Annotated in this window: 99 protein-coding genes, 2 tRNA genes and 3 pseudogenes (1 of these 104 cut by a window edge); 38 read left to right on the plus strand and 66 right to left on the minus strand. The window is 64.8% G+C overall.

Going from position 1 to position 114,787, the window contains the following annotated elements:
• The first annotated feature begins 810 nt into the window (after positions 1 to 810).
• The 7 genes from DTA15_RS28510 to glmS all read left to right on the plus strand — a co-directional run bounded on the left by DTA15_RS28510 (position 811) and on the right by glmS (position 10,700).
• Entirely contained in the window at positions 811 to 2,373 is a 1,563-nt protein-coding gene (locus DTA15_RS28510) for a glycosyltransferase family 2 protein (RefSeq protein WP_006490621.1), read from the plus strand.
• 3 nt (positions 2,374 to 2,376) lie between these two features.
• Positions 2,377 to 3,372 carry a bactofilin family protein gene (locus DTA15_RS28515; protein WP_006490540.1) on the plus strand — a complete coding sequence of 332 codons (996 nt, stop codon included), beginning with the start codon at positions 2,377 to 2,379 and terminating at the stop codon, positions 3,370 to 3,372.
• A 10-nt stretch (positions 3,373 to 3,382) separates the two neighbouring features.
• On the plus strand, positions 3,383 to 4,396 hold the full coding sequence (locus tag DTA15_RS28520; protein ID WP_006490613.1) for a YaiO family outer membrane beta-barrel protein: 1,014 nt from the start codon (positions 3,383 to 3,385) through the stop codon (positions 4,394 to 4,396).
• A 13-nt stretch (positions 4,397 to 4,409) separates the two neighbouring features.
• Positions 4,410 to 5,180 (plus strand): hypothetical protein, encoded by a 771-nt coding sequence (locus DTA15_RS28525; protein ID WP_006490531.1) that lies wholly within the window; start codon positions 4,410 to 4,412, stop codon positions 5,178 to 5,180.
• 333 nt (positions 5,181 to 5,513) lie between these two features.
• The gene (locus tag DTA15_RS28530) at positions 5,514 to 7,652 is read left to right on the plus strand and encodes a polysaccharide deacetylase family protein (protein ID WP_006490519.1); all 2,139 of its coding nucleotides are present in this window, start codon (positions 5,514 to 5,516) and stop codon (positions 7,650 to 7,652) included.
• 92 nt (positions 7,653 to 7,744) lie between these two features.
• The gene (locus DTA15_RS28535) at positions 7,745 to 8,833 is read left to right on the plus strand and encodes a hypothetical protein (protein ID WP_006490548.1); all 1,089 of its coding nucleotides are present in this window, start codon (positions 7,745 to 7,747) and stop codon (positions 8,831 to 8,833) included.
• Between the two features lie 49 nt (positions 8,834 to 8,882).
• Positions 8,883 to 10,700: a glutamine--fructose-6-phosphate transaminase (isomerizing) gene (gene glmS / locus DTA15_RS28540; RefSeq protein ID WP_006490513.1), complete on the plus strand. Its 1,818-nt coding sequence runs from the start codon at positions 8,883 to 8,885 to the stop codon at positions 10,698 to 10,700.
• A gap of 296 nt (positions 10,701 to 10,996) precedes the next feature.
• Here the strand turns inward: glmS and DTA15_RS28550 are convergent, their stop codons facing one another.
• The 4 genes and pseudogenes from DTA15_RS28550 to DTA15_RS28565 all read right to left on the minus strand — a co-directional run bounded on the left by DTA15_RS28550 (position 10,997) and on the right by DTA15_RS28565 (position 14,604).
• Complete coding sequence (locus DTA15_RS28550; protein ID WP_006490553.1) at positions 10,997 to 11,557, minus strand: hemerythrin domain-containing protein; 561 nt, start codon at positions 11,555 to 11,557, stop codon at positions 10,997 to 10,999.
• A gap of 460 nt (positions 11,558 to 12,017) precedes the next feature.
• A pseudogene (locus DTA15_RS39470) lies at positions 12,018 to 12,139 on the minus strand (ABC transporter substrate-binding protein); the annotation flags it as partial.
• Positions 12,140 to 12,156: 17 nt separating this feature from the next.
• Positions 12,157 to 12,999: a formate/nitrite transporter family protein gene (locus tag DTA15_RS28560; RefSeq protein ID WP_006490557.1), complete on the minus strand. Its 843-nt coding sequence runs from the start codon at positions 12,997 to 12,999 to the stop codon at positions 12,157 to 12,159.
• A 333-nt stretch (positions 13,000 to 13,332) separates the two neighbouring features.
• Positions 13,333 to 14,604, minus strand: a complete 1,272-nt coding sequence (locus DTA15_RS28565; RefSeq protein ID WP_227743227.1) for a nitrate regulatory protein — start codon at positions 14,602 to 14,604, stop codon at positions 13,333 to 13,335.
• On the opposite strand from DTA15_RS28565, the gene DTA15_RS39210 reads away from it, so the two are divergent.
• Together DTA15_RS39210 and DTA15_RS28570 are read left to right on the plus strand one after the other, a co-directional pair.
• Entirely contained in the window at positions 14,575 to 14,700 is a 126-nt protein-coding gene (locus DTA15_RS39210; RefSeq protein WP_256604947.1) for a hypothetical protein, read from the plus strand. The two genes, DTA15_RS28565 and DTA15_RS39210, sit on opposite strands and share 30 nt — an antisense overlap.
• A gap of 1,061 nt (positions 14,701 to 15,761) precedes the next feature.
• Positions 15,762 to 17,153 (plus strand): tyrosine-type recombinase/integrase, encoded by a 1,392-nt coding sequence (locus DTA15_RS28570; RefSeq protein WP_006490566.1) that lies wholly within the window; start codon positions 15,762 to 15,764, stop codon positions 17,151 to 17,153.
• Between the two features lie 478 nt (positions 17,154 to 17,631).
• On the opposite strand, the gene DTA15_RS28580 is transcribed toward DTA15_RS28570, so the two are convergent.
• The 4 genes and pseudogenes from DTA15_RS28580 to DTA15_RS39220 form a co-directional block, all read right to left on the minus strand.
• Entirely contained in the window at positions 17,632 to 19,185 is a 1,554-nt protein-coding gene (locus tag DTA15_RS28580; protein ID WP_006490612.1) for a hypothetical protein, read from the minus strand.
• Complete coding sequence (locus DTA15_RS28585) at positions 19,178 to 24,019, minus strand: AAA domain-containing protein (RefSeq protein WP_102896117.1); 4,842 nt, start codon at positions 24,017 to 24,019, stop codon at positions 19,178 to 19,180. The genes DTA15_RS28580 and DTA15_RS28585 overlap by 8 nt, the downstream gene beginning before the upstream one ends.
• Before the next feature lie 150 nt (positions 24,020 to 24,169).
• Positions 24,170 to 25,165: a restriction endonuclease gene (locus tag DTA15_RS39215; protein WP_321175899.1), complete on the minus strand. Its 996-nt coding sequence runs from the start codon at positions 25,163 to 25,165 to the stop codon at positions 24,170 to 24,172.
• A 75-nt stretch (positions 25,166 to 25,240) separates the two neighbouring features.
• Positions 25,241 to 25,792 (minus strand): annotated as a pseudogene (locus DTA15_RS39220) (DEAD/DEAH box helicase); the annotation flags it as partial.
• 97 nt (positions 25,793 to 25,889) lie between these two features.
• On the opposite strand from DTA15_RS39220, the pseudogene DTA15_RS28595 reads away from it, so the two are divergent.
• Positions 25,890 to 27,009 (plus strand): annotated as a pseudogene (locus DTA15_RS28595) (IS3-like element IS407 family transposase).
• Between the two features lie 10 nt (positions 27,010 to 27,019).
• On the opposite strand, the gene DTA15_RS28600 reads toward DTA15_RS28595, so the two are convergent.
• Complete coding sequence (locus DTA15_RS28600) at positions 27,020 to 27,625, minus strand: SNF2-related protein (protein ID WP_080002282.1); 606 nt, start codon at positions 27,623 to 27,625, stop codon at positions 27,020 to 27,022.
• Positions 27,626 to 27,752: 127 nt separating this feature from the next.
• On the opposite strand from DTA15_RS28600, the gene DTA15_RS28605 reads away from it, so the two are divergent.
• Positions 27,753 to 28,882 (plus strand): IS3-like element ISBcen15 family transposase gene (locus tag DTA15_RS28605; RefSeq protein WP_085964349.1). Its coding sequence is split into 2 segments (ribosomal slippage): positions 27,753 to 28,005 and positions 28,005 to 28,882, totalling 1,131 coding nucleotides; the frame shifts between segments, so codons are not numbered across the junction.
• A 25-nt stretch (positions 28,883 to 28,907) separates the two neighbouring features.
• Here the strand turns inward: DTA15_RS28605 and DTA15_RS28610 are convergent.
• On the minus strand, positions 28,908 to 30,272 hold the full coding sequence (locus DTA15_RS28610) for a hypothetical protein (protein WP_034178408.1): 1,365 nt from the start codon (positions 30,270 to 30,272) through the stop codon (positions 28,908 to 28,910).
• Positions 30,273 to 30,490: 218 nt separating this feature from the next.
• Between DTA15_RS28610 and istA the strand changes: the two genes are divergently transcribed.
• Positions 30,491 to 31,519, plus strand: coding sequence for an IS21-like element ISBcen13 family transposase (istA, locus tag DTA15_RS28620; RefSeq protein ID WP_006482449.1), 1,029 nt, complete (start codon positions 30,491 to 30,493; stop codon positions 31,517 to 31,519).
• The gene (gene istB, locus DTA15_RS28625) at positions 31,516 to 32,289 is read left to right on the plus strand and encodes an IS21-like element ISBcen13 family helper ATPase IstB (protein ID WP_006482411.1); all 774 of its coding nucleotides are present in this window, start codon (positions 31,516 to 31,518) and stop codon (positions 32,287 to 32,289) included. The genes istA and istB overlap by 4 nt, the downstream gene beginning before the upstream one ends.
• Positions 32,290 to 32,378: 89 nt before the next feature.
• Here the strand turns inward: istB and DTA15_RS28630 are convergent, their stop codons facing one another.
• The gene (locus tag DTA15_RS28630; RefSeq protein ID WP_006490615.1) at positions 32,379 to 34,019 is read right to left on the minus strand and encodes an EH signature domain-containing protein; all 1,641 of its coding nucleotides are present in this window, start codon (positions 34,017 to 34,019) and stop codon (positions 32,379 to 32,381) included.
• Between the two features lie 418 nt (positions 34,020 to 34,437).
• Between DTA15_RS28630 and DTA15_RS28640 the strand changes: the two genes are divergently transcribed.
• Positions 34,438 to 35,558 (plus strand): IS3-like element IS407 family transposase gene (locus DTA15_RS28640; RefSeq protein ID WP_102896096.1). Its coding sequence is split into 2 segments (ribosomal slippage): positions 34,438 to 34,696 and positions 34,696 to 35,558, totalling 1,122 coding nucleotides; the frame shifts between segments, so codons are not numbered across the junction.
• A 27-nt stretch (positions 35,559 to 35,585) separates the two neighbouring features.
• Here DTA15_RS28640 and DTA15_RS28645 read toward each other — a convergent pair.
• The 9 genes from DTA15_RS28645 to DTA15_RS28685 form a co-directional block, all read right to left on the minus strand.
• Complete coding sequence (locus tag DTA15_RS28645; RefSeq protein ID WP_227743229.1) at positions 35,586 to 35,981, minus strand: flagellar motor protein MotB; 396 nt, start codon at positions 35,979 to 35,981, stop codon at positions 35,586 to 35,588.
• 3 nt (positions 35,982 to 35,984) lie between these two features.
• Positions 35,985 to 37,997 (minus strand): anti-phage ZorAB system protein ZorA, encoded by a 2,013-nt coding sequence (gene zorA, locus DTA15_RS28650; RefSeq protein WP_006490534.1) that lies wholly within the window; start codon positions 37,995 to 37,997, stop codon positions 35,985 to 35,987.
• 722 nt (positions 37,998 to 38,719) lie between these two features.
• Positions 38,720 to 39,154, minus strand: coding sequence for a tetratricopeptide repeat protein (locus tag DTA15_RS28655; RefSeq protein WP_012492505.1), 435 nt, complete (start codon positions 39,152 to 39,154; stop codon positions 38,720 to 38,722).
• 2 nt (positions 39,155 to 39,156) lie between these two features.
• Positions 39,157 to 39,591, minus strand: coding sequence for a hypothetical protein (locus tag DTA15_RS28660; protein ID WP_124714746.1), 435 nt, complete (start codon positions 39,589 to 39,591; stop codon positions 39,157 to 39,159).
• 13 nt (positions 39,592 to 39,604) lie between these two features.
• On the minus strand, positions 39,605 to 40,654 hold the full coding sequence (locus tag DTA15_RS39225; RefSeq protein WP_012492503.1) for a GH-E family nuclease: 1,050 nt from the start codon (positions 40,652 to 40,654) through the stop codon (positions 39,605 to 39,607).
• A gap of 15 nt (positions 40,655 to 40,669) precedes the next feature.
• Complete coding sequence (locus DTA15_RS28670) at positions 40,670 to 41,467, minus strand: ankyrin repeat domain-containing protein (protein WP_006490573.1); 798 nt, start codon at positions 41,465 to 41,467, stop codon at positions 40,670 to 40,672.
• Positions 41,468 to 41,577: 110 nt separating this feature from the next.
• The gene (locus tag DTA15_RS28675; protein ID WP_020979811.1) at positions 41,578 to 42,768 is read right to left on the minus strand and encodes a Tle-like phospholipase domain-containing protein; all 1,191 of its coding nucleotides are present in this window, start codon (positions 42,766 to 42,768) and stop codon (positions 41,578 to 41,580) included.
• Positions 42,753 to 44,045, minus strand: coding sequence for a DUF2169 family type VI secretion system accessory protein (locus DTA15_RS39230; RefSeq protein WP_012492501.1), 1,293 nt, complete (start codon positions 44,043 to 44,045; stop codon positions 42,753 to 42,755). The genes DTA15_RS28675 and DTA15_RS39230 overlap by 16 nt, the downstream gene beginning before the upstream one ends.
• Before the next feature lie 11 nt (positions 44,046 to 44,056).
• Positions 44,057 to 46,168, minus strand: coding sequence for a type VI secretion system Vgr family protein (locus tag DTA15_RS28685; RefSeq protein ID WP_006490582.1), 2,112 nt, complete (start codon positions 46,166 to 46,168; stop codon positions 44,057 to 44,059).
• 139 nt (positions 46,169 to 46,307) lie between these two features.
• Here DTA15_RS28685 and tssF point away from each other — a divergent pair, with 139 nt between their 5' ends.
• Positions 46,308 to 48,185, plus strand: a complete 1,878-nt coding sequence (gene tssF, locus DTA15_RS28690) for a type VI secretion system baseplate subunit TssF (RefSeq protein ID WP_006490600.1) — start codon at positions 46,308 to 46,310, stop codon at positions 48,183 to 48,185.
• A 1-nt stretch (position 48,186) separates the two neighbouring features.
• On the opposite strand, the gene DTA15_RS28695 is transcribed toward tssF, so the two are convergent.
• The 4 genes from DTA15_RS28695 to DTA15_RS28710 all read right to left on the minus strand — a co-directional run bounded on the left by DTA15_RS28695 (position 48,187) and on the right by DTA15_RS28710 (position 50,848).
• Positions 48,187 to 48,759, minus strand: a complete 573-nt coding sequence (locus DTA15_RS28695; protein WP_012492499.1) for a hypothetical protein — start codon at positions 48,757 to 48,759, stop codon at positions 48,187 to 48,189.
• Positions 48,760 to 48,783: 24 nt separating this feature from the next.
• Positions 48,784 to 49,161 carry a DUF3592 domain-containing protein gene (locus tag DTA15_RS28700; protein ID WP_012492498.1) on the minus strand — a complete coding sequence of 126 codons (378 nt, stop codon included), beginning with the start codon at positions 49,159 to 49,161 and terminating at the stop codon, positions 48,784 to 48,786.
• A 599-nt stretch (positions 49,162 to 49,760) separates the two neighbouring features.
• Positions 49,761 to 49,837, minus strand: a tRNA-Arg gene (locus DTA15_RS28705).
• A 180-nt stretch (positions 49,838 to 50,017) separates the two neighbouring features.
• The gene (locus tag DTA15_RS28710; RefSeq protein WP_006490581.1) at positions 50,018 to 50,848 is read right to left on the minus strand and encodes an undecaprenyl-diphosphate phosphatase; all 831 of its coding nucleotides are present in this window, start codon (positions 50,846 to 50,848) and stop codon (positions 50,018 to 50,020) included.
• Positions 50,849 to 51,327: 479 nt separating this feature from the next.
• On the opposite strand from DTA15_RS28710, the gene DTA15_RS28715 reads away from it, so the two are divergent.
• The 5 genes from DTA15_RS28715 to DTA15_RS28735 all read left to right on the plus strand — a co-directional run bounded on the left by DTA15_RS28715 (position 51,328) and on the right by DTA15_RS28735 (position 56,838).
• The gene (locus DTA15_RS28715; RefSeq protein ID WP_006490569.1) at positions 51,328 to 52,239 is read left to right on the plus strand and encodes an aldose epimerase family protein; all 912 of its coding nucleotides are present in this window, start codon (positions 51,328 to 51,330) and stop codon (positions 52,237 to 52,239) included.
• Positions 52,240 to 52,371: 132 nt separating this feature from the next.
• Positions 52,372 to 53,064: a peptidoglycan DD-metalloendopeptidase family protein gene (locus DTA15_RS28720; RefSeq protein ID WP_006490610.1), complete on the plus strand. Its 693-nt coding sequence runs from the start codon at positions 52,372 to 52,374 to the stop codon at positions 53,062 to 53,064.
• Positions 53,065 to 53,432: 368 nt separating this feature from the next.
• Positions 53,433 to 55,052 (plus strand): acyl-CoA synthetase, encoded by a 1,620-nt coding sequence (locus DTA15_RS28725; RefSeq protein WP_006490583.1) that lies wholly within the window; start codon positions 53,433 to 53,435, stop codon positions 55,050 to 55,052.
• 72 nt (positions 55,053 to 55,124) lie between these two features.
• Positions 55,125 to 55,448 carry a DUF2288 domain-containing protein gene (locus DTA15_RS28730; protein WP_006493122.1) on the plus strand — a complete coding sequence of 108 codons (324 nt, stop codon included), beginning with the start codon at positions 55,125 to 55,127 and terminating at the stop codon, positions 55,446 to 55,448.
• Positions 55,449 to 55,458: 10 nt separating this feature from the next.
• Positions 55,459 to 56,838 carry an MATE family efflux transporter gene (locus DTA15_RS28735; protein WP_006490551.1) on the plus strand — a complete coding sequence of 460 codons (1,380 nt, stop codon included), beginning with the start codon at positions 55,459 to 55,461 and terminating at the stop codon, positions 56,836 to 56,838.
• A gap of 19 nt (positions 56,839 to 56,857) precedes the next feature.
• Here the strand turns inward: DTA15_RS28735 and DTA15_RS28740 are convergent, their stop codons facing one another.
• Complete coding sequence (locus DTA15_RS28740) at positions 56,858 to 57,040, minus strand: hypothetical protein (protein ID WP_006490588.1); 183 nt, start codon at positions 57,038 to 57,040, stop codon at positions 56,858 to 56,860.
• A gap of 135 nt (positions 57,041 to 57,175) precedes the next feature.
• Here DTA15_RS28740 and DTA15_RS38730 point away from each other — a divergent pair, with 135 nt between their 5' ends.
• Positions 57,176 to 57,346, plus strand: a complete 171-nt coding sequence (locus tag DTA15_RS38730) for a hypothetical protein (RefSeq protein WP_006476323.1) — start codon at positions 57,176 to 57,178, stop codon at positions 57,344 to 57,346.
• A 207-nt stretch (positions 57,347 to 57,553) separates the two neighbouring features.
• Here the strand turns inward: DTA15_RS38730 and DTA15_RS28745 are convergent, their stop codons facing one another.
• On the minus strand, positions 57,554 to 58,360 hold the full coding sequence (locus DTA15_RS28745) for a GNAT family N-acetyltransferase (RefSeq protein WP_006490555.1): 807 nt from the start codon (positions 58,358 to 58,360) through the stop codon (positions 57,554 to 57,556).
• A gap of 171 nt (positions 58,361 to 58,531) precedes the next feature.
• On the minus strand, positions 58,532 to 58,993 hold the full coding sequence (gene sixA / locus DTA15_RS28750; RefSeq protein WP_006490592.1) for a phosphohistidine phosphatase SixA: 462 nt from the start codon (positions 58,991 to 58,993) through the stop codon (positions 58,532 to 58,534).
• A 161-nt stretch (positions 58,994 to 59,154) separates the two neighbouring features.
• Here sixA and DTA15_RS28755 point away from each other — a divergent pair.
• Together DTA15_RS28755 and DTA15_RS28760 are read left to right on the plus strand one after the other, a co-directional pair.
• Positions 59,155 to 59,231: transfer RNA gene (locus tag DTA15_RS28755), tRNA-Pro, on the plus strand.
• Between the two features lie 222 nt (positions 59,232 to 59,453).
• Complete coding sequence (locus DTA15_RS28760) at positions 59,454 to 59,894, plus strand: hypothetical protein (RefSeq protein WP_012492497.1); 441 nt, start codon at positions 59,454 to 59,456, stop codon at positions 59,892 to 59,894.
• Positions 59,895 to 60,000: 106 nt separating this feature from the next.
• Here the strand turns inward: DTA15_RS28760 and ppx are convergent, their stop codons facing one another.
• Positions 60,001 to 61,515: an exopolyphosphatase gene (gene ppx, locus DTA15_RS28765; RefSeq protein WP_006490522.1), complete on the minus strand. Its 1,515-nt coding sequence runs from the start codon at positions 61,513 to 61,515 to the stop codon at positions 60,001 to 60,003.
• A 279-nt stretch (positions 61,516 to 61,794) separates the two neighbouring features.
• On the opposite strand from ppx, the gene ppk1 reads away from it, so the two are divergent.
• The gene (gene ppk1, locus DTA15_RS28770) at positions 61,795 to 63,858 is read left to right on the plus strand and encodes a polyphosphate kinase 1 (RefSeq protein ID WP_006490552.1); all 2,064 of its coding nucleotides are present in this window, start codon (positions 61,795 to 61,797) and stop codon (positions 63,856 to 63,858) included.
• An 87-nt stretch (positions 63,859 to 63,945) separates the two neighbouring features.
• Here the strand turns inward: ppk1 and phoR are convergent, their stop codons facing one another.
• From phoR to DTA15_RS28830, 11 genes are all read right to left on the minus strand, one after another.
• Complete coding sequence (gene phoR, locus DTA15_RS28775; protein ID WP_006490622.1) at positions 63,946 to 65,265, minus strand: phosphate regulon sensor histidine kinase PhoR; 1,320 nt, start codon at positions 65,263 to 65,265, stop codon at positions 63,946 to 63,948.
• Between the two features lie 57 nt (positions 65,266 to 65,322).
• Positions 65,323 to 66,024 carry a phosphate regulon transcriptional regulator PhoB gene (gene phoB / locus DTA15_RS28780; RefSeq protein ID WP_006750313.1) on the minus strand — a complete coding sequence of 234 codons (702 nt, stop codon included), beginning with the start codon at positions 66,022 to 66,024 and terminating at the stop codon, positions 65,323 to 65,325.
• A gap of 31 nt (positions 66,025 to 66,055) precedes the next feature.
• Positions 66,056 to 66,760 (minus strand): phosphate signaling complex protein PhoU, encoded by a 705-nt coding sequence (gene phoU, locus DTA15_RS28785; protein WP_006490618.1) that lies wholly within the window; start codon positions 66,758 to 66,760, stop codon positions 66,056 to 66,058.
• Between the two features lie 18 nt (positions 66,761 to 66,778).
• Positions 66,779 to 67,627: a phosphate ABC transporter ATP-binding protein PstB gene (gene pstB, locus DTA15_RS28790; protein ID WP_006490515.1), complete on the minus strand. Its 849-nt coding sequence runs from the start codon at positions 67,625 to 67,627 to the stop codon at positions 66,779 to 66,781.
• A gap of 15 nt (positions 67,628 to 67,642) precedes the next feature.
• The gene (gene pstA, locus DTA15_RS28795; RefSeq protein ID WP_034178403.1) at positions 67,643 to 68,536 is read right to left on the minus strand and encodes a phosphate ABC transporter permease PstA; all 894 of its coding nucleotides are present in this window, start codon (positions 68,534 to 68,536) and stop codon (positions 67,643 to 67,645) included.
• Positions 68,533 to 69,519: a phosphate ABC transporter permease PstC gene (gene pstC, locus DTA15_RS28800; protein ID WP_006490596.1), complete on the minus strand. Its 987-nt coding sequence runs from the start codon at positions 69,517 to 69,519 to the stop codon at positions 68,533 to 68,535. Before pstC ends, pstA begins: the two co-directional genes overlap by 4 nt.
• Positions 69,520 to 69,613: 94 nt before the next feature.
• A complete protein-coding gene (pstS, locus tag DTA15_RS28805; RefSeq protein WP_006490565.1) occupies positions 69,614 to 70,648 on the minus strand; it encodes a phosphate ABC transporter substrate-binding protein PstS in 1,035 nt (344 codons plus the stop codon).
• A 439-nt stretch (positions 70,649 to 71,087) separates the two neighbouring features.
• A complete protein-coding gene (gene glmM / locus DTA15_RS28815; RefSeq protein ID WP_006490564.1) occupies positions 71,088 to 72,443 on the minus strand; it encodes a phosphoglucosamine mutase in 1,356 nt (451 codons plus the stop codon).
• 27 nt (positions 72,444 to 72,470) lie between these two features.
• Positions 72,471 to 73,364, minus strand: coding sequence for a dihydropteroate synthase (gene folP, locus DTA15_RS28820; RefSeq protein WP_034178407.1), 894 nt, complete (start codon positions 73,362 to 73,364; stop codon positions 72,471 to 72,473).
• A gap of 76 nt (positions 73,365 to 73,440) precedes the next feature.
• A complete protein-coding gene (ftsH, locus tag DTA15_RS28825; RefSeq protein ID WP_006490511.1) occupies positions 73,441 to 75,339 on the minus strand; it encodes an ATP-dependent zinc metalloprotease FtsH in 1,899 nt (632 codons plus the stop codon).
• A 166-nt stretch (positions 75,340 to 75,505) separates the two neighbouring features.
• Complete coding sequence (locus DTA15_RS28830; protein WP_006476343.1) at positions 75,506 to 76,168, minus strand: RlmE family RNA methyltransferase; 663 nt, start codon at positions 76,166 to 76,168, stop codon at positions 75,506 to 75,508.
• A 193-nt stretch (positions 76,169 to 76,361) separates the two neighbouring features.
• Between DTA15_RS28830 and DTA15_RS28835 the strand changes: the two genes are divergently transcribed.
• Positions 76,362 to 76,889, plus strand: coding sequence for a YhbY family RNA-binding protein (locus DTA15_RS28835; RefSeq protein WP_006490572.1), 528 nt, complete (start codon positions 76,362 to 76,364; stop codon positions 76,887 to 76,889).
• A 68-nt stretch (positions 76,890 to 76,957) separates the two neighbouring features.
• Here the strand turns inward: DTA15_RS28835 and DTA15_RS28840 are convergent, their stop codons facing one another.
• The 8 genes from DTA15_RS28840 to gloB form a co-directional block, all read right to left on the minus strand.
• On the minus strand, positions 76,958 to 77,416 hold the full coding sequence (locus DTA15_RS28840; RefSeq protein ID WP_012492493.1) for a DUF4149 domain-containing protein: 459 nt from the start codon (positions 77,414 to 77,416) through the stop codon (positions 76,958 to 76,960).
• A 14-nt stretch (positions 77,417 to 77,430) separates the two neighbouring features.
• Complete coding sequence (gene greA / locus DTA15_RS28845) at positions 77,431 to 77,907, minus strand: transcription elongation factor GreA (protein ID WP_006476345.1); 477 nt, start codon at positions 77,905 to 77,907, stop codon at positions 77,431 to 77,433.
• A gap of 118 nt (positions 77,908 to 78,025) precedes the next feature.
• Complete coding sequence (gene carB / locus DTA15_RS28850) at positions 78,026 to 81,280, minus strand: carbamoyl-phosphate synthase large subunit (RefSeq protein WP_006490587.1); 3,255 nt, start codon at positions 81,278 to 81,280, stop codon at positions 78,026 to 78,028.
• Between the two features lie 49 nt (positions 81,281 to 81,329).
• Positions 81,330 to 81,989: a leucine efflux protein LeuE gene (gene leuE / locus DTA15_RS28855; protein WP_006490589.1), complete on the minus strand. Its 660-nt coding sequence runs from the start codon at positions 81,987 to 81,989 to the stop codon at positions 81,330 to 81,332.
• Between the two features lie 36 nt (positions 81,990 to 82,025).
• The gene (gene carA / locus DTA15_RS28860; protein ID WP_006490550.1) at positions 82,026 to 83,171 is read right to left on the minus strand and encodes a glutamine-hydrolyzing carbamoyl-phosphate synthase small subunit; all 1,146 of its coding nucleotides are present in this window, start codon (positions 83,169 to 83,171) and stop codon (positions 82,026 to 82,028) included.
• Between the two features lie 365 nt (positions 83,172 to 83,536).
• Complete coding sequence (locus tag DTA15_RS28870) at positions 83,537 to 84,754, minus strand: MFS transporter (RefSeq protein ID WP_006490602.1); 1,218 nt, start codon at positions 84,752 to 84,754, stop codon at positions 83,537 to 83,539.
• 155 nt (positions 84,755 to 84,909) lie between these two features.
• Positions 84,910 to 86,496 carry a transglycosylase SLT domain-containing protein gene (locus tag DTA15_RS28875; RefSeq protein ID WP_012492491.1) on the minus strand — a complete coding sequence of 529 codons (1,587 nt, stop codon included), beginning with the start codon at positions 86,494 to 86,496 and terminating at the stop codon, positions 84,910 to 84,912.
• A gap of 151 nt (positions 86,497 to 86,647) precedes the next feature.
• A complete protein-coding gene (gene gloB / locus DTA15_RS28880; protein WP_006490521.1) occupies positions 86,648 to 87,469 on the minus strand; it encodes a hydroxyacylglutathione hydrolase in 822 nt (273 codons plus the stop codon).
• Between the two features lie 18 nt (positions 87,470 to 87,487).
• Here gloB and DTA15_RS28885 point away from each other — a divergent pair, with 18 nt between their 5' ends.
• Genes DTA15_RS28885 through dnaQ form a run of 3 tightly spaced genes read left to right on the plus strand, consistent with a single transcriptional unit; the run spans position 87,488 to position 89,515 of the window.
• Entirely contained in the window at positions 87,488 to 88,300 is an 813-nt protein-coding gene (locus DTA15_RS28885) for a class I SAM-dependent methyltransferase (protein ID WP_006490597.1), read from the plus strand.
• The gene (gene rnhA, locus DTA15_RS28890) at positions 88,297 to 88,740 is read left to right on the plus strand and encodes a ribonuclease HI (protein ID WP_006490549.1); all 444 of its coding nucleotides are present in this window, start codon (positions 88,297 to 88,299) and stop codon (positions 88,738 to 88,740) included. Before DTA15_RS28885 ends, rnhA begins: the two co-directional genes overlap by 4 nt.
• A 40-nt stretch (positions 88,741 to 88,780) precedes the next feature.
• Positions 88,781 to 89,515, plus strand: a complete 735-nt coding sequence (gene dnaQ / locus DTA15_RS28895; RefSeq protein ID WP_006490614.1) for a DNA polymerase III subunit epsilon — start codon at positions 88,781 to 88,783, stop codon at positions 89,513 to 89,515.
• Between the two features lie 27 nt (positions 89,516 to 89,542).
• Here the strand turns inward: dnaQ and DTA15_RS28900 are convergent, their stop codons facing one another.
• Complete coding sequence (locus DTA15_RS28900) at positions 89,543 to 89,875, minus strand: YnfA family protein (RefSeq protein WP_034200763.1); 333 nt, start codon at positions 89,873 to 89,875, stop codon at positions 89,543 to 89,545.
• 540 nt (positions 89,876 to 90,415) lie between these two features.
• Between DTA15_RS28900 and proP the strand changes: the two genes are divergently transcribed.
• The gene (gene proP / locus DTA15_RS28910) at positions 90,416 to 91,906 is read left to right on the plus strand and encodes a glycine betaine/L-proline transporter ProP (protein ID WP_006491321.1); all 1,491 of its coding nucleotides are present in this window, start codon (positions 90,416 to 90,418) and stop codon (positions 91,904 to 91,906) included.
• Positions 91,907 to 92,016: 110 nt separating this feature from the next.
• On the opposite strand, the gene DTA15_RS28915 is transcribed toward proP, so the two are convergent.
• The gene (locus DTA15_RS28915) at positions 92,017 to 92,223 is read right to left on the minus strand and encodes a hypothetical protein (RefSeq protein ID WP_006491323.1); all 207 of its coding nucleotides are present in this window, start codon (positions 92,221 to 92,223) and stop codon (positions 92,017 to 92,019) included.
• 172 nt (positions 92,224 to 92,395) lie between these two features.
• Complete coding sequence (locus tag DTA15_RS28920; RefSeq protein ID WP_006491322.1) at positions 92,396 to 93,025, minus strand: glutathione S-transferase family protein; 630 nt, start codon at positions 93,023 to 93,025, stop codon at positions 92,396 to 92,398.
• Positions 93,026 to 93,197: 172 nt separating this feature from the next.
• On the opposite strand from DTA15_RS28920, the gene DTA15_RS28925 reads away from it, so the two are divergent.
• The gene (locus tag DTA15_RS28925; protein ID WP_006491320.1) at positions 93,198 to 94,415 is read left to right on the plus strand and encodes a polyhydroxyalkanoate depolymerase; all 1,218 of its coding nucleotides are present in this window, start codon (positions 93,198 to 93,200) and stop codon (positions 94,413 to 94,415) included.
• Between the two features lie 7 nt (positions 94,416 to 94,422).
• On the opposite strand, the gene DTA15_RS28930 is transcribed toward DTA15_RS28925, so the two are convergent.
• From DTA15_RS28930 to madL, 11 genes are all read right to left on the minus strand, one after another.
• A complete protein-coding gene (locus DTA15_RS28930) occupies positions 94,423 to 95,070 on the minus strand; it encodes a phosphoribosyltransferase (protein WP_006491317.1) in 648 nt (215 codons plus the stop codon).
• A gap of 125 nt (positions 95,071 to 95,195) precedes the next feature.
• The gene (locus tag DTA15_RS28935; protein ID WP_034178402.1) at positions 95,196 to 95,717 is read right to left on the minus strand and encodes a phospholipase D-like domain-containing protein; all 522 of its coding nucleotides are present in this window, start codon (positions 95,715 to 95,717) and stop codon (positions 95,196 to 95,198) included.
• A gap of 116 nt (positions 95,718 to 95,833) precedes the next feature.
• Positions 95,834 to 96,766, minus strand: coding sequence for an acyltransferase domain-containing protein (locus DTA15_RS28940; RefSeq protein WP_006493332.1), 933 nt, complete (start codon positions 96,764 to 96,766; stop codon positions 95,834 to 95,836).
• Positions 96,763 to 97,629: a triphosphoribosyl-dephospho-CoA synthase MdcB gene (mdcB, locus tag DTA15_RS28945; RefSeq protein ID WP_006493333.1), complete on the minus strand. Its 867-nt coding sequence runs from the start codon at positions 97,627 to 97,629 to the stop codon at positions 96,763 to 96,765. The genes DTA15_RS28940 and mdcB overlap by 4 nt, the downstream gene beginning before the upstream one ends.
• Entirely contained in the window at positions 97,626 to 98,294 is a 669-nt protein-coding gene (gene mdcG / locus DTA15_RS28950; protein WP_006485312.1) for a malonate decarboxylase holo-[acyl-carrier-protein] synthase, read from the minus strand. Before mdcG ends, mdcB begins: the two co-directional genes overlap by 4 nt.
• Complete coding sequence (mdcE, locus tag DTA15_RS28955; protein WP_006485321.1) at positions 98,281 to 98,988, minus strand: biotin-independent malonate decarboxylase subunit gamma; 708 nt, start codon at positions 98,986 to 98,988, stop codon at positions 98,281 to 98,283. The genes mdcG and mdcE overlap by 14 nt, the downstream gene beginning before the upstream one ends.
• Complete coding sequence (locus tag DTA15_RS28960) at positions 98,975 to 99,910, minus strand: biotin-independent malonate decarboxylase subunit beta (RefSeq protein WP_006485318.1); 936 nt, start codon at positions 99,908 to 99,910, stop codon at positions 98,975 to 98,977. Before DTA15_RS28960 ends, mdcE begins: the two co-directional genes overlap by 14 nt.
• Positions 99,907 to 100,221 carry a malonate decarboxylase acyl carrier protein gene (gene mdcC / locus DTA15_RS28965; protein ID WP_006485317.1) on the minus strand — a complete coding sequence of 105 codons (315 nt, stop codon included), beginning with the start codon at positions 100,219 to 100,221 and terminating at the stop codon, positions 99,907 to 99,909. The genes DTA15_RS28960 and mdcC overlap by 4 nt, the downstream gene beginning before the upstream one ends.
• Positions 100,222 to 100,231: 10 nt before the next feature.
• A complete protein-coding gene (gene mdcA / locus DTA15_RS28970) occupies positions 100,232 to 101,878 on the minus strand; it encodes a malonate decarboxylase subunit alpha (protein ID WP_012492488.1) in 1,647 nt (548 codons plus the stop codon).
• Positions 101,879 to 102,011: 133 nt separating this feature from the next.
• Complete coding sequence (gene madM / locus DTA15_RS28975; RefSeq protein WP_006485311.1) at positions 102,012 to 102,779, minus strand: malonate transporter subunit MadM; 768 nt, start codon at positions 102,777 to 102,779, stop codon at positions 102,012 to 102,014.
• A gap of 11 nt (positions 102,780 to 102,790) precedes the next feature.
• Positions 102,791 to 103,186, minus strand: a complete 396-nt coding sequence (gene madL, locus DTA15_RS28980; RefSeq protein WP_006485307.1) for a malonate transporter subunit MadL — start codon at positions 103,184 to 103,186, stop codon at positions 102,791 to 102,793.
• A gap of 328 nt (positions 103,187 to 103,514) precedes the next feature.
• Here madL and DTA15_RS28985 point away from each other — a divergent pair, with 328 nt between their 5' ends.
• On the plus strand, positions 103,515 to 104,363 hold the full coding sequence (locus DTA15_RS28985) for a LysR substrate-binding domain-containing protein (protein ID WP_006497633.1): 849 nt from the start codon (positions 103,515 to 103,517) through the stop codon (positions 104,361 to 104,363).
• A 161-nt stretch (positions 104,364 to 104,524) separates the two neighbouring features.
• Positions 104,525 to 104,806, plus strand: coding sequence for a DUF4148 domain-containing protein (locus DTA15_RS28990; RefSeq protein ID WP_006485314.1), 282 nt, complete (start codon positions 104,525 to 104,527; stop codon positions 104,804 to 104,806).
• A 13-nt stretch (positions 104,807 to 104,819) separates the two neighbouring features.
• Here DTA15_RS28990 and DTA15_RS28995 read toward each other — a convergent pair whose 3' ends face one another.
• On the minus strand, positions 104,820 to 105,737 hold the full coding sequence (locus tag DTA15_RS28995) for a 3-hydroxyacyl-CoA dehydrogenase NAD-binding domain-containing protein (protein ID WP_006485315.1): 918 nt from the start codon (positions 105,735 to 105,737) through the stop codon (positions 104,820 to 104,822).
• Positions 105,738 to 105,983: 246 nt separating this feature from the next.
• On the opposite strand from DTA15_RS28995, the gene DTA15_RS29000 reads away from it, so the two are divergent.
• Positions 105,984 to 106,421: an Hsp20/alpha crystallin family protein gene (locus DTA15_RS29000; protein WP_006485305.1), complete on the plus strand. Its 438-nt coding sequence runs from the start codon at positions 105,984 to 105,986 to the stop codon at positions 106,419 to 106,421.
• 16 nt (positions 106,422 to 106,437) lie between these two features.
• Complete coding sequence (locus DTA15_RS29005; RefSeq protein ID WP_006485316.1) at positions 106,438 to 106,848, plus strand: Hsp20/alpha crystallin family protein; 411 nt, start codon at positions 106,438 to 106,440, stop codon at positions 106,846 to 106,848.
• A 110-nt stretch (positions 106,849 to 106,958) separates the two neighbouring features.
• Here the strand turns inward: DTA15_RS29005 and DTA15_RS29010 are convergent, their stop codons facing one another.
• Together DTA15_RS29010 and DTA15_RS29015 are read right to left on the minus strand one after the other, a co-directional pair.
• Positions 106,959 to 107,261: a TFIIB-type zinc ribbon-containing protein gene (locus DTA15_RS29010; RefSeq protein WP_006485320.1), complete on the minus strand. Its 303-nt coding sequence runs from the start codon at positions 107,259 to 107,261 to the stop codon at positions 106,959 to 106,961.
• Between the two features lie 90 nt (positions 107,262 to 107,351).
• Positions 107,352 to 108,107, minus strand: a complete 756-nt coding sequence (locus DTA15_RS29015) for a TerC family protein (protein ID WP_006485308.1) — start codon at positions 108,105 to 108,107, stop codon at positions 107,352 to 107,354.
• Between the two features lie 109 nt (positions 108,108 to 108,216).
• Between DTA15_RS29015 and DTA15_RS29020 the strand changes: the two genes are divergently transcribed.
• Together DTA15_RS29020 and DTA15_RS29025 are read left to right on the plus strand one after the other, a co-directional pair.
• Positions 108,217 to 109,110, plus strand: coding sequence for a LysR family transcriptional regulator (locus DTA15_RS29020; RefSeq protein WP_006485310.1), 894 nt, complete (start codon positions 108,217 to 108,219; stop codon positions 109,108 to 109,110).
• A 117-nt stretch (positions 109,111 to 109,227) separates the two neighbouring features.
• Positions 109,228 to 110,418, plus strand: coding sequence for a DUF2242 domain-containing protein (locus tag DTA15_RS29025; protein WP_012492485.1), 1,191 nt, complete (start codon positions 109,228 to 109,230; stop codon positions 110,416 to 110,418).
• Between the two features lie 249 nt (positions 110,419 to 110,667).
• Here DTA15_RS29025 and DTA15_RS29030 read toward each other — a convergent pair whose 3' ends face one another.
• Complete coding sequence (locus DTA15_RS29030) at positions 110,668 to 111,588, minus strand: pyridoxal-phosphate dependent enzyme (protein WP_006481842.1); 921 nt, start codon at positions 111,586 to 111,588, stop codon at positions 110,668 to 110,670.
• 160 nt (positions 111,589 to 111,748) lie between these two features.
• On the opposite strand from DTA15_RS29030, the gene DTA15_RS29035 reads away from it, so the two are divergent.
• Both DTA15_RS29035 and DTA15_RS29040 read left to right on the plus strand, forming a co-directional pair.
• The gene (locus DTA15_RS29035; protein WP_006481804.1) at positions 111,749 to 112,660 is read left to right on the plus strand and encodes a LysR family transcriptional regulator; all 912 of its coding nucleotides are present in this window, start codon (positions 111,749 to 111,751) and stop codon (positions 112,658 to 112,660) included.
• Positions 112,661 to 113,413: 753 nt separating this feature from the next.
• Positions 113,414 to 114,619 (plus strand): MFS transporter, encoded by a 1,206-nt coding sequence (locus DTA15_RS29040; RefSeq protein WP_006481768.1) that lies wholly within the window; start codon positions 113,414 to 113,416, stop codon positions 114,617 to 114,619.
• A gap of 106 nt (positions 114,620 to 114,725) precedes the next feature.
• Here DTA15_RS29040 and DTA15_RS29045 read toward each other — a convergent pair whose 3' ends face one another.
• Positions 114,726 to 114,787 carry the end of a histone deacetylase family protein gene (locus tag DTA15_RS29045; RefSeq protein WP_006481821.1) on the minus strand. It continues 961 nt past the right edge of the window, so the window shows 62 of its 1,023 coding nt (coding positions 962-1,023); the start codon falls outside the window, past its right edge — the gene reads right to left on this strand; it ends in the stop codon at positions 114,726 to 114,728.

Here is a 114,787-nt window from a genome sequence, read left to right on the forward strand (position 1 = left end):
CGATAAACAGCCAGACGCTCAACCGATCCGTCGGACGACGTCGTCCGACGAATCGTGCACGCATGTCGAACCATCGCGACGCAGCGAATCTGCGGCATCTTTCGACGCGCGTTGCGTCGTCTCGATTCGCCACTTTCGTCTGTGCACTGTGCGGCGCGCACGCGAGCGTCGGCCACCCCCGCACGCGCAGGATTTCTCCGACACGCGACGGCGCTTGCGTCACACGAATCGGTGCGCGGGAAATGTTGCGTATGTGTAACGCGGTTCAAAAACCGGAAAATACATCGGAGTCCGGTCTATTTGTCTCACATGAAACCGGCGTCGGTTTCGATCACCACACCAACGCGCGTGCGACGAATGAAGCACGACGATCAGTCATGCAAGCTTCACCCGGCAAGGCGCCACCGATGGATGCGAAGCCCCCGCCGTGCGAAGTGTTCTACGCACGCAACCGACCGTATGGGGTCGAATGCGACGCATGCACACTGATTCGTCAGTGAATCAAAACCCGCCGCCCGCACGACTTCCGCATCCGCTTCCTTCGCGTCGATCCTTGCTGCACGCGGCATCCCGACAGATGGCTCACGCCTTGCTTAATGTCAGACAGGTGCGTCCCGAAGCACTCGCACGGCAGCAGACAGACGGGGACGCCAAAGCAACGAAGCCGGGAGGCGACGCGACGCGTTCGTCCGGGGCGACCGACAATCGCCCGCCACGACCCACGCGCCACGGCTTCCCATTGACGTCCGCGCGATCCACGGAGCGCCTTCAGCTCTCATCGGTCGTCGTCGCGGGCACGGGGACCAGGACATGAAGAAAACGCGGGCGGCGTCACTCTGCGAACAAGGCATCCTGCTGCTGATCGTGCTTGCCTGCTCGCTGATCGTCCGCGACACCGCATCGCAGGCGATCGCCGAACCGGTCCGGTTCGGCGTGCCCGCCGTCAACGCCGCCAACGCGGCAAACACCGGGCTCGCAATGGAACGCACCGCGCTCGACAGCGTGACGTTCTCGCTCGCCGCACCGGCCTCGCCCGATCCGGATGCGTCGCTCGAACCGCCGCCGGCCGGCACGCCGGGCATCACGTTCGATCCCGAGCTGCTGCTGATGCCGTGCGTGGCGTACCTGTGGCTGTTCACGCTGTTGACGTGCGGGTATGCCGCGCGGCACTACCTGTTCAGCCTCGACCGCCTGTTCAAGCCGCAGCACGCGCCCTACCGCGCGATGACCCACGGCGATTGGCCGCGGCTCACGGTCTTCGTCGCCGCCCACAACGAGGAAACCGTCATCGTCGATTGCCTGATGGCGCTGCTGGCCACGACCTACCCGCGCGACCGGCTGACGATCATCCCGGTCAACGACCGCTCGACCGACAACACGCGCGTGCTGATCGACGAAGTCCGCGCACTCGCGCCCGAACTGATCCAGCCGTTTCATCGCGAGACCGGCAAGCCGGGCAAGGCAGCCGCGCTGAAGGATGCGCTGCGCTTCATCCGCGGCGACATCATGGTGGTATTCGACGCCGACTACCTGCCGCGGCCGGGGTTGCTGAAGGAACTCGTCGCGCCGTTCTTCGATCCGGAAGTCGGCGCGGTGATGGGCCGCGTCGTGCCGCAGAACGCGGACAGCAACCTGCTCGCGCGGCTGCTCGATCTCGAGCGCGCGGGCGGCTACCAGGTCAACCAGCAAGCCCGCAACAATCTCGACCTGGTGCCGCAGTACGGCGGCACGGTCGGCGGCATCCGCAAGGGTGCGCTCGACGCCGTGGGCGGCTGGTGCGACGACACGCTCGCCGAAGATACCGACATGACCTACCGCCTGCTGCTGAGCGACTGGCGCACGGTCTATCTGAACCACGCCGAATGTTATGAGGAAGTACCGGAGCGCTGGGCCGTCCGCGCCCGGCAACTGACGCGCTGGGCGAAGGGGCACAACCAGACGATGTTGCGCTACCTGTTGCCGGTGCTGCGCAATCCGCTGATCTCGCGGCGCTGCCGGCTCGACGGCGCCCTGCTGCTCGGCGTGTTCGCGATGCCCGCGCTGCTCGCGATCGCGTGGAGCGCCGCGCTCGCGCTCTACCTGTTCAACGGCGTCAATTCGACCGCGCTCGGCCTGCTCCTGTCGCTGTTCGCGCTGTTCTCGTTCAGCACCTTCGGCAACTTCGGCGTGTTCTTCGAGATCGTCGTCGCCGCGCGGCTCGACGGCCGCGCGACGCGCCTGCGGCTCGTACCGGTCAACGTCGTCGGCTTTTGCGTGACGATTGCGGCGGTCGTCGCCGCGCTATGGGGGCTCGGGCTCGACGCCGCGTTCCGCCGCGAACTGAAATGGGACAAGACCGAGCGTTTTCGCCGGCAATTGAAACCGGAGCGATGAGCGATGACGACCTTCAATGTGATGGTGCCGGTGGCGGGCGTGCTCACCCTGCCGTTCCTGCCGATGCTGCACGAACTGATCCGGCGCAGCGACGTCGCGGCATTGCCGATCGGCGACGGGCCGTTCGTCGATCAGGCGCTGCTGGCCGCGCGCTGGCACGACGCGCTGCGCGCGCACGTGGCCGGCACGCCGTCGGCGGATGCGGCCGCCACACCGCCGTGGCAAGCGCTCGGCCTGGCCGTGCAGCATGCGGACGCGATCCACGTCGCACGGGACACACATCGCGACGACGTGCTTTACGCCGGTCGCACGATCACGCTCGACGACGGCGCGCGGGCCGCGTACGCGTTCGCCGACGAGCGCATCGACATCCGTGCCGGCGCGACGATCGGCACGCTCGCGCATGCACCGCTGATCGACGTCGACGGCGCGGTACTGCGCGGCGTCGTGGTCGGCGACACGGTGCATCTGCACGGCGCCGGCGGCTTCGCGTGCCTGTATGGCGAGCCGCTCGTGTTCGGCGCGGCGCCCGGCGCGCGGCCCGCGGACCCACAGGCCGCCCCGCGCCGCGCGATCTCGCTGACCCGCCACTTCGCGTCGCTGCCGCATCGCTTCCTGCACGGCCGTTACCTGGTGCCGTGCGACGTCCGCCTGCCCGCGCACACGGTCGTGCAGGGCAACCTGATCGTCGAAGGCACGCTCGTACTCGGCGAAGGCTGCGTGCTGCGCGGCAGCGTCAAGGCGCATCGCGTCGAGCTCGAACGCCACGCGTTGCTGCATGGCGCGGTATTCGCGCGCGACGACGTGTTGCTCGCCCACGCGAGCTGCATCGACGGCGTCGTGTCGGCCGGCGGCCTGCTGCGGCTGACGGGGGCGCGCATCGGCGTCGCCGGTCATCCGGTCAGCGCGTGCGCGTGCGACGTCTCGGTCGTCAATCATGCCTGCGTGCATGGCGATCTCGTCGCGTGGCGCAGCGGCTGGTTCCACACATCCCGTTAAGGAGCGCCTCATGTCCGATCGCCCCAGCCATCGCGGCCCGCGCGTGCCGGTTGCCACCCTCGCGATGCTGTGCGGTGTCGCCTTCGGCGCGCCCGCGGCGCTGGCGGAGCAGCCGGACGATGCCGCCGCCGTGCCCGCCGTGCAGCCCCCGGACCCCGCGACCGTCATCACGCCACGGATGCGCGACGAATCGATGTTCGTGCGCGTGGACGCCGAAGGCCTGCCGGACGGCGTGCCGCTCGCCGAGTTCACGCCCGAGGATACGAACCGGCCACCGCTGCCCGACGCCATCGTCACACATGCGCAGGCGCCGCAGGAATCGCACACCGAACTGTCGCTCGGCTATTCGAGCGCGCACCTGACGCACGGCTATGGCGACTGGTACGGCGTGCATCTGCGCGGCGTCTATCAGGACGGCGTGCGCACCGTGCTCGGCGAACTGGCGCAATTGCACCGCTTCGGCGAGAACACGCAGCTCGGCGCGCTGACCTACGTGCAGAACCTCGGGCCCGACTGGTTCGGCGGAATCGGCTTTTCCGGCACCACGTCGGGCACGATCCTGCCGAGCGCGCGCGTCGACCTGTCGCTCAACCGCAAGCTATTGTCCGATCGTTCGCTGGTCGTGTCGCTGGGCGCCGGCTACGCATGGAACCGCAGCGGCCACCGCGATCAGCTCTATCACGCCGGCGTGATCTGGTATGCATTGCCGAAGTGGATTTTCGAGGCGGGCGCGAACTATACGGTCGATTCACCCGGCTCGGTCAAGGCACCTGCGTACTACGGCGCCGTCACCTACGGCGAAGTCGGCAAGAGCGTGATCGTGCTGCGCGGCGGGTTCGGCCGCGAAGCGTATCAGGTCACCGGGTCCGGCTCGCAGATCGCGGATTTCCGCAGCCACGAGATCACCGCGAAATGGCGCTACTGGTTCACGCGCAAGTGGGGCACGCAACTCGAATTCGACTATTACCACAACCCGTACTACTCACGGATCGGCGGCGAGCTCAGCGTGTTCTATCGCTGGTGAGCGGGCGGACGCCATGCCCACGCATCCCGTCCGTCCTCCCGTCGACCGTTCGCTGCGCACCCACGCGTACCCGCAGCGCTGGCTGTCGTCGATCGCGCTGCTGACGCCCGCGCTGTACGCGTCGCTGTGGTTCGGACTGCCGCTGGCGTGGCGCTACTGGCGCGCGGTCATGGCATGGGGCGCGCAGCAGATCGATCCGGCGCTGCACGTGATCGTGCTCGGTTATCCAGCCGACGCGCCACGCGTGCCGCTGCTGTCGATCGACGTCGCGGCCCGCCTGCCGGGCGGCACGCTGCTGCTCGCCACCGCCGCGCTGTGCGCGATCGGCTTCGCCGCCTCGTTCGTCCGACGGACACGCTGGCTGCCTGTTGCATATCTGTTACGTATCGCGAGCTTCACCCAGCTGCTGATTTGCGCGTACTTCTGGCTCGCGCCCGACACGTTCCCGTATGTGCCGCCACTGCATCTGCGCGACATGTTCGTGCTGCACGGCGCGGCGATCGCGCTGATCCCGCTGGTGATGGCCGCGCTGTACTACCCGCTCGATTTCTCGCTGCTGCAAAAGGCCGTCGCATCGCTGCTGGTGCTCGGCTACTTCGTGTTCGCGCTGCCGTTCGTGATGCTGCTGCACGCGACGATCATCCATCACGGCTCGCTGCTGTTCTTGCCGTTCTGCTATTTCCTGCTCGGCGGGCCGCTGCTGATCGGCCTGCTGGTCACGCTCTATACCTACTGCGCAAGCTGGCCCGGCGCACTGACGCGCGATCGCGATTCCGTCTGCTGATAGCGCGTTCGAACGCGCCGTATCAGCGATGAAACGATTCCGCCGTGTTTCCGGACGCACCGCCCGGCCCGCATCGCAAGAAGCCAGCAGTACCGGGCCTCCTGCGCCAATGGCACGTTGTTCGCTTCTTTCAATGCGTCGCATCGAGTCCTCTCATCGGCGAAGACAGCATGGCACACCGGCGCATTCGCGCGTTCCGGCCGCTGTCGGCACGCACCGCTCGATACCCGACGAACCGGACAGCCGCACACGTCTACGGGGCTGGATTGGTCGACCTGGCGGCACGCGCATCACGGCTGCCGCACGCCCCATTCCTTGAGCGAGGAGCACACCATGTTGGCAAAGTCAGGCAAGTTCTTGCGGATCCTGTTCACGCTGTTCGCGCTCGCGTTCGCATTCGGTCCGGGCGGCGTTCGGGCGGCCACCAACCAGCTTCTCCTGTTGGTGCCCGATACGCTGACACTGCCCGATTCGCGCGTGTCCGCCTGGCTCGACAGCGCGCAGGAGGAAGGGCTGCAGATCAAGGTGATGACCGACAGCCAGTTCATGGCGGCCGGCGCGTCGCTGTCGCAGTATCCGGGCCTGATCCTACCCGATCAGGTGCATACGACGGCCGACGACACGCTCGTGACCGCGATTCAGAACTACGCGCTGAACGGCGGCAAGGTGATGCTCGTCTACGATTTCGGCGTGCTGAATTCGGCCGGCTTCTACGTCAGCCCGAAATCGCGCTTCAGCAGCATGGCCGGTGTGGACTACGTGCTGTATGACCAATACGGCGGCAACATGATCGGCCTCGGCAACGTGACCGGCATGAGCAGCTGGCTGCGCACGCTCCAGGTGCCGCCCGGCAAGTCGATGGCGTGGACCACGACGTCGTCGACCACCACGACCGCGACGGCGCTCGCGTCGCCCAGCACCGCCGGCACGTCGACGAGTTCGACGTCGGGCAGCACGCTGTTTCTGGCCGCCAGCCCGTCGAATCCGGGCGGCCTCGCCAATTACAACCACGGGGCCTGGTTCCAGTACGCGACGCCGCCCACGGGCAGCGGCGTGCTGAGCCAGACGCCGCCGAAGCTGACCGGCACCGTGACCGGCAAGCTGAAGAAGACCACGACGTATACCGCCAACTCGCTCCTGAGCACGTCGACCGGCAAGACGGCCAACACGCTCGCGTCGACGCTGGCCACCACCACCGACACGCTCGAAGGTATCTCCGGCTACGTGTACGGCTTCCTCACCTATCCGAGTTTCGTCACGCAGGGCACGTACACCGGCACGACGATCCTGACCTCGCCGACCTTCGGCCTCGTGTCCGGCTACAACACGTACGGCAACGGCGGCGTGCTGTTCGTCAACCTGCCGCTCGCCTACCTCGACGGCCAGACCGACGGCATGCTGATTCACGGCTACCTGCATTATTTCGGCACGCAGATGCTGAACCTGCCGTCGCTGTCGCCGCTGCCGAAGGCGATGGCCGGCCTCGTGTTCAACTGGCACTTCTGCGCGGGCGACCAGATCCAGCCGGCACTGCAATTGAAGAGCCTCGGCGTGTGGAACAACGGGCCGTTCTCGCTCGTGATCACGGCGGGCCCCGATGAAGCGGCCTTCGGCGATGGCAACGGCATCAACCTCGCGAACAACCCGACCGCGCAGAATCTCCTCAGGTATTTCGTGACCAAGGGCCATCGCGTCGGCAGCCACGGCGGCTGGATTCACGATTACTGGGGGGCGAATGCGAGCGAAACGAACGCAAGTACGTTCACGCAGTACCTCGTGATGAACCACCAGGCCGTCCAGGCCGCGACCGGTCAGCCGGACGTCGAGTACGCGGCACCGGAAGGCAATACCCCGACCTGGTCGGTCAACTGGCTCGAAAGCAATGGCTTCAATGGCTACTACTTCACCGGCCACACAGGCTCGGCACCGACCCGCGCATACCGCAACGGCGCGCTGCTGAACCCCGGCCTGTGGGCGTACCCCGTGATGCCGTTCGGCAAGTACGCGACGTTCGAGGAGTTCCAGCAATACGCGGTGCCGACTGCCGACGTGAACAACTGGTACGCGTCGCTGATGAACTTCGTCGTCGCGAACCGCACGAGCCGGCTGATCTATGCGCACCCGCTCGGCGCATCGTCCTACACGTCGACGCTGTCCGCGATCTTCTCGCAAGCCAATACGCTGAAACTGACGGGCCAGTTCAAGTGGTACACGATGACCGACATCACGACCTTCGATCGTGCACGCCTGAACGTCACGTGGTCGGCCACCGACACGGGCAGCGGCTGGGCGTTCGCCGCCAGCCATCCGACCAGCCTCGCGAACATGACGTGGCTGCTGCCGAAGAAGGGATTCGCACTGCCGATCATCACGCAAGGCTTCGGCAGCGTCGTCATCACCGACTCGACGTACTGGCTCGTGACCGCGAACAGCGGCACCAGTCTCAAGTTCACCAGCGCCAAGGTGCACTGAGTTACGACATCGACACCCCCGTCGGCGCGCGACGCGGCCAACGCCGCGCCCGGCGGGATTTGCGCAGGACCATCGCGCAGGAGCCCCCGACCATGAACCGGCCCGCGCTTTTCCCGGCCGCACGCGCACGCGTGACGGCCACCGCCCGGCTATGCCGCCTGTGGCGCGTCGCCTGCTGTGTCGCCGCGTGCGGCATCGCGCTGCAGGCGAGCGCCGCGGAACTTCAGCTCAACGGACTCTATCAACGCCCCGACGGGGCGATCACCGTGCGCCTGAACGGCGCCGGCATCGATCCTTATTTCGCGGCGAAGGCACTGCTCGGCGCCGAGGATGCCGGGCTCGACGCACATCGGGCCGCGCTCGCATGGATCGCGTGGCTGCTGCCGCGCCAGCGTCCGGACGGCGGTTTCGATCGCTACTGCGTGAAGAGCGGCCAGTACAGCTCATGCGCCGAAGCCGACGCCGACGATGCGATGATGGCGACCTGGATCGAACTGCTCGCCCGCTTCGCGCCGCCCGAGGGCCTGCCCGCCGCATGGGAACTCAGCCTCAATCGCGCGGCCGCGCATCTGGACGCGCTGCTCAGCAAGCCCGCAGGCGTCTATCAGATCTCGTCGACGCTGCACGTCGCGCTGCTGATGGACAACGTCGAGGTGCACAGCGCGTTCCAGGCGCTCGCCGCGTATTACGTCCGGCATGCCGACGCTGCCCGCGCCGGCCCGTGGACTCAGCGCGCCGACCGGCTCGCGTCCGCGATCCTGAAGGTGTTCTGGCGCGGCACACAGTCCGGCTTTCGCGCGAGCACGCAGCGCATCAGCGACACGACGTTCTATCCGGCGAAAGTCGCGCAGGTCTTTCCGCTCCTGTCCGGCATTCAGGTTCCCCAACAATCGAACGAGACGATCTACGCGCAGTGGATGCAGAAGTACGGCAAGACCTGGCTGCAACTCGCCGGCTCCGACTATCCGTGGGGCTTGATCGCACTCGTCGCATTCAAGATGAACGACTGGAACACGGTCGCGTGCTGGCATGCGCGATCGGGCCCGTACCGGCACGGCGCGCACTGGAATGTACTGGAGGAGGCGCTTTACCTGGCATTCGAAAGCCGGATGGCCGACCCGGTCGCGCCCGCTCAATGCGGCTTCACGACGGCGGCGACAACGGAGACCGCGTCACGCTGATCCACGCGTGCGCACGGTCCGGGGCAATCTACAGGGAAGGAGACGTGTCATGTGTGGCATCGTCGGCGCGGTCGCGCAACGGGATATCGTCCCGATTCTGATCGAAGGTTTGCGCCGCCTTGAATATCGCGGCTACGATTCATGCGGAGTGGCGACGGTCGTCAACGGCCAGGCACGCCGCGAGCGCAGCATGTCGCGCGTCGCCGATCTCGACGCGCACGTGCGCAGCGCCGGCCTGACCGGCAGCACCGGCATCGCGCACACGCGCTGGGCAACCCACGGCGCGCCGGCAACCTGCAACGCACATCCGATCTTTTCGCGCGACGAGATCGCGCTGGTGCACAACGGCATCATCGAGAATCACGAAACGTTGCGCAAGCAACTAGCCGACGAACACTACGAGTTCGACGGCCAGACCGACACCGAGGTGGTCGCGCACCTGATCCACAGCAAGTATCGCGGCGACCTGCTCGCCGCCGTACGCGACGCGACCTCGCAGCTGCACGGCGCGTACGCGATCGCGGTGTTCAGCAAGCACGAGCCGCAACGGCTGATCGGCGCACGCGCCGGCTCGCCGCTCGTCGTCGGCGTGAAGGACGGCGAATGCTATCTCGCGTCGGATGCGCTCGCGCTCGCCGGCATCACCGACCGCTTCATCTTTCTCGAGGAAGGCGACATCGTCGAGCTGACGCCGGGCGGCGTGCGGGTGCTCGATCGCAGCGGCGCACCGATCGAACGCGCGATACAGACCGTCTCGTCCGCGCAGGGCGTGGTCGAACTCGGGCCATACCGGCATTTCATGCAGAAGGAAATCTTCGAGCAGCCACAGGCCGTGGCCGCGACCATTCCCGATGCCGGGCTGTTCGATCCGGCCGTATTCGGCCCGGACGCCGCGCGCGCGTTCGAGCAGATCGACAACGTGCTGATCCTCGCGTGCGGCACAAGCCATTACTCGGGCCTGACTGCACGCCGCTGGCTCGAGACGATCGCGCGCATCCCCGCGCAGGTCGAGATTGCGAGCGAATACCGTTACAGCGACGCGCTCGCGATGCCGAATACGCTGGTGGTCAGCGTGTCGCAATCCGGCGAGACCGCCGACACGCTCGCCGCGCTCAAGTACGCGCAGGCGCTCGGTCACATCGACACGCTGGCGATCTGCAACGTGCCGACCAGCGCGATGATGCGCCAGACCGGCCTGCGCTTCCTGACGCGCGCCGGCCCTGAAATCGGCGTCGCGTCGACCAAGGCGTTCACGACGCAGCTCGTCGCGCTGTTCATTCTCGCCGTCACGCTCGGACGGCTGCGCGGCTACGTCGACGACGCGCAGCTCGCGCGTTATACGACGCAGTTGCGGCGCCTGCCTGGCGCGCTCGAGGACGTGCTCGGGCTGGAGCCGCAGATCGAGCGCTGGGCGGCGGAATTCTCGCAGCACGAAAACGCGCTCTTTCTCGGGCGCGGGCTGCACTACCCGATCGCGCTCGAAGGCGCGCTGAAGCTGAAGGAGATTTCATATATCCACGCGGAAGCGTATCCGGCGGGCGAGTTGAAACACGGGCCGCTCGCGCTCGTCACGCATACGATGCCGGTTGCCACGATCGCGCCGAACGATGCGCTGCTCGAAAAGCTCAAGTCGAACATGCAGGAAGTGCGGGCGCGCGGCGGGCAGCTTTACGTGTTCGCGGATGCCGATACGCGGATCGACAACGGCGAAGGCGTGTCGGTATTGCGGATGCCGGATTATTACGGACTGCTGTCGCCGATTCTGCACGTCGTGCCGTTGCAGTTGCTCGCGTATCACGCGGCGTGCTTGCGCGGCGCGGATATCGACAAGCCGAGGAATCTGGCGAAATCGGTGACGGTGGAGTGATTCGTTTGCGCAATCCGGCGCGAAGCCGCGAAGATCACAAACTGGCCCGCCCTACACGATTCGAACGTGTAACCCACGGGTTAGAAGAACGCACGGCGTCACACTGATCGAGATGGATCGACCTCGCCTTGCGAGTTGGCATCGAAACCGGCAGCGGCTTCAGGGTCCGTCGACTGGCACCGAACGCAGGAATCCTCGCTGCGGGTTCAGCCTATCTGCAGCGACATCCCGCACCTCGTACGCTTCAGACATTGCCCGTGCCCGCGCGACACGGCACGGGTCCTTTTCGCTGGCAACTACTGAAATATCCGGGTCATCGGCCAAGTCCGGTCGCCCGCGTCTTTTGGTAGTCGGGCCTCCAGCTGCGCCTTTCGTTCGGCGAGCTTGAGTCCAAGTCCGACAAGGTCGAGTCCCGATGAGCGCAGTTCGGGAAAGAGCTCCGTCTCCTCTTCCTTGATGTGATGCCGGACGTTTTCCATCAGCACCGCGAAAGTGGCATCAAACGCTTCCATACCAGGCTTGAGGGTTTCGAATTTCTCGATGAGCGTCTTCACGAGAAAGTGCTCGACGTAGGCTTTGTCGACATCCTTTTGGGGGCCGCCGGACAGCGCATCGTGCGCAGCTGGGTAAAGAATCTGTTCCTCAATCATCGCGTGGACGGTCAATTTTTCGCAGGCGCGCCTAACGAGCGCGTGCTTGGCATCGAGGTCCTCGTCGGCGGTTTTTTCAAAGATCGTGAACAGCTTTTCAACCGCACGATGGTCAGACTCAAGCAGCGCGATAGCGCCGGTCGCTGACGGAGTGTCAGCTTCATCGCGATCATGCTTGTGGCGCTGCGTCTCGTTCGTGTTCGCCATGGCTGGCCTCTGTCTAAAGGTGGTTAACGGCCAGCCACTGGAGCAAAACTTGCACCTGCTCCCGAAAACGGGGCGGACGCCGCACTCGCCAAGGCAAGGTTTGATCCATGCTCAACGGTTACGGCGCCACAGGGCGGGTCGCATCGTGGCAAGAATCGGAAAAGTCAGGCGGTTCCCGGCCATGGAGCAGAGACGTTCCGCCTTGGGCGTCAACCACGAAATGGCACGCTCGGCACATCCCTACGCGGGTTGTAACGTTGAGCGCATTTGCGAGTGTCTCGACAGCCGCCCCGCTGCATAGCCCCAAACAAAGTCGTCACCGTTTGCGAAGTTACGTTGTCACTTCGCCGGGTGATGTCGACACCACGCGCGACCAGGTGACGCGTCTAGCTGGCGCCTCCACGAGTCGCTCGCCGAACCACTCGCGGCGCGCCGGCCGCTCACGCTGCAGGGCGATTGTCCGGCGCGCGGCAACACTCGTCGGCGTGACCGAGATCGCGTCGTAGATCAACCCCGGCGCATCCGCCGACGTGAAGCTCGCCCGCCCCCGGTGCGTTTCCGCGCGTCGCCGGCGTTCGGTTGCGGCTTGCGCAGCGCGATCAGGCCTTGCGCGCGACGACACCCACCGGCGCAGCGGGCGCGCGTTTCGGTGCGGTCTTGTAGTGCGTGCTGTACAGCGCCGCGCCGACGAACACCAGCCCGCCGACCAGGTTGCCGAGTACCGTCGGGATCTCGTTCCACAGCAGATAGTCGACGATCGTGAAGTGGGCGCCGAGCATCAGGCCGGACGGGAACAGGAACATGTTCACGACCGAGTGCTCGAAGCCCATGTAGAAGAACACGAGGATCGGCATCCACATCGCGATCACCTTGCCGGGTACGGACGTCGACATCATCGCGGCGACCACGCCGGTCGACACCATCCAGTTGCACATCACGCCGCGCACGAACAGCGTGAGCATACCGGCGGCGCCGTGCGCCGCATAACCGAGCGTGCGTGCTTCGCCGATGCCGCCGATCTTCCGTCCGATTGCGTTCGGCGCTTCCGAGAAGCCGAATGTGAAGATGATCGCCATGAACAGCGCGACCGTCAGCGCGCCCGCGAAATTGCCGAAGAACACGAGCGTCCAGTTGCGGAACACGCCACCCCAGGTCGCGCCGGGCCGGCGATCGATCACCGCGAGCGGCGCGAGCGTGAAGACGCCGGTGAGCAGGTCGAAGCCCAGCAGGTACAGCATGCAGAATCCCACCGGAAACAGCAGCGAACCGGCCAGCGCGTTGCCGGTGTTGATGGTGATGCTGACCGCGAAGGCGGCTGCGAGCGCGAGGATCGCGCCCGCCATATACGCGCGAATCAGCGTATCGCGGGTCGACATCGACAGCTTCGATTCACCGGCGTCCACCATCCTGGTGACGAATTCGTTGGGTGTGAGGTAGGCCATGGTATGCGCTCGTAAAGTTGGACGGGCAAAAAAAACGCGCCAGGCACTCGCTCGACATGCGAGTGCCTGGCGCGGACGCTGTTATCCACGTGATCGGCCGCCACGGTTCGACATGGCGTGATCGTCAGGCCGCCATTAGCCCGACGAGCGAGATGTTCGCAACTTTCATACCAGTGGCGGGGATATCGCGATGCAGGCCGGCGGGACACGAGATGCCGGAGGGAAAGGCCGCAGCCGAACGCAGCGAATCGCACTCGCGCGGTGCGAACTGCACTTCGTGCACGCGCTTCGGGCGCCGCCGTGGTGCGTGAAGCGCGGTGCGGTGCGTTCCGGTCAGGTCGTGCCGTCGTCGTGCGGTGTCTCCGGCGCGCTTCGCTGCGTACGGCGTCGCGCGAAAGGCGGCGCGTGCTCGTCGACGAATCGCTCGGGCGACGTCAGCGCGTCTTCCGCGATATCGGCAAGCGGCCGATTGCCGTCCATCGACGCCTTCTGCAGCATCCGATACGCTTCGTCCTCCCGCAGGCTGAAGCGCGTCATCAGCGTATTTTTCGCGCGCTGCACGAGCTTTCGCTCGTAGAGCGCTCGACGTGCCGCGTCGAGCTCGACCTCCGCGCCGGCCAGTCGCGCCGATTGCGCCTCCAGCAGGGATTTCAGGCTGGCGAGCGTCCCCGGGTCGGAGCCGGAGAGACGTCCCGGCAGTTCGTGAACCGCCGCGCGCGCCGACAACGGATCGCCGGCAAAGAACTGGGCGAGCGCCTGGATATGCGGGGGCGGATTGTTTCGCAACTGCGCCATCAGGCGCTCGGAGTCGCGCAGCGTTCGGTGCGCGTCGTCGATTCGCGCGTCGCACGTTTCCTGCACCTGCAGCGTCAGTGCAATCTGAAGGTGCCAGAGATCATCGATGCGGGCGCTCGCGGCGTCGAACCATGCTTCGCTCAGGCCGGCATCGAGCGCATCGCCGGCGTGCACCGTGCACAGTACGCGGCGCAGCTTCTCGAGCGCCGCCATGTGCGGCTCCGTCATGCGGGTTTCCCACCATGCGTTTTGCGCCGTGCTTGCGAAGCTCGCGAAGACTTCGAGACTGCGCTCCTGCGCGGCTATCAGATACAGCAGGCGCTGCTGCTGGTCCGCCGAAAACGTGCCCGCCGCAAACATGTGCGCACCGACGGCGCGTTCCTGTCCCGCTTCTTCCTTGCCCTCGACGACATGGACGAGGGCAATCAGCATGCGCGACACCGACGGATCCTCCCCGCTATCGGCAAACTGGAAAATCAGCTCCACCAGGCCGCCGATCACGGTACTGAACGCCTGGACCGAATCCGGCGCCGACAGCGCAAGATGGTCGATCTGTTCGCGCAGCACATCCAGCGATTCCAGGTCGAGCAGCACCCAGGCGATCAGCGACAGCAGGCGCGACGTCGAGCCGCGTGCGGGCGTCAGCTCCCGATCCAGGCGCTCGCGCAACTGCGCGACGAGCGGCGCCGATTCGCCGCGCGAAGCCGCGTGTTCGGCGACAAAGCGCTTGCCGCTCGACGCCAGATAGATGCTGGTGGCGCCGCGCTCGCGCTGCAGCGCATGGATCAGGCGGCCGAGCAGGTCGACCAATTCGATCTGCTCGGCCAGCTGGCGCAGCGACGCGATTTCCTGCTGCTTGGCGAGCAGCGCGAATTGCAGGGCAGTGGCGGGCATGGTGAATACTGACCGTAGACAGGGACTCGGTTCAGTGTAGTGCGGACAATATTCGTTATTTTTACGCCTTGGATGTCAAGATTCGTGACGAAGGCGCGGTCCGCAACGAGGCGATCTATCTGGCGCTGCTCAAAACCGAGCTTTGCTCGCTCCCGATGGTCCTATTCTCTCGGGGCAGGTACCCCTTACTATGTTACCGTCTCAGCTTATCGACACGTCCCAGCCAGAGTACCTTGCTGACATGATATGAAACATTCAGCTCAGATCGGGGAGATTCGGAATCTCAAACTGCTCTGATGGCGGAGATCGCCATGATGCGCAGACTGAAGGATGGCATTCGATTTCCTCGTCGGACATGGGGTTGATAAACTACATTTTTTAAAATCGCGAGGTTTCAGCGGTCGGGCTGCATTGTCCTTCTCTGGGATCTTGCAACGACGATTGTCATGTGCATAGACATGAAACCCATGTACCCTACGATCGCGCATCCTCAACTTCGTGAGGTCGGATGAGACCGTCCTTAAGCGCAAAGTATTCCAGTTCATCCTCAAGCATTTTCATCCTAGCTGCGTCGTTCGCACGGATGAGCCCTGAGATGGGTGAGCCGTAAGTGCTTACCTAGCCCTCGTGCATGTCGCAATCGACACCAACTCCATAAGGCTCCCAAGGAAGTCCTTCAATCCCTGACAACGGTGGTCCGTGTAGCTTCAATGTCGCGATGTCAATGGCATTACCTCCGCCGACGGATAACGGCAAATCGCGCACTAACCGATATCCACATGAAATTATCAAGGGCTGAAGAAAGGTTTCGAAAAACAACCTCACCCATTGATTTCATTGACCCGCCCTACACGATTCAAACGTGTGACCTACGGCTTAGAAGGCCGAAAGACACAATATTCCTCCACGTTGATCGAATTTCACCGATCCTGAAAACATCATTATTTACAGTCACTTATCAATGGCCACACCCCTGCCATGTTGACCTAGATTGATCTAGCCACCTAGAATCCGGTTACATGGCGGTTACATGCGAATGCACGCAACCCGACTTTCTCAAGAGGGCAGTCTGAGTGGCAAAGATCAATTTCACGGCGGCGCGGGTCAACGGACATTTTTGCCCCGTCGGCAAATCTCAAGCGTTCGTATGGGATTCTGGTGCAACCGGCCTCGGACTGCGCGCAACGACAGCAGGCGCCCTAACCTACGTTTGGCAAGGCAAGTTGCATGGGGCAACCATTCGGATCACGATTGGAGCTCCGAAAGATTGGAGCATCGATAGAGCACGAGACGAGGCGCGGCGCCTCAAACGCTTGGCAGACAGCGGGAAGGATCCCCGCGAAGAAGCCGCTGAGCTGCGGGCTGCCGCCGAACAGCGTCGCGCAGAAGCACTCCGGCAGGATGTCACCATGCTGGCGGCGTGGTCCGCATACATCGAAGCCAACCGAAACCGATGGAGTGAGCGCCATCTGTATGACCACGAGAAGCTGGCACAAAATGGGGGCGAACCAAAGAAACGCGGCAAAGGCTTAACGATCGCTGGGCCACTTGCTGCCCTGATGCCATTAAAGCTCTCACACCTGACCGCTCAGGTCGTATCTGAATGGCTGCAAGCCGAGGCAGAGAAGCGCCCGACGAATGCTGAACAGAGTTATCGTAAACTTCGCGCCTTCATTCGATGGTGTGATGACCAGCCGGAATACTCGGGGTGCATTGCACCAAGTGTGTACGCCTCTCGGGCAGTACGCGCTGCCGTACCACGCACCAAAGCCAAGAATGATTGCCTGCAACGGGAGCAGCTGCGCGCATGGTTCGCGGCTGTACGTCAAATAGAAAATCCCGTTATCAGCGCGTACTTGCAGGGTCTCCTGATTACTGGGGCTCGGCGCGAAGAGCTCGCCGCACTGCGTTGGAGGGACGTGGACTTTCGCTGGCGCAGCCTCACCATGAACGACAAGGTCGAGGGTGCCGGAGGCCGTACTATCCCTCTTACGCCTTACTTGGCGGGCCTCCTATCGAACCTCAAGCAAATGAACGAGACGCCGCCCAACAGGCGGCAGTTGGCCAATCTAGCCCAAGAAGGCAAGTCATGGGTGCCCTCTGAATGGGTGTTCGCCAGTAATAGATCCGAGGATGGAAAGATTGCTGAGCCCAGGAAAGCCCACAACGCTGCGCTGACGGCCTTTGACCTACCTCACCTATCCCTGCACGGATTGCGGCGATCCTTCGGCACACTCTCCGAATGGGTCGAGGTCCCCGTCGGAGTTGTCGCACAGATTCAGGGGCACAAACCATCCGCGTTGGCCGAAAAGCACTATCGGCGGCGCCCTCTAGACCTCTTGAGGAAATGGCACGATTTGATCGAACGATGGATGCTGCAGCAAGCCGGCCTCGGCCATCTCGTTGCGTCTGCTTCCGAGATGTTTACTGACGGCGGACAGGCAGAGTCAGTGCCAACGATCTAATACTCACCGCGGTTATCTGCCCTCCTCCGTCGCGTGAAAGTTGAGAGCGATACGTGTGAGTGATCGCGTTGCAACCGCTCACCGCTTCCGTTCCAGTTTCCGGCATTGGGCCAGCGAACACGACTATGCTCGAAATCTTGCCGAACGTGCACTGGCTCACACCGTTAAAAATCAGGTCGAGGCCGCGTATCACCGCACCGTAACGACCTACTGGAACAACGGCGCCTATTGATGGAAGCATGGGCTCGTGCATCTTATCGGGAAACTCAAATGCATAAGGGGGTTACAGGCTATCCTGCAACCTGGCCGGCACAATTGGGCTTGTACCCAACGCTAGCGACGCGGATACAACTTCCTGCGGCAGATCAGGGTTCAGAGCGAAGGTCCCGTTATTTAACTATAATCGGCAACGGTACTGCCACCTCCGCGGGAAAAATACTTCGCTGCGTCGCGGTCTGGCCAGCTAGTTAGGAGGAGCTCATGTCGCATCGACATAGCGGTCAAGGAAAGAGAACTCACTCACAACCGCATCGCTGAACCAAAACTTACGCTCCTCGGTCCTGCTGCCGCTCCCCCAACCTGAACCGTGGAGCGACGACGCCAGAGCTGCCCGAGCAAATCCGGCCATCTTCTGCAGCTTTGGACCGGATTGGGTCACAAATCCTAATGGCACGTTATACCTGTCGGCACTCGGCACCGCCCATTGGTACGTTGCTGCGCCGTATATGCCAGGGATGAGCAAGACCTCGACGCACTCTTGCTTCGGTTGGTATGGACTCAGGAACACGCGGTTGAAACCTCCGTCAAGCAGATGGCGTGCGCGCTTAACGAGGCGATCCCTGTTCTCATTCTGGTGGCAGGGAGCAATGGCGACGATCTCCAACGGTAAACCCAAACCGTCCTTGAGGGCGCCTCGGATGCCGTTGACTAGGTCTAGGACCAAACTCGTGCGCCCCCATAATTCGGAGTCTGGAATCACCCAGAAGATGGCCTTCGGGAGTTCTTCATTAGCCGACCTCTTGATTACCGCGAGTGCCTTGCGCAATCCGATTAAGAAACGCGACTGGCATTTGGGCATGTAGAGGGCACCAAGGAGCGCTTGGCTCTTGCCGGAGTCGTACACCTCGCCGTTTGCCTGTCCATGCACTTCGTGGATGTATCGTCCAAAGTCGATTGCGGGGTCCTTGCGCAGCCCGATCCGTCCGTCGTGTTTGACAAATGCAGTCTTCTCCTCAACGGCCGATTGCGCCAGCATATAGCGACCAAGCAGCTCATCGTCGAAGCGTTCGATAAAGGCACGCAGGTGGTCGGAGCGGGTTGACAGCGTTGCGATCCGGTCGGCGGTAAGGGTCCGCACCAGAGAGCGCAGCGACTCGGGCAGGAGTTCGAGCTGCGCGTCGATTTCAAATTCGACGTTACCCTCGACGTCCACTTCGAAGTGCACCGGAAGCGGAACACTGAATGGGCGCCCGGCGCGGATCTCGTCCACCTTATAACAGGCGTAAGCACGCCGATTTTCATCTTCTAGTTCGAAGCGTTCAATGTCGAGGAAGTGTTTGTGAAACGCCGCTTCTGCACGATCAATGGTGTTGCCCGCAGCGGGATCGTCCGCGCTCCACTTCAGTTCTAGGGCATTGTCCCAGTAGCTGCCCGACAGTGCCTTGGGCAGTGGCGTATAGCTCAACAACTCGAATACGGGGCGGCTTTGCCGCTCTGCGATCTTCGTGAAGCGCGGCAGTCCATCTGATGATGCCGTGAAGCGTGACTCGGCATAGGAAGTCAGCGAGATGCGGCCGTTCGCCTCTCCGACAAGACCTTCTTCCCTCAGGAGTTCAAGCAGATCCCGAAATTCGCTTGCGGAGAGGCCGAAGTACTCCCGCAATGCGCCAACCTCCAGAGGACCGCTCAGGTGCAGCAAACGCACCGCGAAATCCGTCATGACAGGAACTTGGCGGTCGATGGTGACATGGCAGCGCACGTTGAACAGTTGCGCCGGAATCGCCACTGCGACAGTGTTAAAACGCTCACGCATTGGACAGACTCCGCTTCAGTTCTTTGGATGGCACGAACTTGGCCAGTTGTTGCTCCGCGAGGCGCTCGACTTCGTCGAGCACCCGTTTCATCGGCGTGGTCGTCCGAGACCGCCACATGGCCGACGAGCTGACGATCACCAGTCGGTCCTTTGATCGGGACATGGCTACGTTGATGCGCTCTGGATCACTCAAAAAGCCAACGTGCTCGCTGGTGTCGTTGCGTACCACCGACAGCACGATGATACGGTTCTCCTTGCCCTGATAGCTATCCACTGTGCCCACGGTGAAGCGGTCACGAAGCCCGGAGGCCCATTCTGCCTGCTCGAGCTTCTTCCGGATCAGGTCGCGCTGATCGGAGTACATGGCGATGATACCGATGATGGGCTCGTTTTCGCCGTCTTTCGACTGGACCTGCTCTAAGAACCCCGGCGACGTCAGAATGGCCCGAACCACTTCCACGACGGCCAAGGCTTCTTGGTTGTTCACGAGTGCACCTTCGTGGGTGCCGGCTGAGCGGTGAAACGCCTCGCGTCCTTGGTCTTGGGTGTCGACCCACACAACCTGCGAGGCGAGAAATGATGGTAGCTTCTCGTACTCTTGGCCCGGTGGTTCTCGTCCGACCTCGAGTGCGTCTGCATAGAAGCAGTGTGATACGAGCTGGCTGATATGCTCTGCCATGCGGTACTGCACGCGCAATGTTCGGCCGACCGACTGGCCGTAATTCGAAGAAAACGCGCGCTGAAAGTTGTTTATCCGCCGGAATTCCTTGCGCGGCATTCCGAGCAAGGCCGATGCTCGATCTTCGACAGCTCGCGGGTAAGACGGCGGCAACTGTAAATGATCGCCTACCAGCAGCACGCGCTTGCCAGCTTGCATAGCAACAACGAGCTCCATCGGCGATGCGCGTGCAGCTTCGTCCACGATGACCCAGTCGTAGGGAACTTCTGTGATACCCAGCGCCTGCTTGCCCACGCCTACGCAGGTGCCCGCCACAACGCTGGAGCTGCGCGCGAGGAAAGCAGTGTAGTTGGAGCGCGGGCTGCGCAGCACCTGTGAGAACTCCGTGGAGAGGCGAGCGATCTGCTCCAGCCGAGCACACTTAGCCGGGCTCGGCGAGCCGTGCTGATGAGCCAACGCCTCTAGTTTGTCATCCAGAAGATCGCGGAGGTTGGCCGCTTCATCGTCGGCGGATGCATGAATTCCAAACTGGCGCTCCGCGACCTCGACAAACACCTGGCTGAGCCGACGCAGATGCTCCTCGGCCGAGGCATCCTCGCCATCTGCCTCATCAATTGCGCGTATGAGGCGGTCGATGCTTTGAAGTAACGGGCCCAGCGTAGTATGAAGCTCCGTCGCAGCGCGCACATAGCCTTCCGGAAGACCCATGGCGACGCCGACCGTTCGCACTCGGTCCTTGATCTCCGCGTCAAAACTCTCGCGGTACCGCTGGCGCAGCGAATCTTCCTGGACGCTACGGAGGCCAGGCGACACCATCGATTGCAAGCCAACGCGTACCATCGACACATCCATATTCGACGCCCGAAGCGAACCAGCCACCTTATCCATGGCATTGTTCACAGCTTCATGTGATTGGCTGACAAGCAAGATATTGTGAGCAAGCCCTCGCGACAACAGCAAGTGGACGAACGACGCGATGAACTTGGTTTTCCCAGTACCGGGCGGCCCTTGCAGTAACGAGATTGGGCCGTAGGACAAAGCGATCCGAAGCGCCTCTTCCTGGGACTCGTTCAAGTCGTAGCTGCCGAGGTCGCCTAGATCGATTGCAACGTCGTGATTTGGCATCCGTTCGGTATCCGGATCGAAGTAGTCAACCAGTGAGGGAATGAGACCACCGCCCGCGAGCACCCGCTTCATCGCCGCGACCCGCCGTTCGGAAGCCACTTTTTCAAAGGTGCCTCGCACGTGCAGGACGTCACCCGCCTTCGGCGAGAAACGCATGCTTTTGGCACGCACCCGCATTACGTTACGCCCGATGTCGGGTGAGACCCATCCGACGGTGTACCAGCGGTCGCCACCGTCCATGGCGTCCACCCCACGCTCCAGCAGCTCGATGCCCTCGTCCTCCGAAAAGTCGAGCACACCGCCCTCACAATCGAAGTAGATGATCCACTCATCGCTTTGTGGCGGTGATTGTCTCGCACCATTCCGAACGGTGATCTTCGTGACGTTCATCTCATCTGTGTCGGACAACGCGGTCCAAAGTGCCGTGGCGGACACCTGCTGCAGGGGCGTGCTCTCGGACAGACGGGCATACGGATCGGCACTGAGTCCTTTGACGACCGTCTCGCCGCCCTCCAGTTCATCCGTGGCGTTCGCGATGTAGTGCTGATACAGCAGACCAGCCAGCGCGGTGACGTCTGCCTCCTCTGCAAAGGTGACGTGTATCTCTGCATTTAGCGAGAATGTCTTGCGCCGGTGAGCACTGACAAAATCGATGTGGTCGATCGCCTTGACTGCGGCGTCAAGTACGACATCTTCTTCTGGGTCGTACTTGATGTAGAGATCTTGCCGCGTTCCGACCATGTTGAATCGCAGGTGTCCAGTCTCCGCATGCCTTGTCGCGCGCACCGAATACTCGCCATTGTTAGAGATGAGGTCCAGTGATGGAGGACCACCACGGCCGCGGCGCTTGAGGGTAATCTTGAGCGTCGGGACCGAGCGCGGTTTAGGGTGAAGCTCGTCCTGTAGCGTTTCAGCTAGTAGATCCAGCGGCGGCAGCGCATCCACCAATTCGACGGCCCGAGCCACGTCGCTTCGTGTCACCTCGAAGTCTTCGGGCAACAGGGTCAGGACGAGCATGCACACGGCAAACGCGTCGCGGTGTAGTGGGGATGCACTCTCCAGAGTCGGCGGCACCGTGCCGACGGTGATCCCTTCGTCTCCATCAGCGCTCAGGTCTGGTATGTCCACTAGCACGACCCGAGGCGTTTCATCCCCCGTGATCTGCGGTACGATGATGTTGTCTGCTTTCACGTCACCGTGGGACAGCCCCAAGATGTGGAGCCGTCGCACGGCATTGAGCACGGCATGCGCCACGAGCGCACGTTGCCGCCCCTCCGGGTCGGTCTCCAACCACTCGGTGAGCGTTTGACCTTCCGTCCATCGCGTGACCAGCACCAGTCCGAACGCGTTCAGGCCGAAATCCATAACCTCAGGGGCGGCGTCGAAGCCAGACTGCCGCAGCGATCTCGCTCGCTGTAGGAAAGAGAGCAGCCGCAGGTTGCGCGCCAGATACTTCGGGTCATACTTGAGCTGCGGCCAGCACTTCACTAGGACGCGGTCGCCACTCCTCTCCGATTCGTAGACCATCTTGGTGGGGCCAGGCGAGATCACGCGCTTGGCCATGAGAGTCATCGGGCCAGCCTCGGTCTCGTAGACCTGGAAGTCTTCAGCGCAGACGTCCGGCCCCGCATCGACGGCCAAGCAGGCGTTCAACGCATCGAGTGCATCAGAAGCGTTGCGGTAACGCGCTTCGGGATCAAGTTCCATGGCCTTAGCGTACCAAGGCATCAGCGCTGGGAAGTTGAGCGGAACGGTGTCGTTGTAGACGGGCACGGCATTAATACGCTCCAGCTCGCGGCCTTCTAGCATCTCGTAGATCAGGACGCCCAGCAGGAAGACGTCGCGGGCGAACGGATCGCCCGAGCGAACCTGTGCGGCGACGCCTTCGTCTTCGGGTAGTTCGATGGACCCGGTCTCCAGCTCAACGCGATGGATACCGACGGTCTGGGCTTGCGGGACGCGCGCGGCTGCAAACGTAGATAGAATCACGCGGGACGGTTCGAGCACCCACAGCGTGCGGTTGGTGATGTCGCGGTGAGCAATCGCCAGCGCGTGCAGCTTCGAGAAGCGAGCTAGGATACTTTTTGCCAATGAGCATCGATCTTGCTCGCTCATGGCGCTGTTGCGGGCTAGGTGCTCGGAGAGGCGTTCGATGCCGGTAGGAAGACGGTATGCCTCGACGAAGTTGGTGGTGATGTCGTCCGCCGTCGCTGAGCCGATAGGCTCAAGTAGGTCCTCGTGCAATTCAGGCGCTTGGACGCGCAGAGTCTCATTTAGGCGCAACTCGCGAAGGCCGATAGTCTGACGCTCAACGGTGGAGGTACCGCCAGTGGCGAGTTCTTCAAAGTTCCACTTTCGCAGCAGCGCCTTTGAGCTCCGACTCTCTTGGTGCTCGGCTAGGAACTCCGACCAGATCTTACGTGGATGGATGTAGTCTGCTTGGTCGTCGATCTGCTCAAAGCCATGCAAGACTGTGCGGCGTTTGAGCACCGCCGGGTTGGACGCAGAAAAAATGGTGTTGTACTGCTGGCGCTGAGGCAGGGGGTCCGCCGACCGATAGTTCCACGTCGGCGGGATGTCAGGAAAGCGTCTCGTGTAGCGTGTAGCATCGGACGCGGCATGCACGAAATCGGGGAGCGTCGCGATGAAACGGCGCTGCTCGTCCGGAAAGTTGATCAACCGGCACTTGGGATGGCACAGGACTACGAGTGACTCAACGAAGGGCAACTTGAGGGATGAGTTCTTCTCCTGAACGAACTTCCTTAAAGCGCGGGCCTTGTTGTCCGTGGTATTTACCGGCGACGGCATAGGGTCACCGCGATGAAACCACTGACCTGACGAATACTCAATGTCGCCGGACCAGTTCTTCAGTTCGACTACCAAGATTCGATTGTTCGTCAACAGCAGCAGGTCGATGTCCAGTGGCTGTTTGGAGCCACGAACGAGCAGCCGGAATGCTGCATAGGCACCCCAGTCGCGAGGCAATTTCGCTTCAAGCTCGCGCAAGGCGGCATGCTCGACCTCCAGCACACCTCGTGGGCTGAGATAGTTGATTCGCACAGCTGAGACCCCCGGACTCTGATTTATTTGCAAACTGTCTATGTCGGACGGATCGCCGAGCCTCGCATTGTGGCACCGGGCTGACGAGTGTGTTCCACCGGTCGCGACATATTCTTCTCTTCACTGCGACCAGCCAGCCATTGCGAAGCGATCGAATTCACCTCTCTTAGTCGGGTGCTTCGAAAGTAAATCGACTAGATCACTCCCTTCGATCAACGTCACGTTCAGCAGTGACGCTTGCTGTCGGGCCGATTGATTGAACCGGCGATTGGTGGCTGCAATGAGTTGGAACTCGACGCCCGGGTAGCGCGCGGAATAGGCCACGGAACCGGCCGCGACATCCTTGACAGCCTCCCAGCCCATCTCCTTACCCTCGACACCAGAGCTCTTGCATTGGATGAGCGCGCCACGATTGCCTTTGATTGCAACGATGTCCACACCGCCATCCCCCGTCTTCGGCGTCTTGATTGTTCGCGAGTAACCTTGCTTGCTCCACAGCAACGCGCAAAAGGACTCGAATGCATCCGGTCCCAAGGAACCGACATCGACAGGATTAAAGAGATCTTCGCCAAATGGCGAACCACCACCCGGCGCTTCGATGTCAGCGAAGTCAGATGGGGTCACATCGCCGACCCCATTCAGCATGTCATAGGACAGCGCGCGCTTCCGTTCAAGCAACACGTCCAGCTTCTCGTCGAAAGTCACGAAGTCGCCGCCAACCACAACGGGGTAGTAGACGTACACATCCTTTTGCTGCCCAATTCGATACGCGCGGTCAGTGGCTTGGTCTTCCTTCGCGGGGTTCCATGTGCGCGTGTAGTGAATGACATGATTGGCAGCCTGGATGTTGACTCCGAAGCCGACTGCAAGAGGGGAAAGAATGATCACGCCGAAACCAGGATTTTGCTGATAAGCCGTTATACGGGTTTGGCGACTACTTGCGGCCCCGGATTCGGTCGAGGTATCACCGTTGATCACGTCTGGCACGAATCCGAACACCTCAGATATGGCGCGTTGAATGACGCGCTGTAAGTCCCGGAACTCGCAGAAGACGATGACCTTGTCGCCAGATCCCGACGCCTCGATTTCCCTGAGCCGCCGCAGCATCCAGTCCATCTTGGGCGACGCCTTCTTGATGGTCTCGACGGATTCATCGCTGGTGGCAATATGACCGGGAGGCCGCGGATCAGAGCAAAGGCGGCGCAGGTATTGCAGCAGACCTAAAGGCGATTGCAGCCCACTACCCTGCCCTTGCCCACGTGATTTGAACTGAGCCACCGCATCCGCGTAGAGCGCCCGCTGGCGAGCGGAAAGCGGCAGCTTGCGACAGCCCTCATGCAAGATCTTCTTAGGCAGGTCCTTCGCGACCTCGGCTTTGGTGCGACGCAGCTTCTGTGGCTCGATAAGGCCGCGCAGCTCTTCAATGCGCGCCTTCTCGTCGTCGGTCTCCACCTCGATGGGCCTGCGGTATTTGCTGCCGAAGTCCTTCAACGAACCTAGCAAGCCAGGCTGCACAAAATCGAATAGGCACCACAGATCAGCCAACGTGTTCTCGACGGGCGTGCCGGTGCATGCGATCTTCAGTCTGGCGTTCTGCTTCTTGGCGGCCCGCGTCACCATCGCGTTGGGGTTCTTGATCTTTTGGGCCTCGTCGCAAACCATGACCGACCACTTCTGCGCAGCTAAGGAGAATTCCAGGTCGCGCAATGTCTCATAGGTCGTCAGCACCACGTTTGCCGAACCGAGCCAGTCCGATGCTAAGAGCTTGGGCGTGACCTGCCCCCTGCAAACAGGGCCAGCCGGAGTCTAGTAAAGTTCGTTTTCGGAGAAGAAGACGAACATGAAGAAGCGCTTTACGGAACAGCAAATCATCGGGTTTCTGAAGGAAGCCGAGGCCGGTATGCCGGTCAAGGAACTGTGCAGGAAGCACGGGTTCAGTGATGCGTCGTTCTACACTTGGCGTGCGAAGTTCGGCGGCATGGAGGTCTCGGAAGCCCGCCGGCTCAAGAACCTCGAGGTGGAGAATGCCCGGCTGAAGAAGCTGCTGGCCGAAGCAATGCTCGATATGGAAGCGTTGAAGGTCGTCGTCAAGGGAAAGCCCTGAGCCCGCAAGCCAAACGCGAAGCAGTATCGGCGATTCGGGGAAGGTCAACATCTCCGAGCGCCGCGCCTGCCGGCTTGTCGGGCTTTCTCGCAGCGTGCTGCATTACGACGCGAAGCCAGACCACGAGAATGAGGTGCTAGCGGCGCGTCTGGTGGAGTTGGCACACGAACGTCGTCGATTCGGCTACCGCCGATTGCACGCCCTAGTGGAACGCGAAGGCACGCACGCCAATCACAAGCGCATCTATCGCCTGTACCGTGAGGCAGGGCTGGCTGTGCGGCGCCGTCGCAAGCGCCACGGCGTAATGATTGAGCGCGAGCAACTGGCATTGCCGGGCGCCCCCAACGAGGTGTGGTCAATCGATTTCGTGATGGATGCGCTTTCCAACGGCCGGCGCGTGAAGTGCCTGACCGTCGTCGACGACTTCACGAAAGAGGCTGTCGACATCGTTGTCGACCATGGCATCTCAGGTTTGTATGTCGCTCGGGCATTGGACCGCGCAGCTCGCTTCCGTGGCTATCCCAAGGCGGTGCGAACAGACCAGGGCCCCGAATTTACGAGCCGCGCGCTTGACCAGTGGGCGTATGCGAACGGCGTCGCTCTGAAGTTGATTCAGGCGGGCAAGCCAACGCAGAATGCGTACATCGAATCGTTCAACGGCAAGTTCCGCGACGAATGCCTTAACGAGCACTGGTTCACGACGCTCGCGCATGCTCGGGCAGTCATCGCGGCATGGCGTCAGGACTACAACGAGCAAAGGCCGCACAGCGCACTGAACTACCTTGCGCCGTCAGAGTTTGCGGCGAAACATCGGGCAACCGCGGATACTCCTGCCGCTTTCCAGGAGTTGGTTTAAAGGGACTTTGCTAGAAGCCCATTGGCCCTATTGATGGGGGCAGGTCAGACGAACCCGACTCAATCAACCCGTCATCAAGCGCGGACCTCGGCGCTCGCTTTGCCGCGACGTTCGGGCCATACAGCGTGAGGACATCCATCGCTCCCTCAACGAAAAATTTCTCGATTTCGGCCTTCCAATTGTCCAGCAACGAAACGGGCGCGACGACCAAGAATGGATCGATGCGGGGCTCGATCTCAATCAGCGAGGCCATGAAGGCCAACAACTGAACGGTCTTTCCCAAACCCATGTCGTCGGCCAAGAGTGCGCCACGGCATACCGACGGCGAATTGCGCCACATATTTTGTAGCCAAGCTAAACCGTCTCGTTGATGGTCTTTGAGCTCAATATCGGGGCGTAGGCTCGATGGTATCGCGGGTGGCGCCTTATCCGCTGACAGATCTCCACGCCGCTCCTCGTAATCAAGTCCATCTACATTGGGCTTGACCACCAAGCCCTTGCGCTCGACCATCTTGCGAGCCGACTTGTCCTTGCCGGGAATGTAGTTGCCGCCTTTGACTTCTTCCTTAACCTTGCCGAGGGTTTCGAGAGCCTCCTTGGCCCAGCCCGTCGGCACCGGTCTCGGACACCCAGGAAAGGAAAAGCTCTCTCGCTTTTCCTGCTGACCCTAGCCCACAAAACTGTCCCATTTGAAAGTGGAAAATTCCGGCATGACGTTGTCATCGAGACCAGGAGGTCATGCCGTGAAGAAGAGCAAGTTCACCGAAGAGCAGATCGCATACGCGCTGAAGCAGGCCGAGCTGGGTACGCCTGTCGCGGAGGTCTGCCGCAAGATGGGGATCAGCGACGCGACGTTTTACAACTGGCGGACGAAGTACGGCGGGCTGTCACCCTCGGAACTGCGCCGGCTGAAGCAGCTTGAGGAAGAGAACGCGAAGCTCAAGCGGCTCGTGGCCGATCTGTCGCTGGACAAGGCCATGCTGCAGGATGTGCTGTCAAAAAAGCTCTGAAGCCTTCCCGGCGCCGTGATCTGGTCACGGACTTGATGCAGCGTTTCGGCGCGAGCCAGCGGCAAACCTGCGCATTGTTGCAGTTGTCCCGCACGGTCTACCGTTACGAATCGGTCGCGCGGGATCAAAGCGCGCTGGAGATGCGCATCAAGGAGATCACGGAAGTGCGGGTGCATTATGGTGCGCCCCGCGTGTACGTGATGCTTCGCCGGGAAGGCTGGCGAGACAACCATAAACGCGTCGAACGCGTGTATCGGGAACTGGGGCTTTCGTTGCGCCACAAACGACCTCGACGGAACAAGTCGGCCCGGCGCCGGCAGCCAAAGCAGTCAGTGAGCGCAATCAACGAAATCTGGAGTATGGATTTTGTCGCTGACGCGCTGTTTGATGGTCGACGCTTGCGCACGCTCACGATCGTGGACAACTACACGAGAGAATGCCTAGCGATTGAAGTCGACGGTTCATTGCGTGGCGAGCACGTTGTCGCCGCGCTGACCCGGCTTGCGCAGCATCGTCCGCTTCCCCGCTATATCAAGGCAGACAATGGCAGCGAGTTCATTTCGAAGACGCTCGACAAATGGGCGTACGAGAACGGCGTGGAGATTGACTTCTCGCGTCCTGGCAAGCCGACCGACAACGCGAAGAATGAATCATTCAACGGACGCTTTCGGGAGGAATGCCTCAACGCACATTGGTTCTTGTCGCTCGAGGACGCCAGACGCAAAATCGAGGTCTGGCGCGAGTACTATAACGAGGCGCGCCCTCATTCTGCGCTGCAGTGGATGACACCGGCGGAATTCGCCCGCCAGTGCACCGATCGGGCCGATCCGGCCCGCCCCGAAGAGCCGGAATTTTCCAACTAAGACCGGGACGGAAATTGGGCCAGCCTCACTGCTCAGCCTGCTCAACCTCCTTGCGGAACTTGTCCAGGTTGCGCCCATCGAGCGGTATCGCCACCGTCTCGCCCTTCGAGTCGGTGAACCATAGACCAAGGTCGACGTTCTCCGGCACCCAACCGCCGTCGCCTTTCTTGGCGATAAAGGGCGAGTAATAGGGCTTCTCTACCCCGAAACCCTCTATGCGCTCGGAATACAGTGAGAGATCAAAGATGTCGGATACCGTGATCTTGCGCGGCAAGGCGAGCTTGGCCAACGCCGAACGCAGTTTCTCAACTTGATCTGGCGAGTCACCCAGGATTTCGAGGTCGAATCCCTTCCAATGACAGCACTGCGCTCCAGTGGCGAAGCGCTGTTCCATCTTTGCGATGAACGATCCGAGTTCGGTGGCGGACTCGAACTTGGACTCCTCCGCCACCAGCTTGCCCTCGAAGACCTGCTCAATGAGCAAGCCGACGTCGCACGGATAGCCAGATTGGTCCGCGACGACGCGTGCGGAAAACCGTTCGAAAACGATGCCTGCATCCTCTCGCGCTCGCTCGAACTGGTCCGGGTCGATCGCGACTGCGGCCGAGGGGCCAAGCGTCGCAAACGGGTTGCGCAAGAAGGCCTCCGCGCGAGCGCCGGCCACCCGACGCCCAGGCATCCGCCGAATCTCCGACAGGACCGCGCGCGCGTCCTCCGACATCAAGACGTGCACCAGACCGGAGCCGTTCGGTATCTCGTAGCGCTCCGGGACTACTTCGAATCTATCGAAGACTTCTAGCCATCGACTCGGAGCACCGTCGAAGCCGGGCATGATCTCCACCATGTCTTGTGCGCCCTTACCGCCCTTACGCATTTGGATGTCGATCCGTTCGGGAGTGAGTACGATTGTCTTGGCGAGGAAATCGGCAAGATCAGCATTCGCGTCGATGGCATGCCGTCTGATTCTGGCCCAATCTCGTTTGTTGTCTTCGGGGCTGTATCCCTCCGCAGAACGAGAGCGCCGCTCGGCAATGGCGTGGACCACTCGCCATACCGACTCGGAGAGCAGCGATTGCTCGCCATCGGCAGAGACGATCGCCCCCTGAATCTCCACGTTGCCGCTCGGCTGCGCGCCGGCCGGGTCGCGCCAGCCCGAGATTCCGATGGCGAAAGTTGCATCCGAGAGCCCGCCGCGGCTGGACAACATCGGGCGCCAGCCGCGCTTTGCGGGGAGCTTCAACAGATGAAGCGAAGCGGAGTAACCTTCCACTGCTTCAAGGCGATAATAGGACTCCCAGTCCATCGACGCGCCGGACGGCCGCACCTCGATGTAGCCCTCCTCCTCTAACTGCCGAAGCAATAGCACTAGTTCGGAGTCGGCGCCGAACACGCTGGGTTCATCAAGCCACGCCTCATCAGCAGGGTCCGGAATAATTACTACGCCATGGCGCCCCCAAGACACATTGATCTTCGAACGGGGGTGAACTTCGGCTTGCTCGCCGACTCGCCTCGAACCTGTTGGGCGCAAAGTAATAATGAGCCACTTCGCGCGAAGTAAATCTGAGCCACCTTTCAGTACAGTCAGCCTTTTGCGCGCAAAGGCTGGCGATGCTCCAGAAGGAACAGTGGATGCAAATCCATGTGCTCAAAGCCCAAGGCGTATCGGAGCGCGAGATCGCGCGGCGCCTGGGTATTTCTCGCAACACGGTGGCGCGGTACCTGTCGGCCGAGGACGTGCCGCGCTACAAGCCGCGTGAACCGCGGCCAACCAAGCTCGGAGCGTTCGAGGCGTACATCCTCGATCGCATGAGCGCCGCAGCACCCGAGATCATCGCTGCGCCGGCGCTGCTGCGCGAGCTGCGTGCGCGCGGCTACGAGGGCCAACTGCGAAGCCTGCAGGCTTTCATGAACGCGCATAAGTCCGTGCCCAAGCCAGACCCGGTCGTGAGGTTCGAGACCGAGCCTGGCCGGCAGATGCAGTGCGATTTCGTGGTCTTCCGCCGAGGCACCGACCCGCTTTACGCCTTCACCGCCACGCTCGGGTTTAGTCGGTGGCGCTGGGCACGCTTCACCACCGATGAACGCGCCGAGACGCTGGTCGCCTGTCATCATGCGCTGTTCGAAGCCTTGGGTGGCGTTCCTCGCGAGATCCTTTACGACAACGCCAAGACTATCGTTGTCGAGCGCGATGCATATGGCGACGGTCAACACCGCTGGCACGCCGGCATGCTCGATCTGGCCAAGCGGTACGGCTTCCTACCCAGACTGTGCCAACCGTACCGCGCGCAAACCAAAGGCAAGGTCGAGCGATTCCACCGCTACCTGCGTGGCAATTTCTATGTGCCGCTGGCGAGCCGGCTCAAGCAATCCGGCTTGATGCTCGATGCCGTGACTGCGAACGTCGAGGTGAGTAAATGGCTGCGCGACGTGGCTAACCAGCGAGTGCATCCGGTTACAGGGCTGGCACCCGCGATTCTGTTGGAGCAACGCGAACGGGCTTGCTTGCGCGATATGCCGGGTTACGCGGTGCCCCGATTGCCGGCTCGTGCCGTCGCTCGGCCACGCGTTGATCCAGCAATGTCGATCCAGCACCCGTTGTCCGTCTACCAGCAATTACTGACCGAGGTGCGCGCATGAACTTGCAGCAGGAACGCATCGACGGGCACTGCCAGAGTTTGAAGCTCGAGGGGCTCATGCACCGATACGTCGCTCTGGCCAGCGACGCGGCGGCCAAACAATGGAGTTTCCTCGATTTCCTCGAGAACGCGCTCGCGCACGAACGAGAGACGCGGCAAGTTCGTTCGCGGCAAACACTGGTGCGCATGGCGGGGTTCCCCGCTCTCAAGACACTGGATGACTACGACTACAGCTTCGCCGTCGGGGCCCCGCGCAAGACGATCGACGAGCTCGCCACCCTGCGCTTCATCGAACGGGGCGAGAACGCCGTGTTGCTTGGCCCGTCAGGCGTGGGCAAGACGCATCTCGCGATAGCGATCGGATACGCTGCAACGCAGGCCGGCATCAAGACGAAGTTCATTACGGCGGCGGATCTAATGTTGCAGCTCGAGGCCGCACGCCGACAGGAGCGATACGACGCCGTACTTCGACACAACATTCTCGGCCCGAGGTTGCTCATCGTCGACGAGATTGGCTATCTGCCACTCTCGGGAGATCAGGCCAGCCACTTCTTCCAGATCGTCGCCAAACGCTACGAGCGCGGTTCAATGATCCTGACCAGCAACCTGCCGTTTGCGCAGTGGGACGAGACCTTCGGTGGCAACACCACACTGACTGCAGCGATGCTCGACCGCATCCTGCACCATGCCCACATCATCCAGATCAAAGGAGACAGCTACAGACTGAGACAGCAACGTCAAGCCGGTCACGTCTCGTCATCGAAGAAGTAACGACTGGCTCAGTTTTACTTTGCGCGATCAGGCGCGAAGTGGCTCAGATTTCAAATGCGTTTGACAAACCGAACAATCGGATCATCGCCTCACTCCTTGATCCAACCACGGCCGCGCCGCGGCTGCTGCATACCCAAGGCTGCAAGCTGACGAGCTACGCCGGCCAGTTCGTCATCTGGCCCAATCCGAAGCGCGCCCCCCTTGGCCCTGTTATCCGTCACGGTGACATTACGCCCTTCCAACAGCTTTTCGAGATCAGGTACGCATACCGGCCGCTCTTTCGGCGCCACACCCAATCGCGGTAAGAGTTCGTCGTCAAACTTCTGTTCCCAACTTCTGAGAGCGACAGGCGCATCCCGGTGACTCTGCTTCCATTCGTGGAGTTCCGGCTTCAGTTGGCTGAGCACCACATAGTCCTTCGCTTTACCCGAAGTCAGCGCCCTAGATACGGCTGGCGGCAAGGCGTCCCAGCGAAGCAGATAGAACGCGTGGCCTGTGGCGCCAAACTCAATGGCGACATGAGCACCAATCCTCATCACGAACGCGTTGTTGTCGCCCGACGCGCCTTCAAGGTCTAGGAGCCGCCCTTTCGCACGCTCACGAAACTCCCTGAATAGCCAATCGCTTCGGTATTGCGCCGTGGGGCCAAGAGCGAACCACATATCGTCGACGAAGGGCGCGAAACGCAGCCAATAGACGAGGCGCCGCGTATCGCCAGTATCTTCGGCGCTGAGCAACTCAAAGAAATCCTGGATGAGCCGGCCTTTGAGCCACCCGAAAACCATCTCTCTCGCACGCGTGTCGGGCTGCTTTACCGCGTCTACGACGTGCGCATCCCAACTCGCTCTGCGCAACCAAGGGTTACCAATGACGCCGACTGCCGCGTCGCGCAGCCCAGGGTGCTCTGGCGTTGCAGAGCAACGCGCATATCGGGAAACCAGTAACGCGATGCCGCGAATCCGCAGCCGTTCGCCGACCTTCGCGCCCGCCTCACCCATTGCGATGCGCAGCAGATCAGGCAGTGCCGCCTTGAAACGAACATCGTCAAGCTTCTCCGCTGCCTCCATCTGCGCAAAGACGGCCGCCTCCATCACCCAGGAATCGCGATCGATGCCTAGGCTGTCCATCGCTTCTTCGAGCGAGGACGCATCGCCACGCATCAAGTCAGGGACGAACTTGTCACAGGGCCGCCCAGTCAGAAATTCAGAATGTCGATCCAGAGCTTCGAACCAAGGCGGAACGTGGTCCAAGGCAATGGCCAATTGCTGCCGCTGACGTTGGAGCCAAGTCCGAAGTGTCGTCCAGCCCTTCACCGCCTTTGGGTCAAGATTGGACGCTCCAAGCGCAAACGAGAAGTAAGAGGCAAGCAATGCTTGAAAACAGCGCAGCTTGCGATGGATAGCCACCTGTTCCTCGACCTGTTTGCCTACCTGCTCACGCAATCTTTCCTCAGCGAGGATGCACCAGCCCTTGGCATCCATAGCGGAAACACCTAGGCAAACGTATTTGAGCTCGCGGAAGTTCGCGGCATGGCCAAGCCGTCGGAAGTCCTCGATCGAAGCCCAAATGGTCCGGCTATCCACCTTGATCGCCGCTCCGCCATGATCGCGAATCACGCGCTCCTTCGCGTGCTCCATCGATTTCGCGTCTAGCCATAGGTCGGGATTCTTCGCCGCTTGCGTGAACGAGCGGGCCAAGCCTGATCGCAGCAATTCCAGCGCTTCGTTCATCGCAGGTCGTTCGGACAAGACTTGCCCGGATCAAGTGGAATGTCTGGCGTCGGCTCAGCCGCCGATCCGAAATCGCGGAACTCTAACCTGACCTCGACCCGTCGCATGCGTGCCGGACCATCGTTGGATGCAGTGTTGAAGGACGAGCCGCCGACCAAGAAGAGCGTCTGAATCTGCCTTCGATCGGCTTCGGAGAGCGCGTCGGGAACTTGTGTGTTTAGCAACGCGCACAAGACTCGCTGAGATCGCAGGTAGCTTAGATTCAGATTGTAGAGATAGTTACCGGTACGGCTGGCGAAGCCTTCGACTACAACACGCTTAAGCCATGTTTCGCAGCTCTTTGCGCGAGCTGACCTGCCCCCTGCAAACAGGGCCAGCCGGAGTCTAGTAAAGTTCGTTTTCGGAGAAGAAGACGAACATGAAGAAGCGCTTTACGGAACAGCAAATCATCGGGTTTCTGAAGGAAGCCGAGGCCGGTATGCCGGTCAAGGAACTGTGCAGGAAGCACGGGTTCAGTGATGCGTCGTTCTACACTTGGCGTGCGAAGTTCGGCGGCATGGAGGTCTCGGAAGCCCGCCGGCTCAAGAACCTCGAGGTGGAGAATGCCCGGCTGAAGAAGCTGCTGGCCGAAGCAATGCTCGATATGGAAGCGTTGAAGGTCGTCGTCAAGGGAAAGCCCTGAGCCCGCAAGCCAAACGCGAAGCAGTATCGGCGATTCGGGGGAAGGTCAACATCTCCGAGCGCCGCGCCTGCCGGCTTGTCGGGCTTTCTCGCAGCGTGCTGCATTACGACGCGAAGCCAGACCACGAGAATGAGGTGCTAGCGGCGCGTCTGGTGGAGTTGGCACACGAACGTCGTCGATTCGGCTACCGCCGATTGCACGCCCTAGTGGAACGCGAAGGCACGCACGCCAATCACAAGCGCATCTATCGCCTGTACCGTGAGGCAGGGCTGGCTGTGCGGCGCCGTCGCAAGCGCCACGGCGTAATGATTGAGCGCGAGCAACTGGCATTGCCGGGCGCCCCCAACGAGGTGTGGTCAATCGATTTCGTGATGGATGCGCTTTCCAACGGCCGGCGCGTGAAGTGCCTGACCGTCGTCGACGACTTCACGAAAGAGGCTGTCGACATCGTTGTCGACCATGGCATCTCAGGTTTGTATGTCGCTCGGGCATTGGACCGCGCAGCTCGCTTCCGTGGCTATCCCAAGGCGGTGCGAACAGACCAGGGCCCCGAATTTACGAGCCGCGCGCTTGACCAGTGGGCGTATGCGAACGGCGTCGCTCTGAAGTTGATTCAGGCGGGCAAGCCAACGCAGAATGCGTACATCGAATCGTTCAACGGCAAGTTCCGCGACGAATGCCTTAACGAGCACTGGTTCACGACGCTCGCGCATGCTCGGGCAGTCATCGCGGCATGGCGTCAGGACTACAACGAGCAAAGGCCGCACAGCGCACTGAACTACCTTGCGCCGTCAGAGTTTGCGGCGAAACATCGGGCAACCGCGGATACTCCTGCCGCTTTCCAGGAGTTGGTTTAAAGGGACTTTGCTAGAAGCCCATTGGCCCTATTGATGGGGGCAGGTCAGAGCCACCTTCAACACCTCGGGGACGAAGCTGCGAATAAAGCGCTCGTCGGCCGACCTCTCGAACGAGTGGTGCTGATCGGCGAACAGAACGACTGCGCCGAAGTCGATCGAGTTGCCGTGCACCGTCACCCCCTTGAACTCAGGGCGCTTGGTAACATCTTCGACTTCGGTCAGGCATTGCGCGATGGTCTTCTTGCGCAATTCGATCGTGTCGTCAATGACCTTTTGCTTCTGCGTGATGGCGATCAGGGCGACTGCCATCGACACGAGGAACAGCACCATAAGTGCCGTCATCAAATCGGAAAAGGAAATCCAGAAGGGCTTCTCCCCTTCGTCCCTGCCATTGCGCCGCCTAGATGATTTCGGACCAAACATCGCTTATCGCCCTCGACCGGCCGGAATCTCATCAACCGCATCGCCCAAATTCTTGATCGCTCCGGACAGTAGGTTGACGGCGTTCGATAGCTCAGACTGGAACTTGCGATTGCCCTCACCCAGCGTTCTGTCAATGTTGTCGCGGAAGGATTCGTGCGCACCCACGAGGACCTCGGTCACGCCTTTGAGATAGTCCTCTGACTGCTGCTGGGCCGCTGCGAGTTCGCGGGCCGCTGCCTGGATCTTACCAACGAGCTCCGAAGTCATTGCAGCATCCTTCTTGGCCGACTCGAAGGTCTGCCGCAGCTCCGCGACCATCGTGGCGAATGTGTCGCGCGTGCGTGCGTAGTCGGCGAAGATCCCCCTGGCGTTGTCAGTGGCCGTCGAGAGCTGCGCGGAGGCCGTCTTGATCGAATCGGTGGCCGTGGAGGCCGAGCGCATCGTCTCGGACACTCCTGAACCGGCTTTCGCGAAGTCGCTGGCTGCGACATAGAGGGTTTCCACCCCCGAATTGAGGCTAGCCATCGCCCGGTCTGTCGCGCCGGCCAAAGCCGATACGGACGTCTGCAAGGACTTGTTGGTCTCCACGGACTGCGAGAGCAGTTGCTCAACTTGGCCGGAGAGCGAGTTGATCGCCTGGCCAGTCGACTCCTCGAACCGCCGGGCGCGTTGGCCTTGCGACTCAGCGGCCTCCTCAGCCTGCTTTCGCAGCGTCTCGACCACGCCCGCGACCTGAGTCCCGACCGCCGCCAACGCCTCTCGTAGCTTTTCACCGGTCTCGGACTGAGACTGCGCGACCAACGAGCGAATCTGCTCGATGAATTCTCCCATCCGAGCGTTCATCGCCGACTGCCGGACGTCCATCGCATCGAGCGCTTGGGCGAGCTTCTCGCCCATCGAGTCCACCGTATTGTTACCGGCGGCGTCCATGTTCGCCGCAAGCTGTCCGAATTGAATCGCCGTGGCCTGCATCGATTCACTGGCCTTTTGCAACAGATCGCTCATGCCGCGCATCTGGCCGCCAAACATCTCCTGCATTTGCTCAGAGAAGCTCGCCAACACGTCGGTCAACAGCTTGTTGACAGCGTCTCCCTGACTACCGCTGACCTTCTGGACAGCCTCGGCCATCGCGGACATGGGACTGGCCAGCGATTCTGAAATGACTTTGGCCACGTCGACAGACATCTGGCCTGTGTACTGGGCTTGGGCCGCAATCTGCCGTTCGGTCAACGTCGTGAGGATCTCTTTGAGATCGACTACCAGCGAGTCGCGCATTTGCTGAGCTTGGGTCGCCGCGTCTTGGGACGACTTCGCGAGCTGTTGCAGGTATTCCTCTCCCGCCCCGCCCCTGAACATGCTATCGACCAGTTCGCGAATGTCCTCGACTTGGCCATAACAAACCGTGACGATCGTCTTCTCGATCCAAGTAATCAACATGGCTAGGCCGATGGCGAATGCCGAGACATAGAAGGCATGTCCCACCGAACTCACCAACCCTTGGAGCTGAGCTTGGGCCGCCGCCGGGTCGACGCTCACATCGAAATGCACGAGACCCTTGATGAGGCCGAGGAAGGTTCCGATGATCCCCAGGCCCGTGAGCACCCCGGGGAGATGCTTGAAGAAGTCCGTCTTCAAGCGACTGTCGACGATTGCCTGATCCGTGAAAAAAGTCTCGGCCAACGCTGTCGAGCGCCAGCACCTGATGCGTTGCTGCCCCAGCTCGTCCTCATCGCCAAGCTGCTTGTGAAGCGTCTTGGCATATTCGGTCCACGGGTTGGACAAAGCTTCGGACTTCATCGCCTTGGTCTCGACCGCGGAGAGTTCGACAAGCTCCCCGTTCTTCTCGCCACGAATCGCCTGCAACGCCTCGATCGCGTCATCGAGATCGCGCCTCAGCTTAAACGACCGGATGAAAAACCTGACTAGAAAGTCCAGCGATAGACAGACCAAGACCAGCGCGACCACGCCGATGTGCCAATACTCCGCTGCAAGCTCACTCAGATTCATGCTTGGCATTTGTTCTTCTTCCCCGTGCAATTCTTGGTCAATTCTATTCTTGGTCAATTCAATTTGGCGGCTCGCGAGCGGCCTGCTCTACGGCACGCGACGCGCTCTCTACGCCATACAGCGTCTGCATATTTCAACCATCGAAGGTCTGACGCTGGATCGAACCTACAGTCCGGACTCCCGCCGAGCCCCGCGCCTGAGCACATATCCGGCCAACGCCGCGTGCTGCGCTGCACCATACCCCATCGCGCGTGATGGTGCCCCACTTTGAAATCGGCTTGTTGGTGCGCTGTTCCAGGCCTTCGCTCGACACGGCGGCCTTCAATCCGAGGTCCTTGCCCTCGCGAAAGCCTTGCAATAGCGACGCAAGCACGCGATTGGCTTGAATTTGAAGACCGACTTGAAGTCGTGGGCTGGCCGGTGAGAGCGGCTGGCCAAGTTACGATCAAGGTTCTTTGGCACAATGTCCTGACCGCTCTCTAAGTCGCGCGAAGTCGCCACTATCGTGCCGCAACGCGCTCCGATGTTGGAGCGTCGCAGCCCGCCGGTGAAATAGGCGCGCAACCTCAAGAACGCCAGCCGCTCCCACTACGCTTGTGACACATCGAATGACTTCGCCACGAGCCCATCCCAGTCGCGCCGCTCGCGACAACTTCCTTCCAATTACAAGCGCCTGCAACCCTTATCGCGGACTACCCCAAAGTTCACGCAGTGCAAGGTCTGATGGATGATCAACCGACAAGCTTTCTATCACGCAACATCTGTAAATACTTTTCGCCCTCGTCGTCCTCGTCGAAAATCTCTTCGCCATCGAGCATGTACGCCTTTAGTAAACTGGCGACTCCGTGCTCCTCGTCTCCGAGACTGACCTGACTTTGCCCCAATCGATAGTGAACAAAGGGGTTCTCCTGTCCGCCGGGGCCATTGAGCGCATCAAAGAAGCTCTGTCGCGCTGCCTCAAACTCTTCGAGCTGATATTGCGCATCACCGATCGATGCGCAGAGCCACGTGTATGCTTCCCAATCAACCCGCGGTTCGGGAAGCAACTCGAGAGCTGCACTCCATCGCTGAATCGCCTCATCGAACTTCGATGCATCACACAAGACATTACCCTGCTCCGAGAGAGCATCTAACCCATCTTGGATTTTTTTGGGAAGCCTAGTCATTTTTACTTGCTTCCCTTCGACGCACGCTTCGCGAATTCGAGATACTTCTTATCCTCACCGGAAAACGGTCTGTTTCCAAATTGTTCATACAGCGGCACAAAAAATTCCGCGGATTTATCTAGATCTCCAGCTTCAAAATACACCGTTCCGCTAAGAAAGCCGATTGTCAGATCCGGACCGGTTCCAGAACCGTACGCCTTTTTCATTTCTGCCAGCCAGTGAACAGCCTTATCAAACTGTTTAGTATCGCGATAAAAAACGACGAATCCACGTGTCATCGACTGCGCGAGGTCGTATTGCTCTCTAGGCTCGGGCAAGATCTCCCACGCCTTTGTGAAATTTACCTCGGCTTCAGCGATGTCTCCCTTCTTCCAAGCTTCCCGACCCGCCGCACCGTAAGCGTATACGTCTTTAGTGAGTTCCTCTGGTAGCTTCATGGCCATATGCACCTTACTTCAATGGGGGTAGATAACGTTCGCCCAGTTTAGCACCAAGGGATCTGTTGACCCAGTATGGTTGCAAATCGTAATTCTTGGAGTCGAGCATCCATGCACGAACCTCTGGAGCTTTCGCCCCATACTCTCGCCCAACATTGTTCCACCAGGTAACCGCGTCCGTTTGGTGCGCCATATCAGCGTCTTTAAGCGGATACCAGTTGCCCTTGTACTCAAACTCTTTCTCTCCAGTGAACGGATCTTCGCGTAGCCTGCCTTCCTTTTCGAGCCGCGCCTGCACTTCCTTGCCCGTCCGTGAATTCTTGCCTGGGGTACGCCCGAGGTACCGTTCGCGCAGTGACTTACGTCGCCTGAGTACTTTTGCTCCATCCCCGACTGCATCTCCGGCACCGGCACCTTCAGTTGCACCAGTCGCCTTGCCGACCGCCGTGGGTGCGTCGGCAGCCTTTGCGCCTTCAGCAACAGCGCCTTCAGTCTTAAGCACCTTCCCAGCGGCCGAAGCGGTCTTAGTCAGTTCAGCTCCTTCAGCAGCACCAACCTTACCCAGGGCCGCCATACCTCTGACTCCGCCCTTGGCCAGCCCGGCTCCTCCAGCAAGAAGTGACGCCGCCGTCGCAATCTTGTCGCCGCCGGCCTGGGCCGCATTGCTCATCTGGAACTTGGGTAGCTCGATAGAGCCGGCACTCGCCTTGACTTCCTGCGCCCCCTGCATCAGCGCCTCAGCAGACTGCGTTTGCCCAAACACACTTTGCATAGCCGCAGCCTGCTCCATTTGCCCTGCGGTTTGGAGCGTACTGCCTTTGATCAGCAACTCGCCAATATCGGACGGTATATTGGCAATCCCTTTGACAGCGCCCTTCGTCGCCTCCCATGGATGATCTGCGGCCTCACTCAGCTCGTGCTTCGTATTGCCCCACCATTTGGAGAACCAACCCTCCTCTTCTGGTGTTTCCGCTTTCACCGGCGGATTGGCTGAAGACGCAGGGGCGCTCGACATCGACGCCTGACCGTACAATCTGCCGACAGTATTGCCCTTGTCACCCACAGTACGCTCCCCGACTTATTTTTTGCTCATCTGTTCTCGAACCTTCGCCGGCGGGTCGGGCGGAAACTTCGCTCCCTTCGCAATCATCAGCGCGCGCAGACGCTCGAATTTTTCCAAGCGCTCCTTGCCCTCGGGCGACAACCCTGGTGCGGGAGGCGTCTGTGCCGTTCTGACCGGTTGCCCATCCTTATCCAACGAGATGTCGGTGACCGTGGCCTGCTTGGCCTCCGGTTGCAGTGCGTCGATGTCTTTCTGCACGGAGTAGGCCACGCTCACGCCGTTCGTCGTATGGGCGTTGACATCGGCACCATGCTCAACGAGAAAAATCGCAATGTCCGGCTTGGCGACGTCGAGCGCGGAATCCAGTGCGGTCCCGCCAATGCTGTCGCGATGATTGATGTTTGCGTGATGTTCGACTAGCAGCTTTACTCGCTCCATCGCGCCGTTGCCTTCCATCGCCCGCTGTAACAGACTCGTGCCATCGCTATCGACCGTATCCGGCGACAAGCCCCCGTCGAGCATGGCCTTCAGGTAGCGAGTGTCTTCATTGGTGATCGCGAAGTACATCGCGCTGCCCAGCCCCTCCACAATTTGAGCGTCCGGCTTTGAGCCATGCGCGATCAGTTCGCTGATCGCGGGGAAATTCTTGGTCGAGATGGCAAACCAAAGCAACGTCATCTCTTGTCGCCCGGGCTTGTTCACGTCGATCCCGGACAACGCCGATTTCAGTTGAGCAACGTCGCCATCGCTGATCGCCTTGGCAGCAGACAGATAGCTGCCGTCAAAATACTTGCTGGGTGAGTTCGCGCTCATATTGCATCCACTTACGATGATTGTTAGTGCAGAGACAGCGGCTAGAGCCATCCACCGCCACCGCGCCGTGTACCTCACGCTTCGGGCCGGCGAAGTTGTCGTATGGGTCCTCAAGGATGCGTCTCCTGAACGATCGTCGCCTGATCGGCTGTTTTTTGTGCTTCGATGCCATCGATGACCTGATTCATGCCATGGCGTGCGACTGCACCACCCGTTCCCGGAAGGATGTGCGGCGTGCCTACAGCTGTAGGCATCATGCCGTGACTGCCTTCCTGAACCTTCGTCAGGATCTCCCCTTCCACGCGGTACGCCTGAATATCGGATGCCACCGGTGTCCCGCCATAGCGCGCTACCGTCGCCGGATTGAGGCCCGCTGCGTTGAACGTGGTCGCAGCCAAGCCACTTGCGCGCGATGCGGCAGAGCCCATGCCGCCACCGAGCGAATGCCCCACAATATCCACATCGGTTCCACTCTTCTCAAGCGCTCGCCCGATCTTGACTGCTCGATCGTAATAGGCCGAGTTCTTATTGGCCCCTTGAGCGATGTTATTGGCCCAATCGGACCACTTGTACTTGTCTGTTCCCTGAAAAACCACCTGCGTCTTGAAATCGTTTCCGAAAACTGCAGGATCGGGCTCGTAGACCTGCGCACGAAAGTTTGTCCCCGGTATCGAAAAATCGTTGGGCTTCAACTTGAACTGAGCCAGTTTCGCAGGGTCGCCGCTGACGTTCGTCCATCCCTCTGGCGCCGCCTGCCCCGGGTGGTAAACGTTCTCAGCCAAACGCGCCTTTTCGACGGCCGTATTGTTTTGCTCAAAGCGATTTGCCGCCGCTTCGAGTTTGCTCCGCTCCGGTCCCGGCGGCATCGAAGCAGCTTTCTCCCGTGCCTCGGCAATCTGGGCCTTCCGACCACGCCAACGGGCAGCCTTTGCTTCCTTCCCGACGTAATTGCCGTTCATCCAGAACTGATCGCTGTGACGCACGACCATCTTGCTCTCGACCCGGACGGTCTTGCTATGGTCGATAGGCCAGCACTTGGCGCCAACGGTGCCGCTTTCGACTCCATGTGCCACACCGGCCTGATCGCCGATCGTATCCGGCGCGAAACTCGAATCGAACCGCACGATCGGATTCCCGTTCGCAAAGACCGTCTTCGACGTCATCTGACTGTCGCCGAGGCTCGCCGTGACAGGATAAGGTACGGGCGGCGTGCTACTCCCCATGGGGGTTTTGCATACGTCCGGCATCATCGACACGATGGTCCACTGGCCATCCTTGCGAGCCATTACGTTGTCTGCCACGCGTCCTCCGGTTCGCTGGTTGTTTTCGGGACAGCCATTCGCAGCAGAGGCGCATGCCGATCGAGTTCGAAACGTGCCTCGCACACGCGCACCGCCGGCTGCAACGGAAAAACCGCCCGCCATGTAGCCGATACGCGCATTTCCTCGGTATCGATCAAAAGTGTGTCGAGCTTCATCTCGAGTGGCACGATTTCCCCGCTCTTGAAGCGAAGCGCCACAAGGGCGCGATGCCCCGGAAGTCTCGCGCGCAAAAAGCCTGCACGCGTGTGCTCCGGCGGCGCGAGATTGGCAAGCTCGAAGGCGAGCCCCGGCGCAGGCCATTCGATCTGCTGGTCTGCCGGCGCACCATTCCAATAGTGGAAGTCATGATCCACCGGATGGTACGGCCATCTTGTCTTATGCCAGGTCTCGTCGTAAGTCCCGGCAAACTGCAAACGCGGTGTCCAGGCGCGACCGACAACACCCAATCCGACCGGCGTCGTCGCGTAGCTGGCTACGACCTCTTTCATCTGCCTGGCATCCAGCCCAGAAGCGGCGTGCTCGGCAACGTCGAGACTGGTTATCGGAATGTCCCATGCTTCTATCTGCGGCGCCGCAATTTCGGCAATCTTCGGTAACGGTCCTGGAATCGATGATGCACACAACGAGGCGACGACCGACTTATGGGTCGCCCGATCGAGGAAGCGCTTCTCGACCCAACCGCGGCCCAGCGGGTTGGTGAAGCAGACTTCGTTCAGTTCAAGATCCGCGCTCGTCCCCTTTGCGCTCTGCGCAAGGGCGACGCGGCTCGTGCCGCCGTATGCCTGCTCCCAGCGCACCGGAACAGCTCGTGTCGGTTCAGGCTCACCGAGCTTCCACCCGCGCCAGCCCTTCGTAAATGAGCGCGGTCCCGTGACGCGCAGTCCTTTGTCGATGACCATCGTCCCGGCGTCGAATACGCGTACGCGAGCGGGCCACGATGCCGCAGGCGTGCCATGCGGGGCGTGTGCTGTCGCTCGAACCAGGACATCACACTTCGGTTTGAACGGCGCGAGATCGCTTTCCCATTTCACGCTGCTCTTACCCGTTTCGCCTTCGTATTCGTCTGACATCGCCAACGGGACGGCGTTGTCACCGCTCAGCAACACGCAACGATGTGTATCGCCATCGGGGTCGAACGATTGCGCCGGCTCAAGCCGATACGCCGCCTTGAGCGCCACCACGTGGATTTCGTTGCCCGGCACGTCGACGGCATTGAACGCAATCGCATGCAAGGGCGTGAGGTTACGGAACTCCATCGTCGTAGCACTTAGTTCAGATCGACGGTCTTGCCGTCGACCTTCACCGCGTCGGAACCGAGAATGTCGATGCTCGTCCCGCTAATCGTGATGTGTCCGCTGCTTTCGAGAACGATCGACGCTTTACCGGTTCGCAACTCAATACGATCGCCCGCAGTAACCGTATAGGTCTTGCCCACCATCGTGGTTTTCGACAGCCCCACTTCCTCGGCGCTGGCAAGCCCGGCCGCCGTGTTGATCGCGCCCGCTACCGTCACCGTATACGCGCCGCCAATGGTCAGGGCTTTCGCCAGCCCCACCGTCTCCGTCGACGTCAGTGCAATCAGGAGATTCTCCATCCCCTCGATCGTCTCGTTCCGGTTGCCGCCGACCGTCAGCGTCTCGTTGTTGCCAACGGTCTCGGTGCGATCCACCCCAACGTGAATCGTCTCGTTGTTGTCGACCGTCTCGGTTCGGTCATGACCAACATGCACCGTCTCATCGTGATCGATGTTCTTGGTGCGATCGTTGCCAACCCAATGCGACTCATCGTGCTCGACCTCGATGCGCTGATCCTTCTCGGCGTGAAGCCAGACCTCTTCCTCACCCTTCTTGTCCTCGAAGCGGATCGCATTGGCCGTGTTGACGTTACCGGTCTTGGTCGAACGCGTCAGAATCCCGCTCTGTGTCGCGTTGGCTGGCAACGCCCACGGCGGCATGTTCTGCGAGTTGTAAACGCGCGACGTCACGAGGGGACGGTCCGGATTTCCATCAAGGAAACTCACGACCACCTCATCCCCGATTCGCGGGATCTGAATCATCCCGAAACCGCTACCCGCCCACGGCTGGCTCACGCGCACCCAGCAGGAACTCCCTTGGTCGCGTTTGCCGAGACGATCCCAGTGGAACTGCACCTTCACCCGGCCGAGACTATCCGTATAAATCTCCTCGCCTTTCGGACCTACGACGATCGCCGTCTGCGGCCCGACGATCGTCGGACGCTCGCCCTCGAATGCCGGACGGTACGGAATTTTCTTGCGAATGCAGGTGAAGCTGCATGAATACGCAGAAGTCCCCTCGCCAGGCTCGTAGTTGTTCGTGCCTGTGTGCGACACAGTCAGCAACAGGAATTGCCGGTCTTCCTGTTTGGTACTGGCGTGATCGTAGTGGTCGTCCAGCTCGAAGTATCGGCACGGCATCATCCGCCGACCCGTCGTCACCCCGACGAACGTTTTGCTGTGTGCAGCCAGCGCTTCCGTCCGGAAGCGCGCGAGCTCTTCGCCCCGATCACTGTCAGCGAAACCATGCTCGCCGAGGTAGTCGTAGATCTCGTAGGACGGTACGTCGCCTTGATTGACTTCCGTGCCGCCCGACACGAATCGCCGGGCATGAGGAATTTTGTAGTCGAACGTTTTCAGTCCGACCGTGTCCGGTGCAAGCTGACGCTGTGCTTGAAATGACGTGATGACGGCGAGATTGTCCATCGCCTCGCCCTGATTGTATTGCAGCGATGGACTGCGCCCGTCGATCGGCTTCGCGGTCACCGAGTTATCGGCGATGATCAGCTTGTGCCCATCCTTCGCATGCTCGAAGTAATAGAACAAGCCATCCTCTCGCATCAGCCGTTCGACGAAAGCAAGATCCGTCTCACGGTACTGCGTGCAATAGCTGCGATTCTGCGTTCCTTTCGAGAGCCGGAATTCGAACGACGCGAGCTTGCCGTACTCCCGAAACACGCGCGCGAGAATCGCCTCTGTGTTCTCTTCCTGAAAGATCCGAATGTCCTGTCGGCGAGAGAGCATCCAGAGCCACGGCAGGATCGTTGCGCTATACATCGCAAAACCACCATCGGTGTCGAGATGCGAAAACGCCGCGACGTATCCGTGGAAGTAACGCTCTTCCGAGCTGGCGAGCGCATCGGTCAACTGCAACGTGATTGTCACAGGTTGGCCGATCAACTTCTTCAGCTCGATATTCTTGTCTTGCGACGCGAGCCGGACATGCATCTCGAAATTCTGAGATAACCCCTCGGTACAATGGAAATCGACGAGCACGAGATCCGATCGACCTTTCAATGGCGTTTCAATCGTAAACAGGCGATTGCTCTGGAGCTGGAAGAAGCTCGCAATTTCGGACATTTGCATATATAGCCTCGGAATCTCTCAGCGGAGGGGCAATTTTTTGTCGGCGCGGCCATTTTAATATGCCTGCGCGCCATTTTGACTAGATGTCGGCTCCGGAAAACGGGGACCGATTATCGCGGATTATTGAATATTGCAGCGAATGGACCATCTGCTGTCACATTACGAACGTGAAGTCGGACTGCTTGCACGCAGTCTGGCGGACTTTGCTCGACGCTTTCCGAAGATTGCAGCACGCCTGGGCATGTCTGGTGGCCACGTCGAAGACCTGCACGTCGACCGAATGGTACAGACGTTCGCGCTGCTAGCGGCTCGTGTCGATGCGAAGCTTGATGACGATTACCCGCAATTCACCGAGGCACTTCTCGAAATTGCCTATCCGCACTATCTGCGCACGGTCCCGTCATGCGCGGTTGCCTCGTTCGACCCATCGGTTCTGTTCGGTCAGCTTACCGAACCGCTGACGATAGCGCGCGGCACGATGCTGGACGCCAATGCCGCACCGTGCCGCTTCCGTACACTCTACGACGTCACGTTATCGCCGTTGCGTATCTACTCGGCACGCTATTCATCAGCGACGCTCGCGCCAGCAGCGGCGCGCATCCCGGCAGAAGTGACGGGGATCATTTCGATTACCTTTACAAGCGAATCCGCGTCGCAAGCATTCGATGACGCCATTCCGTCCACCCCAGTGCGGGTACATCTGTCCGGAGAGCGGCCGCTCGTCGCTGCGCTTTCCGATACGCTGTTGCTTCGTGCATCGGCCGCCTACGTGGAGGTGGACGAAAGCGGACGCTGGACCCGCTTGTCGAAAGTCCCCATTGAGGCGGCCGGCTTTGCCGATGGCGAGCGATTGTTGCCGAAGCAAGACGATACAAGCGCACAATCGTTCAGGCATCTGATCGAGTATTTTGCCTTCCCCGAGAAGTTTGATTTCGTCGACATCGACCTGGGTCGAATGCGTCGCGCCGCGCGCGCCGAAGCAGCTCGACGACTGACGCTTCACGTCGCCGTGCAAGGCACCGCCCATGATTCCGGCACCGCTCAGATCCTGGCAACGCTGAACACCAGCACGTTCCGATTGTTTTGCACACCGGTCGTCAACCTGTTCGAACGCGCGGCAACGCCTATCCAGCTAACCAGTCACGATGCCACCTATCCGATCACGCCGACCCCGTTGGCAACCGGCATTCCGCTGAGCGTCTACTCGGTTGAGGCCGTGTATCTGGGCGAGCGTACGAAGTCGGGCGAAGACAAGGCCGCCATCGCTTCACATGCGGCACCGCGCACGCAGGTGTGGCCGTATCGTGCATTCAGTCACGCGCGGCCCATGGATTCGTCCGCCATCTATTGGCTGGCCTACCGAGATCCGGAGACCATGCCGGACGGCGCGCTGGCGGAATCGCAACTGGCGTTGGTCGACTTAAAGGGTCAAACCGCTCATCCGCGACACCCTCAGGTCGATGTCGATGTCCTGGCAACCAACGGAGCAATGCCGTCCCGGTTGCCGATCGGGGCCCCCGATAGCGATCTTCTGTACGAGGGTTCGGCATTGGCGTGCCCGATCATGCTGCTCTCCCGCCCCACCTTGCCGGCTGCCTTGCCGCGGGGCGGCGCACTTTGGCGCGTCCTGTCGGCACTGGCGCCGCATCCGCTCGACCTGACGCGGACCGGACTACCCGCGCTGAAGGAGTTTCTCCGTTTCCATGCTCCGCGTTCCAGCGTGGTTGCCCAACGCTGCATCGACGCGATCGCATCTCTCGACTGCAAACCAGCGATCAGGTGGATGTCTCTCGACGATCACTTCCCGTCATTTGTTCGCGGTGTGGAGATCCTGCTTTCTGTCTCCGAGGCGGCGACACGAGATGTCAGCCTGCATCGGTTCTCGGCTGTCATGGACCGATTCTTCGGCCCGTACGCTCAGTCAAACAGCTACGTTCAACTCGTCGTGTTGTCGGCCGAGAGCGACAAGGAGCTTTTGCGATGCGCTCCACGCCCTGGGACACAACCGCTGGTATAGGTCAGTGGAGATAGCCAGCCAGAATCCCCCCACCCACACCAGCTTGAAAGCCAGCCGTTCGACCGTGCATATATAGCAGCGCCGGAGCATTCGCAACGGCGTCCGCCAAAATCATCGACATGGCCGGGCTTGTCAAGCCCAACGCAAGCATTGCCGGATTGATGCCCAACAGCATCACAGTCGCTCCCTGTGCGACAACCACTCCACCGTAACCGTCGAGATAAACGGTTCCGCCTTGCAAATCCGACCGCGTAAGTTCACTGCCCTTGAATGCACTGGTCATGTAAACGGTCCCATGACTCGGGAAAGCATACGTCGAGCCAGCAGCACTTGCATCATGGCTACCGAAGTTCGGCAATTTCAATTCTGGGATTGTGAACCTCGGCAATTTGATTTTCGGAATCCTGGCGCCCCAGCCGTAACCAATACCCACACCACCGTAGTAGAAGCTTTGCGAATGTTTCTGTGGATCAGTGAGAATGATATTCCCCCCCGTCGCAACTACGATGTCAACGCTCACCCCACCGCCCGCGCCAGTGTCATATTTCCACTTGCTCTTTCGAAGATACGACATACGCCCTCTCTCTTCTGCTTCTCGTTATGTTCGTGACGGCAGATTCATAATCCCGCACACGATTGCAACTGCACCCATGAAGGCAAAAACAATCGTCGAATCCCAGATCGCGGCGAAGACATTCATCGTTGCGCTGCCATCAGGATCGTCGGCCTGGTACCGCACCTCGACTCGCTGACCGAGCTCCACTTTCGTGACAATCCCGCCTTGCGGATACGAAATCTGCTGTCCTGTCTTGGTGGTGAATTGAATCTCGGGATGGTATCCGCCAGCATTGAGCTTAACGACGAGGCCCGGTACCACAATCGATGTTCGAAGAAATTCTCTAGTCGACTGTGCGCTGATTGCAGCAGCGACAAGAAGGCCCACCCCAATCACAATGGCACTGATGCCCTTAAACATGACGCCCTCGTTTACATTCCCTACAATTATTCGGGTGCTCCATGCTGATCGTATCAGCCTGCCAAATTCTAAAACATCCTCACCTGGACGCCAGACTGTCCGGCTGGTGCGCTATCAGGCCTTCGGCAAGTGGCGCGCTTGCGAATGGTCTCCGAGATCGAGGATGGGTTGTGTTCATTTCGGGAGCCGTAAGTTGGTTTGGAATTGGGCAAGCAGCGCTCCACTACAAATCGTGGCAAGTGGCGCCCTTCGCCTGCCTAGCCGGTATCGGCCTTGCGATGTGCATAGCCGTATTTAGGCCAGACCCAAGACGGGACACTGTGTTTTATGGCATCCGACGTGACGCCCGGAAATCGTTCTGGCAGCGAAAGCGCAATGACATCCTCGCTAAATTGATAGCGGCCGTCATGGGCGCAGTACAGGGCGTTGGAGGAACACTGCCAACCCAAGCGCTCAACAGATGATGACGCGGCCTCCGGCAAAGTATCGGGCGGTCATCGGGTGGAATTCATTCACACTCCGTTCACACCGAACGGCGAAGGGAGCCAACTTGACAGCAGTCGCTCGCGTGACTAAGTGACTGAATAAGCGAAGAATCCTGGCCCGCCCTACACGATTCGAACGTGTGACCTACGGCTTAGAAGGCCGTTGCTCTATCCAACTGAGCTAAGGGCGGTCAAAGAGAAAAGACACGGTCTGACACGGGCCGCATTCGGCATCGGGTTTGAGTCACGAAGCAGCAGCGACGCCGCCCCAAACAACTCGAAACCCCGAAACAAAACGGGCCCGGCACGAAGCCGAGCCCGAAATTATACCCGATCATCGCGCCAGATCACGGAGACCGGCGCTCGCAGCATCAAACCGGCTGCGGATGCAGCATGAACCAGCCGAGGCAGAACACGCCGGCGATCACGCAATACACGCCGAACGACGCGAGCCGGCCGCGCCCTTCGAAATAGCGCATCAGGAATCGCACGCTCAGGTACGCGGCGATCGCCGTCAGCACGCCGCCGAGCAGCGCATCGGCGAGCTGGTCGCGCGCATGGAACAGCTTCGGCAATTCGAGCACGCCCGCGGCAAAGATGATCGGCGTGCCGAGCAGGAACGAGAATTCCGCCGCCTTCTCCGCCGTCAGCCCGGCCGCGTTGCCGGCGATCATCGTCAGCCCGCTGCGCGAGAAGCCCGGAATCAGCGCGCCGATCTGCGCGAGGCCCACGAAGAACGCCTGCTTGAACGTCATCTTCTCGGGCGGTTGATGGGCGCGGCTGCGCTGGATGCGATCGCCGAGCCACAGCAACACGCCGTTGACGATCAACGCAATCGCGACGATCCGCAGATCATGAAACACGCGCTCGATGCGCTTTTCCAGCAGCAGGCCGACGATGCCGGTCGGGATCGTACCGATGATCAGCGCCCACATCAGGTGCCCGTCGTCGTTCTTGCGGCCGCCGAGCTGCGCGAAGAAACCGCCGATCAGTGCGATCCAGCGCGCGCGGAAGTACCACAGCAGCGCCAGCGCGGTGCCGAGGTGGAGCGCGACGAGGAAGGGCAGCAGTTGCGGCGCATGCTTGTCGATGTGCATGCCGAACAGCGCCGGCACGAGCAGCGTATGGCCGAGGCTGCTGACGGGGAAGAGTTCGGTGACGCCCTGCAGGACGCTCAGGAATACCAGAAACCAGAGGCTCACGCGTCGGTCCTTTTAGTAAAGATTAAGCGGGAAGGAAGGCGGACGACGCGATGCGCGTCCTGAAAAACGCGCCCCGATTATGCCGAGCCAGGATTACTGCGCCAAGGCATTTGGCAGGATATTGCGGCAATGCACACAAACACTTGCAATTTGTAAGCGCGCAGAAAGCAAAAAGCCCGCCATTTGCATGGCGGGCTTGTCCACTTCGGCAGGAATTGCCGTCAGCGGCCGAGCTGATAGAAAAATAATACCGTGCTGCCGGTAAACATGCCGAACAGTGCGATACCCATTGCCATTGCCAGATCCATGGCCCCCTCCACGAAGTGTCATGACCCGGCAACATCACCGGTTTAGAGGCATTATCCAGACCGTCGACAGTGTTAAAAACTCGCAATTTCCCGAGAAGGGTTTTCCCCGAGCGGTCGCGGCCCGATAATGGAACGCACGTTGCTCCCCTCACCCGCCCAACCCGATTCGCCATGCCGATCTTCCAGCAACACGACATTCACGAACTTCACGCCGGCCCGTCGCTCGTCCGGGTCGCCCCGCAATTCGGTGGCCGCCTGCTGTCCTGGCACGTCGATGGCGAACCGGTGATCTTCTGGCCGGAAACCGCCGACTGGAGCAACCTCGCCCGCGTGCGCGGCGGCAATCCGCTGCTGTTCCCGTTCCTCGGCCGCCACCGCGTCGACGGCGAACTCGGCCGCTGGCGCGACGCCGCCGGCGTGGTTCGCGACCTGCCGATGCACGGTTTCGCGCGCGATCTGCCGTTCGACGCGCAGCCGTCGGCCGACGGCGCCGCGTTGTCGATGACGCTCGACGCGAACGACACGCTGCGCGCGAGCTATCCGTTCGATTTCCGGTTCGAAACGACCTACCGCCTGGCGGACGCCCATACGCTGGAAGTCGCGCTGACGACGACCAATCGCGGCGACACGCCGCTGCCCTACTACGCCGGCCACCATTTCTATTTCGCGCTGCCGCACGGCGAGCGGGCCGACACCCGCCTCGAGTTGCCACCGACCCGCCGTTGCCACCAGCGCGCGGACGGCTCGATCAGCCCGCTCGAACCGGGCGAGGTCCGTTACCGCCTCGACGATCCGGAGATCCTCGACCGCTTCCACTGCCTCGACGGCGAGCCGTCCGCACCGGTGCGCATCGTGATGCCGGGCCGCCACCGCACGATCGAGATCGCACTCGACGTGCCGGGCTCGATCCCGTGGTACGCGGTCACGACGTGGACCGAAAAGCCGGATTCGGACTTCTATTGCGTCGAGCCGTGGCTCGGCCTGCCCGATGCGATCCACAACGGCCGCGGCCTGCGCATGCTCGCGCCGGGCGCGACTGAAACGGCCACGCTGCGGATCCGTGTCGCCCCGCTCGCCGGCTGATTCGACACGCACCGAACCGGGGCACGGCGGCCCCGGTAGCGACCGAAACTGCGGTGCGCGGGTCGAACCCGTTAAAATCGGACGTTTTGTGTTGCCTGCCGCGTCACGCGCGGCAGGGTTTTGCGAGGTTCAATGTTCGGAACAACAACGAAGCGACTCTTCGCAGCCGCCTGCGCCGCCCTGCTCGTCGCGTGCGGCTCCGCGCCCGTCGGCCCCGGGTTCTATCGCGTCGAGCGTGGCGACACGCTCTACAAGATCGCGCGCGACAACCGCACGTCGGTACAGAGCATCGTGCGCTGGAACCAGATGACGAACCCCGATGCGATCGAAGTCGGCCAGGTGCTGCGCGTCGCGCCGCCGCCCGGCACGACCACCGCATCGACCACCGGCACCGGCAGCGCGGGCCGCGCACGCCCGGCCCCTTCCGCGCCGGTCGAATCGGCCGTGAAGCCGGCCACGAGCATTGCGCTGATCTGGCCGGCGGCCGGCAACGTGGTACGCACGTTCGACGGCTCGAAATCGAAGGGCATCGACATCGCGAATTCGCCGGGCACGCCGGTCGTCGCGGCCGCGCCGGGTGTCGTCGTCTATGCCGGTAACGGGCTGCGCGGCTACGGCAATCTGATCATCCTGAAGCACAACGCCGATTACCTGACGGCCTACGCGCACAACCGCGCGCTGCTGGTGAAGGAAGGCCAATCGGTCACGCAAGGGCAATCGATCGCCGAGATGGGCAACAGCGACAGCGATCGTGTCGCGCTGCATTTCGAGCTGCGCTATGGCGGCCGCTCGATCGATCCGTCACGCTACCTGCCGGCGCGTTGAGCGCACGACAGACGGCGCGCGATGCCGGCACGCATCGCGTGCCGTCGCGGCGAAAACGGAAAAAAGTCGCGTCAGCGCTTGCGCAGACGTCCGGTGACACGGCCGGACAACGGATCGACATGACGAGCAAACGCCACCAGCACACCGATTCCGATCAGGCTGAACCCCGCAGCTATCAGAAGCAAATCCATGGTCACACCACTGTTTTGTCTTGATCTTATGCGTCATTGTGAAATCGTGCACTGAGGCTCGCCTACTGGACGAGTCCGAACATTCCCTATCAGCAAACACCATTGTGGATTCGTCTGCGTGAAATCCTGATGTAAGCCGCTCACCGGACGCCCCGCTCGACATCAGGAGACCACGCGATGCTGCCCGCCGCCGACCGCTACGATCACCTCCTCGCCCGCTTCCGGTGGGACCTTCCGGCGCGCTACAACATCGGCGTGGACGTGTGCGACAAATGGGCCGACGGCAGCGGACGCCTCGCGCTGATCCACGAAACGGCGCAAGGCGACGTTTCGCGCCTCACGTTCGACGACCTGAGGAATGCTTCTAACCGGCTCGCGAACAGCTTCGCGCGTGCCGGCCTGCGGCGCGGCGACCGGATCGGCATCTTTCTCGCGCAAGGGCCCGAAACGGCCATCGCGCACCTCGCCGCGTACAAATTCGGCGCGATCGCGGTACCGCTCTTCACGCTGTTCGGCGTCGACGCGCTCGAGTACCGGCTCGCGAACAGCGAGGCGGCCGCGCTCGTCACCGACGCGGCCGGCTACGCGAAAATCGCGCCGCTGCGCGCGCAACTGCCGGCGCTGCATACCGCCTACTGCATCGGCGGCGATGCGCCCGACGTGCCCGGCGTGTTGCGCTACGACGCGGCGCTCGCCGCCGAAGCGCCGGATTTCGTGCCGGTGGATACGGCCGCCGACGATCCGGCCGTGATCATCTACACGTCCGGCACGACCGGCAAGCCGAAGGGCGCGCTGCATGCGCATCGCGTGCTGCTCGGCCACCTGCCCGGCGTCGAGATGTCGCAGCAGTGCTTCCCGCGCGACGCGCGCCTGTTCTGGACGCCCGCCGACTGGGCATGGATCGGCGGGCTGCTCGACGTGCTGCTGCCGTCATGGCATCACGGCGTGCCGGTGCTCGCGCGCCGCTTCGAGAAATTCGACGGCGACGCGGCATTCGCGCTGATGGCGCGGCACGGCGTCACCCACGCGTTCCTGCCGCCCACCGCGCTGAAGCTGATGCGCGCGGTCACGGCGCCACGCGAACGTTACGCGCTGTCGCTGAAATCGGTCGCGAGCGGCGGCGAATCGCTGGGCACCGAACTGACGGCGTGGGGCCGCGACGCGCTCGGCGTGACGATCAACGAGTTCTACGGGCAAACCGAGTGCAACATGGTGCTGTCGTCATGCGCGGCGCTGTTCGATGCGCAGCCCGGCGCGATCGGCAAGGCGGTGCCCGGTCATGCGGTCGCGATCGTCGATGCGGACGGCACGCCGCTGCCGCCCGGCGTCGAAGGCCGCATCGCGGTACGCCGCCCCGACCCGGTGATGTTTCTCGAATACTGGCGCAACCCCGACGCGACGCGCGACAAGTTCGCGGGCGACTACCTGCTCACCGGCGATACGGGCACGATCGACGCCGACGGCTTCGTGCGCTTCGTCGGCCGCGACGACGACGTGATCACAAGCGCCGGTTACCGGATCGGCCCCGGCCCGATCGAGGACTGCCTGCTCACGCATCCGGCGGTGCGGATGGCGGCCGTCGTCGGCGTGCCCGACGCGACGCGTACCGAGATCGTCAAGGCATTCGTCGTGCTGAACCCCGGCCACGTCGGCGACGCAGCGCTCGTCAGCACACTGCAGGCCCACGTGCGCACGCGGCTCGCCGCGCACGAGTATCCGCGCGCGATCGCGTTCGTCGACAGCCTGCCGATGACCGCGACCGGCAAGATCGTGCGGCGCGCGCTGCGCGACGCGTGAGCGCACTGTCCCCGCTCGGCCCGCCCGGCCGGATGGTTTATAGTGGCGCCACGCAGTCTTTCCAAGAAACCGATGTCCTCTGATCAACACGCCGCCGCGGGCGCGTCGCACAGCCCGCTCTACGCCAAACTCCTCGGCGAAACCGCCAAGATCGACTGGTGCGATCTCGAGCGCTTCTTCGCGCAGGGCAAGCTGCTGTCCGTTGCGCGCGACCTCGATCTCGTCAGCGTCGCGGAAGCGGTCGCCAGCGACGACACCGAACAGGTCACGCGCTGGCTGTCGTCCGGCCTCGTCGCGCGCATGCCGGCCGAGACCGCCGCCGACTACGCGGCGCGCAATCCGGAGCTGTGGGCGGTCGTCGTCTCGCCGTGGGTGTGCGTGCAGGAACGCGCCTGACGCGTCCACCATGTCCGAATCCGCCTTACCGCACGGGGCCGGCAGCGCGTCGGCCGCCGTCACGCATCGGCGCGTTCTCGCGCTCGCGTTCCCGATCGTCCTCGCGAACCTGACGCAACCGATCCTCGGCGCCGTCGACACGGCCGTCGCCGGCCACCTCGACGGCGCGCAATATCTCGGCGGCGTCGCGCTCGGCGGGCTGTTCTTCAATTTCGTGTTCTGGGGCTTCGGCTTCCTGCGGATGGGGACGACCGGCCTCGTCGCGCAGGCGCATGGCGCCGGCGACGCCGCCGGGATCCGCCTGAACCTGCTGCGCGCGCTGATCGTCGCGTTCGCGCTCGGCGCCGCGGTGCTTGCGCTGCAGGTGCCGCTGCTGTCGTTCGCGCTGTCAGCGCTCGGCGGCAGCGAGGCCGTCCGCGCGACGGCGCTCGGGTACAGCCACGCACGGATCTGGAGCGCCCCGTTCGCGCTCGCGAACTACGTGGTGCTCGGCTACCTGCTCGGCATGCAGCGCGTCCGGCTCGCGCTCGTCGCGCAGGTGTTCATCAATGCGGTGAACATCGGTGCCGTGCTGCTCTATGTGTATGGTTTCGGCTGGGGGATCGCCGGCATCGGCGCCGCGACCGCCACCGCGGACGCGTGCGGCTTCGCGCTCGGTGCATGGATGCTGTGGCGGCTGCGGCCGCGCGGCCTTGCACCGCTCGCGGTACGCGCGCTTGCCGACCGTGCGGCGCTCAAGCGGCTGATCGCGCTCAATCGCGACATCTTCCTGCGCACGCTGTGCCTGCTCGGCGCCTTCGGATGGTTCGCGCATCTCGGCGCGCAACAAGGCGACGCGACGCTCGCCGCGAATGCGCTCTTGCTGAATTTCCAGACCTTCATGGCGTACGGCCTCGACGGCTTCGCGCATGCGGCCGAGGCGCTCGTCGGCGCGGCGGCCGGCGCGCGCGATCGCCGCGCATTCCGGCAAGCCGTGCGCGTCACGCTGTTCTGGTCGGCACTCGGCGCGCTGCTGTTCGCGCTCGTTTATTGGGCCGCAGGCGGCTGGATCGTCGCGCGCCTGACCGATCAGGCCGAGATCCGCGCCGTCGCACTGCGCTACCTGCCGTGGGCCGCGATCTCGCCGATCGTGTCGGTCTGGGGTTTCCTGCTCGACGGCGTGTTCATCGGCGCCACGCAGACGCAATCGCTGATGCGCGCGATGGTCGCGTCGTTGTCGATCTTCGTCGCGGCCACGCTCGCCGCCGTCGGCACGTTCGGCAATCACGGCCTGTGGTTCGCGCTGCTGCTGTTCATGGCGGCGCGCGGCGCGACGCTCGCGCGCTATCTGCCGGCGCTGTTGCGGCGGGTCGGCGCCGACCCGCAGGCCGCATCGGCAGCCCGCGCGTGACAGCGGGCCCGGCCGACCGTTACTGCGACTGCACGGGTTTCGGCGACGGCGCGTCGAGCATCGACGGCGGCGTCATGTCGGTCGGCACGCCGTGATAGTCGGCCGGATCTTCCGGCGGGTGGCCGCGGCGCGCTTGACGGGGATCGCTGCTGCAAGCGGCAAGGAGGGATGCGGCCAGCACGGCCAGCACGAAACGGGTCATCAGGTAGGGCTCCGGAAAACGGCGCGCCGAACGCACGCCGAGACCGCGCCGAGTCTAGCGGAAATCGGGTTTCGGGTTGCGCCGCGCATGTCCTACTATGTACGCATGGCGCTGTGCCGTTGAAAGGAGGCTGCCATGTCGTCTGAAGAAATTGCGGGCCTGATCGGCCTGTTCATCGGTCTGATGGTGCTCGTCGCGCTGTCGTACTTCGAGTCGCGCGAATACAAGCGCAGCCATGAAGGCGAAGGGATGATCCACCACTGGATGGCGGAACACCACCTGCTCGACTGGCGGCGCAAGCACTGAGCGCGTCGCTGCCGTCCGGCCCGTCCCCAGGGCCGGCGCGAACGTGCCGCTCGGCGGCACGGTGATCGCCGCATGTCGCCGAAATTATCGGGGCCCGATACACACACATCGACCGGATACACGAACGCCGCCGCGTGACGTCTGCCACGCGACGGCGTTCGCTTGCGCGCAGCGCGCCCTCAGAGGGCGCGATGCGATTCGGACCGCTCAGCCCAGGAAGTGGCGGGCGTAGCGCGCGTTGATGTCCGACAGGCGGAACAGCGTCAGGAAATCCGCGCAGTTGAAGTCGGGATCCCAGGCCGGTGCGCCGCAAATCTTCGCGCCAAGACGCAGATAACCCTTGATCAGCGGCGGCGGCGCGACGACGGTGCCCGTCTGCAGTTCGTCGACCGGCAGGGCCGTGTGCGGGAACGCGCGATACTCGGGCGCCGTCAGCGAGCCGGCCGACAGCGACTGGTACAGGTTCGCCGCGTAGTGGCCGCCGTCGGCCATCGACACGCTCGCGCAGCCGAGCATCGTCTCGTAGCCGTTCTGCATCATGTACGCGCCCAGCCCGCCCCACAGCGCCATGATGACGGCGCCGCTGCGATAGTCGCTGTGCACGCACGAGCGGCCGACCTCGACCATCTTGCCGCGCAGGTGCGTGAGGCGCGACAGGTCGAATTCGCCTTCGGCGTACAGGCGGCCGACCCGCGCCGCCTGGTGCGGCGGCAGCACGCGGTACGTGCCGACGACTTTCAGCGTGTCGAGATCGCGGACCAGCAGGTGGTCGCAATACGCGTCGAACGGATCGACGTCGAGACCGGACGGGCCGCTGACCTGCGCGCCCATCTCTTCGGCGAACACGCTGAAGCGCAGGCGCTGGGCTTCGCGCAATTCGTCTTCCGTGCGCGCCCATGCGGCGCGCAGGCGATACTCGGATGTGACGGTTTCACTGGCGCGCGGCAGGTGGCGCCGCGACGTGTCGAGGGGCAGCGAGGCAAAGGGGAGCGTAGGCGTCGGCAGTTCTCGCATTAGGCTTTCCTGATCGTAAGGAATAGGACGACATGCCCGCCAATGTAGTAATCGGCCGTGACCGTTATGTGGCACGACCGTGTCCTTTCAATGACGTGTCGCCGAATTGACTTTAGCAGAAAGCTTGCGAAACCGTATGATCAATCCCTTCAAACCTATTCAGACGGGGCTTTACACCAGTTCGGGCGTCAGTACCGCCCGCAGCACGGCCTGCCGGTTGCCGTCGCGCGTGCGGCTCGCCAGCCACACGATTCCGCCCTTCTTGACGCTCCAGCTGTCGTCGCCGCCGGCGACCAACTGCGCGGCGACGCTGCCGAGCGTCGGCTGGTGACCGACGATCACGACCGTCGGCGCGATGCCTTCCGGCCAGCCGGCCGCCGTCAGCACGTCGTCGACGCCGCCGCCCGGCGCGAGCGCGTCGACGGTCCGGTACTGGTCGGTCAGCGCCTCCACGGTCTGCACGGTGCGCGCCGCCGGGCTCGCGAGAATCACGGTATTCGTCTCGAGCCGCCCGCGCAGCCATTTGGCCATCGCCTGCGCGTCCTTGCGGCCGCGCACGGTCAACTGGCGCGCGAGATCGCTCGTTGCGTAATCTTCGGCTTCGGCGTGACGCCACAGGATCAGGTTCATCATGATGTTCTCCTTGCTTCGGCGAGCGCCCGCGCGCGCATGCGTACGGGCCGGCCGATCGTCCCGTGAATTGTCGCAAATCGCGGACCGCTCGCCGCCGCGGCATTTACCCGCATATCGTGATTGACCGAATCGGCCATTCGACGTTATTATCTTTGGCTCGTCGGAGCGTAGCGCAGCCTGGTAGCGCATCTGATTTGGGATCAGAGGGTCGAAGGTTCGAATCCTTTCGCTCCGACCAAAGGAATCAAGGGGTTACGGTTGAACACCGTAGCCCCTTTTCCGTTTACGGGCGCTTTTTACCGGCCCTGGAATCGCCTACCCATTTCCCGCAGCGCGCGGCGGCCCGGCCCGGGTACGGGCCCGCCACCACGTCGACGCGCCCGCGCATCCGCCGTCAAGCCCGCGCACGAAACTTGCTGGAACACGCGATAATACGTGTGAAACAACCCGGCAACCGCGCATGAAAAACAACGTTCTCAAGCCAGCCCTCTGCGCGTCGCTGCTCATGCTCGCGACCGCCGCCGCCGGCACCGCGTCGGCGAAAGCGCTCGACGACGCGCTCGACTGCCATTCGACCGGCCACAAGTTCGTCGCACCGTTGCTCGCCGCCGGCGACATCCAGTCGGAGCCGATGCACGTCGAATCGAACTCGGTCAATGCGTTCCGCACGAACCACCCGCTGACGGCCTACGGCTTCGGCGTCTATGTCGTGCTCGGCTACCAGGCGAACGACCCGATCTTCCGTCCGGGCGACGGCACGCCGATCGGCGACTGGGCCTACGGCGTCGTCGTACGCGGCACGAAGGGCTCGGTCGAGGAAGCCGTGCGCAAGGCCGGCAGCGACGCCACCGTCAAGCAGGCATTCCCGTTCCTGACCGCGATCGTCTGCTCGTCGGACTGAGCGGGCCGCCAGCACGAGCGTGCGGCCGCGCCGAACGGATGGCGCAGCATACCGCCCACCCGGCTCGTGGCATCCCGAAACACCTTCCGGGCCCGCTATCGCCCCGTCACGCGCCGGTATACACCACGCGATACGGGATACCGACCTTCTCCCACTCCGCCGCCTCCTGGCTGAGGCTGTAGTCGGTCAACGGGTTCTGCTCGACCCACGCGTTCGGCAGGCGCACCTCATAACCGCCCTTCTTCATCTGCGAGACGGAAATATCGGGGAGCCCCGCATCGGTCCGGCGCCGGCACAGCAGCGCCGCGAGCCGCAGGCAGAACAGCAGCGGCCACTCGACCTCGCGCGACTGCGACAGCTTGCCGAGCTTGCCCGCATGGCCGAGCACGAGCGCGGCGAGCCGGGCCTGGTCGGTGCGCGAAAAACCCGGCATGTCCGCATTGCTCGCGATATAGGCCGAATGCTTGTGATACGCGCTGTGCGAGATCGACAGGCCGATCTCGTGCAACGCAGCCGCCCAGCCGAGGAACATCCGCCCTTCCTCGCGCGCTTCCTCGTCGTCTTCCTCGAGCTCGTCGTAGAAACGCGCCGCGAGCGCCCCGATCCGCTCGGCCTGCGCGCGATCGACGCCGTAGCGGCGCGTGAAACCCTCGACGGTCACCGCACGCATGTCCTCGTGCTGCGTCCGGCCGAGCAGGTCGTACAGCACGCCGAGGCGCAGCGCGCCGTCGGTCGTGTCGACGTAGTCGACGCCGAGTTCCTCGAACACCGCCAGCATGATCGCCAGGCCACCCGCGAGCACCGGCACGCGGTCGGGCTTCAGCGCGATCAGCTTCAGCCGGTTGACGTTCTCCGACTTGATCAGCGCGCGCTTCAGCCGCTCGAGGCCGCCGCGCGAAATGCCGTGCGTGATGCCCGGATCGTTGAAGCCGTTCGCCTCGACGAGTTCCGCGAGCGCGCGCGCGGTGCCGGACGAGCCGATCGCCTGGTCCCAGCCGGCCTTCTTGTACTCGCTCGAAATAATCTGGATCTCGCGCTTGGCCGCGAGTTCGGCCTGCCGCATCGTGTACTCGTCGACGTTGCCGGCCGGGAAGAACGTGCGGCTATGGCTCACGCAGCCGATATAGAGGCTCTCCATCACGATCGGCGTGTAGTGCGAGCCGATGATGAATTCGGTCGAGCCGCCGCCGATGTCGACGACGAGCCGCTTGCCGGCGCTCGCCGGCACCGAGTGCGCGGCGCCCGCATAGATGAGGCGCGCCTCTTCGCGGCCCGCGATCACTTCGATCGGGAACCCGAGCGCCGCCTCGGCCTCGCCGAGAAATTCCGCGGCGTTCTTCGCGACACGCAGCGTGTTGGTCGCCACCGCGCGCACATGATCGGGATGAAAATCGCGCAGGCGCTCGCCGAACCGCTTGAGCGCCTCCCAGCCACGCTCCTGCGACGCGCGGTCGAGCATCTTGTCGCTCGACAGGCCCGCGGCCAGCCGGACCGGCTCGCGCAGCGCGTCGACCGGATAGATCTGGCTGCCCGCCGGCGTTTCCTCGACGCGCCCGACGATCAGCCGGAAGCTGTTCGAGCCGAGATCCACGGCAGCCAGCAAGTGGGGAGTTGTAACCATCAGAAGGGGGCTCCGTGCGCGTTCTTCCGCGGCAGCCGTTCCGGCAACCGAGGGCGATCAATCAAAGGCGACATTTTAAGCGTGGAACGCTTGCCGTTGCCACGCTTCACGGGCATGCACACTGCTCGATTCCATATAGCCGAAACATTTATGCGACGAAAGGGTTACGGCGTAGAATTTCCCGATATAAAACCATTATTGTCATCAGCACGTCATCGTACCGTGAGAGTTTCCGAGCGTCCTTTCGAATCATCGCCTGAATTACCCCCTACTCTGCCGATGTCCGTCCGTTACCCGCTTCTCAATCGTGAACTCGGCATCCTCGGTTTCAACGAGCGCGTGCTGGCCCAGGCGGCCGATCCGCAAGTCCCGTTGCTCGAGCGCCTGCGCTTCATCTGCATCACCAGCAGCAACCTCGACGAATTCTTCGAAGTCCGGATGGCCGGCCTGCAGGAGCAGATCCGCGACAACCCCGGCGCGCTGACGCCCGACGGCATGTCGTTACAGCACGCTTACGATCTCGTCGTCGAACGCGCGCAGCGGCTCGTCCATCGACAGTACACGATGCTGCACGAAACCGTGCTGCCCGCGCTCGAACAGGAAGGCATCTACTTCCACGCGAGCGACACGTGGAACGACGAGCAGCTCGAATGGGCGCGACACTACTTCCTCGACGAGCTGCTGCCCGTGCTGACGCCGATCGGCCTCGATCCGGCGCACCCGTTCCCGCGCGTGCTGAACAAGAGCCTGAACTTCGTCGTCGAGCTCGAAGGCCGCGACGCGTTCGGCCGCCAGGCCGTGATGGGCATCGTGCAGGCGCCGCGCGCGCTGCCGCGCGTGGTGCGCATGCCGCACGCGCTGTCGGGTTTCGAGCACGGCTTCGTGCTGCTGAGCTCGTTCATGCAGCGCTTCGTCGGCGAACTGTTCCCGCAACTCGTCGTGAAGAGCTGCAACCAGTTTCGCATCACGCGCAACAGCGAGCTGTTCGTCGACGAAGACGAAATCACCAACCTGCGTGTCGCGCTGCAGGGCGAGCTGCCCGCGCGCCACCTCGGCAACGCGGTACGCCTCGAAGTGTCGGCGGACACGCCGCTGCACATCGTGCGACGCCTGCTCGAGGAAAGCGAACTCGGCGACAAGGACTGCTATCGCGTGGCCGGGTCCGTGAACCTCGTGCGCCTGATGCAGATTCCAGATCTCGTCGATCGACCCGACCTGAAGTTCACGCCGTTCACCGCGTCGACTCCCGCGGCAATCGCCAACGCGCCGACGATGTTCGATGCGATCGACGCCGGCGACCTCCTGCTGCACCACCCGTACGAGAGCTTCCAGCCGGTGCTCGAGCTGCTGCAGCAGGCCGCGAAGGATCCGAGCGTCGTCGCGATCAAGCAGACGATCTACCGCACCGGCACCGACTCGCCGCTGATGGACGCGCTGATGGAAGCCGCGCGCAACGGCAAGGAAGTGACCGTCGTCGTCGAGCTGCTCGCGCGCTTCGACGAGGAAACCAACATCAACTGGGCGTCGCAGCTCGAAGCCGTCGGCGCGCATGTCGTGTACGGCGTGGTCGGCCACAAGTGCCACGCGAAGATGATGCTGATCGTGCGGCGCGTCGTGCAGGCCGGCAAGGCATCGCTGCGCCGCTACGTGCACCTCGGCACCGGCAACTACCATCCGCGCACCGCGCGCCTCTACACCGACTTCGGGCTGATGACGGCTGACCAGAAGATCTGCGAGGACGTTCATCACGTGTTCCAGCAACTGACCGGCATCGGCGGCGAACTGACGCTGCACGAGCTGTGGCAGTCGCCGTTCACGCTGCATCCGCGCATCATCGATTCGATTCGCGCGGAGATCGACAACGCGCAGGCCGGCAAGCGCGCGCGCATCGTCGCGAAAATGAACGCGCTGCTCGAGCCATCGGTGATCGCTGCGTTGTACGAAGCGTCGCAGGCCGGCGTCAAGGTCGACCTGATCGTGCGCGGCGTCTGCGCGCTGAAGCCCGGCGTGCCGGGGCTGTCGGAAAACATCACGGTGCGCTCGATCGTCGGCCGCTTCCTCGAACACCACCGGATCTACTATTTCCACGCAGGCGGCGCCGAGGACGTCTACCTGTCGAGTGCCGACTGGATGGACCGCAACCTGTTCCGCCGCGTCGAAGTCGCGTTCCCGATCCGCGATCGCAAGCTCAAGCGGCGCGTGATCGCCGAGGGGCTGTCGGTGTGCCTCGGCGACAACCAGTCGGCATGGCAGATGCACAGCGACGGCCACTATCGCCGGCGCCGCGCGGGCAAGACGATTCGCAACGCGCAACTCGGGCTGCTCGCGAAGTTCTGTTCGTGAGCCGTCGGTGCAATGCGGGCGACGTACCGCATCGCCATGAAAAAAGCAGCCCGCGGGCTGCTTTTTTAACGCCGGAACGCGACGCGATCATGCTTCGTAGGCGGCCGGCCGGATCGCGATGATGCGCGAGCCCGGGAACCGCGCGGTGAACGTACTGCCGCGCCCTTCCTCGCTCTGCACGTACAGATGCGCATCGTGCCGCTGCAGCACGTGCTTGACGATCGCGAGGCCGAGGCCCGTGCCGCCCGTGTCGCGCGAACGGCTGCGATCGACGCGGTAGAAGCGTTCGGTGAGCCGCGGCAGGTCGGCGGCCGGAATCCCGAAGCCGCTGTCCGTGACGGAAAACACGCCCTGCGCGCCCTCGCGCCGCCACGACACGACGATCTTGCCGCCGTCCGGCGTATAGCGGATCGCGTTCGTGACGAGATTCGCGAACGCGCTGAACAATTCCGTCTGCGCACCGGTGACACCGAGCGTCTCGTCGATCGAGAACGCGATGTCGTGATGCCCGCTCGACAGCGTCTGCGCATCCTCCTTCAGATGGTCGAACACCGCACGCATGTCGATCGCGTGATCGACCGGCGGCTTGCTCTCGCCTTCCAGCTTCGCGAGCACCAGCAGGTCGGTCACGATGTGCCGCATCCGCGACGCCTGCTGCTCCATCATGTCGAGATAGCGCGCGCGGTCCTCCTCGTTCAGCGGCAGCTCGCGCATCGTCTCCAGGAAGCCCGACAGCACGGTGAGCGGCGTCTTCAGCTCGTGCGACACGTTCGCGACGAAGTCACGCCGCATCGCGTCGGTACGCTCGAGCTCGGTGATGTCCTGCGTGAGCAGCAGCTTGCGGTTCTCGCCGTACGGAAACACCTGCACGGCCAGCACGTTCTGCCGCGAGTCGCCCATGCCGCGCATCAACAGCGTCTCGTCGTAATGCTGCGCGTTCAGGTAGCGGACGAAATCGGGATGACGCACGAGGTTCGTGATGTGCTGGCGCAGGTCGCGCTTCGCATCGAGGCCGAAATGCACCTCGGCGATCGCGTTGCACCACTCGATCTGGTCGTGGTCGTCGAGCATCGCGACGCCGTTCGGCGACGCCTGGATCGCCTGGATGAAGCGCGAATGCTGCTGTTCGACCTGCCGCACCTGCGCATGCCACTGTTTCGCGAGCTTGTGCAGCCGATAGTAGATCTCGCCCCAAATGCCCGGCGCGCTCGGCACTTCGCCGTAGACGGGCGCATCGAGCAGGCGCCACAGACGCTGCGTATGGAAGGTGCTGAAAAAGCCCTGCGCGACCAGCATCACGACCACGAACACGAGGCCCGCGGTCGGGCCGGCGAAGACGCCGACCAATACGCCGATCAGCACGAGCAGCACGAGCGACACCAGGAAGCGCGCCCAGATGATGTTCATGATTCAGCGTCCGAAAGAAGAAACGGCATGCCGCGGCACACGGCATGCCCGGATACGTTACGCGTGCTTGGCGAGGCGGTAGCCGCTGCCGCGCACGGTTTCGATCATCGCATCGCAGCCGGCCGGTTTCAAGGCCGCGCGCAATCGTTTGATGTGCACGTCGACGGTACGCTCCTCGACGAACACGTGGTCGCCCCACACCTGGTCGAGCAGTTGCGTGCGGCTGTGCACGCGCTCCGGATGCGTCATGAAGAAATGCAGCAGGCGGAACTCGGTCGGGCCGAGATCGAGCTTGATCTCGCTGCCGTCGCCGTGCGCGGCGACGCGATGCGTGGCCGGGTCGAGGCGCAGCCCGTTGATCGACACGACGTCCTCGGTCAGCTGCGGCGCGCGGCGGCGCAGCACGGCCTTGATCCGCGCCATCAGTTCCTTCGGCGAGAACGGCTTCGTCACGTAGTCGTCCGCACCGATTTCGAGGCCGAGCACCTTGTCCTGCTCGTCGCCGCGGGCGGTGAGCATGATGATCGGGATGTGTTTGGTCCGTTCGTTGTTGCGCAGGTCGCGCGCGAACGCGATGCCGGACTTGCCCGGCAGCATCCAGTCGAGCAGCACGAGATCGGGCAGCACGTCGCTGATCAGGTTCTGCGCCTGTTCGGCGTTGTACGCACGGATCGGGCAGTGACCGGCGTGCTGGAGATTCACCGAGATCAGTTCGGAAATCGCGGGCTCATCTTCAACGACGAGAATGTTGCTGGGCATCGGCACCTCTGTTCTTCCTGTACGGAGTCGATTAACTGTTGGCTTCGCGATCGAGCGTGTCGCGCGGCTGGTGCCGCACGTCGGTGCCCTTCACGATGTAGATGATGAATTCGGCGATGTTCTTCGCGTGGTCGCCGATCCGTTCGATCGCCTTCGCGATGAACAGGTATTCGAGGCCGACCGAGATCGTGCGCGGGTCTTCCTGCATGTACGACACGAGCTTGCGCACGAACGCGCGGAATTCCTGGTCGATTTCCTTGTCGTCCTTGACGATCTGCGCGGCGGCCACCGTATCGAGGCGCGCGAACGCGTCGAGCGCGCGGCGCAGGATCGTCACGGCCATCTCGCCCGACACCTTGATCTCGGCGATGTTGACCGCGCGCGCGGCCGGCTCGTCGATCAGGCGGCGCACGCGCTTCGCGATCTTCTCCGCTTCGTCGCCGGCACGCTCGAGGTTCGTAATCGTTTTCGAGATCGACATCAAAAGACGCAGGTCACGCGCGGCAGGCTGTCTCCGCGCGATGATGTTGCCGCATTCCTGGTCGATGTCCACTTCCATCGCGTTCAGCGTTTCCTCGGCCGCGATCACCTTCTCGGCGCGCTCGCGATCGAATTCGTTCAGCGCGTGCATCGCGCCGACGATCTGCGACTCCACGAGTCCGCCCATTTCCAGCACTTTCGACGACACGGCATTCAGGTCCGCGTCGAACTGGCTCGACAGATGTTTATCCGACATGACTGTTGTTCTCCGTCATCAGCCGAAGCGGCCGGTGATGTAGTCTTCCGTTTCCTTGCGCACCGGCTTGATGAAGATCTTTTCGGTTTCGCCGAACTCGATCAGCTCGCCCAGGTACATGTAGGCCGTGTAATCCGAGCAGCGTGCGGCCTGCTGCATGTTGTGCGTGACGATCACGACCGTGTAGTCGCTCTTCAGCTCCGCGATCAGCTCCTCGATGCGGCCGGTCGAGATCGGGTCGAGCGCCGAGCACGGCTCGTCGAGCAGCAGCACTTCCGGACGGATCGCGATGCCGCGCGCGATGCACAGACGCTGCTGCTGGCCGCCCGACAGCCCGTAGCCGCTCTGGCCCAGCTTGTCCTTCACTTCGTTCCACAGCGCGGCCTTCGTGAGCGCCCACTCGACGCGGTCGTCCATTTCCGAGCGCGTGAGCTTTTCGAACATCTTCACGCCGAACGCGATGTTGTCGTAGATCGACATCGGGAACGGGGTCGGCTTCTGGAACACCATGCCGATCCGTGCGCGCAGCAGCGAGATGTCGCGCTTCGTCGTCAGCAGGTTCTCGCCGTCCATCAGGATTTCGCCTTCGGCGCGCTGCTCCGGATAGAGCGCGAACATCTTGTTGAACGTGCGCAGCAGCGTCGACTTGCCGCAGCCCGACGGGCCGATGAACGCCGTCACCTTCCCTTCGGGAATGCGCAGGTTGATGTTCTTCAGCGCGTGGAACTTGTTGTAGAAGAAGTTGAGGTTGTTGACCTCGATCTTCGCGTTCAGCGGCGCGAGCGGACGGCCGTGCGCCGCGTCTTGCGTGCCGGCGGGCGCAGCGGTGCGCTCGACGGGATTCAGGTGGCTTTCTGCCATATTCATCGGATTGCTCCGCCGTTACTTTTTCGAGAAGATCGAGCGCGCCAGGACGTTCAGTCCGAGCACCCCGAGCGTAATCAGGAACACGCCCGCCCATGCGAGCGACTGCCATTCCGCGAACGGGCTCATCGCGAACTTGTAGATCGTGACCGGCAGGTTCGCCATCGGCTGGCTCATGTCGACCGAGAAGAACTGGTTCGACAGCGCGGTGAACAGCAGCGGCGCCGTTTCGCCGGCGATCCGCGCGACCGCGAGCAGCACGCCCGTCACGATCCCGCCGACCGACGCGCGCAGCGTGATCTTCAGCACCATGCGCCACTTCGGCGTGCCGAGCGCGACGGCCGCTTCGCGCAGCGCGTTCGGCACGAGCTTGAGCATGTTCTCGGTCGTGCGGATCACGATCGGAATCTGCAGCAGCGCGAGCGCGATCACGCCGGCCCAGCCCGAGAAACGCCCCGACTTCGCGACGACGATCGCGTACACGAACAGGCCGATGACGATCGACGGCGCCGACAGCAGGATGTCGTTGATGAAGCGGATCGTGCTGGCGAGCAGGTTCTTCTGGCCGTATTCGGCGAGATAGACGCCCGCGAGGATGCCGATCGGCGTGCCGACCAGCGTGCCGAAGCCGCACAGCAGCAGGCTGCCGACGATCGCGTTCGCGAGACCGCCGCCTTCCGTGTTCGGGGCCGGCGTCGACTCGGTGAACAGTTGCAGCGACAGGCCGCCGACGCCGAGGTGCACGGTCGTGTAGAGAATCCACACGAGCCACAGCAGGCCGAAAGCCATCGCGCCGAGCGACGCGGTGAGCGCGATCGCGTTGACGACCTTGCGCTGGCGCTGCAGACGATTGCGCATCGCGTCGAGCACGGCGCCGTCCGGCCCCGGGAAATTCATGATGGGCTCGCTCATTTCTTGCCCTCTCCCTTCTCGAGACGAAGCAGCAGCAGTTTGGAGATGGACAGCACGATGAACGTGATCACGAACAGGATCAGGCCAAGCTCCATCAGCGCCGACGTATGCAGGCCCGGCTGCGCTTCCGCGAATTCGTTCGCGAGCGCCGACGTGATGCTGTTGCCCGGCGCGAACAGCGACACGCTGTCGAGCAGGTTCGTGTTGCCGATCACGAACGTCACGGCCATCGTTTCGCCGAGCGCGCGGCCGAGGCCGAGCATCACGCCGCCGATCACGCCGGTCTTCGTGTAGGGCAGCACGACCTTCCACATCACTTCCCAGGTCGTGCAGCCGATCCCGTATGCCGATTCCTTCAGCAGCACCGGCGTGACTTCGAACACGTCGCGCATCACCGATGCGATGTACGGGATGATCATGATCGCGAGGATCACGCCGGCCGCGAGGATGCCGATGCCGATCGGCGGGCCGGACGTCAGCGGGCCGAGCACCCACACGTCCTTGAACAGGCGGCCGAGCGGCTTCTGGAAGTATTCGGCGAAGATCGGCGCGAACACGAGCAGGCCCCACATGCCGTACACGATCGACGGGATCGCGGCGAGCAGCTCGATCGCGATGCCGAGCGGACGGCGCAGCCACACGGGCGCCAGCTCGGTGAGGAACAGTGCGATGCCGAAACTGACCGGCACCGCGATGACGAGTGCAATGATCGACGTCACGATGGTGCCGTAGATCGGCACGAGTGCGCCGTACACATCCGAGTTCGGATCCCACTCGGATTGCCACAGGAAGCCGATGCCGAACTTCTGGATGGTCGGCATCGACGCAATGATCAGGGAAACGATGATCCCGCCCAGCAGCAGCAGGGTCACGATCGCGGCGAGCCGTGCGAGGCCGCCGAACAGGACATCCCCGAGACGGCTCGGCGCGCGCTGCTGCGCACTGTCGGGCGATCGGGAGGACGTGTATGAAATATCAGACATGGGTGCCTGCTTTTGATCGCCGGGCGCCGTGACGCCCGGCTTTACCGCACACACTGCCCGACCGGCACGGCCGGGCAGCGAACCGCTGGATGGCTTACTCGGCGGCGACCGGCTTGCCCGAAGCGTCCGTCACCTTCGTCTTCCACTGCTTGCGGATTTCCGTCTCGACCGTCGCCGGCAGCGAGATGTAGTCGAGGCTGTCGGCAGCCTTCTCGCCGTTCTTGAACGCCCAGCTGAAGAACTTCAGCGTTTCCGCGCCCTGCTCCGGCTTGTCCTGCTTCGCGTGCAGCAGCACGAACGTCGCGCCGACGACCGGCCATGCTTCCTTGCCCGGCTGGTTCGTCAGGATCTGGTAGAACGACTTCGACCAGTTCGCGCCGGCTGCCGCGGCCTTGAACGTTTCCGTCTTCGGCTCGACCACCGTGCCCGTCGAATTCTTCAGGGCCGTGTAGGTCATGTTGTTCTTCTTCGCGTACGCCCACTCGACGTAGCCGATCGCGCCCGGCAGACGCTGCACGAAGGCCGCGACGCCGTCGTTGCCCTTGCCGCCCGTGCCCGTCGGCCAGTTGACCGTCGTGCCTTCGCCGATCTTCGACTTCCACTCGTCGTTGACCTTCGACAGGTAGTTCGTCCAGATGAAGCTCGTGCCCGAACCGTCAGCGCGGCGGACCACGGCGATGTCCGTATCCGGCAGCTTGACCTTCGGGTTCAGCGCGGCGATCGCCGGGTCGTTCCACTTCTTGATCTTGCCGAGGTAGATGTCGCCGAGCACCGGGCCCGACAGCGTCAGTTCGCCGGCCTTCACGCCCGGCACGTTGACGACCGGCACCACGCCGCCGACCACCGTCGGGAACTGGAACAGGCCTTCCTTCGCGAGCTCTTCATCCTTCAGCGGTGCGTCCGAACCGGCAAAATCGACCGTCTTCGCGACGATCTGCTTCAGGCCGCCCGACGAGCCGATGCCCTGGTAGTTGACCTTCGAACCGCCGGACTGCTGGTAGTCCGCGGCCCATTTCGTATAGATCGGCATCGCGAACGTGCTGCCTGCGCCCGTGATGTCGGCAGCGTGGGCGGCGACGGCGAAAAGCGCGCCAGCCAGGCCGGCAATCGCGGTTTGCATCAATTTCATGAGACCTCCAGTGTGTGAGCGGATGACTACGGCACCGCGAAGGTTAGGGGCTGCTCATGACGGTAATGTGACAATCGATGAAACTGGCGTGACAGTAACATGACTGGTTGAAAGGGAGTATCGGGTGGCGCGTCGGGGCGCCGCAGCGGCGCTGGCGGCAAGAATTGCCTGCCTCGGAGGGGCGGGGTGAACGCCCGTTTTCAAGGGCGTGCGCGCGCATCGTAGCGCAGGGTCGGCCGGACGGGAAGCCCGGTTCGGCGGCAGGCGTGATTCCGGGGTCGGATGCCTGAATGGATCGGAAGAATGTTTGGCGAAGGACCCTTCTATTAGGTGTCGCAAACCTTTGCGTCCGACAAAACCGCAGCGCCCGAGGGCGCCGCATGCACATTCACCGAAAACTGGCGCGCAAGCGGCCGGGCCGCCGCGCGCCCTGTCCCGGTCAGGTCGTCGCCGCCCGCACCGCGTCGGCGATCGTCTCCGCATGGCGCACCGCGTCGGCCGCCTGCTGCGCCTCGACCATCACGCGCAGCACGGGCTCCGTGCCCGATGCGCGGATCAGCACGCGGCCGCTGCCGGCAAGCGCGGCTTCGGCTGCGTCGATCGCCGCGCGAATCGACGCGCTGCCCTTCCAGTCGGCGCCCGGTTTCATCCGCACGTTGATCAGCTTCTGCGGGAACAGCGTGACGCCGTCGAGCATCTGCGCGAGCGTACGGCCGCTGCGCTTCAGCGCGGCCAGCACCAGCAGCGCCGACACGATGCCGTCGCCGGTCGAATGCCGGTCGAGCGACAGGATGTGGCCCGACCCTTCCGCGCCGAGCTGCCAGCCATGCTCGCGCAACTGCTCGAGCACGTAGCGGTCGCCAACCGCCGCACGGACGAACTTCACGCCCTCGCGCTGCAGCGCGACTTCGACGGCGAGGTTGGTCATCAGCGTGCCGACCGCGCCTTCGACCTTGCCGTCGGTGACGATCCGGTCCTTCACCAGCACGTAGAGCAGCTCGTCACCGTTGTACAGGCGGCCGGCCGCGTCGACGACCTGCAGGCGATCGGCGTCGCCGTCGAGCGCGATGCCGAGATCGGCGTGGTTCGCCCGCACCGCGCGCACCAGCGCGTCGGGCGCGGTCGCGCCGACGCCGTCGTTGATGTTGAAGCCGTTCGGCGCGACGCCGATCGGAATGACGTCCGCGCCGAGTTCGTGGAACACGTGCGGCGCGATCTGGTACGCGGCGCCGTGCGCGCAATCGATCACGAGCTTCAGTCCGCGCAGGTTGAACGCGGCCGGGAACGTGCTCTTGCAGAATTCGATGTAGCGGCCGGCTGCGTCGTCGAGGCGGCGCGCCTTGCCGAGCCCGTCGGATGCCGCGCATTCGAGCGGCTTCTCGAGCCACGCTTCGATCGCGGCTTCGGTGTCGTCGGGCAGCTTGTTGCCGTCAGCCGAGAAAAACTTGATCCCGTTGTCGTGATACGGGTTGTGCGACGCGCTGATCACGACACCGGCCGACAGGCGCAGCGCACGCGTCAGGTACGCGACGCCGGGCGTCGGCATCGGGCCGGCCAGCATCACGTCGACGCCGGCTGCCGAGAAGCCGGCCTCGAGCGCGGCTTCGAGCATGTAGCCCGACACGCGCGTGTCCTTGCCGATCAGCACGGTCGGACGCGAGCCTGCCGCGACGTCGGCCGAGCCGGCCAGTACCTTGCCGGCCGCATAACCGAGACGCAATACGAAATCCGGCGTGATGGGCGCGTCGCCCACCGTGCCGCGAATACCGTCCGTGCCGAAATATCGACGTCCCATGGGGTCCTTCCTCCTTCGTTTTCTGACTTATCGTTGCCGCGCGGCTGCGCGCACGGCGTTCCAGACGCTGAGTGCATCGACCGTCGCCGCGACATCGTGCACGCGCACGATCGCGGCGCCACGCTCGACAGCGCACAACGCGGCCGCCACGCTCGCCGCGACGCGCTCGAGCGGCGGCTTGCCGCCGATCACCGCGCCGAGCATCGACTTGCGCGACATGCCCGCGAGAATCGGATAAGCGCGCCCGTCGGGCCGCGCGGGCGCCGTGTCCGGCAACGCGGCCAGCAGCGCATAGTTGTCGTCGACGACCGCCTTGCCGAACCCGAAGCCGGGATCGACGCAGATGCGCTCCGCCGCCACGCCGGCGTCGCGCAACGCCTGCGCGCGCGCGGCGAGAAAATCGCGCACGTCGGTCACGACGTCGCCGTAGTCGGGCTCGCCAACCTGCATCGTCTGCGGCTCGCCGAGCATGTGCATCGCGCACAGGCCGCTGTTGCCGTCGCGCACCGCGTCGATCGCGCCCGGTTGGCGGAACCCCCAGATGTCGTTGATCAGGTCCGCGCCGGCGGCCAGCGCCGCGCGCATCACGGCCGGCTTGTAGGTATCGATCGACAGCGGCACGTTCAGCGGCCGCAGCGCCTCCACGAGCGGGATCACGCGCGCGAGCTCTTCGTCGAGCGGCACGGGCGGCGCACCGGGGCGCGTCGATTCGCCGCCGATATCGAGCAGGTCGGCGCCTTCGGCAATCATCCGCTCGGCCCGGCGCAGCGCATCGTCGCGCGCGAGGAAGCGGCCGCCGTCGGAGAACGAATCGGGCGTGGCGTTGAGGATGCCCATCACGAGCGGGCGTTCGAACGTCAGTTCGAAGCGGCCGCACTGGAGCGGCGCGGGAAGGAACGGGGACACTGCGGAGTCGGACACGAGCAACGGATGTGGATGAATGCAAAACGGGCCGGTGTGAAGCCACACCAGCCCGTGAACGGCGTTAAAGCGGAGATTATGCCGCCGGCGTGGCCGGCGCCGGCGCGTTGCCGGGTTTCACCTCGGCGCTGCTGCCGCCGCCCGACGAATCGCCGCCGACAGCCGGCGAACTCTTCGGCGAGCGCGGCGGACGGCCTTCCATGATGTCGTTGATCTGATCGGCGTCGATCGTCTCCCACTCCATCAGTGCGGCCGTCATCGCTTCGACCTTGTCGCGGTTCTCTTCGAGCAGGCGGCGCGCGAGGCCGTACTGTTCGTCGAGCACGCGGCGGATTTCCGAGTCGACCTTCTGCTGCGTCGCTTCCGAGATCGTGCGCGTGAAGCCCCGGCCAAACGGCGACGCATCGTTCTCGTCGTCGACATAGACCATCGGCCCGAGCGCGTCGGTCATGCCGAACCGGGCGACCATTGCACGCGCCGTCTGCGTGGCCTTGTTGAAGTCGTCCGATGCGCCGGTGCTGACCAGGTTCATGAACAGCTCTTCGGCCACCCGGCCACCGAACAGGATCGCGAGGCGGTCCAGCAGGTAATCCTTCGAATACGTCTCGTTGTCATGCTCCGGCAACTGCCACGTGACGCCCAGCGCGCGACCGCGCGGGATGATCGTGACCTTGTGCACCGGGTCGGCCTTCGGCAGCAGCTTCGCGATCACCGCGTGGCCCGACTCGTGATAGGCGGTTGCGCGCTTCGCTTCCTCGCGGATCACGGCCGACTTGCGCTCCGGACCCATGAAGATCTTGTCCTTCGCGTCCTCGAAGTCCTGCATCTCGACGATGCGCTTGCCACGACGTGCGGCGAACAGCGCGGCCTCGTTCACGAGGTTCGCGAGATCGGCGCCCGAGAAGCCCGGCGTGCCGCGTGCGATGACTGCCGCGTCGACGTCGTTCGCGATCGGCACCTTGCGCAGGTGCACGCGCATGATTTGCTCGCGACCGCGGATATCCGGCAGGCCGACATAGACCTGGCGGTCGAAACGGCCCGGACGCAGCAGCGCCTTGTCGAGCACGTCGGAACGGTTGGTGGCGGCGATCACGATCACGCCGGAATTCGCCTCGAAGCCGTCCATCTCGACGAGCATCTGGTTCAGCGTCTGCTCGCGCTCGTCGTTGCCGCCGCCCATGCCGGCGCCGCGATGACGGCCGACCGCGTCGATTTCGTCGATGAACACGATGCACGGCGCATGCTTCTTCGCCTGCTCGAACATGTCGCGCACACGGGCCGCGCCGACACCGACGAACATTTCGACGAAGTCCGAACCCGAGATGCTGAAGAACGGCACCTTCGCTTCACCCGCGATCGCGCGGGCAAGCAGCGTCTTGCCGGTACCCGGAGGGCCGACCAGCAGCACGCCGCGCGGAATGCGACCGCCCAGTTTCTGGAATTTCTGCGGATCGCGCAGGAAGTCGACGAGCTCGGACACTTCTTCCTTCGCTTCGTCGCAGCCCGCGACGTCGGAGAAGTTCACCGCGTTGTTGTTTTCGTCGATCAGCCGCGCACGCGATTTCCCGAACGAGAATGCGCCGCCTTTGCCGCCCCCCTGCATCTGCCTCATCATGTAGAACCAGAACACGATGATCAGGATCGTCGGCCCGAGGTAGTACAGCGCGGACATCAGCGCGTTCGGCTCGTCGTCAGCCTTGCCGCTGACCTGCACGCCGTACTTCATCAGATCGCCGACCATCCAGATGTCGCCGGGCGACACGATCTGGTATTTCTGGCCATCAGCCGGAGTGACGGTGAGGTTGCGCCCCTGAACGATGACGTTCTTGACCTTGCCGTTCTTGGCGTCGTCCATGAACTGCGAATAGGACACGCCTTCCTGGACGCGGGGCTTGTCGAACTGCTTGAACACCGTAAACAGCACCAGTGCGATCACCAGCCACACCGCTGCCTTCGAAAACATATTGTTGTTCAAAGCACCACTCCTTCACTCGTAGACGAGCGCCTACATTTTCCTTGCGGCGCCCCTCGGTCATTCTAATCCAGTCCGACCACCCCCGCCATAAGCATTGACAACCGGGGCGATAGCGCTTCGCTTGTCTGGCAAGGGCCGGAGCCCGTTTGCGGCACCGCACTCCGCATCAGCGCGGATGCTTCAGCTGCCGACCCAAAATGAACGTTTCGGACGATTTGTCGCGGGATGCCTTGGGCTTGCGCGGCGCGACAACCTTAAACTGCTGTTTGAATTTCTCGACGATCTGGCTGTAGCCGCTGCCGTGAAAGCACTTCACGAGCAGCGCACCGTCCGGCTTCAGATGGTTCTGCGCGAATTCGAGCGCCAGATCGCAGAGATGCTCGATGCGCGCCGCGTCCGCCGAGGCCACGCCAGAGAGGTTGGGGGCCATGTCGGAAATAACAAGGTCCACCGCGCGGCCTTCGAGCACTTCTTCGAGCTGGTGAAGGACGTCGTCCTCGCGGAAATCGCCCTGCAGGAAGTGGACGTCGGCGATCGGCTCCATCGGCAGGATGTCGAGCGCAACGATCGTGCCGTCGATGCCGCCTTCGCGCTCCGCGTCGCGCTTCTTGCCCTGCGCGAGCTTGTTGCGGGCATACTGGCTCCAGCTGCCCGGCGTGGCGCCGAGATCGACGATCACCTGGCCCGGACGGATCAGCTTGTCCTGCTCGTCGATTTCCTTCAGCTTGTACGCGGCGCGCGCGCGATAGCCCTCCCGCTGCGCCATTTTGACGTACGGGTCGTTGATGTGGTCGTGCAGCCAGTGCTGGTTGAAGCGGTTTTTTGCCATTCGAGAGAGAGATTGCTGCCAATTGCTTCGTGAAGCCGCGCTTTTAGCGGATAATACGCGTCTTCTTCGCGCGGCTGCGGCCCCTTTTCAGGCCCAAGCCGCGATTTTACGTGGTTTCGGCGCACGGCTGACGCGGTAACGTCCCGCGATCGCTTTTCAGCCAGCGCGCCCTTATTTAGATTTCGACATTTCCATGCCCGCCCTTTCGCTTTCTCCCGCCGAGCGCTCCGCGCTGCGCTCCCAGGCCCATGCGCTCAAGCCCGTCGTGCTGATCGGCGCCGAAGGGCTGACCGACGCCGTGCTGAAGGAAATCAAGGTGCACCTCGATGCGCACCAGCTGATCAAGATCCGCGTGTTCGGCGACGAGCGCGACACGCGCATCGCGATCTACGACGAGATCTGCGACCGCCTGAACGCGGCGCCGATTCAACACATCGGCAAGCTGCTGGTGATCTGGAAGCCCGAGGCCGCGGTTGCGGCGCCGGCCCGCGGCCGTCGTGCCGGTGCGCTGCCGAGCGCGGCAGAAGCCGCGGACGACAAGAAAGGCCGTGCGCCGCGCACCGTCAAGGTCGTCAAGGTGTCGCCGAACGCGAGCCCCGTGCGCCGTCCGCGGCCGGTCAAGGTCACGGTGCGCGGCAACGAACGCGTGACGGCAGGCGGTACCGTGAAGCGCGCGAAAAAGCGCCAGGCCAGCACCAAGCGGCCGTTCCAAGACAAGTAACGCGCCGGTGCGGCACGGATTGCCGTGCCGCCCTGCCCCGTCGTTGCGCAACGCGCAGCGACGGGCGTTCAGGCGTCGCGCGCCGGCAGACGCCAGATCAGCATCAGCCCCAGCACGCTTTCGACGAGATAGAACACGCTCGAGACGCCGTGCAGCATCCCGAAGCGGCTCGCATACGGCGAATTCGCGATATCGGTGCCCGCATCCATCGCGGCCACGCGCAGCGCGTTCATGAACGGCTGCAGCGCAAAATACCCGACCAGCACGCATACGACCATCGCGCCGACGATCCAGCGCACGCGGCGATACTCGCTGCTGCCGCGCCGCACCTGCTGATTCGACAGCGCGAGCAACAGGACGCCGCACACGACGCCGAGGATCGCCTCGATACGGAACAGCTGGGCGGCGACCGAACCGGCCGTCATCCGCTCCAGCGTCTTGAACAATACGGGCGCGACCGCATACCCGATCGTCAGCAGGCTGCCGACCCACACGGCCGACAGCAGACGGAACACGCGATGCGGCATCACGTCGCCCCGCTTCAGATGTAGCTGACCGAGATGATTTCGTACTCGCGCACGCCGCTCGGCGCCTGCACGGCCGCGACGTCGCCTTCGGACTTGCCGATCAGCGCACGCGCGATCGGCGAGCTGACCGAGATCAGGCCGTGATCGATATCGGCTTCGTCGTCGCCGACGATCTGGTACTTGACGGTGTCGCCCGACTCGAGATCCTCGAGTTCGACCGTCGCGGCGAACACCACGCGGCCATCGGCGTCGAGCACCGTGGGATCGATGATTTGCGCGGCGGACAGCTTGGATTCGAGTTCCGCGATGCGGCCCTCGATAAAGCCCTGCTTTTCCTTCGCTGCGTCGTATTCGGCGTTTTCGGACAGATCGCCCTGTGCGCGGGCCTCCGCGATCGCGTTGATCACGGCCGGCCGCTCGACGGACTTGAGGCGCTGCAATTCATCGCGCAGTTGCTCCGCGCCACGCTTTGTCAACGGAATGGTGCTCATAAACGGCTCAATCGCTAAAAACGGCTATAAAAAAAATCACCGCGATTAAGCGCGCTTCCGATGCACTGGAAACACCGCCTAATCGCGGCACGTGTTGCTTCGACAGGTAACTGACCGCTTAGTTTAGGCGAGCGTGAAGACCTTGTAAATCATAGACTTCCAGATCCTTCAGGTAGCGCAGGCCTTCGACCGCCGCGCGCGCGCCCGACATCGTCGTGTAGTACGTGACCTTGTGCGCCTGCGCGCTCATGCGGATCGAGCGCGAATCGGCGATCGCCTGGCGCGTCTCGTCGACCGTCGTGAACACGAGTGCGATCTCGCCGTTCTTGATCATGTCGACGATGTGCGGACGGCCGTCCTTCACCTTGTTCACGACCTTCACCGGCACGCCGGCCGCTTCGATCGCGGCTGCCGTCCCCTTGGTCGCGACGATCGGGTAGCCGAGGTCGTGCAGCATGCGCGCGACTTCGACGGCCTTCGGCTTGTCCGCGTCCATCACGGTCAGCAGCACCGTGCCCGACTCCGGCAGGCGCGAACCGGCCGCGAGCTGCGACTTGAACAGCGCTTCACCGAACGTCTGGCCGACGCCCATCACCTCGCCGGTCGAGCGCATTTCGGGCCCGAGGACCGGATCGACGGTCGGGAACTTGACGAACGGGAACACCGCTTCCTTCACGCTGAAGTACGGCGGCTCGACTTCCTTCGTCACGCCCTGCTGCGCGAGCTTCTGGCCGACCATCGCGCGCGCCGCGATCTTCGCGAGCGGCAGGCTGGTCGCCTTCGACACGTACGGCACCGTGCGCGACGCGCGCGGGTTCACTTCCAGCACGTAGATGATGTCCTGCTTCGAGCCGTCCGCCTGCGGCACCTGCTGGATCGCGAACTGCACGTTCATCAGGCCGACCACGTTCAGCGCCTTCGCCATCGCGCCCGTCTGGCGCTTCAGCTCGGCCACGGTTTCCTTCGACAGCGAGTACGGCGGCAGCGAGCATGCCGAGTCGCCCGAGTGAACGCCCGCCTGCTCGATGTGCTCCATCACGCCGCCGATGAACACCGCTTCGCCGTCGCAGATGCAGTCGACGTCGCACTCGATCGCATCGTTCAGGAAGCGGTCGAGCAGCACCGGCGAATCGTTCGACACCTTCACGGCCTCGCGCATGTAGCGCTCGAGGTCGCGCGGCTCGTGGACGATTTCCATCGCGCGGCCGCCGAGCACGTACGACGGGCGCACGACCAGCGGATAGCCGATTTCGTCGGCCAGCGCGAGCGCTTCGTCTTCGGCGCGGGCGGTGCGGTTCGGCGGCTGGCGCAGGCCGAGATCCTGCAGCAGCTTCTGGAAGCGCTCGCGGTCTTCGGCCGCGTCGATCATGTCCGGCGACGTGCCGACGATCGGCACGCCGTGCGCCTCGAGGTCGAGCGCGAGCTTCAGCGGCGTCTGGCCGCCGTACTGGACGATCACGCCGACCGGCTTTTCCTTGTCGACGATCTCGAGCACGTCCTCGAGCGTCAGCGGCTCGAAGTACAGGCGGTCGGACGTGTCGTAGTCGGTCGACACGGTTTCCGGGTTGCAGTTGACCATGATCGTTTCGTAGCCGTCCTCGCGCATCGCGAGCGCCGCGTGCACGCAGCAGTAGTCGAACTCGATGCCCTGGCCGATCCGGTTCGGGCCGCCGCCCAGCACCATGATCTTCTTGTTCGTGGTCGGCTGCGCCTCGCACTCTTCCTCGTAGGTCGAGTACATGTAGGCGGTTTTCGTCGCGAACTCGGCCGCGCACGTGTCGACACGCTTGTAGACCGGGCGCACGTTCAGTTCGACGCGACGCTTGCGGACGTCTTCCGGCGTCGCGCCGAGCAGCTTCGCGAGGCGGCGGTCGGAGAAGCCGCTCTGCTTCAGGTAGCGCAGCTCGTCGAACGTCAGCGACGCGAGCGTGCGGCCCGACAGCGCCTTTTCCTTCAGGATGATCTGCTCGATCTGCTCGAGGAACCACGGGTCGATCGCGGTTTCCGCGAAGATTTCCTCGGCCGTCATGCCGATGCGGAACGCATCGCCGACGTACCAGATGCGGTCCGGGCCCGGCTCGTGGATCTCGATCGCGATCTCGTCGCGGTTGGTCGACTTCTCGTCGAGGCCGTCGACCCCGACCTCGAGGCCGCGCAGCGCCTTCTGGAACGATTCCTGGAACGTGCGGCCGATCGCCATCACTTCGCCGACCGACTTCATCTGCGTGGTCAGGCGCGAATCGGCTTCGCGGAACTTCTCGAACGCGAAACGCGGGATCTTCGTGACGACGTAGTCGATCGTCGGTTCGAACGACGCCGGCGTCTGGCCGCCGGTGATTTCGTTCTTCAGCTCGTCGAGCGTGTAGCCGACCGCCAGCTTCGCGGCGACCTTCGCGATCGGGAAGCCGGTGGCCTTCGACGCGAGCGCCGACGAACGCGACACGCGCGGGTTCATCTCGATGACGACCATGCGGCCGTCCTTCGGGTTGATCGAGAACTGCACGTTCGAGCCGCCCGTGTCGACGCCGATCTCGCGCAGCACCGCGAGCGATGCGTTACGCAGGATCTGGTATTCCTTGTCGGTGAGCGTCTGCGCCGGCGCGACCGTGATCGAGTCGCCGGTGTGCACGCCCATCGGGTCGAGGTTTTCGATCGAGCAGACGATGATGCAGTTGTCGGCGCGGTCGCGCACGACTTCCATCTCGTATTCCTTCCAGCCGAGCAGCGACTCTTCGATCAGCAGCTCGCGCGTGGGCGACAGGTCGAGACCGCGCTTGCAGATCTCCTCGAACTCTTCGCGGTTGTACGCGATGCCGCCGCCCGAGCCGCCGAGCGTGAACGACGGACGGATCACGACCGGGTAGCCGCTGCCGCCGGTGGCCGCCATGATCTCGGCGTGCACCTTGGTCGCTTCTTCCATCGAGTGCGCGATGCCCGACTTCGCGGAGCCGAGACCGATCTTGGTCATCGCGTCCTTGAACTTCTGGCGGTCTTCAGCCTTGTCGATCGCTTCCGGAGACGCGCCGATCAGTTCGACGCCGAACTTCTCGAGCACGCCGTGGTGGTGCAGGTCGAGCGCGCAGTTCAGCGCGGTCTGGCCGCCCATCGTCGGCAGGATCGCGTCCGGGCGCTCCTTCTCGATGATGCGTGCGACGACTTCCCACGTGATCGGCTCGATGTAGGTCACGTCGGCCGTGTTCGGGTCGGTCATGATCGTCGCCGGGTTGCTGTTGACGAGAACGACCTTGTAGCCCTCCTCACGCAACGCCTTGCAAGCCTGCGCGCCCGAATAGTCGAACTCGCACGCCTGGCCGATGATGATCGGGCCGGCGCCGATGATGAGGATGCTCTTGATGTCTGTGCGTTTTGGCATGGCTTGTGAATTCAATAAGTAATCGTTGTCGTGGGTCGGCCGGCGGCGCTCAGCTCATGGTCGCGAGCGCCAGCTTCACCGAGAAACCGATGAACAGGCCGCCCACGCTGCTCGCCGCGCCTGCCGCGAGCTTGCGGCGGCGGCGGAAATGCTCGGCGAGCCGCGCGCCCGCGAAGATCAGCGTGCTCAGGTACAGGAAGCTCGCGCATTGCGCGATTGCCCCGAGCACGACGAACGACAGCGCGGGATGCGGGAATGCCGGGTCGACGAACTGGATGAAGAACGAGATGAAGAACAGGATCGCCTTCGGATTCAGCAGGCTCACGATCAGCGCCTTGCGGAACGGACGTTCGCCGTCCACCGCCTGCGGCGCATCGACCGGTGCATCGCCGCGCGCGCGCAGCTTGCTCCACGCGCTGCGCAGCATCCCGGTGCCGATGTACAGCAAGTACGCGGCGCCGCCGTACTTGACGACGGAGAACAGCAGCGGGTTCGCCTTCAGCAGCGACGCGACGCCCGCGGCGGACAGCACCATCAGCACCGTATCGCCGACGAACACGCCGCAGGCCGCGCGATAGCCGGCCTTCACGCCGCGCTGCGCGGCGAGCGACAGCACGTACATCGAGTTCGGCCCCGGCAGCAGGATGATGAAGATCACGCCGAACACGTAGGTCCAGATATCCGTGATGCCGAGTGCGTGGCCGAACATGATGTGAATCTCCCGTCCTTCGGTTGCGTCAGTGACTTAGGCGTTGCGCTGCTTCGCCGCATCCATCAGCGCGGTGAAACGGTCGAACAGGTAGCCGATGTCGTGCGGGCCAGGCGACGCTTCCGGGTGGCCCTGGAAGCAGAACGCCGGCTTGTCGGTCAGCTCGAAACCCTGCAGCGTGCCGTCGAACAGCGACACGTGGGTCACGCGCGCATTGGCCGGCAGCGAATCGGCGTCCACCGCGAAGCCGTGGTTCTGCGACGTGATCACGACCCGGCCGTCGCCGAGGTCCTTCACCGGATGGTTCGCGCCGTGGTGGCCCGTCTTCATCTTGAGCGTCTTCGCGCCGACCGCGAGGCCCATGATCTGGTGGCCGAGGCAGATGCCGAAGGTCGGCACGCCGCGCTCGATGAATGCCTTCGTGGCCGCGATCGCGTAATCGCACGGCTCCGGATCGCCGGGGCCGTTCGACAGGAACACGCCGTCCGGATTCAGCGCGAGCGCATCTTCCGCGCTCGCCTGCGCCGGCAGCACCGTCACATGGCAGCCGCGCTCGGCCAGCATGCGCAGGATGTTGTACTTGACGCCGAAGTCGTACGCGACGACGCGGTACTTCGGCGCTTCCTGCATGCCGTAGCCGCCTTCGAGACGCCATTCCGTCTGCTTCCACTCGAACGGCTTGGTGGTCGACACGACCTTCGCGAGATCCATGCCGGCGAGGCCCGGGAACGAGCGCGCCAGCTCGATCGCCTTCGCTTCGTCGTCGGAGCCCGTCAGGATGCAGCCGTTCTGCGCGCCCTTGTCGCGCAGGATGCGGGTCAGCTTGCGGGTATCGATGCCGGCGATCGCGACGACGCCTTCGTCGCGCAGGTAGTCGCCGAGCGTGCGGTCCATGCGGAAGTTCGATGCGAGCGTCGGCAGATCGCGGATGATCAGGCCGGCGGCATGGACTTTCGTGGCTTCGACGTCCTCGGCGTTGACGCCGACGTTGCCGATATGCGGATAGGTGAGCGTGACGATCTGGCGCGAGTAGCTCGGATCAGTCAGGATTTCCTGATAGCCGGTGATCGCGGTATTGAACACGACTTCGCCGATCGTATGGCCTTCGGCCCCGATCGAATAACCACGAAAGACCGTGCCGTCGGCGAGTGCAAGCAAGGCGGGAGAAAAAGACGGCAACACGGGAGGCTCCTTGGGGAACACCCTGCTGCCGACCTGTTTACCCTGCCGCGCGAGCGCCGCGCTGCGTGGGCGCGCGTGGTCGCTAGCTGGACGCGGCCTGCGTTGTCGAGACGCGAACCCGGCGCGTGGCGCACGAGGCTTCGCGGCATCGCCCGGCAGGCGGCGTGCGGCGGATGAACGGGATGAATGAGGTAGGCGCTAGGGTGCGAGGTTGATCAGCACAAACTTTCAAATTATAGCCTGAAAATGGGCCTATCTTCAATCGATATGGCCGTCCGATCGTACGCGCGCCGCGCCCTGCCGCCCGGCGCGACGTGCTGCGGCCCTGTTTTCGCGGCCGCCCTGCCTGTCAGCGTACCGCCGGATCAGTGCGCTTGGCCAGCGCCGCGCGCGGGCCACACATACCAGACCGCGCTCGCGAGCTGCAGCGCGAGCAGCACGCCCCAGGCGGTGAAGTGCGCGGCGGCCGGATAACGGCCGTCGACCGCCGGCCAGTGCGACAGCACGGCGCCGACGCCGATCTGGAACGCGAAGATCAGCAGGAAGATCACGAGCGTGAGCGTCGTGTTCGCGCGGCCGATCAGATGAGCGGGAAAGTGGCCGGCCATCACCGCGTAGGTCAGGATACCCACGCCGCCGAACACTCCGTAGGCGGCCCACAGCACGGCGGGCGGCAACGGCACGCGCGCGACGATCGCGAATTGCGTCGCGACGAACAGCGCCATGCCGATGCCGCAGGTTGCGTAGACCGACACGCCGCGCCGCTCGAGCACGCGCGCCGTCGCGCCGAAGCCGACGCAGCCGGCCATCATCGCGAAGCCGAGCACCGACACGAGGCGCGCGGCATGCGGCGCATCGAACCCGCCGACATCGCGCAGATACGGGCCGACCCACAGCGACTGCATCGCATAGAACACGCCCTGCGTGACGACGGAGAACGACGCGATCTTCCAGAACGCGCGGCTGCTCAGGATGTGCCACGTGCCCTTGAACTGGCTGACGAGCCCGCCCTGATGGCGTGCCTGCTGCGCGTCGGGCGCGCCGAAGCCGATCGATGCCGCGACGACCACCGTCAGCACCGCGAGGCCGAAACAGATCGCGCGCCAGCTCGCCCAGCCGAGCAGCCAGGTCAGCGGCGAACCGACCATCACGCCGCCGAGGCCGCCCACGGCCATCACGAGGCCGTTGACGAGCGGCAGCCGGCCGACGGGGAAATGCTGCGCGAGCGCCTTGAACGCCGCGCCGAGACACACCGATACGCCAACGCCGATCAGCAGCCGGCCGACCATCATCGTGCCGATGCCGTGCGCCGCGCCGAACACGGCCGCGCCGGCCGCCGCAAACAGCAGCATGCCGGCCGTCACGCGGCGCGGGCCGAAGTGGTCGAGCATCACGCCGGCCGGAATCTGCGCCCCCGCGAAACCGAGGAAATAGAGGCTGGTGAGGAGACCGAGATCGGCGGCCGACAGGCCGAGCTCGTGCGTGACGAACGGCGCGAAGCCCAGATTGACGCCGCGGAACACATACGATACGAAATACCCGACCGAAAACAGCGCGAGCACCCTCACCTGCACCGACGACATCGCTCCCCCTTGCCCCATGAAGATGAAGACGCGCGACGTAGCGCCGCCCGCCGCGCACAAACGAAAACGCCGTCACCTCGGTGACGGCGTTTCGTCGAATTCGTCGGATGATAGCGCAATCGTGCCGGCCTGACCGGCCGCCACGCTAGCCGCGCTTACTTCTTCTTGCCCTTGTGCGCGGCGGTCTTGGCCGGCGCGGCTTTCGCGGGAGCGGCCTTCGCCGACTTCGCCGCCGGCCGGGCCGACGACTTGGCGGCGCCGCGCTTGCCGCCGTGCGACTTGCCGCCGACCGCCAGGCTCGCGCGCTCGATGTGCGCACCGCCCGTCGACGTCGCGATCCGCTCCGGACCGGGTTCCGCCGGCACCGAACGGCCGACCGGCACGTGCAGCACGAGCGCCTGCCCCGGCATCACGACATCGCGGTGCGTCCGGTTCCACGCCTTCAACTGGCCGACCGACACGCCGTAGCGGCCGGCGAGCGCAGCCATCGACTGCTTGCGACGCACGCGGATCAGCATCTTGCGCGTATCGGGGACGTCGGGCTCCATCGCGAGTGCGCCGTTTTCGGCGACGTCGGCGCTGATGTCCTCGTCGTCGTCATCGCCGCGCGGCACGACGATCGTCGAGCCCGGCTTCAGGCGCATGCCGGCCGGAATCTTGTTGACCGACATCAGCGTATCGGCGTCGACGCCGATCTTCTCGGCGATCGCAGCCGGACGCGCACGCTCGCTGACCGTATAGGTGGTCCACGACGACAACTGGCCGCTATAGGCTTTCAGGTTCTTCTCGAACGCGGACGCGTTGTCGAACGGCAGCAGGATCTGCGGCTCGGTCGCGCCGAGGATCACGGGCTTCGAGAACGACGGGTTCAGCGAGCGGAACTCGTCGAGCGGCAGGTTCGCGAGCTTCGCGGCCACCGCCACGTCGATGTCGCGCGACGTCGTGACCGTCACGAAATACGGGTGGTTCGGGATATCCGGCAGCGTCAGGCCGTACTGCTGCGGGCTCGCGATGATGTTCTTCACCGCCTGCAGCTTCGGCACGTAGTTGCGCGTCTCGTTCGGCATCCGCAGGCTCTGGTAGTCGGTCGGCAGGCCGGCCGCCTGGTTGCGCGCGATCGCACGCTGCACGTTGCCCTCGCCCCAGTTGTACGCGGCCAGCGCCAGATACCAGTCGCCGAACATGTCGTGCAGACGGGACAGGTAGTCGAGCGCGGCGCTCGTCGACGCGAGCACGTCGCGGCGCTCGTCCTGCCACATGTTGCGCTTCAGGTTGTACGTGCGGCCGGTGCCGGGCATGAACTGCCACATGCCGGCCGCCTTCGCGACCGACAGCGCCTGCGGGTTGTATGCGGACTCGATGAACGGCAGCAGCGCGAGCTCGGTCGGCATGTGACGCGCCTCGAGTTCCTCGACGATGTGATACAGGTACTTCTGCGAGCGCTCGGTCATGCGCTGCACGTAATCGGGACGCTGCGTATACCAGGTCGTCTGCATGTCGACGAGATCGCTCTGCAGATCGGGCATCTGGAAGCCGCGGCGGATGCGCGCCCAGAGATCGGAGTCTGCACTGGTCAGGTCGCCGACGGATTGCTTGTCGACGTCGACAGTTTCTTTGGCGGTGGCTGATTTACGGAGGTAGTTGGACGTCGCCTGCGAATCGGCGGCGTTGTTGGCGACAGGAGGCTGGCTCGCACAAGCGGCGAGTAGCAGCACCACCATCGCACTCAATATAAGTCGCATGAAAATCTCGGCTTCCGACGGCTGGAAATTGCAGGCGATACTACGGAAGTGCGTGCTTCACGTCAATAAAAACACCGAAAACTCAGCGAAATCCTACATTTGGAGCAATTTTTACAGACACCGCTTGAGCTTTGGAGTCCTCCGGAAAACGTCATCGGAACCGGTTTTTCCATTCGCGCATCAGCGTGAATGCCGCCAGACGATCCGTCACCGTTTCGTGCAGCTCGGCCTCGAGCGTCGCGTGGATCGCCGCGCTGTCGGCCCGCATGAACGGGTTAACGGCACGTTCGTGGGCGATCGTAGTGGGCAGCGTCGGCACGCCACGCGCACGCAGCGCCTGCGCGTCGTCGCGCCACGCGGCGAGCGCCGCATTGCCCGGCTCGCACGCGAGTGCGAAGCGGATGTTCGACAGCGTGTATTCGTGTGCGCAATGCACGCGGGTATCATCCGGCAGCGCCGCGAGCGCGTCGAGCGACGCGAGCATCTGCGCGGGCGTGCCTTCGAACAGGCGGCCGCAGCCACACGAGAACAGCGTGTCGCCGCAGAACACGTGCGGCACCGCGTTGCCGTGGCCGGCCGCGCCTTGGCCGGCCGCCTGAAAATACGCAATGTGGCCGCGCGTATGGCCCGGCACGTCGAGCACGTCGAATGCGACGGCCGGCGCGTCGAGCGTCACGCGATCGCCGCCCGACAGCGGCCGCGTGACCACGTCGATCGCTTCGGCGGCGGGGCCGTAAACGGTGAGCGGCGCATCGGCCGGTTGGCTATGCAGCAGCGCATCGACACCGCCGACGTGGTCGGCGTGGTGGTGCGTGAGTAAAATAGCGGTCAACCGCCAGCCTCGTTCGGCAAGAACCCGGCGTACGGGCGCGGCTTCACCCGGGTCGACGGCGATCGCATCGCGGCCGTCCGAGACGAGCCAGATATAGTTGTCTTCGAATGCCGGAACCGGCACGTATTCCAGCTCGTTCATAGGCGCGCAATCATCGTTATGTCTGACCGTCAAATTATAGACTGGCCCGCCTGGACCGACTCGCCGCCCGGCCGCTACGTGCTGGGCTGGGAGCAGGCGCAGCTCGACCGGATCGTATCCGACGTCTTCGGCTTCCACGCGCTGCAGCTCGGCCTGCCGCAGCTCGACGCGCTGCGCGAGAACCGCATGCCGTATCGCGGCCTCGTGCTCGACCCGGCGAGCGGCGCGAGCGCGCCGTACCAGTATCCGTGGGCGCGCGAAGCACACACGGCGGTCCACGCGCCCGCCGATCGCAGCACGACCTGGTGCGACCTGCTCGACCTGCCGTTCGAGTCGCAGAGCGTCGACCTGATCGTGATGCCGCACACGCTCGAATTCACGTCCGACCCGCACCGTCTGCTGCGCGAGGCCGAGCGCGTGCTGATGCCGGAAGGCCAGCTCGTGATCACCGGCTTCAATTCGCTGAGCCTGTGGGGCATGCGGCAGTCGTTCGGGCGCATGGCGAACCGCCCGTTCGTGCCGGCCACGCGCGACCAGATCGCGTTCATCCGGCTCAAGGACTGGATCAAGCTGCTCGGCTTCGACCTCGAACGCGGCCGCTTCGGCTGCTACCGGCCGCCGCTCGCCACCGACAAGTGGCTAGCCCGCTACGGCTTCATGGAGGCCGCCGGCGACCGCTGGTGGCCGATCTTCGGCGCCGTCTACATGGTGACGGCCGTCAAGCGCGTGCGCGGCATGCGCCTCGTCGGCCCGATCAAGATGAAGAAGCCCGTGCTCGCACCGGGCCTGACGCCGGCGGCCTCCCCGACCACCCACCAAGAACGTTCATGACAACCGACACCATCGACATCTATACCGACGGCGCCTGCAAGGGCAACCCCGGCCCCGGCGGCTGGGGCGCCCTGCTGCGCTACGGCAGCCAGGAAAAGGAACTGTTCGGCGGCGAGCCGAACACGACCAACAACCGCATGGAGCTGATGGGCGTGATCGCCGCGCTCGAAGCGCTGAAGCGGCCGTGCCGGGTGATCGTGCATACCGACTCGCAATACGTGCAGAAGGGCATCAGCGAGTGGATCCACGGGTGGAAGAAGAAAGGCTGGGTCACCGCAGCGAAGACGCCCGTGAAGAATGCCGACCTGTGGAAGCGGCTCGACGCGCTCGTCGCGCAGCACGAGATCGAGTGGCGCTGGGTCAGGGGTCACGCGGGCCATCCCGAAAACGAGCGCGCGGACGCGCTCGCGAATCGCGGCGTCGAATCGCTGGCCGCCTGAACCGCGGCCGCCCTCTCCTGTTTTTGTTGCTTTTCCCGATATGCGCCAGATCATTCTCGATACCGAAACCACCGGCCTGAACGCCCGCACGGGCGACCGCCTCATCGAAATCGGCTGCGTCGAGCTGCTGAACCGGCGGCTCACCGGCAACAACCTGCACTTCTACGTGAACCCCGAGCGCGACAGCGATCCGGGCGCACTGGCGGTGCACGGCCTCACGACCGAATTCTTGAGCGACAAGCCGAAATTCGCGGAAGTCGCCCACCAGATCCTCGACTTCGTGAAGGACGCCGAGCTGATCATCCACAACGCGCCGTTCGACCTGGGCTTCCTCGACGCCGAATTCGCGCGGCTCGGCCTGCCGCCGTTCACCGAGCATTGCGGCGGCGTGATCGACACGCTGGTGCAGGCCAAGCAGATGTTCCCCGGCAAGCGCAACTCGCTCGACGCGCTGTGCGACCGCTTCGGCATCAGCAACGCGCACCGCACGCTGCACGGCGCGCTGCTCGACTCGGAGCTGCTCGCCGAGGTGTATCTCGCGATGACGCGCGGCCAGGACAGCCTCGTGATCGACATGCTCGACGACGCGAGCGCCGACGGCGGCGCCGCGAACGGCAAGCGCGTGTCGCTCGCCGCGCTCGACCTGCCTGTAGTGGTCGCAAGCGACGACGAGTTGGCCGCGCACCAGGCTCAGCTCGACGAGCTCGACAAGTCGGTCAAGGGCACCTGCGTGTGGCGCCAGCCCGCCGACACGGATACCGCCGAAGCGGCCTGACGCACGCGCCCCGCGCCGCGGCCGCGCTTACGCGCGCGGCTGCAGCGCGATGACGGCCATCCCGCCGAGCGCGAGCACCGCGCCGGCCACGTCCCAGCGGGTCAGCGCGACGCCGTCGACCACCCGCAGCCAGACCAGCGCCACCGCGATGTACACGCCGCCGTACGCGGCATACGTGCGCCCCGCCGCACTGGGGTGCAGCGTCAGCAGCCACGCGAACAGCGCGAGCGACAGCGCGGCCGGCACCAGCAGCCAGGCCGGACGCCCGGCCTTCAGCACGAGCCACGGCAGATAACAGCCGACGATTTCGGCCAGCGCGGTAGCGGCGAACAGCGCCGCGATCCTGATCAGTTCGGTCATCCGGTTCCTCGCGAATTCAGCCCCGTCGCGACGGGCGGCACGGCCGCGCCGCGCGCCGCCGATCATACCCGAGCGGAGCGCGCCGGAGGCCCCGCCAGACGGGCGACTCCCGGCAATTTGCACGATCATCCGTCATCGTGCTATCATGTCGCCTGTTTCAACATTCAATCTCTGTCTTTTCGATTTTGAGAGAAGTCCGTCCGCACGCTGCGGGCCGGTGCCTCGATCGAAATTGCATCCACAGGAAAGCCCGCCCGACAGGCCCGCTTTTCTCGTTTCGCTGCCCCTCCGGGGCGTTGCCGGCACGCCGGACACCTCGTCCGCACCGGCATCCGCCGCCTGCATCACGCGGCCCATTCTTCATGAGCGCACTGTCGCGACGGCCCACCGGGCCCGCGTCGAAGCAGCCCCTTGCAGCCCGTTACTGCCCCCTGTGCAGTAAGTGCTTAATGGTCTGCCCCGACGCGCAGCACACGACGCCGCGCTCGCCGGCAAACCGTGTCGGACGGCCCGCCCGTTCCGGCGCTGTCAAAGGAGTGCATGACCTTGACCGCAACACACGTCAGCCCGACCGCTGTCTCTTCCCCCGCTTCGTCGTCCGGCGAGGCCCCGCTCGCCGCGGACGACATCACCGTCGTCGACCAGAGCCTGCTCAAGCGCGCCGTCAGCGCGATGGCCATCGGTAACGCGATGGAATGGTTCGACTTCGGCGTCTACAGCTATATCGCCGTCACGCTCGGCAAGGTGTTCTTCCCGTCCAGCAGCCCGTCCGCGCAGCTGCTCGCGACCTTCGGCACGTTCGCGGCCGCGTTCCTCGTGCGCCCGCTCGGCGGCATGGTGTTCGGCCCGCTCGGCGACCGCATCGGCCGCCAGCGCGTGCTCGCCGCGACGATGATCATGATGGCCGTCGGCACCTTCGCGATCGGCCTGATTCCGAGCTATGCGTCGATCGGCATCATGGCCCCGATCCTGTTGCTCGTCGCCCGCCTCGTGCAGGGCTTCTCGACCGGCGGCGAATACGGCGGCGCGGCGACCTTCATCGCCGAGTTCTCGACCGACAAGCGCCGTGGCTTCATGGGCAGCTTCCTCGAATTCGGCACGCTGATCGGCTATGTGCTGGGCGCGGGCGTCGTCGCGCTGCTCACCGCGTCGCTGTCGCAGGAAGCGCTGCTGTCGTGGGGCTGGCGCGTGCCGTTCCTGATCGCCGGCCCGCTCGGCCTGATCGGTCTCTACATCCGGATGAAGCTCGAGGAAACGCCGGCGTTCAAGCGCCAGGCCGAAGAGCGCGAAGCGCAGGACAAGGCCGTGCCGAAGGCGCGCTTCCGCGAAACGCTGCTGCGCAACTGGCGTGCACTGCTGCTGTGCGTGGGCCTCGTGCTGATCTTCAACGTGACCGACTACATGGTGCTGTCGTACCTGCCGAGCTTCATGTCGTCGACGCTGCACTTCGACGAATCGCACAGCCTCGTGCTGGTGCTGATCGTGATGGTGCTGATGATGCCGATGACGCTGTACGCCGGCCGCCTGTCGGACAAGGTCGGCCGCAAGCCGGTGATGCTCGCCGGCTGCGTGGGCCTGCTGGCGCTGTCGATCCCGTCGCTGATGCTGATCCATGCGGGCACCACCGCGTCGGTGTTCGGCGGTCTGCTGATCCTCGGCGTGCTGCTGTCGTGCTTCACCGGCGTGATGCCGTCGGCGCTGCCCGCGCTGTTCCCGACCGAGATCCGCTACGGCGCGCTCGCGATCGGCTTCAACGTGTCGGTGTCGCTGTTCGGCGGCACGACGCCGCTGGTCACCGCGTGGCTCGTCGACGTGACGCACAACCTGATGATGCCCGCGTACTACATGATGGGTGCCGCGTTGATCGGCATCGTGTCGGTCGTCGCACTCGCCGAAACCGCGCGCCAGCCGCTGAAGGGCTCGCCGCCCGCCGTCGCGACGCGCCGCGAAGCACACCAGCTCGCGCTCCAGTTGCGCGAGGAGGACGACGAACAGGAAATCTACGGCGTCGCGACTCCCGCCCGCGCGTGAGCGTCACCCCATGAAAAAGCCCCGGCCGAAGCCGGGGCTCGATCGAAACCGATCCGCCCGACCGGCTTGCGCCGGCCGGGCTTTTTTTCATCCTTCCGATGCGGATGCCTTCACGCGCGCGCTTCGCAATGGCGGCAGAAGATCAGCGCACGCGAGCGCGACACCGCCGCCTGGGCACCGCGCGTGGCCATGATCAACCCGACCTGGCCGAGATTGAAATCGCGCTCGACCATCAGTTGCGTCAGCGCGGCAAGCGGCAACACGACGGACGGGTGGTACAGGCTCGATTCGATCAGGGCTTTCATCATCGGCTCCATCTGGCAATGCGTGATTTGATGGAGTGGATTCTAGGGATCGGTCGGGTCCGGATAAACAGCGCGAATGCGAAGTCACTTGTCAGCCGTTGAGAACAATCGGCCGCGGCTTGCCGGACAAGGCTGCGCGGCCGCCGACAGCGGCATGCGACAGCCCGGCGCCCCGCTTCGAAGCCTAGACGAGCGGCGTGTCGACGAAGGCCGGCAGCGCTTCCGCCCGCGCGGAATGCGCGGCGAGCGCCGGATAACGGGCCGGATCGATCCGCGCGAGCACCGGATAATCGGCCGCCATGAACTGCGTGAAGCGCCACGCCACCGCGACGGTCACGTCCGACTGCAGCAATCGCGCGCCGCCGAACCAGCCGCGGGTGGCCGCGACCAGTGGTTCCAGCGCGCCGTATGCCCCTTCGAGCTGGCTCAGCACGCGATCGACCCACGGTTCGTGCTGCTTGTCCGACGGGCGCAGCGCCTGCTCGTAGACGACCTGCACGGTTTTCTCGGCCGCGGCCAGCGCGAACCCGATCGGCACCAGCGCGCGCAGCCGGGCCTCGACGGCGTCGGGCAGCAGGCGCCGCTCCGGCGCGGCCAGGTGGTCGAGATAGTCGACGATCAGCGACGAATCGAGCAGCGTCGCGCCGCCGTCGGTCACGAGCGTCGGCGCTTTGACGGCCGGGTTGAGCGTCCTGAACCGCTCGAGATGACGGAACACCGAGATCGACTCGTGTTCGAACGGCAGGTCGAGCAGCTTCGCCGAAATGGCGACGCGGCGCACGAACGGGGAATCCAGCATGCCGATCAGCTTCATCGCGAACGCTCCGCTTCGAGGGAATGGGACTGACGACTGTAGCAGCGGCGCGCGGCAATGCCTAGCGTGCCCGTGCGCTTGATGTGCATCAGCCGGCCGCGCACCGGGCTCCCGCTGCCCGGCCACTGTGACCATAATGGAGGTTCACGCTTCTTCCGCCCCAGGGTCCGCCATGTGGTATGCCGTCGTCGAGCAGCAGCGGGAATGGATGCGCGCATGGCGCGCGGCGACGCGCTACGCGTTCGACGCATGGCCCGCGGCGTCGCTGCCGCACGCCGCGTCATCGTGCTACGACGACCTGTTCGAACCGCTGCTCGGGCCGCAGGCCGCGCCGCCGGGCTTCGACCTCGCGTGGCCTGCCGTCAGCGAGCAGATCGTCGCGCACACCCCGTTTTGCGACCTGCGGCGCTTCGCGCACGCCGATGCGCACCGCACGGTGCTGCTGTGCGCGCCGCTCGTCGGGCACGCGGCCGTGATGATGCGCGAAACCGCCGAAACGCTGCTCGCCGATGGCGACGTCTGCGTGACCGACTGGCGCAATGCGCGCGACGTGCCGCTCGCGGCAGGCCGTTTCGGGCTCGACGAATACGTCGCGATGCTCGACGGCTTCGTCAGCACCCTCCAGCACGACGATCGGCCGCTACACGTCGTCGCCGTATGCCAGGCGACCGTACCGGCACTCGGCGCACTCGCGCTGCGCGCCGCGCGCGGCCTTGCGCCGCCCGCGAGTATCACGCTGATCGGCGGTCCGATCGATGCCCGCCTGAATCCGAGCGCGCTCGGCGCCGCGGCCGCCGCCCATTCGCTCGACTGGTGCCGGCGCCACCTGATCGACATCGTGCCGCCCGGCTTCGCGGGGCACGGCCGCCACGTGTTTCCGACCTATCTGCAACAGGGCGAGATCGCGCTCCTGTATCCGCAACGCTTCCTGACGCTGATCGAGACCTACGCGCTGGCGGCTTCCCGCTTCGACATGACCGGGCTTGCCGACGCGCGGCGTGCGCTGCGCGAATACACGGCGCTGCTCGACATGCCGGCCGACTATTTTCTCGACACGGTCGACGTCGTGTTCCAGCGCATGTTGCTCGCGACCGGTGCGTGGCGCGTGCACGGCCGGCGCGTCGACCCGGCGGCGCTGCGCGACGTCGCGCTGCTGACCGTCGAAGGCGCCCGCGACGCGGTTACCGGCGCCGGCCAGACGCATGCGGCGCTCGAGCTGTGCAGCGACCTGTCGACCGACGAGCGCCATCGCGTCGACATCGACGATTGCGATCACTACGGGTTGTTTACGGGGCCGCGCTGGCACGGCAACGTCCATCCGGCGCTGCAGCGCGTGTTCGCGGCGGCGGAAGCCGCCCGACCGAGCCCACGCCGGACCGGGCGAAACTGATGGCGCGTCAGGGACGGGCCGCGTCGAGCAGCGCGCGCACCTCGTCGTCGCTCGTCTGCTCGAAGCGCGCGTAGAACTGGCTGATCCCGAAGAACCGCAGCGGCTGCGACACCGTGACGAACGCGTCGGCCAGCCCGTCGAACACATGCGCCGCGCCCGCCGGCGCGACCGGCACCGCCGCGACGATGCGCGCCGGGTGGCGCTCGCGCAGCGCCTGCAGCGCGACGCGCATCGATGCGCCGGTCGCGACGCCGTCGTCGACGACGATCGCGATGCGTCCGTCCACCGCCAGCGGCGGCACCGCGCCGCGGTACAGCGCTTCGCGGCGTTGCAGTTCGGCCGTCTCGCGCGCGATCACGTCGGCGAGTTGCGCATCGGATACGTCCATCGCGCGGATCACCGACCGTTGCAGATGCGTCGCGCCGCCCGTCGCGATCGCGCCCATCGCGAGCTCGGGATCGAACGGCACGCCGAGCTTGCGCACGACCAGCACGTCGAGCGGCGCGCGCAGCGCGCATGCGACCGGATACGCGACGGGCACGCCGCCGCGCGGCAACGCGAGCACGACGACATCGCTTCGCCCCGCGTATTCGCGCAACGCATCGGCCAGTTGGCGGCCGGCATCGGCGCGATCGGCAAAACTGCTTTCGGTCACGATCGGCTCCCTGCCGTTGCACCGGACGAGCGAAAGCCGCGTCGGCGCCTGTCAACGAGGATGGTTCATCGGTCGCACCGATGCAAGCAGGGTCATACCGGCGCACGGGGCGCCGCAGGAAAGGGTCAGAGGCCGCCGGCCTGCCGGTACAGCCGCCAGAACGACTGCGCGTAGGACTGCGCGAGTTCGGGCGCGCGCCGGAACACGTTCACCGTGTCGGCCTGCGCGGCCGCGCCGTCGGACAGCGTCGTCAGCGCGACGCTGTCGTCGACGATCAAGAAGCGCGACGCGGGGCCGCCATGCCGCGAATCGATCGCGACGTCGATACCGGCGGATTTGAGATAACCGGCGCCGCTGTACTTCCCCGCGCGCGGCGGGCGCACCAGCACGACGCGCACCTCGATCCCCCGCGCGCGGGCCGCGCGCAGCGCGCTCGCGACAGCCGGCGGCACCTGCGCATAGCCGGCCAGCAGCACGCGGCGCTGGGCCTGTTCGATCAGATCGACGGTCGCGTCGGCCGCCGCGTTGTCATACGAAAAGTACGTGCCGACCGATGCAGCGTCGGACGGAATCTGGCTGGCGTGGACGCTCGTCGCGCAGCAAAGCGCGGCGAGAAAGAAGGCGGCTGGTCTCATGGCGGGCGCCATTGTAGCGGCGCCAATTCGCGTGACAAGGGGCGGCTGCGACGCTGCTGCGCCGGCGCAACACACCGGGCAAAACAAGGGCGCGGCGACCGGGTTTCACGCCGGTTTCACCCCCTCGATCAGCCGGCTGCGACGCGCGCGAGCCAACTCGTCACGCCGTCGACCGAACGGAAATCCGCGAGGCTGCGCGCCGGCAACGCGGGATACGCGCCGCCCGCCATCTCGGCCAGCGCGCGCCCCGGGCCGAGTTCGAGAAACGCGGTGGCGCCGGCCTCCACGCACGCGGCGAGGCAGGCTGCCCACTCGACCGGCTCCGCGATCTGCCGCGCGAGCTTGTCGAGGCCCGTATCGACATCGAGCACCGACGCGCCGTCGATTCCCGAGAACAGCCGCGTGCCGGGCAGCGGCCGGCGCACGCGCGTCGCGGCCAGCGTCGCGCGGAATGCCGGCACGGCGGCGGCCAGCCGACGCGTGTGCGACGCGATCCGCACGCAGACGGGCGCGACGCGCAGCGCGCCGGCGCGCTGCGCGTCGTCGGCCACGGCATCGACATCGACATGCCGCCCGGCGACCACGAACGCATCGCCGGGGTTCGCGATCGCGATGGCCGCGTCGCGACCGTCGCACAACTGCGCCAGTTGCACGCGCGTCAGGCCGCGCACGAACACCATCCGCTCGTCGCCGCTGCTCGCGGCATCCATCGCGCGCGCCCGCGCATCGGCCAGGTCGAGCGCGTCGTGCGGCCCGATCATCCCCGCGACGCTCCACGAGCCGACCTCGCCGACGCTGTAGCCGGCGACACAGCGTCGGCGCGGCCACACCGCGTCGAGCAGCGCGGCCGCCGCGAGCGCCTGGACCGTGCAGAGGATCTGCGCTGCACGGTTTTCCCGCAGCGCATCGGGCCCGGCCTGCCGGACCCACGTGCGCGGATCGTCGCCGAGCAGCCGGCCCGCATGCGCGAACAGTGCATCGGCCTGCGGCGCCGACCCGGTGAGGTCGAACATGTCGGCGCGCTGCGCGCCTTGCCCCGAGCACAGGATGGCCAGCGTCATCGCGCGTCCCGTTCGGTTTCGAGCGCATCGACGAACACGCTCATCGCGAGCAGGTCGGCCGCCCCGCCCGGGCTCAGCCGGCGCGCCACGAACGCACGATGCGCGGCCGTCGCGCGCAGCCGCCAGTCGCGCGCCCGCACGCCGCCGCGCGCGACGAATGCACGGGCAGTCGCGCGGGCGAAATCGAGGCCGTCCTGCCCGCCCCGGTGCAGCAGATTCGTGTCGTCGAGCGCGGCGATCAGCGCGAAACACGCGGCGACCCGCGCGGCTTCCGGATCGTCCGGCAGGTCGCGCCGGGCGCGGCGCAGCGCCGGCAATCCGACCGCGTACACGGTCGGAAAGCCGTCGGCCGCCTCACGACGCGCACCGCCGACACCGTAGCGCCGGCTCGCGCGCTCGCCGTGGCTGTCCGGCAAACGCGGGCCGCCGAGGATCTCGACGCCCCACCGGCGCGACACGAACGCGCCAAGCGTCGTCCCGGCCGGCACCGCGCCCGGCATCGCGCGCCGGCCGGCGGCCGCGCACAGCAGCCCGAGCCCGAAGATCGCGCCGCGATGCGTATTGACGCCGCCGGTCGCGGCGAGCATCGCGTGCTCGGCGCGCAGGCCGATCTTCCGCAGCACGGCCATGTCGGCGTCGCGCGCACCCGCGTCGGCGAGTTCCGCGAAGTACGGCTGCAGCACGGCGGCGCTGCGCGCGAACGTCGCGGCATCCATGTCCGTGTGACTGCCGGTGTCGACGTGGCTGACGAGGCCCGGCTTCGGATAGGTGTCGATCTCGAGCACGAGGCTGCGCTCGGCCAGCGCCGCGATGCGTTCGGCATCGGACGGCGCCGCTACGCGGCAGGCAGCCCGTGCGGTCATCGCGGGCCTCCGGTGAAGGCGTCGGCGCGCATCAATTCGACCGCAATCGCGGTCTTCACCGCGACTTCGGGCAACCGCGCGTGCAGTTCGCGCCAGTTGACGCCCGCGCCGTCGGCGCGCAGCAGTTCGCCGTCGATGCGCATCGGTGCGCGCGCGTCGATCGCCGCGAGGCCGTCGAGCAACGGGGCGAGCGATGCGGGATCCGGCAGCCGAAACACGATATCGAGATCGGACGAGGCGCCGAGGTAAGGCTCGCCCGTCAGCGCCTGCCAGGCGAGGCTGCCGAACACGCGACCCTGCACGCCGCAGCGTGCGCCGAGCGCCGCGAGCTCGTGCAGCGGCGCATGCCATGCCGCGGGCGCGGCGGCGAGTACGTCCGTCAAGGTCGGCAGCGGGCCGATCGTCGCGAGCGCGTCGGCGGCCACGTTCAGCGCGATGCGCCGCTTGCCCGCCGACGGCGGCAACGGCAGGCCGAGCGGCACGCGGCCGGCATCGGCTTCATCCGGCGACGCGCGACGCACGATCAGCGGCCAGCCGCGTTCGGCCCATGCACGCACGAGCGGATCACCGGCGAGCGCGGGGTCGCGGGCGAATGCCGCGCCCCACCCGGCCGCCGTCAGCGTGACGAGCGTGTGGCGGCGCAGCGGCAGCTCAGCGTGCGGCACGCGCGAGTGCCTCGACGCGGGCGGCGACGTCGGTCGCGACCGGCCGGCCGCGCGCCGCGCGCCGGTCGATGCGCTCGGCCGGCTTGCCGAGCCATTCGCCGACCTGCGCGTCGAGCGCGCGGGACGGATCGAGCACGGCGTCGACGGCGCCCATCTTCACGAGGTTGTCGAGCCCCGGCGCGAATACCGGTGTCGAACGCGCCATCTCCTTCAGCACGTCGATCGGCAGCTTGGTCACGCGCGACATCGACGGCAGGTCCATCACCTCCGGCTCGGCGCCCGGCACCGCGAGCAGCGTGCGCGTCGCGAGCGCGGTCGCGATGAACGCGCCGGCGGCCGTGTGGCCGTACAGCACGCCGATCGTCCGGTGCCCGGCGAGATCCGCATGCATCAGGCACTTCGCGAGATGCGACAGCCCTTCGTTCAGGCCGAGCAGTTCGTCGCGCTTGCTCATCCGCTGGCTGTCGCTGTCGACCAGCACGAGGATCGGCGTGTCGCCGCCACGCGCGATCGTGTCGAGCACGCACGACGCGAGCGTCAGCGCCTCGTCGATGCCGAACGGCAGGCGGTCGGCCACGCCGATCACGTCGACGCGCGTGCCGGCCAATGCCGCGTGGCCCGTCAGCAAGCCGCCATTGCGCGCAATCGAATGGCCGGCGGGAAACAGCGAGTTCAGTACTTCATCGAGCGTCATGCTGGGGCTCCTGCAGTTGATCGGCCAGCTTCGCGAATTCATCGTCGGACATTCCGGGAATCGCTTCCGGCCGATCGGCCCCGAGCGCACGCCACACGTCGAGCGCATCGTTGCAGCCGCCGAACCGTTCGACCCGCGCTTCGAGACGTGCCTGTTCCGCGCGCAGCATCGCCGCATCGAACGGCGGCGCGCGGCCGATCAGATCGAGCGCGGCCGCGCGAAACGCGTCCGGCGTATCGGCCACGTAGCGATCGGCGCCGCCGATCAAGCGCCGATGCTTGCCACCCATCGTGCGCCAGATCAGCGCGCGATCCTTCGAGTCGAATTCCTCGACGCCGCGATTGGTCTCGATCACTTCGGGACCCGACACGCTGATGCGCCCCTGCTCCGACACCACGAGCGCCGAACAGCACGCGGCGAGCAATCCGCCGCCGCCGTAGCAGCCCGCGCGCCCGCCGATCAGCCCGATCACCGGCACGCCGGCGGCCCGCGCGTCGACGAGCGCGCGCATGATCTCGGCGATCGCGAGCTCGCCCGCATTCGCTTCCTGCAACCGCACGCCGCCCGTATCGAACAGGATCAGCACCGGCTTGCCGACTTCGCGCGCGGCGCGCAGCAACCCGGTGAGTTTCGCGCCGTGCACTTCGCCGAACGCGCCGCCCATGAAACGGCCCTCCTGCGCGGCGACGAACACGGGCCGGCCGTCGAGCCGGCCGTGCCCGACCACCATCCCGTCGTCGAACTGCTGCGGCAGCGCGAACAGCGGCAGGTGCGGGCTCGTCACGCGCTCGGCCGGCCCGAGGAACTCCGTGAAACTGCCTGCGTCGAGCAGCCCGTCGATGCGCTGTCGCGCCGACGCTTCGTACCAGCTCGCCGCGTTTGCGACGAACGCCGGTGCGTCGTGGATCACGTCGTTCGTCATGCGTCCCCCTCGATCGCGCGCACGGCCTGCGCGAGCCGCAGCGACACCATGTCGGGCCGCGCGCCGCCGTCGTTGATCGACAGCTTCAGGCCGCCCGGCGTACGCCGTTCGACGAAATCCGATACGACCGCCTGCCAGACCGCGCCGAAACCGACGGCCGCGGTGCGGATGTCGATCTCGCATTCGTTGCCCGGCAGCACGCGCTCGACGAGCACCTCGAGATTGCCGGACGCGACCACGCCGACGAGCGCCGCGGCCTGCTCGCCCTTCGCGCGTTCGCGCGCGGTGAAGCGATAGTTCAACTGTTCCATGCCCTCTTCCTCACCAGTTGCGGAACCGGGCCGGCGGCGCATAGAGCCCGCCCGACCAGTGCACCAGATCCTTGATCGACCGCGCGGCGAGCCAGCGGCGGTCGGCGTCGAGCGGATCGATGCCGAGATCCTCCGGGCGGCGGATCACGCCGCGCTCGCGCAGCCGCTCGACCATCTTCCGGTCGCGGCCGCGGCCGACGTCGGTATAGCCGGCGACGCCGCGGATCGCGTGCTCGCGTTCGTCCTTGTCGCGGCACATCAGCAGGTTCGCGATCCCTTCCTCGGTGACGATGTGCGTGACGTCGTCGCCATAGACCATGATCGGCGCGAGGTCGAGCTGCAGCTTGTCCGCGAGCTTCAGCGCGTCGAGCTTCTCGACGAACATCGGCACGTTCTTGTCGCCGAACGTCTCGCCGATCTGCACGACCAGCTTGCGGCCGCGCCGCAGCGCCGCCGGCGTGTCGGGGTCGGCTTCCGCGCCGGCCTTCAGCCACGGCTCGCTCGGATGGCGCCGGCCGCGCGCGTCGCTGCCCATGTTCGGCGCGCCGCCGAAGCCGGCGATCCGCTCGGCCGTGACCGTCGACGAGTGGCCGGACAGGTCGATCTGCAGCGTCGAGCCGATGAACATGTCGCACGCATAGAGGCCGGCCGTCTGGCAGAACGCGCGGTTCGAGCGCAGCGACCCGTCGGGGCCCGTGAACCACACGTCGGAGCGCGCGCGGATGTAGTCGTCCATCCCGACCTCGGAACCGAAGCAGTGGATCTGCTCGACCCAGCCCGATTCGATCGCGGGAATCAGCGTCGGATGCGGGTTGAGCGCCCAGTGCGTGCAGACCTTGCCCTTCAGCCCGAGCTTTTCGCCGTAGGTCGGCAGCAGCAGCTCGATCGCGGCCGTGTTGAAGCCGATCCCGTGGTTCAGGCGCTTGATCCCGTACGGCTCGTAGATGCCCTTGATCGCGAGCATCGCGGTCAGGATCTGCGTTTCGGTGATCGCGGCCGGATCGCGCGTGAACAGCGGCTCGACGTAGAACGGCCGGCCGGCCTCGACGACGAAATGCACGCGATCGCCCGGGATGTCGACGCGCGGCACCTTGTCGACGATGCGGTCGACCTGCGCGATCACGATGCCGTCCTTGAAGGCGGTGGCCTCGACGACGGTCGGCGTGTCCTCGGTGTTCGGGCCGGTGTACAGGTTGCCGTCGCGATCGGCGCTCACGGCGGCGATCAACGCGACCTGCGGCGTGAGGTCGATGAAGTAGCGGGCGAACAGTTCGAGATAGGTATGCACCGCGCCGAGCGCGATCTTGCCGCCGAACAGCAGCTTCGCGATGCGTTGCGACTGCGGGCCCGAATACGCGAAGTCGAGCCGCTTCGCGATGCCGCGCTCGAACACGTCGAGATGCTCGGGCAGCACGACGCCCGACTGCACCATGTGCAGGTCGTGGATCTTCGCGCTGTCGACGTCGGCGAGCGCCGTCGCGAGCAGGTCGGCCTGCTTCTGGTTGTCGCCTTCGAGGCACACGCGGTCGCCGGGCCGCAGCACCGCTTCGAGCAGCGCGACGGTGTCGCGCGCATCGACCCGCTTGCCTTGCGCGTAAGCCGCGCCGGCCGCGAGGCGTGCATCGCGCGCCTGCCGCGCGTGATTCCATCCCGTCATGAACAGTTCTCCGCTTCGAGGGTTCAGCGGCATTCTAAGCCTGGCGCCGCTGTCGATTGATGAAGTTGCAGAATGCGACTCAGAGGACGCCGCGATGGATGGGCGGCCCGCACGCGGACCGCGTCGCATCGCCCTACCCGCCGACCAGCGCGCGCGTCGTGAAGAACAGCAGCGACGGCCCGAGCAGGCAGCCGATGCCGGTATGGAACGTGGCGACCAGCGCGCCGTACGGGACGAGCCGGCGATCCGTCGCGGCAAGGCCCGCGCTCACACCGCTGACGGTGCCGGCCAGCCCGCCGAAGATCATCGCGGAGCGCGGCGTCTTCAGGCCCATGAAGTTGGCCGCGATCGGCGTGCCGACCATCACGATGATCGCCTTCACGAGCCCGGTCGCGATGCTGAGCGCGATCACGTCGGAACTCGCGCCGATCGCCGCGCCGGTGACGGGCCCGACGATGTAGGTGACGGCGCCCGCGCCGATCGTCGTCATGCTGACCGCGTCGGTGTAGCCGAATGCGCGCGCGATGCAGGCGCCGACGATGAACGGCAGCACGGTGCCGAGCAGCAGCGACACGACGCCGACGAGCCCGGCCTTGCGCGCCTCGGTGGGCTGCACTTCGAACGCGGTCGCGACGATCGCGAAATCGCGCAGCATCGCGCCGCCCATCAGGCCGATGCCGGCGAACAGCTTGACGTCGGCCAGCCCCTTCTCGCCGCCGGTGAATGCGCCGCCGACGTACGCGAGCACGAGACCGATGACGATCGCGATCGCCGAGCCGTGCACGCGGCCGAACGTGAGCTTGCGCGACGCGATCGACGACAGCCACATGATCAGGCCGACCAGCGCGAACGACGCGACGAGCCCGTTGTGGGCGACGACTTTTTCGAGCATCTGCAGCATGGCGGCCTCCGTTATTGTTCTTCGAATTGCGGCACGCCCGCGAAGGCCGTGTCGTCGCGCCCCGTGCGCGCGAGTACCGCGATGCAGCAGGCGCAGATCGCGACCGCGCCGACGGCGGCCAGCAGCGCGACCGGGCCGCCCTTCAGCGCGGCGACGACGTTCTGGTTCGCGGCCATCGCGACGACGACCGGGATGTACATCGCGCCCCAGAAACCGACGCCGGCCTCGGTCTCCTTCGGCAGCCAGCCGCGCCGGTGCAACCACAAGCGCAGGCAGATCAGCAGCAGCATCGCGATGCCGACGCCGCCGACGTTGGTCTTCACGCCGATCGCGCTGCCGAGCAGGTCGCCGAGGAACAGTCCGGCCAGGTGGCAGAACGCCAGCAGCGCGGTTCCGTAGATGATCATGAGTCGTCTCCAGTCTCTTCGTGACGGGCGCCTGACGCGTGCGGGAGTCAGGCCCGCACGCCGATCCGGGGCGGACTGTCTGTCTCCTGCGGCGGGGCGCCGCGGCCCGGCGGCTCGTCGTGCGAGCACGTTCTCGGGGTCGATGGGATGATGCGGTTTCGGGCCGGACGCCGGATGGCTTAGACTGACCGAAGCAGCCGGCGGCGCGACACGGGCTACGCGCCCGGCGCCCTCGTTCGCGGAGGCCGCACTGGCGCGTGATCCGATACTAGCGCCGCAAAATCCGGCCATTTATGAAGTTGTCGAAACCGATTCAGTGGATTTAGCAATGCGTCCGTTACCGCCCGAGCTGCTGCGCAGTTTCGTCGCCGTCGCCCAGTCCGGCAGCTTCACCGCCGCGTCCGAGCGCGTGAACCTGTCGCAATCGACCGTCAGCCAGCATATCCGCCGCCTCGAGGAGCTGCTCGACCGGCCGCTGTTCGAGCGCGACACGCGCAACGTGCACCTGTCGCAGCACGGCGACGCGCTGTTCCGCTACGCGGTGCGCATCCTCGAACTGATGGACGAGGCCGTCACGTCGGTATGCGGGCCGCCGCTGTCGGGCAAGGTGCGGCTCGCGATGTCGGAGGATTTCGCGTCGGCGCACCTGACGGCCGCGCTCGCGAGCTTCGTGCAGCGCAACCCGGACGTCGAGCTCGCGATCTCGACCGGGCTGTCGGGCGACCTGTTCGACGCGCTCGACGAAGGCCGGCACGATCTCGTGTTCGCGAAACGCATCGCCGGCAGCCGGCGCGGCCGCGTGATCCGCAGCGAACCGCTGTACTGGTGCACCGGCCCCGATTCGCGGATCACCGGCCACGAGGCCGTGCTGCCGCTCGCGATGCATCCGGAGCCGAGCGTGTCGCGCCGCCGCGTGCTCGAATCGCTCGAGGCCGTCGGGCGACCGTACCGGATCGCCGTCGTGAGCAGCAGCATCGCGGTATTGCGGGCGGCCGCGAGCGCGGGGCTCGGCGTCAGCGCGTTCGCCGGCTACGTGATCCCGGCCGGGCTCGCGCGGCTCGAGGCGGGGCTGCCGGAACTCGGCGAACTCGAATACGTGATCGACCGCCCGGCGGCCGCGTCGCGTTCGACGCTCGCGCTCGAAGCCACGCTGATCACCGCGGCGGCCGAGTTGTAGCGGCACCGCGCGCACCGCACGGGTGCGCCCGCCGCACCTGACAGCTTTGCCCGGAACGCGTCATCGTCCGCGCAGCACCCGCTCGCGACAATGGGCCCCATCGGAACGCACGGTATCGCGCCGCGCGCCACCGGTACCCGTCCCCTTGATCGGAGCCCGCCATGAAGAACGTCCTGCGATTCGCCGTCGCGACCGCTGCAGCCGCGCTGCTGTCCCCCGCCTTTGCCCAGACCGATGCGGCGGCCCCCGCACCGGGCCTGACGCGCGCGGAAGTCATCGACCAGCTCAAGCAGGCCTATCTCGACGGCGAACTGCCGACGAACGACGGCAACTACCCGCCGAACGCCGCGACCCGCGCGCGCAACCGCGAACTCGTGCAGGCCACGAACCCCGGCTGGCTGGCGCAGACGCCGCCCGCTCCGCAATCGACGTCGCAGCAATAGCCGGCGCGCCGGATCAGGGCAGGAAGCTGCGGCGCCGCGCGTCGATCAGTTCGACGAGCAACCGGTCGCGCTCCGCCGCCAGTTCCTGCATCGAGCGCTCGCCCTGGATCGCGCGCAGCTCGTCGTTCAGCTTGCGATCGACCTCCGGATCGAACGACGGCGTGCCGAGGTCGTCCCACCAGCTCGTGATCGGCCCCGACAGGTGTTCGAGGAAGTGCGCGATCCCGCCCGCGCCGCCGCCGAGGTGATAGGTCAGGCACTGCCCCATCAGCCCCCAGCGCAGGCCGGGGCCCCACGCGACGGCCTTGTCCGCATCGGCGACGCTCACGACGCCTTCGCCGACGAGGTGATACACCTCGCGGAACAGCGCGGCCGCGAGCCGGTTCGCGACGTGGCCCGTCATCTCCTTGTTGAGGACGATGGTCTGCTTGCCGAGCGCATCGTAGAACTGCTTCACGCGCGCGATCACGTCCTGGCCGGTCGCATCGCCGCCGACCAGCTCGACGAGCGGGATCAGATGCGGCGGATTGAACGGATGCGCGATCAGGCAGCGTTCCGGATGCTTCGCGCACGCGGTCTGGATGTCGGACATCTTCAGGCCCGACGAGCTCGACGCGATCGGCACGTGCGCGGGCAGCACGTCGTCCATCTGGCGATAGAGCGCACGCTTCAGGTCGAGTCGCTCGGGGCCGTTCTCCTGCACGAAGTCGACGCCGTCGAGCGCCCGCACGAGATCGGCGTCGAACGACAGCCGCGCGGCAAGTTCGGCGGCCCGCTCGCCGAGGAACGCGGCCAGCGCGTCGCGCAGCCGCGCGTCGGCTTGCGGCGCCGGGTCGGTCACGACGACGTCGAAACCCTGCGTCAGGTAGAAAGCGGTCCAGCTCGCGCCGATCACGCCGGCGCCGACGATCGCGATACGTCGAATGTCCATGGTTGTCCCGTGTCGTTGGTCTGCAGATATGCCGCAGCGATTGTCGCATCGAATCCCGCTCACCTGCGTCGACGCCGATTGCGGATGCCCTCTTGAAATGCGCGACGGCGGCCACTAATTAAGCGTCGTCGGGCAGTGCCGACTACCACGCACCGCCCCCGTATCGACCCAGTGGAGCCACCCGTCGCGCCCGCCGCAGGCGTCGCGCCGTCACGTCTCCCGCGTTCCCTGTTCAGGAGGACCAACATGAGCGGTATCCATTTCGGCCACGATCTGTTCGACGAATTCGCCCGCGTGCAGCGGCAGATGGCGAGCCTGCTCGGCGAACGCCCGTCCGGCATCCGCGCGGTGCGCCCCGGCGCGTTTCCCGCGCTCAACGTCGGCGCCACCGACGACGCGATCGAGATCGTCGCGTTCGCGCCCGGCATGGCCGCGGCCGACTTCGACGTGTCGATCGACAAGGATCTGCTGACGATCAGCGGCGAACGCAAGCCGGCGCCGCGCGAAGGCGACGACGTGCGCACGTATGCGCAGGAGCGCTTTCACGGCGCGTTCCGCCGTGTGGTCGAACTGCCGCGCGACGCGGACCCCGACCAGGTCAGCGCCCGCTATGAAAACGGCTGCCTGCTGATTCGCGTCGGCCGGCGCGAAGCGGCGAAGCCGCGCGCGATCACCATTCAGTAATCTTCAGGATATCGACATGAACACGAACCCGACCCTGGCCGAACGCCAAACCGACACCGTTCACCCCGCGGCTGCCGAAGCCGCGCGCCGGCCCGCGATCATCCCGTCCGTCGACATCGTCGAGGATCAACGCGGCGTCACGCTGCGCGCCGACCTGCCGGGCGTGCCGCGCGAGAATCTCGACGTGAAGGTGCACGACACGACGCTGACGATCGAAGCCACGACGCACATCGACACACCGGCCGACCTGCGCGTGCGACATGCGGAAGTGCGCGCGACGCGCTATGCGCGATCCTTCGTGCTGAGCGCCGACCTCGACACGTCGCGGATCGACGCGAACCTGCGCGACGGCGTGCTGACGCTGACGATCCCGCGCCGCGAGCAAACGCGTCCGCGCCGCATCGACGTGACGGCCGGCAACGCGTAAGTGCCGATGCGTGTCCTGACGCGACGCGCATGAAAAAGCCCCGTCCGGCGCGCTGCCGGCGGGGCTTTCTTGCATCGGGCCGCACGCGTTCGCGCGCGCGGACGCCCGCTTCAATCGAAATCGAACAGGTCGAACACCGACTTCTTCCGACGCCGGCCGTCATGCCGGTCACGCTCGTCGTACGAGCGACCATCGCGCCCCCAGCCATCGTCACGGCCGCGCTGCGCATGCGTATCGTGTTGTGCGGGCGCGGCGTCGCGACGTACCGGCGCGTCGCCGGTTTCCCGGGCGATCAGCTTGTCGAGTTCGCCGCGATCGAGCCACACGCCGCGGCAGGTCGGACAGTAGTCGATCTCGATCGACTGGCGCTCGGCCATCAGCAGGTCGGGCGTCTTGCAGACAGGACATTTCATCGCGCTTCTCCTTTCCGTGCGAATTTCATCCGGATTCCGTATGAGGCGCGCGAACCGGCCGCCGCAGCGGCCGGCGTCACGCGCGCCGGCTCAGTCGCGTGCCGCGTGCGCCGCCCGCTTCGCCTTCGCGCGCCGCGCCAGCATGTTCATGCCCTCGACGAACGCCGAGAACGCCATCGCCGCATAGATGTAGCCCTTCGGCACGTGCGACCCGAACCCTTCGGCGATCAGCGTCATGCCGATCACGACCAGGAACGACAGCGCGAGCATCACGATCGTCGGGTTGCGGTCGATGAAGCGCGCGAGCGGCTGCGCGGCGAACAGCATCACGGTCACGGCGACGATCACGGCGACGAACATGATCGGAACGTGCTCGGTCATGCCGATCGCGGTCACGATGCTGTCGATCGAGAACACGATGTCGAGCATCACGATCTGGCCGATCGCGGCCCACACCGTCAGGCCGGCCGCGCCGGCCGCCCCGCCCGCGGCGTCGCCGTCGTGCGACACGTGGTGATGGATTTCGGTGGTCGCCTTCCACACGAGGAACAGGCCGCCCGACAGCAGGATCATGTCGCGCCACGAGAACGCATGGTCGAACAGCGTGAACACGGGTTCGGTCAGGCTCGCGATCCACGCGACGCTGCCCAGCAGCGCCAGGCGCATCACCAGCGCGAGCCCGATGCCGAGGCGCTGCGTGCGTGCGCGCTGCGCTTCGGGCAGCTTGTTGCTGAGGATCGAGATGAAGATCAGGTTGTCGATGCCGAGCACGACTTCCATCACGACGAGCGTCAGGAGCGCGGCCCAGACGGCGGGGTCGGTGGCAAGCGTCAGCAGGTAGTCCATGGGAGGGCCGATACGAAAGTGGAAAGCCTGATGATATGCCGCCCCACACTTCGAAAAAATCAGAGAGAATCTGATTTCAGGTTCGGTTTTTCCGATATATCCCGCTGCGATGCTGAATTTTCGACATCTGTACTATTTCTGGGTCGTCGTGAAGGAAGGCGGCTTCGCACGCGCCGCCGCCCGGCTGGACATGGCCGTGCAGACGATCAGCGCGCAGGTGCGCGAGCTGGAGAAATCGCTCGGGCACCAGTTGTTGCGCCCGGCCGGGCGCGGCGTGGCGATGACCGACGCCGGGCAGGCCGCGTTCGCGCGCGCGGAAGTCATCTTCGAGATGGGCCGGCTGATTCCCGACGACGTGCGCGCGGCGGCCAGCCAGCCGACCGTGCGGCTCGCGGTCGGCCTCGCGGACGGCATCTCCAAGCTCGCCGCGCACGCGCTCCTGGCCCCGGTGCTCGATACGCCGACGCTGCGGCTGCTGTGCCACGAAGGCGAGCACGACGCGCTGCTCGCGGAGCTCGCGCTGCATCATCTGGATCTCGTGCTGGCCGGCCAGGGCGCGCCGTCCGGGTCGAACCTGCGCGTGACGAGCGAGCGGCTCGTGGCGTCGCCAGTCGACTGGTACGGGCCCGCGGCACTCGTCACGCCGGCCGCGCGGCAGCGCTTTCCGCAGTGCCTGGCCGAGCTGCCCGTGCTGCTGCCGACCGCGCATTCCGCGTTGCGCGCGCGCCTCGACGGGTGGCTGGAAAGCGAGCGGATCATGCCGCGCGTGGCCGGCGAGTTCGAGGACAGCGCGCTGATGGCCGTGTTCGCGGCGCGCGGCCTCGGCGTGTTTGCGCTGAGCGAACTCGGCGCGAACGATGCGTCGCTGCTGCGCGGGCTCAGGCGGCTCGGGCGCGCGGGCGACGTGACCGAGGAGATCCACGCGATCCGCTCCCGGCGCGGCGAACACCATCCGCTGACGGCGCAATTGCTGGCCGCGGCGCGCGGCGCGCCGGCCGGCTGAAGCGAGCGCGACATCAAACGAAACTATAATGTCGCCCCGGCCATACGAGATGTGCACGCGCGCGCCATCCAGGCACCGCCCTTGCGCCGCCTCTCGCCGAGCCTTCTGAAAGACGCCATGCACAACCGATTTCGCCTGTTTTCCGTTTCGTGCGCGCTCGCGGCCGCGACCGTGCTGGCGGCATGCTCGTCGCCGCCCAAGCCGATCTACCAGCAGGAACAGTTCGACGCGACGAGCAGCCCGTATGCGCATACGTTCCACTCGAAATCCGACGCGGCCTGCGAGGCCGCGCGGCGCGCGCTGCTGAGCCAGGGCTACGTGGTGTCGTCGTCGCGCAACGACGCGGTCGACGGCAGCAAGAATTTCCAGCCGAGCAACGACATGCACGTCGTGATCGAGTTTCACGTCGTGTGCGCGGACGCGAACGCGGACGGCTCGTCGAGCATCGCGTACGTGAACGCGGTGCAGGACCGCTACACGCTGAAGAAGTCGAATACGTCGGCCAGCGTCGGCCTCAGCGTGTTCGGCTCGCTGTCGCTGCCGATCGGCTCGAGCGACGATGCGCTCGTCAAGACCGCCAGCGAGACGATTCCCGCCGGCGTGTTCTACGAGCGGTTCTTCAATCTCGTCGAGCATTTCCTGAAGATCGACCCGGCGCGGCGCGACCGCGCGACCGTGAAGGCCGCCGAGAAGGAGCCCGTCGCGCCGCTGCCCGAACCCGCGCCGACGCCGCAAGGCGAACCGATGAAAATGACGACGCCGGTCGTGCCGACGCCGCCCGCGGCGCCGGTGCCGCTTTCGGTGCCGGGTGTCACGCCCGGGTCGGGCGCGAATGCCGTGCCGGCCGCGGCATCGGCCGTCGCGGTGCCGGCGGCGATGCGCGCTGCCGCGCCGGCGGCGTCCGGGCCGGTGCCGGCCTCGGGTGTGGCGCCTGCGGCGGCTTCCGCACCTGCGCCGGCTTCGGCTACGGGCTCTGCACCTGTATCGGCTCCGGCTCCGGCTCCCGCGTCGGCTGCGGCACCGGCTTCGGCGCCCGTGCCGCCTTCGGGTCCGGCCACCGCGCCGGCACCATCGTCGACCTCCGGCTCGACGGCCGCGCCGGTTTCCGCGCCCGCGTCTGCCGCGGGTCCGGCCGCACCACCGGCCACCGCCACTTCGTCATCGACTGCGCCCGCGCCTTCGTCGGCGGCATCGGCACCCGCCTCCGCGTCCGCACCGGCACCATCGAGCACATCGCCTGCGCCGGCTGCCACCAACCCGGTCGCATCGTCCACACCGTCCGGCGCGAGCGCACCCGCCGCGAACTGACTACGCGCCCCAACCGTCGCGCCTGCCCATAGGCGGCGGAGCGCGCCGGTACGTCCCCGCCGCATCCTTCCCGGAAGCCGTTCCCGCCTATCCAGCCGTGCGCGGGCCGACACGTGGCCGCGCGAGATTGACGGGCACGCAACGTCTACGCGTCGCGGTTGACCACGCGCGCCCAAACCCGCAGCCACCAAACGCGAAATCTCGGGCGCCCCGCCGTCTCGCGACTGCATTGCTTGCCGGCGCCCCCGCCTACCGCAACGTCGCGCGCAGCGTCTGCAGATGCTCGACGGTCGCGGTCACGCCGCCGCAGACGATCACGGCGAGGTCGGACGCCGACGCAAGCACCGGCACCGGCCGCTCCAGCGCGGCCAACGCCGCGCCGCACGCGGGCTCGACGACGATCCGGTGTTCATCGACAAACCGCAGCGATGCGGCCACCGCGTCGGCATCGGACACGACGACCGGATGGATCGCGTGGCGCGTCGCCCATTCGACCGCCGCGTCACACGGCCGCTTCGCGCCCAACGACGTCGCGATGCTCGCGATGGCCGCCAATTCGACTGGACGCCCCTGCGCGACCGAGCGCGCATAGCAGTCGGCGCCTGCCGTTTCAGCCGCGACGACGGGCACGTCGTGCCAGCCGTTGCGCACCAGCCCTTCCAGCACGCCGCACAGCAGACCGCCGCCGCCGACCGCGAGCACGATCGCGTCGGGCTTCGGGCCGACGGCCGCCATCTCGTCGATCATCGTCGCGTGCCCCTGCCACAGCACGCGGTCGTCGAACGGATGCACGAACGCGTCGTGCTCGTCGAGCGTCGACTGCGCGAACGCATTCGCCTCGGCCCAGCTTGCCCCGTGCACGACGAGTTCCGCGCCTTCGACGCGGATCAGTTCGCGCGCCCGGGCCGACGCGCTTTCCGGTACGACGACGCGCACCGGTACGCCGAGCTCGCGGCCGCAATACGCGACCGCGATGCCCGCGTTCCCGCCCGACGACGACACGAACCGCCGGGCGCCGTCTGCATGACGCGCCTCGCAGACGGCGCCGATGCCGCGCAGCTTGAACGAGCCCGACGGCTGCAACGCATCGAGCTTCAGCCGGATGGTTTTGCCGAGCCGGCGGGACGCGATGTGCGAACGGATATAGGGGGTCGGGATATGAAGCGGCATGGGACGGAACGCAGTGGGAAAGAAGGAAACGCATGCGGCGCGCGACGAAGCGCGGGAGCAACGAAGGTCATCGTACGGCAGGCCGGTCATGCTTTCCAATACCATCGAATGGTGTCTGCTATGCTTCACAGGCATATCTACCCGACCGCACCGACACCACATGCGCCAGATCGAACTGCGTCACCTGCGCTACTTCGTCGCCGTCGCCCAGGCCGGCAGCGTGATGGCCGGCGCCCGCGCGGCCGGCATCGTGCAGCCCGCGCTGTCGCGGCAGATCCGCGAGCTCGAGGATGCGATCGGCACGCCGCTGCTGATCCGTCGCGCGACCGGCGTCACGCTCACGGCGGCCGGCACGAGCTTCCTGCAGGATGCGACCGGCCTGCTCGCCATGCTGCAGGACAGCCGCGAACGCGCGTTACGCAGCGCGGCCGGCCAGCTCGGCGAACTGCGGCTCGGCGCGCTGCCGAACTGCCTGCCGTTGCCGATCGTCGCGAACGTCCTCAAGACGTTTCGCGATGCGTGCCCGGACGTGAAACTGTCGATCGCGCCGATGCTGTCGGCCGAACAGGCGAGCGCGCTGATGCGCGGTCAGCTCGACGCCGGGATCATGGCGTGGCGTCGCGAGGAAGCGCCGCACCTGACGGGTGTGCGGCTGCTGAGCGACCGCTTCGTGCTCGCGATGCCCGCGCCGCCGGGCGGCCGCTTCGTCGCGCCGCGTACGCTGGCCGATGTCGCCGACGCCCCGTTCGTGTGGTTCGATGCGCAGCGCTCCGCCGCGCACCACCGGTTCCTGATGACGCAGTGCCAGCAGGCCGGCTTCACGCCGCGCATCGCGCAGGTCGGCAGCGACATCCCGACGCTGATCGGCCTCGTCGCGGCCGGCATGGGCTGCGCGTTCGTGCCGGAAAGCGCGTCGCCGACTTGCCCGCGCACGGTCCGGCTCGTCGCGCTCGACGAGCTTGCGAGCCGCTTCGACATCGAGTTCGTGTTCGACGGCGCGGCGGCGGCGCCGTCGCCCGTCGTCGCGCGGTTTCTCGCGGCGGTCCGCGATGCGGCCGGCGAACCGGGCTGAACGCGGGCCGGACGCAGCGGCGCAGAATCGGTCGATGCGACTGGCGCCGCCAAACGCGACGTACGGAAAATCCGCTCCGCGATCTCGTCGGTTTCGATGCTTTTGCATACGGAATGACACCGCCGTGTCATCGAAAAATCTTTCAGGACGCCGACAGCCGATGCGACGACATCGCAATCTTCAAATTGACACCAAAAACGGCCGTTTAACACCGGTTCGAATCGTCATGGCCCGAAATATACTGCGCGCGCATCCAACCCTCGTGCCAAAGAGAGGACGCGTTTCCGCCCCGGCCATGGTCCCCCTGTGGTCGGGGCTTTTTTGTCGATGCGCGTTGTAGCGAAGCGTTTCCGGCCATTTCGCGACGCGGGCTGCACGCCATCCTCTATCTCGAAGCCATGCGTGCCGACCACGCAGCCGCATGTCGCCGCCCCAGCCGCCGGACGACTTCCCGAGCGTCGCGCAGGCCAATTCGCCCGGCGACGACGAAGCGCCGCGAGCCACCGCTGCCTGTCCGGAAATCGCGTCTCATGCTTGACGAATGTATTTCGGAAAATCCCCGCCGTTCACCTATCCCGCCGAAGCCTTGCGCACGCGTCACGCCACGCGCATCGCGCCGCCGCTGCATTGTTGACATGAAATCAAGATAATTTCGTCCGGATGCGGCTTTTTCCGCAAAAGTAATGCAGGCACACTTCGCGCTGTCCTCAATGGCTTCGTGCCGTTGTTCCCCGCTTACAAGGAGCCCACTGCGTGAACACCACGACTTCCTCTCCGTCCCGCCCCGGCGGCAGCGCCACGCTGCCGCTGCTGGCGCTCGCCGCCGGCGCGTTCGGCATCGGCACGACCGAGTTCTCGCCGATGGGCCTGCTGCCCGTGATCGCCGACGGCGTGCACGTATCGATTCCGCAAGCCGGCATGCTGATCAGCGCGTATGCGATCGGCGTGATGGTCGGCGCGCCGCTGATGACGCTGCTGCTCGCGCGCTGGTCGCGCCGCTCCGCGCTGATCGCGCTGATGTCGATCTTCACGATCGGCAACCTGCTGTCGGCCGTCGCACCGGACTACACGACGCTGCTGCTCGCCCGCCTCGTGACGAGCCTCAACCACGGCGCGTTCTTCGGGCTCGGCTCGGTGGTCGCGGCGAGCCTCGTGCCGCGCGAAAAGCAGGCCAGCGCGGTCGCGACGATGTTCATGGGCCTGACGATCGCGAACGTCGGCGGCGTGCCGGCCGCGACCTGGCTCGGCCAGATCATCGGCTGGCGCATGTCGTTCGCGGCGACTGCCGGCCTTGGCCTGATCGCGATCGCCGGCCTGTTCGCCGCGCTGCCGAAGGGTGAAGCCGGCAAGATGCCCGACCTGCGTGCCGAGCTGTCCGTGCTGACGCGCCCGGTCGTGCTCGGCGCGCTCGGGACGACGGTGCTCGGCGCCGGCGCGATGTTCACGCTCTATACGTACGTCGCACCGACGCTCGAACACCTGACGGGCGCGACGCCCGGCTTCGTGACCGCGATGCTGGTGCTGATCGGCGTCGGCTTCTCGATCGGCAACATCGCGGGCGGCCGTCTGGCCGACCGCTCGCTCGACGGCACGCTGATCGGCTTCCTGTTGCTGCTGATCGCGACGATGGCCGCGTTCCCGCTGCTCGCCACCACCCATGCGGGCGCCGGCGTCACGCTGCTGGTCTGGGGGATCGCGACGTTCGCGGTCGTGCCGCCGCTGCAGATGCGCGTGATGCGCGCGGCCCACGAAGCGCCGGGCCTCGCGTCGGCCGTCAACATCGGCGCGTTCAACCTCGGCAACGCGGTCGGCGCCGCCGCCGGCGGGGCGGCGATTTCGGTCGGGTTCGGCTACGCGGCGGTGCCGCTCGTCGGCGCGCTGATCGCCGCCGCCGGGCTCGCACTCGTGATGCTGCAGGTCACGCAGCGCCGCCGCTCGCCGGCCACCGCGAATTCATAAGGGCACGCAACGCCCGGACTGCCCGGGCTCGTTCCGCATGCATTTTTACGGCCGCGCAATGCGGCCGTTGTCATTTTCAGCGTGCAATCCGGTTCCGACGGTTCAGTCAGCGCCCCGCGGCAAACCCGCCGAAAAACGCGCGCGCGTTCGCGTCGAGACTCGCGAGGT

The organism is Burkholderia cenocepacia (genome assembly GCF_900446215.1).
Lineage (GTDB): Bacteria > Pseudomonadota > Gammaproteobacteria > Burkholderiales > Burkholderiaceae > Burkholderia > Burkholderia cenocepacia.

Excerpts from the sequence above, each read along its gene's own strand:
- DTA15_RS28530 (WP_006490519.1), top strand. The coding sequence starts at position 5,514 with ATGTTGGCAAAGTCAGGCAAGTTCTTGCGGATCCTGTTCACGCTGTTC.
- phoR (WP_006490622.1), bottom strand. The coding sequence starts at position 65,265 with ATGAACATCATCTGGGCGCGCTTCCTGGTGTCGCTCGTGCTGCTCGTG.
- DTA15_RS29000 (WP_006485305.1), top strand. The coding sequence starts at position 105,984 with ATGAGCGGTATCCATTTCGGCCACGATCTGTTCGACGAATTCGCCCGC.
- DTA15_RS29005 (WP_006485316.1), top strand. The coding sequence starts at position 106,438 with ATGAACACGAACCCGACCCTGGCCGAACGCCAAACCGACACCGTTCAC.
- DTA15_RS28720 (WP_006490610.1), top strand. The coding sequence starts at position 52,372 with ATGTTCGGAACAACAACGAAGCGACTCTTCGCAGCCGCCTGCGCCGCC.
- DTA15_RS29030 (WP_006481842.1), bottom strand. The coding sequence starts at position 111,588 with ATGCCGCTTCATATCCCGACCCCCTATATCCGTTCGCACATCGCGTCC.
- DTA15_RS38730 (WP_006476323.1), top strand. The coding sequence starts at position 57,176 with ATGTCGTCTGAAGAAATTGCGGGCCTGATCGGCCTGTTCATCGGTCTG.
- DTA15_RS28995 (WP_006485315.1), bottom strand. The coding sequence starts at position 105,737 with ATGGACATTCGACGTATCGCGATCGTCGGCGCCGGCGTGATCGGCGCG.
- DTA15_RS29010 (WP_006485320.1), bottom strand. The coding sequence starts at position 107,261 with ATGAAATGTCCTGTCTGCAAGACGCCCGACCTGCTGATGGCCGAGCGC.
- DTA15_RS28580 (WP_006490612.1), bottom strand. The coding sequence starts at position 19,185 with ATGCGTGAGCGTTTTAACACTGTCGCAGTGGCGATTCCGGCGCAACTG.
- DTA15_RS28730 (WP_006493122.1), top strand. The coding sequence starts at position 55,125 with ATGTCCTCTGATCAACACGCCGCCGCGGGCGCGTCGCACAGCCCGCTC.
- DTA15_RS28510 (WP_006490621.1), top strand. The coding sequence starts at position 811 with ATGAAGAAAACGCGGGCGGCGTCACTCTGCGAACAAGGCATCCTGCTG.
- madL (WP_006485307.1), bottom strand. The coding sequence starts at position 103,186 with ATGATCATCTACGGAACCGCGCTGCTGGCGTTCTGCCACCTGGCCGGA.
- mdcE (WP_006485321.1), bottom strand. The coding sequence starts at position 98,988 with ATGACGCTCGATGAAGTACTGAACTCGCTGTTTCCCGCCGGCCATTCG.
- DTA15_RS28725 (WP_006490583.1), top strand. The coding sequence starts at position 53,433 with ATGCTGCCCGCCGCCGACCGCTACGATCACCTCCTCGCCCGCTTCCGG.
- DTA15_RS28885 (WP_006490597.1), top strand. The coding sequence starts at position 87,488 with ATGTCTGACCGTCAAATTATAGACTGGCCCGCCTGGACCGACTCGCCG.
- pstS (WP_006490565.1), bottom strand. The coding sequence starts at position 70,648 with ATGAAATTGATGCAAACCGCGATTGCCGGCCTGGCTGGCGCGCTTTTC.
- mdcC (WP_006485317.1), bottom strand. The coding sequence starts at position 100,221 with ATGGAACAGTTGAACTATCGCTTCACCGCGCGCGAACGCGCGAAGGGC.
- DTA15_RS28840 (WP_012492493.1), bottom strand. The coding sequence starts at position 77,416 with ATGCCGCATCGCGTGTTCCGTCTGCTGTCGGCCGTGTGGGTCGGCAGC.
- phoU (WP_006490618.1), bottom strand. The coding sequence starts at position 66,760 with ATGTCGGATAAACATCTGTCGAGCCAGTTCGACGCGGACCTGAATGCC.
- rnhA (WP_006490549.1), top strand. The coding sequence starts at position 88,297 with ATGACAACCGACACCATCGACATCTATACCGACGGCGCCTGCAAGGGC.
- DTA15_RS28960 (WP_006485318.1), bottom strand. The coding sequence starts at position 99,910 with ATGACGAACGACGTGATCCACGACGCACCGGCGTTCGTCGCAAACGCG.
- DTA15_RS28630 (WP_006490615.1), bottom strand. The coding sequence starts at position 34,019 with ATGAACGAAGCGCTGGAATTGCTGCGATCAGGCTTGGCCCGCTCGTTC.
- DTA15_RS28695 (WP_012492499.1), bottom strand. The coding sequence starts at position 48,759 with ATGTCGTATCTTCGAAAGAGCAAGTGGAAATATGACACTGGCGCGGGC.
- phoB (WP_006750313.1), bottom strand. The coding sequence starts at position 66,024 with ATGCCCAGCAACATTCTCGTCGTTGAAGATGAGCCCGCGATTTCCGAA.
- DTA15_RS28985 (WP_006497633.1), top strand. The coding sequence starts at position 103,515 with ATGCGTCCGTTACCGCCCGAGCTGCTGCGCAGTTTCGTCGCCGTCGCC.
- leuE (WP_006490589.1), bottom strand. The coding sequence starts at position 81,989 with ATGTTCGGCCACGCACTCGGCATCACGGATATCTGGACCTACGTGTTC.
- mdcA (WP_012492488.1), bottom strand. The coding sequence starts at position 101,878 with ATGACGGGATGGAATCACGCGCGGCAGGCGCGCGATGCACGCCTCGCG.
- DTA15_RS28835 (WP_006490572.1), top strand. The coding sequence starts at position 76,362 with ATGCCCGCCCTTTCGCTTTCTCCCGCCGAGCGCTCCGCGCTGCGCTCC.
- DTA15_RS28830 (WP_006476343.1), bottom strand. The coding sequence starts at position 76,168 with ATGGCAAAAAACCGCTTCAACCAGCACTGGCTGCACGACCACATCAAC.
- DTA15_RS28940 (WP_006493332.1), bottom strand. The coding sequence starts at position 96,766 with ATGACGCTGGCCATCCTGTGCTCGGGGCAAGGCGCGCAGCGCGCCGAC.
- carB (WP_006490587.1), bottom strand. The coding sequence starts at position 81,280 with ATGCCAAAACGCACAGACATCAAGAGCATCCTCATCATCGGCGCCGGC.
- DTA15_RS28760 (WP_012492497.1), top strand. The coding sequence starts at position 59,454 with ATGAAAAACAACGTTCTCAAGCCAGCCCTCTGCGCGTCGCTGCTCATG.
- DTA15_RS28535 (WP_006490548.1), top strand. The coding sequence starts at position 7,745 with ATGAACCGGCCCGCGCTTTTCCCGGCCGCACGCGCACGCGTGACGGCC.
- proP (WP_006491321.1), top strand. The coding sequence starts at position 90,416 with ATGACCTTGACCGCAACACACGTCAGCCCGACCGCTGTCTCTTCCCCC.
- DTA15_RS29025 (WP_012492485.1), top strand. The coding sequence starts at position 109,228 with ATGCACAACCGATTTCGCCTGTTTTCCGTTTCGTGCGCGCTCGCGGCC.
- ppx (WP_006490522.1), bottom strand. The coding sequence starts at position 61,515 with ATGGTTACAACTCCCCACTTGCTGGCTGCCGTGGATCTCGGCTCGAAC.
- DTA15_RS28915 (WP_006491323.1), bottom strand. The coding sequence starts at position 92,223 with ATGGAGCCGATGATGAAAGCCCTGATCGAATCGAGCCTGTACCACCCG.
- DTA15_RS28715 (WP_006490569.1), top strand. The coding sequence starts at position 51,328 with ATGCCGATCTTCCAGCAACACGACATTCACGAACTTCACGCCGGCCCG.
- sixA (WP_006490592.1), bottom strand. The coding sequence starts at position 58,993 with ATGATGAACCTGATCCTGTGGCGTCACGCCGAAGCCGAAGATTACGCA.
- DTA15_RS28900 (WP_034200763.1), bottom strand. The coding sequence starts at position 89,875 with ATGACCGAACTGATCAGGATCGCGGCGCTGTTCGCCGCTACCGCGCTG.
- istB (WP_006482411.1), top strand. The coding sequence starts at position 31,516 with ATGAACTTGCAGCAGGAACGCATCGACGGGCACTGCCAGAGTTTGAAG.
- DTA15_RS28870 (WP_006490602.1), bottom strand. The coding sequence starts at position 84,754 with ATGTCGTCGGTGCAGGTGAGGGTGCTCGCGCTGTTTTCGGTCGGGTAT.
- DTA15_RS28740 (WP_006490588.1), bottom strand. The coding sequence starts at position 57,040 with ATGACCCGTTTCGTGCTGGCCGTGCTGGCCGCATCCCTCCTTGCCGCT.
- DTA15_RS28700 (WP_012492498.1), bottom strand. The coding sequence starts at position 49,161 with ATGTTTAAGGGCATCAGTGCCATTGTGATTGGGGTGGGCCTTCTTGTC.
- DTA15_RS39210 (WP_256604947.1), top strand. The coding sequence starts at position 14,575 with ATGGATCAGGCGGCCGAGCAGGTCGACCAATTCGATCTGCTCGGCCAG.
- DTA15_RS28655 (WP_012492505.1), bottom strand. The coding sequence starts at position 39,154 with ATGACTAGGCTTCCCAAAAAAATCCAAGATGGGTTAGATGCTCTCTCG.
- istA (WP_006482449.1), top strand. The coding sequence starts at position 30,491 with ATGCTCCAGAAGGAACAGTGGATGCAAATCCATGTGCTCAAAGCCCAA.
- DTA15_RS29020 (WP_006485310.1), top strand. The coding sequence starts at position 108,217 with ATGCTGAATTTTCGACATCTGTACTATTTCTGGGTCGTCGTGAAGGAA.
- tssF (WP_006490600.1), top strand. The coding sequence starts at position 46,308 with ATGGACCATCTGCTGTCACATTACGAACGTGAAGTCGGACTGCTTGCA.
- DTA15_RS29035 (WP_006481804.1), top strand. The coding sequence starts at position 111,749 with ATGCGCCAGATCGAACTGCGTCACCTGCGCTACTTCGTCGCCGTCGCC.
- glmM (WP_006490564.1), bottom strand. The coding sequence starts at position 72,443 with ATGGGACGTCGATATTTCGGCACGGACGGTATTCGCGGCACGGTGGGC.
- DTA15_RS28645 (WP_227743229.1), bottom strand. The coding sequence starts at position 35,981 with ATGTTTGGTCCGAAATCATCTAGGCGGCGCAATGGCAGGGACGAAGGG.
- DTA15_RS28685 (WP_006490582.1), bottom strand. The coding sequence starts at position 46,168 with ATGCAAATGTCCGAAATTGCGAGCTTCTTCCAGCTCCAGAGCAATCGC.
- pstA (WP_034178403.1), bottom strand. The coding sequence starts at position 68,536 with ATGAGCGAGCCCATCATGAATTTCCCGGGGCCGGACGGCGCCGTGCTC.
- DTA15_RS28935 (WP_034178402.1), bottom strand. The coding sequence starts at position 95,717 with ATGGCGCCCGCCATGAGACCAGCCGCCTTCTTTCTCGCCGCGCTTTGC.
- gloB (WP_006490521.1), bottom strand. The coding sequence starts at position 87,469 with ATGAACGAGCTGGAATACGTGCCGGTTCCGGCATTCGAAGACAACTAT.
- DTA15_RS28550 (WP_006490553.1), bottom strand. The coding sequence starts at position 11,557 with ATGGCGAACACGAACGAGACGCAGCGCCACAAGCATGATCGCGATGAA.
- DTA15_RS28735 (WP_006490551.1), top strand. The coding sequence starts at position 55,459 with ATGTCCGAATCCGCCTTACCGCACGGGGCCGGCAGCGCGTCGGCCGCC.
- DTA15_RS28875 (WP_012492491.1), bottom strand. The coding sequence starts at position 86,496 with ATGCGACTTATATTGAGTGCGATGGTGGTGCTGCTACTCGCCGCTTGT.
- DTA15_RS39215 (WP_321175899.1), bottom strand. The coding sequence starts at position 25,165 with ATGGACTGGATGCTGCGGCGGCTCAGGGAAATCGAGGCGTCGGGATCT.
- DTA15_RS29015 (WP_006485308.1), bottom strand. The coding sequence starts at position 108,107 with ATGGACTACCTGCTGACGCTTGCCACCGACCCCGCCGTCTGGGCCGCG.
- dnaQ (WP_006490614.1), top strand. The coding sequence starts at position 88,781 with ATGCGCCAGATCATTCTCGATACCGAAACCACCGGCCTGAACGCCCGC.
- DTA15_RS28990 (WP_006485314.1), top strand. The coding sequence starts at position 104,525 with ATGAAGAACGTCCTGCGATTCGCCGTCGCGACCGCTGCAGCCGCGCTG.
- glmS (WP_006490513.1), top strand. The coding sequence starts at position 8,883 with ATGTGTGGCATCGTCGGCGCGGTCGCGCAACGGGATATCGTCCCGATT.
- DTA15_RS28515 (WP_006490540.1), top strand. The coding sequence starts at position 2,377 with ATGACGACCTTCAATGTGATGGTGCCGGTGGCGGGCGTGCTCACCCTG.
- DTA15_RS28560 (WP_006490557.1), bottom strand. The coding sequence starts at position 12,999 with ATGGCCTACCTCACACCCAACGAATTCGTCACCAGGATGGTGGACGCC.
- ppk1 (WP_006490552.1), top strand. The coding sequence starts at position 61,795 with ATGTCCGTCCGTTACCCGCTTCTCAATCGTGAACTCGGCATCCTCGGT.
- DTA15_RS28520 (WP_006490613.1), top strand. The coding sequence starts at position 3,383 with ATGTCCGATCGCCCCAGCCATCGCGGCCCGCGCGTGCCGGTTGCCACC.
- DTA15_RS39230 (WP_012492501.1), bottom strand. The coding sequence starts at position 44,045 with ATGGAGTTCCGTAACCTCACGCCCTTGCATGCGATTGCGTTCAATGCC.
- DTA15_RS28925 (WP_006491320.1), top strand. The coding sequence starts at position 93,198 with ATGTGGTATGCCGTCGTCGAGCAGCAGCGGGAATGGATGCGCGCATGG.
- pstC (WP_006490596.1), bottom strand. The coding sequence starts at position 69,519 with ATGTCTGATATTTCATACACGTCCTCCCGATCGCCCGACAGTGCGCAG.
- zorA (WP_006490534.1), bottom strand. The coding sequence starts at position 37,997 with ATGCCAAGCATGAATCTGAGTGAGCTTGCAGCGGAGTATTGGCACATC.
- DTA15_RS28920 (WP_006491322.1), bottom strand. The coding sequence starts at position 93,025 with ATGAAGCTGATCGGCATGCTGGATTCCCCGTTCGTGCGCCGCGTCGCC.
- DTA15_RS28745 (WP_006490555.1), bottom strand. The coding sequence starts at position 58,360 with ATGCGAGAACTGCCGACGCCTACGCTCCCCTTTGCCTCGCTGCCCCTC.
- DTA15_RS28660 (WP_124714746.1), bottom strand. The coding sequence starts at position 39,591 with ATGAAGCTACCAGAGGAACTCACTAAAGACGTATACGCTTACGGTGCG.
- madM (WP_006485311.1), bottom strand. The coding sequence starts at position 102,779 with ATGCTGCAGATGCTCGAAAAAGTCGTCGCCCACAACGGGCTCGTCGCG.
- mdcB (WP_006493333.1), bottom strand. The coding sequence starts at position 97,629 with ATGACCGCACGGGCTGCCTGCCGCGTAGCGGCGCCGTCCGATGCCGAA.
- DTA15_RS28525 (WP_006490531.1), top strand. The coding sequence starts at position 4,410 with ATGCCCACGCATCCCGTCCGTCCTCCCGTCGACCGTTCGCTGCGCACC.
- pstB (WP_006490515.1), bottom strand. The coding sequence starts at position 67,627 with ATGAATATGGCAGAAAGCCACCTGAATCCCGTCGAGCGCACCGCTGCG.
- DTA15_RS28670 (WP_006490573.1), bottom strand. The coding sequence starts at position 41,467 with ATGAGCGCGAACTCACCCAGCAAGTATTTTGACGGCAGCTATCTGTCT.
- greA (WP_006476345.1), bottom strand. The coding sequence starts at position 77,907 with ATGAGCACCATTCCGTTGACAAAGCGTGGCGCGGAGCAACTGCGCGAT.